This is a genomic window from Photobacterium sagamiensis, from assembly GCF_050337085.1.
Taxonomy (GTDB): Bacteria; Pseudomonadota; Gammaproteobacteria; order Enterobacterales; family Vibrionaceae; genus Photobacterium; species Photobacterium sagamiensis.
Genome location: NZ_JAKJSP010000023.1, coordinates 1 through 115,343 on the forward strand (window position 1 = coordinate 1; position 115,343 = coordinate 115,343).

Genomic DNA, 115,343 nt, shown 5'->3' on the forward strand with positions numbered 1-115,343 from the left:
CAATAGTCCACAAAGGCCGAGTTCATACCATGCGTGGTACCAGTTATATACCACTCTAGGAGTGACACAAAGTTCAGCGCCGATCTCTTTAGGCGTAAGCATACGAGCTAATAATAATATTCCTGCGGCTCGAGTGCGGATATCTCGGTGTATATGGTTCAACGACAGTTGCTGTAGGGTATGACGTTCAAACTCAGTTAGCTGTACAGTACATTGCATCGTGCGGTTCAATCGGCGTGTGTCAGGTGATAATAAAAGTGTAGCTTAATGAATTTGGTTTTCCTTAGGCACTTAGTAATTATATTCCATCTTTAATATTCATTCGTTGTATTCATCGTTAATATTAATGGTGGCGGATGTATTCACCAGACCTATGGTGGCTATTTTGTATGATATTAGATTGACTTGGTATTACATAATATTAGAAATGATATAGTTAAGTTTTTAAAAAAATCAGATGTATCGTAAGAATATGATGCCATGTCTATGGGAGATTGCTTTAGTCTTTGATAAAATCAATGAAAATTTAATTGTTTAGTTGTACTAATTAGAAATATTCACAGGGTATATTCATGCCTTTTATTTGTTTTCATTATGCTGATATATTACAGCAGGTGATTTGTTAGGCTGTTATGGTTTTGTCACAATTATTATCAAAACTTTCTGGAAATAAATATTTGGTCGCTGTTTGCAATGTCTTTATTATGGCATTGCCCATTTCTCTAATCGCAACATTCTGCAATCTGATTGCTATTTTTGCAGAAAAATTCGGCTATGATGGAGTAAGTACAACCTTTGGTTATGTGGGGCAGATGACTGCTCACATGTTTCCTATTTTACTGAACGTTTACTTAGCGACTTATATCTCTGGAGTCAAACGCATTCCCAAGGCCGCGTCTATTGCCAGCGCACTGGCCGCATTTTTTATTATTTCTCAAGAGTGGAATCTAATCTCATCAGCTATTCCCCTGCCGAATAATTTTGCTCTTGCTTTAATTTCAGCTTATGTTACTTGCGCAATTATTATCAGAATCAGAAAGTATCATTTTTTTAACGCTGAACAGAATAATAGTATCGTTGATAATTCGGCGAACATCATCATTGCGAGTGCGCTGGCGCTGGGACTAGTCGTTAGTGTCAGTCATCTTGCATATGGACTCTATGAAACGTATTTTATTCAGCTAGATATTATTCCACAGCTTAATCCAATATCCTTTACCGATGGGTTGGTGTATGAATTGATACGCGGTTTGCTTTGGTCTGTTGGTATCAATGGTCACAATGTTCTCCACATGTATAAAACGGAGCTTTTTGATGTGAGCGTTGCCAATATGGCTGACTGGCAAAACTTTGGTGTTTCTCTTAATATCATCAGCACTAATTTTTATGACTTTTTTACCGGAATGGGGGGCAGTGGTAACACAATCTGTCTGGTATTAGTGATGTTGTTCTTTGCTAAGAGTAAAGGATACCGAACCTTGGCAAAGGCGGTTTTGATACTCAGTATTTTTAATATCAATGAACCAGTGCTGTATGGCGTACCTATTATCTTTAATCCGGTGATGATCATTCCGTTTCTACTGGTGCCATTGATCAGCTTTTTAATTGCTTATTCGGCAATATATTTTGGATTGGTGCCAGCATTAAGCGAGATACAAAGCTGGATCATGCCTCCAGTGATGAGTGGTTACCTAGCAACAGGCGGGGCTGCATCTGGTGCTGTATTACAGTTTTTTATCATTATTGTTGGTATGATGATTTATTACCCTTTTTTCAAATTTATGGATAAACGTAGTTTAGGTCTTGATCTATCAAGCACGTTTAATAATCGTTTCTTTACTACCGATGAAATTGAAGCAAAAACAAAATTAACCAGTTTTATTCCATCAATGCAAAGTAACTTAGATGCACAGAAAGAAGTTGAAAAGCTACAGTCTGATGGTGAGTTTCTTTTGTATTATCAGCCGCAAGTTGATGTCGTAACCAACAAGATCGTTGCACTCGAAGCTTTGCTCCGCTACAGAACAGATGAAGGTAAAATTAAACCACCCACGTTCATTCGCTCATTTAATCAGCTTGGTTTGATGCCGGATTTAGATTTTTGGGTTTTTGAGCGGGCCGTTAAAGCTGCAGAAACTTACGCGGGCAATCATCATTATTGCCTGTCAGTTAATGTATCGCCTGATACAGTATTGACAAATGGTTTTGTCAATTCAATTACCCGAATCATTGAAAGCAGTAAACTGGATTTCCATCAGATAGAAATTGAGATCACTGAAGAGCTACTTGTTCAGGATGAAGAGAGAACGTCGAAGATCATCGGCAAGTTGCAGGGATTAGGCATTTCAATAGCATTGGATGATTTTGGAGCTGGGTATTCATCATTAGCGTATCTTTCTCGTTTTGATTTCGACAAGATAAAAATCGACCGCTCGTTGGTCTTGAACCTGGACAGTGACCGAGGCAAAGAATTATTCGGGGTTGTGGTGCAGTTAGGCCGAATAACCAAAGCGCAAATTGTTGTTGAGGGGATTGAAACCAAGGCCGAGTTGGATTTTGTTTCGCAGCTTGGCGTGCGTTATGTTCAGGGATTTTACTTCTATCAACCAATGCCACTTGAAGACGTGGTTACCCAGGGCTTGATCACCAGCGGAAAAGAGGCTGCATTGAAATGATGGTGAGGGATCGGCTCCTCATTTTTAGGTCTTAAGCTAAATGAGATCATTTGTTCTTTCATCCCAAGCGTATCTAGGGTACATTCCCTCCCTTTCCTGATCCGTAGGGGACCCTGATGGCACGCACAATTATCTATACCTATAAAAATCAAGAGAAAGAATTAACCTTCTCATACGAACAATACCGTAATATTCATGAAGCTGTTGCTGTTGAAGAAGGCATTGATTTAACAGAATTTCTCAAAATGGAACAGCAAATCGAAGCTGTTACAAAGAGTAGCAAAGCAGCAAGAGACTTTCGTGATAGTCACTTTAGAAAGTTAGGGTTTGGCAGAATTACGCTGGCTCAAAAAGAAAACCGTGGTGTAGGCAAAAAGTAATACACACTAAGTTACTTAAGTGATTGGTATCACTATCAGGGTGCTGAACACAGTACCCTTTGTTATCTAGCGTATCTGCGTACGCCGTTTAAAACCAAGGTAAACATAATACCCTCCAAGTGCGGCTATAACGTGTTTTATAGTATGCCCGCTAATTCCTCCCAAGATGGCATATATCTCGTCGTCATTCGATTCTGCCCACTTCGCTATCACATAAGCTATCAAAGCATACAGGTAGTATTGGCGGTGTGAGAAGCGTGGTGCAAACAAGTATAAAATTAGCGGCAAGTGGATAATAGGGATAACTTGTACCAGTACATAGGCCGCCATATCGCCACGTCCGGCTATCTGAGTGCTGTTATACCAATAGATGACAGATAACAGCCCATAGACCATCATAGGAAAGAACAGCCATCGGCCTGCATCCCGCGACACATACTCACTAAGCACAATGCAGTAAAGCGTAATAAAGGCGAATGTGATAGGAATGCGGTCCAGCATTAAGGTGAAATCATTCGGAGTCAGGTGATAATAACCTGAACCGAAAAACGTCAATATCATGCTGATAAAGAAAAAAGGGTAAAGCCTGGCAATGGCGGGTTCGTGAGCAACAGAATGACGATCAGTAAATAGCGATAGCCCTTTATAACCTACCCACAAGAAGGGCAGGTTGGAGATAATGTTCCAAAAGTTTTGAATTCCTAACAGAGTGCGATTGTCGGCATAATCATAAAAATGACGACTTTGCCGGATAGGGGAATAAATCAAAGCCAGCAGGAACAGTACAACAGCGATACTAATAAGTAACAGCACTTTTTTGTGATATGGAGATAATGTTTTCATTTATCGCCTTGATTTGCTACGACGATTACCTTGTTATAATCATTGACTTTGTCAGGACAAAATGGAAGATCAGTAGGTAAAGTCGTGTGACGGCGATACCTCACTGTTTCATTCTATATGCTGGCGTGAATGCTGCACTCCTCTTTCATGATTTTCATCCCTTCATTAAAACAAGCATGCCATGCCTGTTTCACACCATCGTCGTATTTAGAGTCGCAAATTTGTACCGCAGACAGCAAACAGTCGAACCAGATATCAAAATCAATTGGATTGACTCCCAACCCTTCGGGACCATGGCGTTTACCAAACTTCCTGACAGATTGACGAGCTTCAGAGGATGTATTGGCCAGCATAATAATGATTAAAGAGGCTTTAAGCATTTTTATTTGCCTGGCCATATCAACATTGGCAAACATGAGCCGAAACTTCTCATTTCGGCTACAGAAGATTTCATAGAAGATAGTAAGAAAGCTTGGGTTTCGGATACATCTGGCATAGCTGTCATTATAACGTTCATGAAACTTCATACCGTCTCCTTTGCATATCCTTCATGGCGCAGATTCATCGTATGTCTATGTAATAAAAAACTATTTAACGCCTTAAACTGACCAAGGAAAGTACACGGTGGGCAGTATGATTTTACCTTTTAAGACTATGGATGGAATAATTCTATTGGCAACTAATATTATGAAGATTGTGAGTTGGCTAGCGGAACTCTCAAATATTAGTCATTATTTTTTTAGCGTTATACATTTGACTGCTGCACACCTCTCGATTTATTTCTTAGCATAGAAGGCAGTGCCTCCAGGGTACAAAGCAATAACCCAAACCAGATGAAACCAAAACTGATGGCCTTGACCTGATCGAAGATCTCGCCAAATAAGAACACGGCCAGGAAAAAATGCAGAGTTGGTTCGATATACTGCATAAGGCCCACCATGGTCAGGCTGGTACGGTTGATAGCTAAAGCAAAGAAAATTAGCGGACCCAGAGTGACAGGAGCTGAGCCGATATAAAGCAGCAGGGTTTGAGTATCAGATGACAATGCCACACTATTAGCATCAATACCTTGCCAGAGTATGTAACCAAAGGCAAAGGGAGCCAGAATAGCGGCTTCAAGTGTCACAGAGGTGAGTGCATCGTAACGAATTAATTTTTTGCAAAGGCCATAAAGAGCAAAGAAACTCCCCATGATCAGTGCGAGCCAGGGGAGTTCACCATAATGCCAAACCTGGTAAGCAATACCGACTATAGCCAGAATAACCGCTATGTGCTGTGCTTTAGATAAACGCTCCCCTAAGAAGAGAACACCAAGAGTAATCGCGAATAAAGGATTAATGAAAAAGCCTAAACTGGCAGCCAGAACCTGACCATGGGTGAGAGCCCAGGTGAAGGCATACCATGAAATGCAACTGACAAGGCCGGCGATTCCTGACATGATCAGCGAGCGTTTATCAGACAGTAAAGTGGTTAGCGAAGGTAGTGAACGGCGCAAAAGCCGCATGACGATGATCATAAATGGTACGGAGAATAGGATCCGAAATGCTAGTAATTCATTAGTATCAGCTTGCGGAAGAAACTGATAATACAGTGGCAAAAAGCCCCATAGTACAAATGAAAAAGCGGCGAGTGCATTTCCAGCACGATGAGATTGCATGGCTATAACCTAAAGATAAAAGTGGCAGGGTGTTTGAGTATGAAGGGGCTATTCTCGCATCATAATAAATTGGGTTAAAGCTTTTTGTGTGATATTTAACCGCTTTATATTTCCTTGTTATTTATTGGTTTGGGTATATTGCATGGTGGAGACGACTATTTTTTTATCGCAATAATGGTATGCACTTTCCAGAGGTGTTGGTTGCCTGTTAATTGGGCCGAGAGCTCTCTTTTTTCTTTCCATGAAATGATATAAAAAGGGGACAGTAATTGTTCTAATTCATTCTTATTGTGGGTCAGTATTTTTGTCTGTTCGTTTTCGATATTCTCATCTGATCCCAAAAAATGGCCGCAAAAGATGCCGTTATTCAACAAAGTGTCACTGATATTTCGCCATAGTGTGGTGAACTCACTTCTTGAGCTATAAAACAGGCAAGCGCTGGCATTGATCAAATGGGCTTTAGGGAAAGGATATTCGTCAAAGGTGCTGAGTTTGATATCCAATTTTGGACTTGAGGCTGCCAGCGGGTGCTGAGCCAGTTTTTCTAGACTTTGAAAATTTTTATCAAAGGCATAAACCTGGTACCCTTTCTCGAGTAAGAAAAGCGTGTCTCGTCCTGTCCCGCAACCACAATCAACAGCGATCTTGTTATGACTATTTCCTCCAAGAAATTGATGAGCTTCGATGACATGAGGTCGAGGCGAAAGCAGTTTTGTTGCGCTCAGATAATTTAACCAATCAATGATTGCCACGAAAGATCACCCTCAGTATTGAGAACCATGGAGTTGCTTAAAAGTATAACGGTGCTTTCTGGGATTATTTACTCACTTTCTGGAATGTGGCTGTTTCGATGTGAGAAATCCGGAGGCGTGACGTTTTATCTGTCGTGAATTAAATCCGGTATAGACGTTGTTTCATGAAGAATTAATCACGCCATTGCCAGATTCAATGATAAAATAGCGCCATTAAGTGGCTTCGATTGTGAACCTGCTGCCACAGCATGCCGAATAGGCACTAGAAAAGAGAGAATAGAATGACTAAGTTAACTGCAGATATTCAAGCGAACAGTGAACTATTTGTTACTGAAACACAAGAAACTCACGTGGTGTGGGGCCTGTGTAACGAAGAAGGTGACTGGTTATCTGTTGAATCTTCAGAGTTTGAAGAATCAGAGGTCATGCCATTTTGGTCAAGCGAGTTAGACGCGAAGGTTCATTGTGTTGAGGAGTGGGCTGAGTTTACCCCGACGGAACTGCCTTTAGATGTCTTTGTTGAAGACTGGATGATCACACTGTCTGAAGATGGCGTACTCGTGGGGCTAAACTGGAATGCAAACCTTGAAGGTTCTGAAATCGAACCATCGGAAGTAGCGAAGCTGTATCTGTAACACACCTTAAAATAAGAGCCACCTCATCGGTGATGTGGCTTTTATTGATTTGCCTTTCCTCTCAATATGCCTGCATTGTCTAAAAGTCACTGTACGTTCGCTTAGCTCTGTATTCGTAGCTTGGATATAGTTGAGTTGTTTTCCCTCCTGCCATTGATTCTAAGATCTCCAGCTTCAACTTTTTACTTACCATACAAAAAATCCAACTGTTACCTGATGATAGATTTTTCAACTATATTTAGATTGAGTGGTTAACAAGGGGATGCGGTTATGGTTTTGTCTGAATGTCGTCAGTTATTTGCAGAACACACCTTGGTTGAAGCGCGGGTAGTCCATGACTTCCTGAGTGCAGGCTGGAGCATTAACTTCAAAGATCATGAAGGGAATGAATTTCCGGTAACTGATATTACTGGTGTGCCCTGCAGCTATGATTCTTTAAAACAAGCGGAAGGCGTTATTCATAAAGTGGCGGATTGTCCCATTTCAGTGGATAGTTTATTCCGTTTCGCTGAACGATAAAATGAATAATAAATTGGGAAGGAAGCCATTGTAAGCCGGGTTATGCTTCCCGTATGTTAAGCAAAAGAGCATCCACTGGATGCTCTTTTAACAGTATGTACCTCTCAAGAAGCTGAATCTCGAATATTGAGGGGTCGGTACAGATTGAGTCAGCTTGATTTGGCTTCAAGTTGTTCTTTTTCTTTCTCTTTTTCAAGTTCTATACATTCGACTTCAGCATCTAGCTCAGCGATTTTATCTGCCATCAGTTTATGACAGTAGTTTGCGAGCTCTCGTGCGTCTTGTATATCGTAATTGGTTACATCAATTGGAGCGAGCATCTCGGCGATAATCACACCATTATCGCGGCGGTTTAGATCTATTTTATTATGTGTAGTGCTGACACACATTGGGATGATCGGTACGCCTGCTTCAATCGCCATACGAAACGCCCCACTTTTAAAAGGCAGTAGCCCGCGGCCTTTGCTGCGGGTGCCTTCGGGGTAAACCCAAACAGATAAATTGCGTTTATGGATGGCTTCAGCGACCTGCTGAATAGTATTGCGTGCTTTGGATTTATTTTCACGATCGATCAGAATGTTTCCAGTGATCCAATATAATGTTCCAAAAAACGGCACCCATAGCAAACTTTTCTTACCGAGAGTGACGGTTCGTGGCCGCAGCATGCCAGGATCAGTTACAAAATCAAAGACACTCTGGTGATTTGAAATATAAACACTCTTATCGGTATTGGCAGCGTTTTCAGTACCGCGCTGAATAAGCTCTAAGCCTGCGATTTTGTGTAACTGATTAAACCAACGGCAGAAAAAATAAACGTGTTTAGGATCGCGAGGGCTGAATAAGCAGTACATTAAAGCGAAAATGGTTGTAAAAACAACAAATATCGCCGCAATAACTAAGCGGATAAAAGAAAGCACACGGACTCCTTTGTCAAAATCTATAATCCCGTCATACCGAGGCACTCAAACGGGCCTCGAAAAATAGACAAACCTAGACCGGTCTCCTACGAGAGTTGTTGGGTTGTTTTCACAAAACACAACAACCAGACCTTATAGGATCACCGCCGGTAAGCAAATCATCTGTCTGCATTATGAAAGCATTTGCTTCTTTTAGCTAGATTATGATGCTATTTGCTTGGTTTTAAGCCATTTTTGGACATCGGGCGCACATTTTATATCCAGTTATACCAGCTTAGCTGGATTAACAATCAGTGGGGAGACGTTCTGCTCGGTCATAAACGCGACAAATCTTGGTCATTGATGTAGATCGATCAATTTTACCGTGAAGTCACTAGCAGAAGTCAAAGTAGAAGCAAAATGTCTGGATATTCTTTCTTATGTAACCCATAAATATCTAATATTCCGGCATTTCTGATGTAATGAATTTCTTCTGTTGTGTGGAGTTTGAGGCTAGCGTGAACATAGCCTCTTTTTTATTCTGATAATAGACATTCTATCTGTTTTCGGCTAAATATTTAGTCATGTTATAGCGTTCAAATACAATATTGTTTCTGAGTGAGACTTCTGTTTCGACTGATATAAATCCCATTTTTTCAAACAACCCTTTTGATACTTTACTTGCAGTCACACTGATGCAAGTTTGTTTGTCGGCGATGGAAATTGCTTCCAAGTGTTGATAAAGCCGTTGACCGACACCCTGACGTGAGAACTCAGGTAAAACATAAAGTAATGTCAGGTGGTTCGTGGGATGAAGCTGAGCGAATCCAATCGGTTTTCCCTGATTGTTAGTGGCCAGATAGGTGTGACCTTGCATTAGCATGGTCTGAAATTCATCAAAATACTGCACAGGGAAATTGGCCCACATATCGATCTGTGGTTGGCTGTAATGCCCTTTACCGGAAATTGCAGCTGCCCGGCTGTAAATTCGAGCAAGGCTCGGTGTATCTTCGACTTCAAATGGACGGAGAGTATAAGCTGTCATAAAGTTTACTTCTCGAATGAGTTGTTGGCGTTTGTCATGCCAGTTTATGAAGCATGATGATGGCAGTGGTTACTTTTATAGCACTTAACGTGCTGGTACGTCAGTAAGACTATTCAAAAACAGACAGGTTGTACCATAATGATGACTATACTCAAACCACCTCAAAATGCAGAATTCAGTGAAGAAGATTTATCATAACGCCTGGCTTGGATTTCTGCTCTCGACCATCGTCGGGTGCTCTTCCACCGATCCGATCGAGCCGCCTGATTCAGCTTCTCAAACGGCTGGCAATGCTATTTCTCAAGATAAAAAAGACCGTCCTACCCGCCCTGCAGATGTATACGATCCCTCAGCGACATTTGATTATGTTTATGATGATTGGAAAGGCACACCCTATCGGTTAGGGGGGGCAAGTAAACGAGGTATTGATTGTTCTGCTTTTGTACAGGTGGGTTATTTCAGTGTGTATGACAAAATGTTGCCGCGCACAACGAGTGAACTGGTGAAGTTGGGGCAATTAGTTTCGGTTTCTAATGCTAAGGAAGGTGATTTGGTCTTTTTTAAAACCGGTTATAGCTTACGGCATGTCGGCATTTATTTAGGTAATTCAGAGTTCTTACACGCATCGACATCGCAAGGTGTCATTATATCCCGCTTAGATAATCCATACTGGCGCCGAGCATTCTGGCAGGTACGAAGAATTAACTGACAAGCTCACAAAGCTAAAAACTGCAATGGTTAGGTCCTATCGTTTTTTTCCGGCTAATTTTTTCAGTTTACCTTATTAAATTCGCAAAAAAGCGCAGCTGGCACCATACTTTTGCTGTAGACGGAATACCAATCTCACGGCTTCCCCCGGTTTTGACTCGATCGGATGAGCAGTGGAGTTGGTATACATTACTCAGGAGGTAATTATGGCCATGGCAATTACTGTAGGGCAATTTTTGAATAGTCATAATATTGATTTTAGCCTTACTCATCATCGTCATACCGATACATCATTCAGCTCAGCGATTTCGGCTCATGTGCCGACGGCACAAGTTGCTAAATCTGTGGTGTTAAAAGATCAACAAGGTGACTATTTGATGGCAGTGGTTCCGTCAAATCGTCGAGTGATGATTGATAAGATTAATCGTATGACGGGAAAACAGTTTTTTCTTGTCGCTGAACATGAGCTCGCTCATGTTTTTCAGGATTGTGAACCGGGCGCAGTACCTTCAATAGGCCAAGCCTATAAAGTTGGCATGTTGATTGACGACTTGTTACTAGAACAAGAGGATATTTACATTGAATCTGGCGATCATGAAAACCTGATCCACTTAGATAGCAAGCAGTTCCATAAAATTATGCATGATGTAAAACATCAAAATATCAGTGGCTATCGCATGTTGTTTTCTCAGCAACATGATGGCAGGCATTGGGAATGGGAGTAGTGTGTTTGAATGCACCCGGCCAGCCAGCTGGTTTGCCGGGTGAGTTTGTTTCTTAAGCAAATAGCATTCGTAACCATATACCCGGAGGCGTGCTGACACCCGTGGTAATGAATGCAATCTTTCCGTCTTTGATGATCACGATGCTTGGCGTGGCAGAGATCCCCCACAAACGACTGATATCACCTTTACTGTCGTTCACAACAGGAAAGTCATACTCTTTATTGTTCATGTAAGCATTCAGTCGTCGTTTATCACCGGATGTTATTGCGACAGAAACAACGTCAAAATGGTCATCCATCCAGTCTACCGTCGGTGAGACAAAGTTACAGACCGGGCACCATGTTGCCCAAAAATAGAGTAAGACCGGTTTGTTCTTGCTCATCTCTTTCAGATCTATCTCTCCACCACCAATGGATTGCGCAATAAGATCCGGTACGTCATCCGTCGGAATTTGCTGGCTGCGCCAAATATCCATCACGGTGCTGAAAACAGTAAACAACACGATGACTACCAGACCTTCTTTAAGCCAGTGGCGTACACCCTTTCTCTTATGTTCTTTTTTTACCGTTGGCGGATTCTTAGGTGGAGTGTGTTCGTTAGTTTTCGTCATGATTATTTTCCTGCAATGCTAGTACTGCCGTCAGCGATGCGAAGTGCCTGAGCGACCTCTTCGCGGGTTAAGATAACAGGCAAAGGTATACCCTGGGGTGCTGCCGGGCCGTAAACTATATTAAACGGTACGCCAAATCGCCCATTAGTCTGCAAGAAACCGGTGACATAATCCGATGGTTTAGTCCAGTCGCCCCGCATGCGAACAATATTATCGGCTTGCAATTGTGAATAAACGGGCTGTCGCAGAAGTACACCAATTTTGTTGGCCTTACAGGTAATACACCAGTCTGCGGTGACATCAACAAACACGGTATTACCGTCATCGACAGCCTGTTTGATAGCGGCAACGTTTAGTTGCTGCCATGGAAGATCTGCAGGTAATGGTGTTGACCAGCGATCGGCGGTAACACTGCCAAGGATCAATCCAGTAGCAGAGCCAAGGAATAAGAGTGCGATAGTTATAATGACAGGCTTACCGCCTTTAACAGTACCTAAGCGCCACAGTAATAAAACAATCAGGCAAATTCCGACTAACCAAATTGTCATTGTGCTCAGGAAGTTGCTCATCAGGCTAAGTAGCCACAGACTGGTTGCCAGCATCATTAAACCAAACAGATTTTTCACTTTATCCATCCACGCCCCAGGCTTTGGCAATAATGTTGCCAGTTGCGGGAAGATGGCGATTAACAACCAGGGAGCGGCCATACCCATTGCGAGGGCGGTAAAGACCGCCAGCAGGGTAATGTAATCAGCCCCCAGCGCAAAGGCCACGGCAGTACCTAAAAACGGCGCGCTACACGGCGTTGCCAATAGTGTTGCGAACATGCCTTGAATGAAGTGACCGGTATAAGAATTATCGCCACGGGTTGCCAGCCAGGTATTGGTATCACTTGATAAACGGATTTCTAATAACCCCAGCATGTTGGCTGCAAATAATCCTGTGATCAGGATCATAGCACCAATGAAATACGGATTCTGAAATTGAATACCCCAGCCCAGTGCCTGACCAGACAGTTTTAATAGCATTAAGAAACCTGCCAGCAGCCAGAATGAAGTCAGAATACCCGTTGCAGATGCAAGAAATTGACGGCGGATCTGACGCTTAGCCATACCTTCTGTGGCAATAATGCTGCTTAACTTCATGCCTAATACCGGTAATACGCAGGGCATAATATTGAGGATCAACCCACCCAGCAGGGCAAATGCAATCATCTTAAATAAAGGGGTTCCAGCATTTATAGCAACAGGCTGGTTAGTTGTTGTACCCGTTAATTCAACGGCAACATTACTGTCACCGACAGTGATATTCAGCGGCTCATTGAGCAGATCTGGCTTTCCAAACCAGCTGGTAACGCCTAGTGTTGCGATTAACTGGTTGCCATTGACTGTGATATCCGGTGTCAGGAATGATGTATCTTTAACCTTCGTCGAGTTACCATCAATGAAGACATCTGGGCTCTGCCAGCCCATTGTATTCGTCGCTAATACGGTTACCGTTTGTTTCGCTTCATCCCATGACAGTTGCTCAAGAGAGACAGTCGGTGATGACTTCGGTACCTGACTCATTCCCTGATTATAGAGATGCAGGTTGTCTGCGGCTGGCGTCAGATTGGTTGGTGTAAAGTCGAGGTTCAGTTCGTAATCTGTCAACACGCAAACATTGGTACATGATGACATCGTCAACATACCTGATAGGAATGCCGGCTTGTTCATATCATCAATGTGAAATGTCAGCGGGAAGATGGCGTGGGTTTTATAGCCGAGCGTTTCAACGCCGAGAAATTCGTAGCGTTTTGGCAAGGGCCACTGCCAGTCGACATTATTCAGGTTATTTGAGAGGCTCCAGTCAATAGTTGGCGCAATGCCGCTTTCTCCGGGTGAACGCCAATAGGTTTTCCAGTCAGCATCTAAAATCACTTCTAACAGACCTTCGACTGTTTTTGCCTGAAGATCGTTCTGCCCGGTTAGCATCAAACGCACTTCCAGGGGCGGATGCTGAGGATTTATTAACCATCCCGTACTGTAGCTCTTATTATCTGAACTCGTTGTCACAAAATCTGCAACGCCAGCAGCGTGAACAGAAAATGGTGTGAGAGTAGTAAGTAGCGAACTCATCAAAATGAATAGCGCTACAAAGGGGGTAAACAGTTTTTTCAATGTGTATTCTCCAAATAAACAACATAACAAATCAGTGTTTGGCGTTGGCCAAACGAGCGTTGTTTAAGTGTTCATTCTCTGAATACACACAAAGTCAGATGTAATCGCCGAGAGGGAGGGATCGGTTCCGTTGTTACCGGAATGCGGTATTGACTGCGGTATAAACATATCGGCAACCAACACAGAATAGAGAAATATAATAACCCATAGTCGAAAGGCTGTTGATGGGCTTGCAAGAGGTGATCGCTCATCTCGCACGGTTTATCAGCTAACGACGTGTTATTTGCAATTGAATGTGTACTTGAAAGGTCGCTAATGTCTGAGATAACAGCAGAAGTAACAGCTTGGCGACTATCAGCATTTAGCGAGCACATGGAAACGAAACCAGCACGTTGTCCTAAGCAGACAACAATAACCAGCCAGACCAAGAGCAGCGACCACTTTGCGATGTATTGATTGTTCCTTCCGCTATACATAGTGGCAGATTACCTTCTTTTGCAAATTAACACTGACCGCGACTATGCGGTTACAATAACCTGACCGCCAATAGGGTAATTTAGTTTCAAAGTGGGGGGCATTGTTATTATTTTACTGAACAACTACAACTCTTTTATGTAACGAAGCGTGATTCTCGCTGAACTCTGCATTTTGACGTGGTTTGGGTATATAATGATGCCAGCGAAACTTGACACACATTGAATGTAAGAAAGAGATTTATCATGCAAGATGATTTAAACCTGATTAATCAAGATGAAATAGAGAAAGAGCCTGAATTGCCAATCCCTTCAATGGAAGAGCAAAAGCGTATTGTTGCTGAGTTGAAGCGTCTTGAAGAAGCCGGTGAACTAACACCTGAAATTCTTGAAGAATTCATGACCGGTAAACGCAGTTAGACCAAACCGTCGTCATCCTCGAAATCGCTTAATGCTGATCTTTTCATTATCGATGGATTTACAGTAGCGATTATCGGGGATCCACAGTCCACAGAACCTTCCGTGCATGATGGATCCCTGATAACCGCCAGGTGAATTTTGAGAAAGCCTGCAAGTTCAGTGTTTGGCGGTTTCTGGGATGACAGACTTTGACCGTTTCAATCAATCATCTTCATTGTGTTTAGGTACTAGTTGACTGAGCCATCGAGAGATCAGCAATATCAAGCCTTATCGAGCAATAGCGTATGTAACTCAGTTAATGATGCCACCTGGTAATGGGGTTCTATCCCTTCAGGTGCATCATGACCATGAACATTTAACCAGCAGGTATCTATTCCGGCATTTAGGCCACCAAGGATGTCGGAATGTGGGTTATCACCAATCATCAGCACTTGATCTTTATCCGGATAACCCATTTGTTCGAAAGCATACTCGAAAATGCCTGGATCAGGTTTTGCGACTCCGACTTGCTCCGAAATGATCAGAGAAGAGAAGTGGTCTTGTAATCCGGTCCGCGCTAAACGAACGTGTTGGAGTTCGGTGAAACCATTGGTAATGATCCCCAGGTTGGCCTTGTTTGTCAGGGTGGTGATCAGTTTTTCTGCGCCGGGAAGGAGGGTGCAAATGTCAGCCATTGCCGTTAAAAATGCACTATTCAGCGTCTGAGTGGTGACACTCAGCTTTTCAGCCCAGGACTCAAAACGTATGTTTTGCAGTTGTTTGGCGGTGATTTTCCCATCTTGATAATCAACCCATAATGGCTTATTTACCGTTTGATAGTGGGTAAAATCGTGTTCAGTAAAATTGATATCAAAGCGTGAGAACATCAGTTGCAACCCTTTAAATGCGTCGAAATGAAACAGGGTTTCGTCTGCATCAAACAGTATCCATTGGTATTTCATTCTTCCATTTCTCCAATCATTATCACGCGGTATTTTTTACAGGGTGGCTTATGAAAGGACATTCTAATCTAATTCTTTAGAAACACATCAATAAAAATTGACATATAAGTGATTCGCTTGATTGCTCTCCACTCCGAGTGTCTGACGGGTGATGCACTGTTTTGTGGCCGCTGTGATCATGGTTTTTGTTTAACAAAATTCTATTGTTGTCCAGTTAATATTAATTTATTTGTCGATAATAACAACGTTGATTAGCTTAACTGACTAGAGATATTTATTGATAATGGAATCAATTCCCCCTGAATGCTTGAGTGTTTTTAAACGCTCATTAATGAATTTTTGCACATCTTTATCCATTTTAGGATCAAATGCTAAATAGATAGGGTAGTTTGGAATGACTGAACTGAATGATTGCATGTGGTAATTCGAAGAATCCAATCCTTGTTGTTCGAAGTTATATTTAACTCGTGATTCCATTTCAACGAAAGCCGTATCGCCAGGGATTTTGTTGATCACTCGAAATGCGGCAGTATAATCCTTCACTCTTAGCTCTTCTACATAACCATATATTAAATAGGGTGAAAGCTGTGGGTAGTCAAAACCATGCAATAATACAATTATCTTATCATTTAAGTCATCCATCGTATTGAAATAAAACGCTTTCTTGCTGCTGCTAACAAGGAGGTGTTTAACATTATAGATTGGTATATCAGATAAGTTTTCGGCTTGTACTCCCCCCCATCCCGGGCTGCCATAGGTTATCCAATTAGGTTTCCCACCGGACTTTAATAGTGTGATCATCCGGTTAAAAGGGTAAGTGTGATAATCGATTTCATGCTGACTATTAACAAAGATGGCTTTAACAATGTCGGTCACTATCCCCCGGTGCTTTTCGTTGTCTTCCTCAATCTGAAAGGGTGTTGCTTGCTTGGCGATCACATAGTAATTAATTGTTTTTGAATTAGAGTAAAAACTAACGCAACTTAACGTCAATGACACAATAAGTGAGAGTTTTTTTTTCATTTTGTGTCCTTACCTTAACTATTCCTGCGTAGTAGCTATTATTATGTTAGTAGAAGAACAATACGATGCGAGTTATGGATGAACAAAACGTATCATAAAACGAAAAAAAACAAAGAAATTGGTTTAGCTAAACAGCTGTTATTTACAATTCTATTCATTAGCTCTGTTTTTACCCTGACTATTACAGGGTTAAATGTTTATCTTGATTATAAAGAAGATTTGGCCAGCATTGATGACAGGTTGATGCTGATCGAGAAAAGCAGTTTATCCAGTTTAACATCTAGTCTTTGGGTTGAAGACAGAGAGCAGTTACTGATACAGGCTGAAGGCATTATGCGCTTGCCTGATATTCACTTTTTGTCGATAACCGATGATGATGGCGTGATCCTCCAATTAGGGAGCGAACTGAAAAAATATCAGTATGAAAAATCATGGGATATGACTCATATTCTGGCTAAACGAGATTATAAGTTGGCTACTTTGCGGGTACAGTCAGATCTCTCTGTTGTCTACCAGGGATTGTTTGATAAATTCACCCTTCTGCTGATTTCCCAAACGATTAAAACCTTCCTTGTTGCTATATTTATTCTCTTCATCGTATACAGGCTTATCGTGCGTCATATTGAGGCGATGTCAAAAGCTGTCAGTGCGTTTGATGATGATCGAGTCCCTAAAAAATCGCACCTTGATGAAAGACTATTTGACGATGAAATCACAATTTTGAGTGAAACCTACAATCGTTCGGTCGAGCGTATTCGTAATAATTATCAAGATCTGAAAGAAGCGAGAAGAGAGGCTGAAGATGCAAACCGGAAGAAAAGTGAGTTTCTGGCGAATATGAGCCATGAAATTCGAACGCCAATGAATGGCATTATTGGTTTGTCTTCTTTATTGCAAGATATGGAGATGCCGAGAGATCAGAAAGAGTACATAACAATGCTCCATACATCGTCTCTTACCCTGTTAGGTTTAATTAATGACATTCTTGATTTCTCTAAAATTGAAGCGGGTCGTATGGAACTTGAACATACGACACTGAATTTGTTCGAGTTGAATAAAGAAGTTGAGACGATCTTTTTGGTCAAAGCGGCTGAAAAAAAACTGGCTTTTGAGTGCTCCATTGACCGTCAAATTCCCCCTATGTTACTGGGTGATGCCACACAACTGCGTCAGGTCTTGAACAATCTCGTAAGCAATGCAATTAAGTTTACCCAAACGGGTTATGTGCATCTTCATATTCGATTGAAAGCGGAAACCGATAATGAGGCTACGGTTCGGTTCGATGTGACCGACAGTGGTTTTGGTGTCGCTCCCGATAAACACGAAGTTATTTTCGAACAATTTCAACAAGCCGATGGCAGCACGACCCGAAAATATGGCGGTACAGGTTTAGGTCTGGCGATTTGTCGGAAAATTGTCCGTCTAATGGGGGGGGAGCTGGAAATTGTCAGTGAGACCGATAAAGGAAGTGACTTCTTTTTCAGTGTGACCTTTGAAAAAAATAATCTGGCATCCGCATCGTTTGAAGACAGTAAATCGCTATCCGAAATTTCAGTGCTTTTGGTTGATGACAGTATGCTGAATATGCGTATTACTTCAGCCCAGCTGAATAACTTTGGTGCAAAATCGATATGCTGTGAAGATGCGACGAAAGCAGCAAAGTATGTGCAAGATGCCATTACTCGTCAAGATCCCTTTGATTTAGTTTTACTTGACAAAGTGATGCCTGAAATAGATGGCTTTAATTTGGCGAGGCAGCTTAAATTACAGTTCGGTCAACAATGCCCCAGGTTGATGATGATCTCCGCGGGGCCTGAGCCTGGTGATGAGGTTAGGGCCAAAGAGTGCGGAATTCTTAGTTACCTGTCGCGGCCATATAAAGAGATGAATCTTAAATGGGCTGTTAAGCGGGCTATCATGACAGAAGTAGCCGAACAACAAATGCTTACCAGTAATACTAATACGGCCAGTGAATTTGTCATGCCTGACATTCAGACTATCAGTCCGTCAATGACAACCCCTGAAGCGTTTCTTCAATCAGTACTGACAGCGAATGGCAGACCTTCTGCTAATTTGGATTTTTCTAAACCAGAGAATCAAGTTGTTGAGACAGAAAAGAGGTGTAGGGCGAAGCCGGTCTCAAGAGGGCGGGTTTTAGTGGCTGAAGATACCAGTGTGAATCAGAAAGTTGCCCAAATGATGTTAGAGAAATTAGGGGCAGAAGTGACAATTGCAGCGAACGGTCAGATAGCTGTAGAAATGCATCAACAGCAAGCCTTTGATTTGATATTCATGGACTGTCAAATGCCGGTTCTTGACGGATTTGAGGCCACATTAGCCATAAGAAACTCAGAATCTCAAGGTTTTCATGTTCCTATTGTTGCGTTGACAGCGAATGTGGTGAAAGAAGAAAGAGATAAATGTTTAAACGTTGGTATGGATGACTTCGTATCAAAGCCGGTTAGCCAGAAAACACTGGGACAGATGCTGAATAAGTATCTGACGGCATCGTAATCTAGCAAGTAAGATTAGGGAAAGATTTGATTATATCCAAAAGGCTAAACGAGGCTCTGGTCGAACCTCGTTATAGTTTGGTCATTGATGCTAAGTTAATCCGGAGGCCAGATGCCGTCAAACAGACGGTAAATCTGTAAAAATGCCTTGTTCCCGATTGTATAAATTAACAACAACTGTCAGGGTTTCAGCTTGTGTATCTTCAGAAATATCTTGGATGACATAATACCCCATCTCTTTTTTCATTAGTGATTTATCGACCAATGTCAGCAAGCTGTCATTTATGTCTCCGGTGATTGTGATGGTCTCTATAAATTGAAACCCACCATATTGTATTTCCGGCGGAGATATCAGCTCAGGCGCAGCGTTTGCTGATAGTGAGAAAGCGGATAATGTCAGTGCTAATACAATGCGTTTTATCATTAGGGGAGCTCGTGAGTCTATAATGCTGAACTTTCGGACTTAAACTTTGCCACGGCTATTATTTATATTGTCAGAGTACGGTTAAATTCAGGCCTGTTGCTCGGAAAATATGCTTTTCAGTCAATAAATAACGGGCATGATTGTGTATTTAACAGGGCTGTGCTTAACCTAATTGTTCTTCGGCTATTGATGATGTTCATAGAGCTTTTCTAGTGCGACAGATAGGCCATTCTCCGTCACAATGCGAATGTGGCTTTTATTGAGATTTCTGGCATTAGTGACTCCACATGAGTGGGCAATTAATCCCAACCCGTAATGTATGTGTTTGTTATAGTTAGCCACCCTCTGAGTTTTGTCTTTTACGTTTAAGCCCTGCTGTAACCGTTTGTTGTGGGTGGTGATCCCTGTCGGGCAGGTGTCCTTGTTACATTGCAGCGCCTGGATACAGCCTAAAGCAAACATATGTCCACGAGCTGAAACGATAAAGTCCGCGCCTAATGCAATAGCCCAGGCAACTTTTGACGGTGTGATAAGTTTGCCTGAAGCGATGATTTTAATTCGACCTTTAAGTTGATCGCGCTCTAACCGTTCAACTACCAGCGGCAAACTTTCTTTTAATGGCAAGCCAACATAGTCCATTAAAGGCTGAGGAGCAGCCCCCGTTCCGCCATCAGCGCTATCAATCGTAATAAAGTCAGGTGCACTTTGTTCACCCCGCAGCTTAATTTCAGTCAGTAAATCGTCAAACCAGCTGAGTGATCCAATGACGGCTTTAAATCCTACTGGCTTACCGGTGATATCTCTTATTCGCGCAATCATATCGAGTAGATCGCCTACACTACGAATCTCTTTGTGGCCATTAGGGCTGATAGAGTCATGACCTTGGGGAATACCTCGAATTTTCGCTATTTCGGCGGTGACTTTTCGTCCCGGAAGTATTCCGCCTTTGCCGGGTTTTGCGCCCTGGCTCATTTTTATTTCAAACATTTTGACTTCAGGGTGAGCGGCGACTTGCTGGAGTTTTTCTGTGCTTAAATTCCCCTCATCATCGCGAACACCGTACTTGGCTGTACCTATTTGAAACACAATATCGGCTTTGCCTTCGAGATGGTAGCGGCTCAGACCGCCTTCACCGGTATTTAACCAGCAGCCTGCTATTTTGGCACCATGTGATAACGCCTGAATGGCGGGTTTAGAAATCGCGCCATAGCTCATGCCAGAAATATTAAAGATGGAGCTGGTGGTGAAAGGGTAGCGACACCCTTCACCTATCGTAATGGGGCCGGGTGCGACAGCATCTTCTGCAAGAGTCGGAAAGGCACAGTTCATGAACATTATCGTGCCGGTCGGATCTAAACAGCGTGTTGAGCCAAAGGCGACGGTGCGATCGACATTTTTTGCGGCCTTGTAGACCCAACTGCGCTCGGCACGATTAAAGGGCATCTCCTCACGATCCATGGCGAAGAAGTATTGACGGAAAAATTCGCCTTGCTTTTCAAAAAGGTAGCGAAAACGTCCGATAACAGGGTAATTGTGACGAATGGCTTGCTTGTGTTGGCTGATATCGACGATATAAAAATAGATAATCACCAGCACACCTGTTCCTACGACCAAAATGAACAGGCTTGATAAAAAATCAACGCTTAACATTATGAAATCACTCATAACCCACTCCACATCAGTCGATACCGTAATAGTAGATTAGAAAGGCAGAAGGCGATTAAATTTCAAATGAAAAAAGGGCACTGGCAGTGCCCTCTGGTTTAGCTGGCTGGTCTTAGGGGAAGTTGTTGGGTATGGATGTTACACCGTTGCTGCGTGTTGCTCTGCGCCTCGCAGCATGGCATGGATTAACTCATTCGCTTCGAATTTAGTCAGCGCTTCATGAGCGCCAACCTGATGGGCCTGCGATACGCTAATTTCGCTTGAGAGTGAGGTATGCAGAATAATGTAAATACTGTTCAGCTTATCGTTATTCTGAACCTCAAAAGCCAATTCATAGCCATCTAAGCCAGGCATTTCGATGTCGCTGACAAGAATATCAAACGGTTCACCACCTTCTGCGGCCCGTTTCATCATATTCAGAGCATCTAGACCGTTAGTGGCAATGAAATAAGGAATGCTGATGCTATCTAAAGCTTGTGATAACTGGCGTCTGGCAACAGCAGAATCGTCAACAAGCAGAATTTTCAATGGTCGTAAAATTTCCCGTTCAACATCCGTTAATACCGGATGCAAGCTAGCTGGATCTGCGGGGAATATTTTTGACATCAGCAGCTCAACATCAAGTAACTGAACCAGCTTGTCCTCGACTCTGGTGACACCAGTGACAAATACGTTATTGCCGAGAGCAGCGGGTGGCGCATCGATATCATGCCAGTTACATTCGGTTATTTTATTGATCCCACGAACCAGAAAACCGACCAGCTTACGTTGACAATCAGTGATGATGATATAGCAATTGTTAATTTCATCTTTACTGAGTGGTGGGTAGCCAACGGCTTTAGCCATATCAATCACCGGCAGAGTCACTCCCCTCAGACTGGCTGCCCCTAATACCGTTGGGTGGGAATGAGGTATTGCTGTGAGTTTTGTATAGGGAACGATCTCTTTAACCTTGAGGGTACCAATAGCAAAAGATTGGTTTTGAGTGAGTTGAAAAAGCAACATGCCCTGAGACTGATTTGTTGCGCTTTTAATCATTTTTCGATCCCTTATTCACAAGCTAACAGCTTACTCTATGCGTGAAATATAACACTTTGAAGCATAGTAACCTTTTCAATCCTATATAGGAATTAGGGTTATCAATTTTCTGATTATTTGTCATTTGTAGTGTTTCTTCTGGCGGTTGTTTTTCTTTGTGAAATATCGTTGTGATGCATCCATATCGGTTCGGCATATGGGCGATTAATTGGGATAAAGACGCAAAAAGCAATGGTGCATTGAGACATTATTACATTATTCGTACAGCGCATATCTAATATCCTGGATTATTTTTCGCGAAACAAAAAATCCTCGTTAAGACTAATAAAGTACTAGCAAGTCAATCGGTGTTTTTTAACTGGCTGTTATTAAAGCGTATTCGATATTAAGCGAAATTATCAAAAGAGAATGCACTTCAGATCTTACACATATTGAGCCTGATCTTATGTGAATTGCAGATGTCTGCTGTAAGTAAAAGTAGGCATGTAATGTTTTTATTATTTATTAACTATGACGTGGAGAACAAAAATGCAAAAGGGATTGAATCTGAGCAAACTGGCCGGCGCAGTTGCCGCGATGCTAATGGTAGGGGTCGCTTCCACTGCTCAAGCCGCACCTGCCCATAATAAAAATGTGATTGGCTATCTTACTCAGTGGGAAGCATGGAAAGGTACTAATGAAGGTTTCAGCGTAAAGGGAGAAGCGACGCACCTGAATGTAAATATGGATATTTATTCTATCCTTAACTTTTCTTTCTTTGGGGTTGCAAAAGACGGCTCACTGCACAGTGGTGATTTGCGTAATAAGAGCATCTATCAACCCAACGCGGTGCAAGAGCCGGGTCCGTTATTGCATCCTGATGTTTACTCAAGCTGGGATTTTCATATTTTGTGGGGGGAGCTGGAATATATTAACCAGTATCCTGTTAATGAACCCTGGGATGCTGAAAACTTTCGTAAAGTGCAGGAACAGGGCTTCGTAAAAAATGGCAGTGGTTGGTTACATCAACCTACAGGTATTACCGGTCAGTATCCGATCCCTTTGAAAAAAGCCGGCGGCGCTCCGGGGTTGATTGATTTGGCGCACCAAAAAGGGGTGAAAGTGATGGCCTCGCTCGGAGGCTGGAGTATGTCTAAGCACTTCCCAGAAATGGCGGCCGATCCGGTTAAAAAGACCCGTTTCTTAGCAGATCTCGACAAACTGATGGCTTTGGGTTTTGACGGTATTGATATCGACTGGGAATACCCTGGTTTCGGCGGGATGAATTTTGGCGGCAATCCTGAAGATTACGCTAATTTCGAGCTGTTGATGGAAGATATTCGCAAAAAAATTGGCCCGACTAAGCTTCTGACTGCAGCGTTTTCTGCCTCGACAGCGAAACTGGAAGGCTATGACTGGAACCGTCTGTCGAAGTCGATGGACTACTTCAACATGATGACTTACGACCTTAACGGTGGCTGGTCGAATGTTGCCGGTCATAATGCGCCGCTGTATCCTTATCCGGAAGAAGAGTTTAACAATCTCAACCTTGATACGTTGCGTAACTGGATGGCGGTTAAAGGGATCCCGTCGAATAAAATTAACTTTGGTGCAGCGTTCTATGGCCGAGGTGTTCAAACAACAGAAGCGACTGCATATCTTGGTGCCCCAACAGACAAACGTACGGTGAACTTTTCGGTTGATGGTCCAACGTTGTCATCTGCTGATTTAGATAACTGGAAAGCGTTTGATGGACAGCCAAACTACAATTACATATTGCAACAAAGTGGTTGGGCACATAAGTGGGATGCTTCAGCCGAAGTACCATATGCAGTGAAAGGTAAATACCTCCTTAGCTATGATGATGTGCCATCAACCGAGAAAAAAGCTCAGTATATTGTCGATAATAATTTAGGTGGTGTGATTGTGTGGCAGGTGCATGGCGATATTAAGTGTGAAGGCACCTTTATTAACCGTGGTCCCATGTTAAAAGAATGTACCAAATTGAGTTCTCCACTTGCTGAAGCTATCGATCGTGTGTTCAACGGCGATATAGTACTGAACAATGCACCAGTATTAACCGTGCCTGGTGCTCAAGCGGCGAACTCCGGTCAGGTGATTAGCTTTATTGTCGCTGCAACAGACGCAGATACGGATCCACTTTCATTCACATCAGCCAACGCTTCTGTTGTCGATAATGGTGATGGCAGTGCGACAGTAACTTATCAAGCGCCCAATACGGCAACGGATCAGCAAGATGTGGTGAAAGTCACCGTTACTGATGGTCGTAAGAGCGTCACTAAAGACGTTGTTGTTAACGTAAAAGGCTCGGGTGCTGTTGAAAACAGGGTTCCGGTATTAACGGTTCCTGCAACGGTTATGGTAAATAGCGGCCAAGAAGTGGTTATAGCTGTATCTGCGCACGATGCTGACAATGATGCACTGACCTATAGTGCGTCAACCGGCACAGTAAAGGTTACCGCAGCAGGGGCTGATATTGTCTTTACGGCACCGATAACTCAAACAGATACCACAGTTGATGTGGTGGTTACCGTGACGGATGGTCAGGCAACGGCTTCTGCGACAGTTATTGTGAATGTTAAAGTTGGTGGCAATTCGACCTGGAATGCAACTGCTGTCTATAACACAGGTGACCGTGTTGTAGTAAACGGCGTGACGTATGAAGCTAAGTATTGGACCAAGGGCGATAACCCAGAGCAAAGCGGCCCATGGGGACCTTGGCAAAAAGTTTAATTTATTAAATTGTTTCCTTTAATTAATAGCCGCCTTCTCAGAAGGCGGCTTTATCATTCATGAAAGTATTCACTCCTGTTAATGGTATTAGGTAGCCGGAAGGCAGGAAAATTTGAGCTGTCACCGCTATAGTTAAGGTGTTGTGGTGAGTTGTTCTGAGAAGGTGGATGGATATGGAATTACGAAATAAATCAGGAGAAATCGCCAAATTGGCTGATAATCTCACATTAAAAGAGATAGTAGATATGGGCTTTTCAGTGGACATTTGTGATGAATATTATGATGCAAATGAACACTGGACAGTGAGCAAACAGAAATCGAATAATCAGGACGAGTACCCATCAAAGTGATGATTACAAACTCTTATTTTTGTTCAACGCTATTTGGAGAAAAGTCGACCTGGTCGGCTTTTTTGATAAAAGAGCAAAGCGGCAGAGAAGATAACTTTTTAACTTCGAGTGTTAAACGAGCTGGTTGATCGTTATGCGCTCGCTCGGGCTGGGTTTGTGTGCGCAATGTCACACTTTAAAAATGAACGCTTTATTTCAATTAGTTATCTGTCATTATAACCCCAGTTCGATGCAGAACACCTCTCTGGTTTAACAAACCAGTGCATAAGCGGGCATCGTATAATGGCTATTACTCCAGCCTTCCAAGCTGATAATGCGGGTTCGATTCCCGCTGCCCGCTCCAGCTTTCTATAAAACCATCCAACCATCCAACCATCCAACCATCCAACTATCATATTGAATTGAAGCGCTTATTAGCGTTTTTGTTGTTTGTAACGCTTGTGAAAAATCGACCAGTCACTTCGGATCAGCGGTTTGATGATTAGATGATGACCATCATGAGCCTTACTTTACTAGTCTCCCTTAACTTCAACTGACAGAAGTAATCATCCATAAGCCGCTGTTTATACCAATCATGACAATTATCTTGTCAATTCAGATTGGCTGACACGTTCGGCAAAGGGCGAGTTATCCCGATTGGTATTATAGTTATGTCCTCTTTATGGTCATGAGAAAAGATGTTAAGTTTTACAAAATAACAAATATCGATAAACAAAGGATAAAGTATGATTTCTAAGTGGGCTGTGCGCTTTTCTCAAATGGCCGAGTTGGTAGGTTCTTGGAGTAAAGATCCATCAACACAAGTGGGTGCTGTGATCACAAAAGGTAATCGCATTGTTTCGGTTGGATTCAATGGTTATCCGCATGGTATTTCAGACAGTGCGGATACGGATGTTCGTGAGATGAAACTGCTAAAAACGCTTCATGCAGAAGAGAATGCGATTTTGTTTGCCAAGCGTGACTTGGCAGGCTGTGATATCTGGGTAACGCATTTCCCTTGTCCTAACTGTGCGGCCAAAATCATTCAAACCGAGATTTCGACGGTACACTGCCCTGAGCAGACGCATGATTTTCTTTCTCGTTGGGGGGATAAGATCAAGGTCAGCCAAGACATGTTTACTCAGGCTGGTGTTGCCGTTAATTGGTTGCCGCTTGAAGAGCTGTCAAAGCAGTAAAGACTACTATAAGTGGATTTTACTTGATCATTTCAGCATCAGAAAACACGAACAACGGGTTCTGGTAAGGAGCGATATTTTTTAAGTGTTGCTCAATATTCGGTGCCTTACCATTAATATTTCAACTATTCATGATCCCGTAAGGTGTGATGAATACATTGAATCTGCTTAATAACGCGGTGCTGATAAAATTCGAAAGCCTCTTGCGTGAGAATCTAAACGCTGTTAGGTTTAAATGCATGAAAAGTCATCTTTCTCAATCTTTCATCTCAATTCGTTGGTGGCGCTCTTTCTAGAGCGGCACTGAATTCTTACGTTCAAAGGCCGCCGGTTGGCAGCTTAAGAACGCACTCAAGTTATGTCTCCGGTGGTTGATCTCAGGAGTATAACTATGCAAGAAAATCATTTTGTTCAAGACAATCATTTAGTTCATGAAACACGCTTAGCAACAGCTATATCAGCAACTAAAGAAAAAATCCTAACCGGTGATCGCGCAACAGGGCCATTGCATTTAGGGCATCTGGTGGGTTCATTACAGCAACGGGTTCAATTACAAGATCAGTACGATCAAACAGTGTTAGTGGCCGATCTTCAAGGCTTGACAGACAATGGCCACAATCCGAAAAAAGTCTCATCGAATATATTGAATGTTGTCGCAGATTATCTGGCTGTGGGGATTGATCCTGCTAAAACGACGATATGTTTGCAATCGGCTATACCGGCTCTGTCAGAGCTGACTATGTATTATTCCAATTTAGTTTCTATTGCGCGACTAGAGCGAAATCCAACCGTTAAAAACGAAATTCAGAGCAAGGCCTTTGGTCGCTCTATTCCTGCGGGATTTCTTACATATCCTGTCAGCCAAGCAGCGGATATCACTGCATTCCGAGCTACTCTGATCCCCGTAGGGGAAGATCAATTACCTATGTTGGAACAAACCAATGAGATTGTCAGGAAGCTAAATAGCATTGCGCAAAAAGACGTGCTGGTGGAATGTAAAGCTTTGCTTAGTAAAGTCACCCGTTTACCGAGTACCGACGGTAAAAGCAAGATGTCGAAATCGATGGGAAATACTATCATGCTGGGATCTGATGAACGGGATATTTCGCGGGCGGTTAAATCTATGTACACCGATCCAAACCATCTTCGTATTGATGATCCAGGCAAGGTTGAGGGAAATGTTGTGTTTACTTATCTTGAAGCTTTTCATGACGATAGTGATTATGTTCAATCCTTGAAAGAGCATTATCAGCGGGGTGGCTTAGGTGATGGAACAACGAAGAAAATTCTAGAAGAGTGTTTACAGGAAACGCTTCGTCCGATGCGGGAACGACGCCAGTATTTCCTGTCTGATAAGGCGGAATTAATTGCGATCCTTAAGCAAGGTACAGCAAGAGCAAAATGTGAAACGCAGACTGTATTAGATGATGTGAAAGAAGCATTCGGCTTAACATTGTTCTGAAAATCAAATAGGCGGATCGTTAGATTCATTTTGTTTGGGTATATCTGTTTATATATACAGATAGATAGCAAAAAACCGAAGGTAGTTCCTTCGGTTTTTTATATCATTTTCAACCGCTATGCGTCGTCGCCAAAATCACCGAAGTCATCACCGCCACCGAAGAAGCTATCGTCTGATGCGTTATTCGCAAATGAATTATCTTCAAACCCTGCGTTACCAAAGCCGCTGTCTCCGAAGCCCGAGCTGCCGTCGCTGAAACCGCTGTCGCCAAAGCCTGGGCCGTTATCGCTGAAGCCAGCATCGCCAAATCCGCCCGTTGGCGGTATGAATAAGCAATAATAAAAAATCCGGCATCAAGCCGGATTTTAATCAGTGTTAATTGCTGGAAGTGCAAAAGAGCAAGGTTATTGGCGAACACCTTCAACATGAATTTCCAGATCAGCATAGCTCGCAGGACCCATAACCTGAATACCGAAGTCTTTCAGTTCGATGCGAGTGGTGCCGGTAAAACCTGCACGGTAACCGCCCCATGGATCATCACCTTCACCAATGAATTGCGCATCAATAGTGATGGGTTTGGTTTGACCGTGAAGTGTCAGCTCACCATTGATAGCCATTTCACCATTGCCCTTTGCTGTGACACCGGTGCTGGTAAAGGTTGCTGTCGAGTATTTCTTAACATCAAGGAAGTCATCGCTGCGTATATGTTTGTCACGCTCTGCATGGTTGGTGTCAAAGCTGCTGGTGTCAACATTCACTTTTACCTTAGAACCAGAGATGTTCATTGGATCATAGCTGAAGGTACCATCAAAGGTATTAAAGCGTCCTTTGATCCAGCTATAACCTAAGTGATTGACTTTCAGGTTAATAGAGGCGTGAGCACCTTCATTATCAATCGCATAGTCTGCAGCTGATGCAACAGATGGAACCGAAACTGCGGTTAACAGGCCTAGAGCTAATAGGTGTTTTTTCATGTTTACTTTACTCCCAACATTTTTTTCAATGTATTGTCTTTGTTTAAAAAGTGATGCTTTAAAGCAGCAAGTGCATGTACAGCAGCCAGTCCGATAAGACCGAAAGCGAGGTAATAATGAATTTCTCCGGCAATATCAGACTGATCAGGGAACAGCTCGCCAAGAGCTGGGATTGAAAACCAGTTGAATACCTCGATTTCACGTCCGTCAGCAGTGGAGATCAGGTAGCCTGAGATAAATAGCCCAAATAGCATGAGGTAAATTACCCAGTGCGCCAGTTTTGCGCCCAAGACCTCCCAGTTGGCACCTTCGATAGGTGGATGCCCTTTAAGGTATTTCCAGGCCAGGCGGAAGAGAGTCGCAAAAGCCAGACACAAACCAACCGACTTATGCCAGTGCGGTACGGGTTTGTACCACTGTGAATAGTAGTTAAGGTCGACCATCCATAAGCCAACAGCAAACAAGCCGATAACCACAATGGCTGATAGCCAGTGGATAGTGATGGACAGCCAGTCGTAATTATTTGGTGTGTTTTTCATTGTTAGCGCAATGTCTCTATCAATCCCGAATAACAAACATTTTAGTTTAAATTCTGGCAGATAAAACCGGGAGAAGCTGAACAAGTTCATCAAATAATTTGAATGAACTTATACCAGCCTGATTAGCACAAGCCAGAAAGGAGTTGAGGCCTAGGTTGCCTGAGGCTACTTTGGCTCCATTTTGTGAATAGTTTATATGCAATATATGTGGAAAAATTATAGGATTATGGGTTCTTACAGATCGTGTAACCATAGAATAAAAATCATATGAATAATTTTGACTATTTTGTATTAGCCCGAACATTACATGTATTTGGTGTTGTTCTTTGGATTGGTGGGGTGGCTTTTGTAACGACCGTGTTGATCCCATCGCTCAGGAACATGACGGACACACGAAACCGACTGGAATTGTTTGAACAACTTGAAGGAAAGTTTGGCTTTCAGGCTAAAATCACAACCCTGATCGCAGGTGCTTCTGGTTACTACATGCTGGATGTGATGAATGCATGGGATCGCTATTACCAACTGCAATTTTGGTGGATACATCTGATGACGTTCGTTTGGGTCGTATTTACGCTTGTTCTGTTTGTGCTTGAACCCTTGATTTTGCATCGCTGGTTTCGAGAACAGGCTATTAAAGACAGTGAAAATGCGTTTGTATGGTTACATCGAATGCATAAAGTGTTGTTAAGTCTTAGTCTGGTTGCTGTCTTAGGCGCAGTGGCTGGTGCACACGGATTTCGTTTTTAATCCAGATTGCTTCTAATCTCTACTATTACATATACCCAAACGACCTCAAGATGCGAGATTCAGAGCTTCCTCTGGGAACTCAATTCGAACGAAATGCGTGTAGGAATGACGCTTCCTTTCAAACACATTTTGTGAAGAAGTGATTTTCCAGAGGAGCTCCCAAAGGGCGAGTTTCATTGGCTTTTATTCTGTGTTAGCCATTCTCTAAATAGAACCACTATTCAGTTGAATGTCTGCCTTGACTAAAAGCCAATGAATTCTCGCTGAACTCTGCATCTTGAGGTGGTTTGGGTATAATCTATATTAAAGTTTATATTAAGGGCAGACCATGCGTGAGATTGTGAATAAATCCTTGGTTTCTTTTTTCTGCAAACCATCAGATACATCCTTAGAAATCTCCAATCCGGCAACGGGTGAAGTCATCGGTCATATTCCGACGCAGTCTGAAGCTGAAATTAAATCGGTCATTGAAAAATCTCACACGGCACAACAAAGCTGGGCGAAAACGACCGCGAAGGAGAAAGCTAAGATTCTCCAGCGTTGGTATCAGCTGGTGATGGAAAATCAAGCCGATTTAGCGAGTATTATGACTCAGGAGCAAGGTAAGCCACTGGCCGAATCTGCAGGCGAAGTCGCCTACGGTGCCTCATTCATTGAGTGGTTTGCAGAAGAAGGCAAGCGCACATATGGGGACGTTATCCCAGCTCCGGCAGGTGATCGGCGCTTGGCTACCATTAAGCAGCCTATCGGGGTGGCGGCTGCTATTACGCCATGGAATTTTCCAATTGCAATGATCACCCGAAAAGCGGCTCCGGCACTAGCTGCAGGCTGTAGTTTTATTGTTAAACCAGCCAACCAAACCCCGCTATCTGCTTATGCGGTAGCCGAATTGGCCAGGCAAGCAGGTTTACCCGAAGGGTTACTGCAAGTTGTGGTCAATCATTCATCAGAAATGATTGGTGATGAATTTTGCCGTAATCTTTTGATCCGAAAACTCTCTTTTACCGGTTCGACCGCCGTAGGGCGACAGCTGATGGCAAAGTGTGCTGAGAGCGTAAAACGTACCTCTATGGAACTTGGTGGTAATGCACCGTTTATTGTCTTTGACGATGCCGATGTTGATAAAGCCGTACAAGGTGCAGTCGCCTCGAAGTTCCGTAATGCAGGGCAGACCTGTGTTTGTGCTAATCGCTTTTACATTCATGACGCTGTTTATGATGAATTTACGCAGAAATTTGTTGCTGAGGTTAAGGCGCTCGAAATTGGCAATGGTCTGAATGCAGGTATCAACATCGGTCCAATCATTGACCAGAAAGCTAAAAATAGCATCAACGACTTAATTCGGCATACGGTTGATCAAGGTGCAAAAATCGTGACTGGCGGTACGCCGTTAGATGGCCTTTTTATTGAGCCGACAGTATTGACAGATGTCAGCCAAGATATGGATATTGTCCAACAGGAAATTTTTGGACCGGTGGCACCGTTGATCCGCTTTAGTCATGATGAGGAGCTGATCGCTATGGCCAACGATACTATTTATGGCCTGGCATCTTATTTCTACAGTAAAGATATCAACCGTATCTGGACGGTGGCTGAAGCATTGGAATTCGGTATGGTTGGTATTAACGAGGGCATTATCTCAACCGAAGTTGCGCCTTTCGGTGGAGTGAAGCAGTCAGGTATCGGACGTGAAGGTGGTAAGCAGGGTATTGATGAATATATGAACGTGAAATACCTCTGTTTCGGAAATGTCAATTAACTATAGAGCCATTTCTGTAATTGGAAGGGTATATGTTATTTGTTATTTGTTATTTATTCTTAGCGTCAAATATGTGCGTACTTGGATAGTGTTAATGATATGTCAATTTATAATGAATTTACTCAATTACATTATCATCGAAGAAGTGCGGCATTAATTCAAAATGTCGCAATTATGATACACCGTATCGGGAAAAAATACGGTAGCATATCGATATTTTCGAGATCTACTACCTGATTTAATGCACTTTTTCGATAAAATAGCGACCTGAATTACGATTTTTTGTAATAACAAATATTGGTTATGATAATAAATACCGCGTACTTAAACTGATACATGATTGAAGAGTAACTTTGTGGAAAAAATACTAAGAGTAAGGAGTGAGCTGGAGCAACACTTAATTATGTCAGATGACGATAGTTATAATGTTGTTTATGACAGGTATGTCATGAAAAGTGCCTTTCAGCCGATTGTATCTTTGTCCGGAAAGTTATTTGGCTATGAGGCCTTATTACGTGTTTTTGATGAGGCGGGAGATCAACTGCTGACTGACCCATTTTTTACCTCTGAGCTTCTGACTGAGCGTGATCGCATCAATATTGATCGGCTTGCAAAAGTTATTCATATGCGTAATTTTGCTCGTTTTATTTCTCGCGGCACCTTATTTCTTAATATGAGCCCGGCGGCAGTGATTGATGGAGATACGCATGTTCTGACCAAACATTCTTTGATCCCTCGTGTTATAGATTTAGGTTTGTCTATAGATCAGATTTATTTTGAGGTACTAGAGCACTTTTGTTCCAATGATTCCCGGTTAGCGCAATCGCTGCAAAGTATGCGTCGACAGGGATTACAAATTGCCATTGATGATTACGGTGTCGGTGCTTCATCTGAATTACGCGCTCGTGAGGTAAAACCGGAGATTATTAAAATGGATAAAAGCTTGCTAGCCGAATACATCAATGGGGAACCCGATAAATTGCTTAAGGCGATGGAGTTGGCCTGTGAACTTGATGCAAAAGTATTGCTCGAAGGGGTTGAAGACCATCGTTGTTTCGAAGCGGCACAAGCGTTAGGTGTCGATTATATGCAAGGCTATTACATTGGTCGCCCTGAACTGGTGCAATGTTTGTCACGTGAGTCAGAGCGGGCTTATACCCAAGAGACCTCACTCTGAATCCTGCATCTTGAGGTCACTTGGGTATATACCGATTGATATTAATTGTGCTCTCCCGCCTAAAGCACTAATTCTAGTGAGCAACGCCACCTTGTGTCAGCTTTTCGGGATCGAGCAATGCTTCAAGCTCGGCCCGGCTTAACTCTGTCTCTTCCTCTGCGACATCAATTATCGCACGTTGCTCGCTGTAAGCTTTCTTTGCAATTTTCGCCGCTTCCAGATAGCCGATAATAGGGTTCAGCGCCGTGACCAGAATGGGGTTTCTGGCAAGTGTCCGCAGCAGGATGTCTTCACGTACGGTGAAACTACGGATGGCCTTTTCTGCCAGAAGAACAGATACATTTGCCAGTATCTCAATGCTCTGAATTAAGTTGTGTGCAATAACCGGTAACATAACATTCAGCTGAAAATTGCCAGATTGGCCAGCAACAGTGATTGTTGCGTCGTTACCAATGACTTGTGCGGCGACCATGGCTGCAGCTTCCGGGATCACCGGGTTCACTTTGCCCGGCATAATCGACGAGCCGGGTTGCAATGCTTCCAGTTCAATTTCACCTAAACCGGCAAGTGGGCCGGAGTTCATCCAACGTAAATCATTGGCGATTTTCATGAACGCCACTGCCGCCGTTTTCAGTTGGCCAGACAGGGCAACGATGGCATCTTGACTGCCGAGGTTATAAAAGAAGTTGTCGCTGGGGCAAAAAGGGATTTCGGTGGAGATCGAAATATTGTTGACAAAGATGGCGGAAAATTCAGGTTCGGCGTTAATACCAGTCCCTACTGCGGTTCCACCTTGTGCCAGCGCACTGGCATTATCTAAAGCGTGAATAATGCCTGATTGTGCTTTTTCAAGCTGAGTTTTCCAACCTTGCAGTTCTTGGCCTAGGGTCACAGGCATTGCATCCATTAAATGGGTACGACCGGTTTTGACAATGTGACCGACTTCGTCTGTTTTGGAGTCTAATGCTTCAATAAGTTGTGCTAATGCAGGGAATAGCTTGAAATGGCAGGCTAGGGCAGCACTGACTTGAATTGCAGTAGGAATCACATCGTTGCTGCTTTGCCCCATGTTTACATGATCATTGGGGCTGATGGTTTGACCTGATTTTTTTGATGCCAGGGTTGCAATGACTTCATTGGCATTCATGTTGGAGCTGGTGCCTGAGCCGGTCTGAAAAATATCAATTGGGAATTGTTCTATATGCTTGCCATCAATGATTTCCTGGCAGCTATCAATAATCGCATGGGCAGTACTGTGATCTAATAATTGCAACTCCAGGTTACTGCGTGCTGCTGCTTGCTTAATATAGGCCAGTGCTTTGATAAATTGTTCGGGCATGGTCATGCCGCTAATTGGGAAGTTATCAACGGCACGTTGTGTCTGAGCTTGATAGAGTGCATCTTCAGGCACACGCACTTCGCCCATGCTGTCTTTTTCAATGCGGTAATGTGAAGACATGATGTGGTTCCTTATCGTCCGGAGGAGTGATGTCGCTGATTTTGATGTGCGGGGCGAGTGATTAATTAAAGTTTATACCCAAACCACCTCAAGATGCAGAGTTCAGCTCAAAACCTCGTATCTTGAGGTGGTTTGGGTCTATACCAGACGGAATAGTACTCACCAAGTGGTTGCTTTACTTGGGATGCATGCGTATTGAAAAAAGGCTCGATAAGAGCCCATTACAGTAAGGACTATTAATTAATGGAATTAGTCATGAAGCTGTTTGATCAGCGTTAAGAACAGCCTCGTTGCCCGTCCAATGAGCGCATCAGGAAAGTCATAATCTGGGTTATGTAGTTCGGGGTGATCGACACCACTGCCTAAACAAAATAATGCACCAGGAGCTTGCTGTAAGAATTCGCCCATATCTTCTGACCATTGCATAGGTTCTGCCGGCGTGATGACGGGGTAATTCAAGCTATTCGCGGTTTTGATCACCATATCGGTAGCGATGGGATCATTCACTGTTGCACTAAAAGGCTCGACCCAATCAATGTTCATTCCTAATTGATAGCTCTCAGCTTGTTTCTGCGCAAAATCCTGCAGGCTTTGTTTCATGTATTCTAAGGCGTAGTTGTCATCACTACGGATCGTAGCCATAACATCAGCACGACCCGGTGCAGTACCAAAGCCCTCATTACCAACCTTTACGTGAACAAGAGTGACCAGGCTAAATACTTCCTTAAACGCTTCTGGCATAAGGTGGAGGTAATCCATGATTCTTGCAACAGCAGGGGCCGGGCTTCTTCCTTTTTCGGGTTTTGCCGCATGTGAGGTTTTACCTAACAACGTGATTTTTACTCCGATCGATGCACAGGCGAAAACACCGCTCTTGATAACGACAGAGCCTAACGGATGGCCCGGGAGGTTATGGTAGGCAAAAACATAATCGGGTTGCAGATCCTGCATTCGAGGGTCTTTCAACATCATTTTCGCCCCCTGACCGATTTCTTCAGCTGGCTGGAATAGCAGAATAACACTGCCGGAGGCTGGCGGATGCTGGCTGAGTCGATTAGCAACTGCAAGCAGGCTGACTGTGTGACCATCATGACCACAAGCATGCATACAGCCATGATGACGAGAGGCGTGATCATGTTGGGCTTTTTCGCTAATCGGCAAAGCGTCAAAATCAGCACGAAGCAGGGTGATTGGCCCTGGATTCCCACTTTTGATTTCAACCAAAATACCGTGACCGCCTATATTTGTCTTAGGTGCTAATCCAAATTTAAGGAGTTGATCAGTAATTTCAGAGGCGGTTTTCTGTTCGTTGAGTGATAGTTCAGGGTAACGATGGAGATGATGCCTGAAGCGTATTGGATCGAAATGAGTATCTCTATTCGCAGTCATATCATTGTTCAGTCGTCATTGGATTGCATCACTTTACTCGGCCCCCGTAGATTATTATGTGATCGGTTTCACGATGATGTGTAATACCAATTGGCATAATCATCTGGCTTATCAGAGAGACTAAAAAGCTCAGATACTGATATGATGTCATAAACGAGTTAGGAAGTAGTATGAAAGTGTTAAGGGCTAGTATGCCGTTTATTGTGTTGGCGAATTTGATGGCAGTAGCTCCAGTAGTGGCCGATCCAGTAGATCCTGCCGATTCACTGGCGTTGACTGTGCCTAAGGCAATGAAATTATTGCAGAGTGAAGGCTACTATGATTTCAGAAAAATCAAAGTTGAACACGATGAGCATGAAATAGAAGTCGAAGCCCGTAATAAAAGTGGCCAAAAAGTGGAGCTGGAAATGGACCTTTATACGGGCAGAATTCTGGATGTTGAACTCGATTAAGTATCGTTATTGATCAGCATTGCACACGATTTAGCGGGTATTTTCAGGCTCTGTTTATACCCCTCAATGCCGCCATCATAAAGCGCCCCTTGATCGCTGGAAACAGGCTGCGTGAGCAATACGTTTTGCATACCCACTACGTCGCAATAATGCCCCTCTGGCAAGTCAATGCTGACTGGCTTATTGCCTTTATTGATCACAACCAGCCCTTTTAGGCCACGGGTAAATACCAGAAGGTCATCGCTGTGCTGAGTGATCTCCATGGGTAACCCGTGCATCAGGTTATGAAAGTGAATCATATTGACCAGTATCGGATCACGCCAGCTATCATACCAGCGAGGCTGACCAGCTTTGTTTTTTATCCCGCTGGTATCAAGATCGGTGTAGATCAATGGCACGCCGCCATCCCGCCCCATGACATAACAATAAGCCAGACGTTCATTTTCTTCTGACATTACCTGATCAAGAAAAACATCGTTGTTCGGGATGTCATGGGTGATGGCAAAGGTAATTGCTCTGTCGTTAGCAAGGGCATAGCCAACCGAGTATGGATTAATAAGACTTGCCATTGATGCATTGTGATTGAACACATCTGATACGGTGTGGAACAGCGGGAAATCATAGGCACCTAATTGAGTGTTAGCCAGGTAGGGCTTAAGGAAAAGTTCATACTCCTGTTTTGTGGCACCGCCATCGGTAATGATTTCGCCGAATATGTGTACACCTTCACTGATATCGTCATCCCAGATCTGCCGAATGTGTTCTAATGTCATGTGCTTGGCGGCATCAATTCTGAAGCCTTTTATACCTAATTGTTTTAATGCTCTGAGATAAGACTTTTGTTGTTTAATTACATTTTTATTATTTTTTAATGTCGGCAGACCAGCATCTTTGACCCCATTACTGATCCTTCCGTGCTGAACTTGCCATGGATCTTTCCAGTTTTTAATAGGAAATGCGTTTACAAAATCACATTCAGTAAAAAGTGGTTGTGATAAATCACCAAATATCTTGATAGATTCAAAATATTCTTCGTTATCGCTGTATTCCGAAAGTGTCTTTTTACTCGGGTAATTCAGATCTGTTCTTTGTGCTGATTCGTTAGCCATGTGATTGAATACAATATCTGCATAAGTATGTATTTCATGCATTTTTAATGCATTCACCATTAATTTGAAATCAGTTGTATTACCCAATTGATTGTCAATTACACGATAGTCTTGAGGCTGGTACCGCTGCCACCATGGTGTACCGTCGTCTGACCGGTATGATTTATAGGGAGGAGAAACAAGAACTGCTTTGTAGCCAGCATTAGCTATAGCCTTAGCGTTCCGTGTCACTTTGCTATATGGCCAGTCGAAGGCATGCAAAATGACATTAGTTGCATGTGAAGATACTGAGCCAGATGAGTGCTTTGTTGCTAATATTGAAGTCATGTTTTTTACAACCACGCTTTTTAAACTAATAGTCCACTGAATAAAGAATATTCTGATTGCCATCATTTGAACTCATCTCAACACCAATTTTATTGGTATGAGATCTGGGGGAGTAGCCTTGCTTAGCTGATATCTTCTGGCCAATTTCGGAATATGAATTTTTTTATAATATTTTGTCCGTAAGCTTGCAGCCTGATTTTACTATAGTGACATCCGTGATCTCATAGCTTTGAAAACCAGTAACGATCGTTTCATTGCTCTGCTCTGAAAAGGATCAAAGTTTTTGTAATTATTCATCATATTTCAGTGCAATGCCATTCTCAATTGGTATGGCGGTGTGGTATATATGTGTTTGAGTGCTTAAGTAACTACAAGGAGTAACACCATGGCTGGCGTTTTAGGAATGATTTTGGCAGGCGGCGAGGGCTCTCGTTTGCGCCCTTTAACAGATACACGAACCAAGCCTGCGGTTCCATTTGGTGGTAGTTACCGCCTGATTGACTTTGCATTGAACAATTTTGTAAATGCTGATTTTCTGAAGATTTATGTTCTTACTCAGTTCAAGTCTCAGTCTTTATATGTCCATATGAAAAAAGGCTGGAATATTTCAGGCATTACGGACCGTTTTATTGATCCTGTTCCCGCTCAAATGCGTATGGGCAAGCGCTGGTATGACGGTACCGCGGATGCTATTTATCAGAACATTCGTTTTATTGAACTGGCGGAACCGGACCAAGTGTGTGTCTTTGGTAGTGATCACATCTATAAAATGGATGTGAAGCAGATGCTTGATTTCCATAAAGAAAAAAAAGCGGAGCTGACTGTTTCAGCACTGCGCATGCCACTGAGTGAAGCCAGCGCATTCGGTGTTATTGAAGTGGATGAAAAGGGCTGTATGGTGGGTTTTGAAGAAAAGCCGGCTCAACCAAAATCCATTCCTGGCGATCCTGACCACGCATTGGTTTCAATGGGTAACTACATTTTTGAAGCTGACACGTTATGTTCAGAATTGGAAGAAGATGCAGTTAACGAAAATTCCAGTCATGACTTTGGCAAAGACATCATTCCTAAGCTTTTCCCGCAGGGTAAAGTGTTTGTTTATGATTTTAATACAAACATTATTCCGGGTGAGAAAAATAAAGGATACTGGCGTGATGTAGGTACGATTGAAGCGTACTGGCAAGCTCATATGGATCTGCTTTCAGAAGATGCTCAGTTCTCATTGTATAACCGTCAATGGCAGTTACATACGCATTATCCACCATTACCACCTGCAACCATTTTAGATGCTGAAGACTGCAAAGTAGATATTAATAACTGTATGATTTCAGCGGGTAGTTATATTCGTGGCGCTCAAATACATAAATCTGTACTTGGTTTCCGTACCAATGTTGATCATTGCAGCATGATTTCTGAATCGGTTATTCTGGGTGATGTGAAGATAGGTGAAAACTGCTCAATTCGTCGTACGATTATCGATAAAGGCGCACAAATTGCCCCTGGTACGGTGATTGGTGAAAATCTTGAAGAAGACAGAAAGAAATATCACGTATCTGATGATGGTATTGTCGTGATCCCTAAAGGAGCGAAAATTGGCTTCTAAGAAGAATGAGGTGCCAACAGCACCGCTTAAGATTTTATTTGTTTCCTCTGAGGTTGACGGTTTAGTGAAAACTGGCGGCCTGGCCGATGTAGCCAAGTCTTTGCCAGCTGCTTTGAAAGAGATGGGACATGATGTTCGAATTGTCATGCCATTTTATAAGACTGTAACAGGTCGTGATCAGGCCGTTTCGCTACTTACAACTGAGCTGTATGTTGAACCACAACTTGCTGCTGTCGGTTATCAGATAATGCAGCTAGCAAGTGGCGATGTGCCGGTTTATGCGCTTGACGCTCCGCAGTACTTTGACCGTACTGAACTGTATGCTGAAAATAACCAGGCCTATACAGATAATGGTGAGCGTTTTGCTTTCTTGAGTGCAGCCTCATTGGATATGTGTGAAAAAGTCGATTTCCAGCCAGACTTTATTCACTGTAATGACTGGCATACCGGATTGGTGCCTTTCTTGCTTAAAACCCGTTATGCTCAGAGTTCATTTTTCGCACAAACGAAAAGTGTTATTACTATTCATAATGCGGTATTTAAAGGTGTTTTCAATTACGATCAGTACAGTTTGATCCCTGAGTTGATCCAACGCCGTTACATCAATGCTGAAGTGGACTCTTCTCATATCAGTATGCTAAAAGCGGGTGTTGCTTATGCTGATAAAGTGAACGCGGTTAGCCCCACTTATGCGTCAGAATTGCTGTCTTACTTAGGTGCTCATGGTATGGAAGCCGACTTTCAGAGCAGAGCCGGTGATTTGTATGGCATTGTGAATGGCTGTGATTACGGCGACTGGAACCCTGAAACCGATCCTTATATAAAGAAAAACTTTAAAGCGAATAAGGTAAGTCTTGCTCGCGGTAAAAAAGCGTGTAAGCGTGATTTGCAGCAACAGGTCAATTTGCCTGTCGTTGATTTGCCTCTTTACGGTATGGTTTGTCGTTTGACAGAGCAAAAGGGTATTCATTACCTGATCCCTATCTTGAGAGATTTCCTCGTTAATGATGTACAAATTGTGCTTGTCGGAACCGGTGATCCGAAACTTGCCAGTGCACTGCGAGAAATCAGTGAAGCGTATAAAGAGAAGTTTGCTTTTGTTGAAACCTACAGTAATCCGTTAGCACATTGCGTTGAAGCCGCAGCTGACTTCTTTATGATGCCTTCAGAGTTCGAGCCTTGTGGTTTAAACCAGATGTACAGCTTAGCTTACGGTACGTTACCGATTGTACGAGCGGTAGGTGGATTGAAAGATACTGTTATCGATTATGATCAGACTCCGCAAGTGGCGACGGGCTTTACTTTCGAGAAGCCAACGCCAGAAGCATTGCTAATTAAGCTGCAAAGAAGCTTGTTACTTTATTGTCAGCAACCTAAAGAGTTTAAGCGATTGCAGATGAATGCGATGACATGCAAATTCAACTGGAAAGACTCGGCTGAACAATATCTGGCTATGTACTTAGGTGGCGAACAAGCTCTGGCTGTCGAAATTCCTCGTTCAGAAACCCACGCTTGATTTGATTTTTTGCTGCATATTCTGAAGCCCTCTCATGAGGGCTTTTTCGTTCATGATTGATGTTGTTTTCTATATGAAGCTATCAGGATGGAAGACTTCACACTCACGCAGATATTAGAGTTTATTCAACGGCTAACACCTTGTGCCAAGATTGATAGATGAAATTTTATTAACTATGGCTTAGCTGGCTTCATAAACGGATATTCAAATAGTACAGTGATGGTGTCATCAATAATCGTCAACGTAGCAAGCTTATCTTTCTCGCTTTCTGGATCGCCACCTTCCCCTACGTTTCGCCATTGTTTCATACTACGATAACCCTCCCGATAAGCACGCGAGAAGGTTGTTTTATCCATCATTAAATATTTACGCTGTGCACGATAACTGGTGCTATTGGCTAGCGTAAACATTTGCTCATCCAATGTTTTGTGATCTAAGTTTTGTAATCCAGCCAAGACATCTAAACGCTGATCATTAACTTCTAGATAGCTAAAAACATAACCATCACGACGTAAACCAGCAAGAAGAGAATTGTAGTTAAACGATGTGAGCGGTGCGCTCAATTCAACACTTTTTATTATGGATAATGGCTTGGGTGATCCCATTTCAACAGCAGTAGAAGTCAATTGGCTATAAACCACTAATGTAAGATCTTCAATTCCATAGTAAGAAGGCCTATCTAAGCAATACGCTTCGGCACCGTATAAATCGGAACACTCATACGCATTCGGACGTGACGCAATTTGCTCGATATCATCGGCAAACAAAATATCATTAAACAACGGTAAATACGGTGCTGCGTTTGCAGCTGTGCTGAATATGATAACAGCTATGACTGCCAATTGTTTTAATGCACTTTGTTTACACCACGAGACGCATAAATCCGAGAGTTTCAGCACAGTTCAACCTTATCGATACACAAGAATAAATAAGCCTTAGCCGCTTACCTGGCACATTCTATAACAACAAGAAGGCTGATCATAAAAGAAAGCCAGCGACATTGCGCGATAGGTTTTTTCATAAGCAAAGCCAATGAAATAATGAAACGCTGAGGAACAGTGGTAATCAAATCAAACCAAGTGTAAATGATCATTTTAAACCAGTCTAATTACCGCATTCTGTGACCTGGATGCGTTTCAATCTGCACGTTTTGTGATGCCGCTAGCATAAGTAAAGTATTGAAATTAAGATCTTTTAAGCGTTTTTTCCTTGCAGTATATTGGCCGCCTTCTGTTTTATGGATGATTCAGTGAGGATCAAATGCCATTCTCAATACAACAGTTTAGTTCATCGATTACTGCTTTTGTTTTTGGGCAACCTTTCGCAACGGGCGCGATTATTGCCGAGCCCCAATATGAACGAGAAATTAGACAAGAACCCAGCTCTGGCTTTCAACCTAAGACTGGAATGGCTGTGCCCTGCCAGTATGTTGCCATCACAGAAGATGATCATGGTGTCCATATTCGTTATACGCTGGCAGAAGGTGATGCCATTTATGGACTGGGACAAAATATGGGCAGGCTGAACAAGCGTGGCCAGCTGTTTAAAACCTGGTGCAGCGATGAATTTCGCCACTTGCCGGATAAAGCCTCATTGTATGGTGCTCATCCTTTTCTGGTGATAAAAGGCGAAAACAACTTTGCGCTGTTTGTTGATTTTTCAGGTGAAATGACACTGGATCTCGGTTTTTCTGATCCCAACCAGCTCTATATTCATATACCGGCACATAATGTACGGATCTTTGAATTTACGGCCCCGAGTGCCAGGCAACAGGTGCGCGATTTTCGCAGCTTAATTGGTCAGCCATATATTCCGCCGCGCTGGGCGTTTGGCTACCAGCAGTGTCGCTGGTCATACTATGATAAAAAAGCCGTTGATGAGGTGGTGAGAAATTTTCGCCATTTTGATATTCCCTGTGACTCGGTTTACCTCGATATTGATTATATGGAGGAGTTTAAAGACTTCACCATAGATCAGAATCGTTTTCCGGATTTTTCCCACTGGGTGGCTGAACTTAAGCAGCAAGGCATTCGTCTGATCCCGATCATCGATGCCGGGGTGAAAGTGGCCGAACACTATCCTGTTTACCAAGAGGGCCGAGAAAAGGGTTTCTTCTGCAAAACGGAAACCGGTGAAGAGTTTCAGGCTGCAGTGTGGCCGGGTTTATGTGCTTTTCCTGATTTTTTCCAACCGGAAGCACGTCAGTGGTGGGGAAAGCAATATCAGTTTCTTACCGATCAGGGTATTGAAGGTTTCTGGAATGATATGAATGAACCGGCGCTGTTTTACTCACCGCAAGGGTTGCAGCAGGCCATTGAGCATGCCGAAAAATGCAAAGGTAAAAACATCGGCGTGCATGAATTTTTTACACTCAAAGGTGCGTTTGAAAACCTCTCTAATCGTCGTGAAGACTATCAGGCGATCTGGCACCAATCGGAAGATGGCAGTCGAATTAATCATGAGCAGGTCCACAACCTCTATGGCCAGAAAATGACTCAGGCTGCTGCCGAAGGCTTTGCGGAGCTTGATCCTGATAAACGTTTTTTAATGTTCTCGCGTGCATCTGCTATCGGCGGGCATCGCTACGGGGGGATCTGGCTGGGTGACAACCATAGCTGGTGGGAGCACTTAAAGCTCAATGTCACCATGATGCCGGGCGTAAACATGTGTGGCTATCTCTATAGTGGGGCTGATGTCGGTGGCTTTGCCGGCAATGCAACAAGCGAACTCATGTGTCGCTGGGTACAATTTGCGGTCTTTACCCCATTGCTGCGTAATCATTCCGGCTTGGGAACACGCCGCCAAGAGCCTTACGCCTTTGGTGATCGGGCGCTCACTATTATGCGGCAGCATATTAAGCTGCGATATCGGTTGATCCCTCATCTCTACTCCGAGTTTATGCAGGCTGCACAAAAGAACGAGAACCTATTCTGGCCTTTGCCGCTGGAATACGCAGATCCGGCAGCGCAAAATGTCGAAGATCAGCTGCTGGTCGGGCGCACTTTAATGTGTGCGCCGGTACTCGAACCGAATGCCTCCGGCCGTTATGTTTACTTGCCAGAAAGCATGCTGTTGTGGAAGGTCAAACAGCATGATGAATTTGATTTAAACGTCATGCCGCAAGGTCACCATTATCTGCCTCTGGATTTGGCCGAAATGGCGCTCTTTCTGCGTCCGGATTCAATATTGCCTTTGGTCGAATCTGCCAATCATGTTGAAGCGCAAGATCTCAGTTCATTAGAGTGTCTCGTATATCTGCACAGTTGTGCTGAACACCTTTTATACCATGATGACGGAGTCACTCAGAACTGGCAGCAAGGTGAGCAGGCAAGCTTGAAAATCAAGGTCTTTTATGACGCGGATAAAGAGATCCAATTGGATGTGAAAGCCAAGGGAGAGCTGCCATATGAGCAGCTTAAATTGACCATTGTCGATCAGCTCGGACAGGAGTTTGAGCGCCATATATCAATAGCCTGATCCCATGACTGTCGAACCGGTGCGGGAAATGATCCTGAATGTAAGTTCGGCAGTAATAAAACAACTTGAAATTAAAATTCAAAGATAACGACGGAAACACATTATATGAAGAAAATGCTAATTCAGCACCTGATGTTGGGAATCGCTCTGCCTAGTTTGCTGGCGGTGAGTAGTTCTGCTTATGCAGAGATCGAACACTTTCGTTATCAAAGCGAGATCAGCTATCGTCTGGATGCCGCAGATGTCTTTCGGATGCGCAAAGCCATCCCTGAAGTTAACGTGCGTAAAGTGCTTAAGCCTTTGGTTGGAAAAACCTACTACAGCCAGAAAGCATTTTTATCGGCATTGCAGCAAGAGTTAGACGGTGAAATAGTAAACCGGTATCAAGCGATGTTGCTGGAAAAATCACAGCAGCAGGGGCAGGACTTAGCAATTGATGTGTTAAGCGATGATATCGTTCATATTGCCTATAAAGCCCAGTCGCAAGATACCGCTTTACCAACCACTGAGCTGATCAACACGGCTAAACTAAATGGAGCCATTAAGCTAAAGAAAACCTCCGGTGGCTTTACGACACAAGATCTTCAAGTGACGGTTAACCCTCAAAGTCTGTGTGTTTCCGTGGCGTCCCTCAAGCAAGGGGCGCTTACTGAAATTTGCCCTAATAAGGACCGTAGCTTCACGTTGCTTTCGCAAGGTGACTACCAGCTTAATGGACTGGGTCAGGAGTTTCATGCCCCGGGTAAGTTGAACAGCAACTGGCTTGGCTTTAAGCGCCAGGGCGGCAATAAAATGGAAGGCTATCAGGGCGGTGGCACAGGCAACACCCAGTTCCCGATCCTGTACGCAACCAATCCGCAGCAGCAAAATTATGCCCTGTATCTCGATACTGTCTATGCGGCCAGCTGGGATTTCACGGCAGCGCCCTGGAAGGTTACGGTGTCGCAGGGTGAGCCGAGCTTTTTGCTGATGGCTGGCGAGGGATTACCCGAACTCAGGCAGCAATATATGAAGCTGGTGGGCAATCCTTTGGTTCCACCGCGCAAAATGTTTGGTATGTGGCTGTCGGAATACGGTTTTGATAACTGGCAGGAGTTGGATGACAAACTGGAAACCTTAAAACAGCAAGCGTTCCCGATCGACGGGGTGGTCATGGATCTGCAGTGGTTCGGTAATGTTGACGGTTACAGCCCAACCAGCCAGATGGGTACCTTGACCTGGGATGCTAAAAATTTCCCTGAGCCGGAAAAGAAAATCCAGTCTCTGAAGGCGAAGGGAGTCGGCATGATGCTGATCGAGGAGTCTTATGTCAGTGACGGGCTGGATGAACATCAGACCCTGGATGACAAAGGCTATCTGGTAAAAGATCTGAAAACGGGTAAGGCGATCGATACTGATCCCAATGGTGCCGGCCATTGGTGGGGAAAAGGCGGCATGATCGACTGGACCAATGTTGCTGGTGGTGATTACTGGCATGACTGGAAACGTGATCCCTTGATTAAAATGGGGGTAATGGGGCACTGGACTGATCTCGGTGAGCCTGAAATGTATAACCCGCGCGGCGTCTATTTCGGTGATAAACCGCATAACGATGTTCATAATGTCTTTAACTACAAATGGCTTGAAAGTATTTATAACGGCTATCAGCGTAATGAAACGACAGTGCGTCCATTTATGATGTCACGATCCGGCGCGCCGGGTATCCAGCGTTTTGGTGCGACTATGTGGTCTGCTGACATTGGTACTAATCTTGAGAGTCTTGCTACCCAATACAGTATGCAGCCAAATATGGTGTTATCTGGCATTGACTACTATAGCTCAGATATCGGTGGTTTCCATCGCCGGGCATTAAGTGTAATTTCGAGTGAGCGAGAAGCTGCGCTCAATGAAACTTACACCCAGTGGTTTGCTTACAGCTCGTTGTTTGAAGTACCGGTTCGCCCGCACACAGAAAATCTGTGCAACTGTAAGGAAACTGCGCCGGATCGGGTGGGTGATCTGGCCAGCAACAAAGCCAGTATCAAACTGCGTTATCAGCTGATCCCTTACCTTTACTCACTTGCCCATCGCGCCAATAATTCGGCTGAGCCGGTTTTCCCGTCAATGGATTATTACTACGGCAGTGATCTGCAGGCAGTGAATCAGCCTGGTCAAAAGATGATGGGTAAAGATTTGATGGGGGCGGTCATTGCCAAAATGGGGCAAAAGGCGGTGGATTTGTATCTGCCTGCGGGTAAGTGGTATGACTACCGCACCGGCGAGATGACAGTCAGTAAAGGCGAGTGGCGTAAGCAGCTGCCGGTTTATCATAACGGCGTGATCCGTTTGCCGTTGTTTGCCCGTGATGGTGCAATTATTCCGGTGAATCCACAGCAGAAAATGCCGCTAACCAGCGATGTGCCTTTAACGTTGGCGGCGAAAATTTACGGTACGCCAGGTAATTTTACTTTGTATGAAGACGACGGTGCCAGCAATGCTTACCTGAAAGGGGAACTGCGACAGACAAGCCTGACAACCCGCGTAATAGAAGAAGGATTGTTGCTTATTGTTGAAGCAAAAGGTGATTACCGCGATGCTCCTACAGCCCGCCCTCTTTCCATTGAGTGGTACGGTATTGAAGGTAAAGTGAAGGCTATTGAGTTGAACGGCAAACTTATCTCCGGCTGGACGCAGCAAGATGGCGTCGTGAGCGTCAGTACAACGGCCCTGTCGGTGAAGAAAAAAGCTGAGCTTAAGCTGGTATTGAGTTCATAAATCAGCGAATTTTTGCTGGCAAAAAATAAAGGCATTCCGGATTAAAGGGGCAGGGTGTGTTCATGAGTGTTCACTTTTTGCCCATTTGTTTAATCCGGCTGTCAAATTTTTTCCAGATAAACGCTCCTCATGACAGCTATTTTTTGTTTACGTCTTTTTATGTCATTATTGATTTGGTATTACACCTGAGTTAACTGACCACTCAAAATAAGCTGCTGCTTGATGTCTGCGACGTGTTCTACCAGAACTTCATTCAAGTGATAAATTCCGACGGTGCCAGTTTGACCGTCTTGGACTAACGGCAGTGGGACGATATCTACTTGCGAAAAGTAATCTGCCATGCTCAGCGGGTAGGGCATAATCGCCGTTGTTGAGCTAAGAATATCCATGCTGGCTGTCAGTGAGTTGATCTCGTAAACAATCCGCTCTGATACCTTCTTTCGCTCTCTTTCTAGTAGCTTAGGTTGCGGGTTTTCGATCAAATGCTGATAAGCATCTGAATCAGGTGTTACTTGCAATAAAGGATATAGCTCGGTATCCGCTTCTCCCCGTTGATTAACAAGCAGAGGGTGAGAGTGATGGACAAACATGGCTTCATTATCCTGCAGAAGCGGAATGAATGTGACGTTGCAACGCCGCGACAAGCCAACAATTTCATGACCGACAAACAGATCAATCTTGCCATGCATCAGCATATCCATCAGTTTTAGGTGGTTACCGAATTCAAGCTGAATCGAGATGGAAGGGTTATCTGCACTATATTGCTGCAGCGCCTGCTTAACAAACACTTCCCACCACGCATCACCCGTGCCCATCTTGATTTTCTCGGTTTTTCTCTCTTTTAGATCGGCCATTTTGTGTAGCAGTGAGTCATGGCGACGCTGGAGTTCAAGCGCTTGTTCCTGCAGTAATTGCCCATATTCAGTTAGTTCTACACCCTTGGATTTGCGGATAAACAAAGGCACATCAAAGCTCGCTTCGAGCTTCTTCATATTATTGGTCAAGCTTGGCTGGCTGAGACCTAAATGGCTGGCTGCAAGGCTGATATTACCCAGTTCGGCGACGACAAGAAATTGTTTGTAGCTTTTATCCATAAAGCGGTGAGATTCAGGCGGAAAGAGTTTGTCGACAAGTCTCACATTTATTGAATTTGGTGGGAATCCTGATCCATTGAAAATTGTGATCCCGCTCTCTTAAATTTCTGGTGATATAGACAAAACCTATATCACAGAGGGGTTAGGATATTTTTAAACCTTTAAGTAGAGGATTATGATATCGGCATTGAAGATATCACTTTTTTGTTTTAAGCCTATTTAAGGGAGCCTCTGTCCATGAAAATGACGCCAAAGTGGTGGCACGATGCTGTTGTCTACCAGATTTATCCTCGCAGCTTTTGTGATTCCAATAATGATGGTATGGGTGATCTGCAAGGTATCATCAGCAAGCTGGATTACCTGAAAACCTTAGGTGTCAACGTGGTTTGGTTATCGCCAGTATATCGTTCACCAATGGATGATAACGGGTATGATATTTCCGACTATCAAGATATCGCCGCAGAATTTGGCTCGATGAAAGATATGCAGCAGCTGCTCGCAGAAGCTAAGCAACGCGATATCCGTATTATCATGGATTTGGTGGTCAACCATACTTCAGATGAGCACCCTTGGTTTACCGAAGCGCGCAAGTCGAAAGATAACCCATATCGTGACTACTATATCTGGCGCCAGCCAAAAGAAGATGGCTCAGTACCTGATGATCAAGGCTCGGTTTTTGGTGGCGGTGCTTGGGAGTTCGATGACAATACGGGTGAATATTACTTCCACCTTTTCTCTAAGAAGCAGCCTGATTTGAACTGGGAGAACCCAAAAGTTCAAGAAGAAGTGCATAAGATGATGAACTGGTGGATCGATCAGGGTATTGGTGGATTCCGCCTCGATGTTATCGATCTCATTGGTAAGGAAATTGATAAGAAAATTACCGGCAATGGGCCGCGTCTTCACCCGTTACTGCAAGAGATGAACAAAGCGACCTTCGGTGACAAAGATCTGCTCACGGTTGGTGAAACATGGGATGCGACCCCTGAAATTGCCAAACTATACAGCGATCCGGCTCGTAATGAATTTTCGATGGTATTTCAGTTTGAGCATATTTCCCTGACTTGGAAGTACGGTGACAAGTGGAACCCTATTGCACTTGATCTGCCTAAATTCAAGCGCGTGCTGACTAAGTGGCAGATAGAGCTGGCAGATGAGGGATGGAATTCACTATTCTGGAATAATCATGATCTCCCTCGTGCCGTGTCGAAGTTTGGTGATGATGGCCAGTATCGTGTTGAATCGGCGAAAATGCTGGCGACAACTCTGCACATGATGAAAGGCACGCCGTATGTTTATCAGGGCGAAGAGATCGGCATGACCAATGTCGCGTTCGACAGCATTGATGACTATCGTGATATTGAAACGCTGAATTTCTATAAAGAACGTACAGAAAATGGCGTGGCGCCTGAAACCATGTTGGCTGCTGTTCATGAAAATAGTCGTGATAACGGTCGTACGCCAATGCAGTGGAGCAACACGGATAATGCGGGTTTCTCACAGACTCAACCTTGGTTGCAGGTAAACCCGAATTACCCTGAAATAAATGTAGATGCTGCACTGGAAGATCAAAATTCAATTTTCTATCACTACCAAAAACTCATTCAGCTGCGTAAGTCTTTACCTGTGATTGTACACGGTGCGTTTGAGCCGGTATTTGAAGAACATGAGCAGGTATTTGGTTATGTCCGCTCAGATGAACAGCATCGCTTGTTTGTGCTGAGTAACTTTACTGCAGAAGAGATTACCGTCGAAGTGCCGGAGTCACTACAAGTGAATCAGGCTGAATGCATTATTTGCAACTATGAGTCACATCAGCAGTTAAGTAATACGCTAACCCTGAAACCTTATGAGTCTTTTGCAGTATTGCTTTCGGTGTAAGCTTATATTGATCTATAACAACGGTTAATTTTTCATTGTCTTGGCTCTGTTCAATAGTTGATTGGACAGAGTCTTTTTTATTTTGAGTAAAGAAAACATGATGCATTATAGATATGAAGATAACGATGTTATTTTTGATATCCCACTGAAAGGAAATCAAATATATCTAATCGGCACATTCACTAACTGGCAAAAAAAAGATCGATTTAAGTTCTTAATATTGGGTGACAGGCTCTGCCTCAGAACAAGTCGCCAGGCTGTAAATAAAATCGGTAACTCTGGCTATATAGAATATTATTTATGGGATGACGAAAGGCAGCAACCTATTCCATTTAACAACAACTATCCTGCAGGCTATTGTTTTAATAATCAATTCAATGGTAGCTATAACTATTTACTACTCCCTGAAGATATCAGCGATGATGAACTGGGTAACATTATTCAGCACAGTAAGAACTCGTTCCGAATTAAAAGTGTCGCCTCCGACTTTGAATCTGATCAGATGTTGGCTAACTTCAGAGAAGTCAAGGGGGGCAAGTTGGCGAAAGAAAGACTGTTTCGCTCTTATCACCCGGTAATTCCATCCAGGGACGAACATCCGCAACTCAGGGAGATAGAAATTCAGCGCCAGCAAAAGGCCATGCAGCTGCTTGAATACAACCAGATCCGCACCGTGATTAACCTTTCAGAGACAGCTCAAGAACTGGCGGACTATCTTCATCACGCCGAGTCGAGTTATTACAAAACACTGTGGCTTGACGATCATATCGTAAATGTTCCTGTTGCTTATGAGACGGTGTATTTCATGTCGGATCGGGATGAAAGCTTCAATCCTGACGAACTCGGTTTCCAAACAGGTATCCGAGCAGTTATTAACCATATCGCAGACCATCAAGGCCCTTATCATGTCCATTGCCGATTAGGATCAGATAGGACAGGTGTCGTCGTGGCATTCCTTCAGTTGTTTATGGGGGCTGATAAGGGGCAGATTAAGCAAAACTATCTGCAAACAAATAACATGGCGATTGGTGAATTCCGAAGTTTTCGCTTACTTGAGCATGCACTAACTCAGGCGCTGGGGCCGGGAGGCTTTGAAAATGGCCACCAGGTTATCAGAGAGTATCTGTTTTCATTAGGTTTGCCGTGCGAGATAATTGAACAGGCTTATCGACATTTGGTCGGTGATGAGCATGAGTCAGTAGTAGCGATATAAAAAGTAAGCCCGGCGATGCGTTAGCCGGGCTTTTTGCTAAGAAATAACATGGTTAATGCTAGTCACGACAGAGGATCGAGATGGATAGGGCACTTTGCATATATGTCGTCTGAGTCTGTCGGTTAGCTATTCGTGATTCAGACGTATCACAGATGACTGACCATTTACTGCCCGTAGGTAAGCGGTAGCGAGTTGGGATGGCTGAGCTATTGATCAAGAGCATCAACTCTTTGCCGTCTTTATAAAGTCCAAGATAAAGCGCAAAGGCTTCCAGTCCCAGCCAGTCTTCAGCAGTCATTGTTTGGCCATCTGAGCGTTGCCAGTGGACACGGTGATGGCCGCGCTCATGGCCACTGAAGGCTCTAATAAACGGGCTCATCACACGCTTCCGGGCGTCTAGCATTTTTGCGAGCCAGGTTTTGAAGCTTTCGTCATCATTTGACAACGTCCAATTTGCCCAGCTGATTTCGTTGTCCTGGCAGTAGGCATTATTGTTGCCTTCCTGCGTATGCGACAAGCTGTCGACGGCAAGCAGATGCGGAATACCAAAACTAAACAGCAGGGTTGTCATCAGGTTGCGTTTTTGGCGTTCTCGTTTATATCGCACGGTAAGGTTTGAGCTTTCCCCTTCCACCCCGTGATTATATGAGCGGTTATCGCCATGCCCGTCACGGTTATTTTCTCCATTGGCATGGTTGTGCTTATGGTTGTAAGACACGAGATCACGTAGCGTAAAGCCATCATGATATGAGATGAAATTGACAGGAAGTTTGTCAGGCCAGCCCCCTGCGCTAAACAAATCACGAGACCCCATAAGTCGGGTTGCAAACTCTTTGACGCCGCTATTGTCAGCCAGCCAGTAGCTTTTGACAGTATCGCGGAATTTGTCATTACACTCGTTCCAGCCGCGTGGGAAATGTCCAAGCTGGTAGCCATCAGGTCCTACATCCCAAGGTTCTGCGATAAGCTTCACTTTCTGTAAAACCGGATCCTGGGCGATCGTTTTGAAGAATGCACTTTGGGTATCGAATCGGTCCCGCGTACGGCCTAGGGTTGCCGCTAAATCAAAGCGGAAACCATCGATTTGGTAATGAGTCACCCAATGGCGGAGTGTGTCTAAAACAATGTTCAGGCTAGGCTGGTAGGTTAAATCAAATGTGTTGCCACATCCGGTATAGTTCAGAAAGTTCTTGTCGCAGTCTTGAAGATAGTAGTTTTTATCTAGGCACTTGAAATGAAACTTAGGACCGCCTTCACTACCTTCAGCAGTATGGTTAAACACAATATCTAAAATTACTTCGATACCGTGCTTGTGTAACTCCCTGACCATCGTCTTCATTTCTGTCACGGCATCACTTTTGGCATAACGAGGTTCCGGAGCCATAAAGCACAGGCTGTTGTAGCCCCAGAAATTCACTTTATCCATTTTCAGCAGATGCGGTTCAGACATACAGGAAGTGACAGGCAGCAACTGCAGGCTCGTTACACCTTGCTCTTTAATGAACTCGATGACTTTGGGTTGGCAAAGCCCAAGGTAAGTACCACGATATTGTTCTTCAATATGAGGATGAAGCTTGGTAAAGCCTTTGACATGGGTTTCGAATAAGATGGTTTCTTCGTAAGGAACCTGCGGGGGCGTAGCTTGTTGCCAATCGAACTGATGGTCAATGACGACAGATTTTGCAAACGCCCAGCTTTTTTCAGCGGTAAAGGGAGCTGCATAGAACGGGATTTTACTCAGTGCCTGGGCGTATGGATCCAGTATCAATCTTTCTTCATGCTTGTCTTTAATCTGGTAGCCGTAACGCTGTCCCGCTTTTATATCTGGGACAAACGTGTACCGTAATCCCATGTGTTGGTGGTCTAGGTCAATGGTTGTTTTTTTATTTTCAGCGCTGAACAAGACTAATTTAATTTCCTTGTTATTTGGGCTATGTATGGAAAAATTGCAACCTTGATCACACAATGTAGCCCCTAAAGGAAACGGTTGAGCTAATTTAGCGAACATTCTTTATTCTCTATTATTCGTTGTTAATACCAATCGGGATAATAATCTGGTCATTCAACTCGCCCTTTGGGAGCGTGCCAGCCGCTCGATAGCGACTCCAAATTACTTTGATGTAGAGTGACTATATCTTCATCAATTTGGTTTGATCTCAAATGGCTGGCAACGCTCTGAATTGATCCGATAATTGTCCCGATTGGTTTAATAAATTTGATCTAATTAAAGCGTGAAAAAAATATCAGTCAAGAGAAGATTTATTTTCAAAAAAAATTTGTCGTATTTTTGTAACTACGCCCTTCGTTAATTACTGAAATAGGTGATGCTCATCATGTTTTTTGTCGGTATTCCGTATTTATATTACAGTAATACGCCTAGTATTCGTGAGAGTTGTCACGAAACATAAGTGTGCACTTTTTACTACGCCCTAGTCCTCCTCCCTCCTCCGCCCCCTGTGAGGGTGATGCGCAAACCTGTATCAAAGCTGAATATGAGTCCCGAAAAGATTGCTAAACAGCAACGAAATAAAATAATTAAAGGGACATTCCTATGAAACACAAGTTAGTACCCGTAGCAGCGGCGATATTTGCAGCATTAACTTCTTACAACGTAGCTGCTGAATCTGGCACAGACGTCATTACTGATGGCTGGGAAGTACACGGTTACGGTTCAATGAACTTCCGTATGGTTGAAGGCGAAACGGTTGATACTGAATACGGTAAGCCTGACTACAAGACGGCTGGTACTCACGGTAAAAGTACTAACCAGGTTGAGGCTAATATCAAGAAAAAAACTAAGCACCAAAACGGTGTTTGGTCAGAATTCGTAGTTCGTTCTGAATTCGGTAACGGTAACTCTTACGCTTACTCTTCATCTGGCAGCCAGAAAGCTAACGATACAGCCCAATTTGAAATAAAAGAAACCTACGTTGAAATCGGCGGCATCTCTTTCCTTGGTGAAGATACATCTATTTGGGGTGGTCAACGCTTCTTAAACCGCTCAGCTGGTCTTCTGTCAGGCGAGTTCTGGAAACAATCTTCAGGTGTTGGTGCTGGTATCCAAACAAAACTTGCTGGTAACACTGCTGGTCTTGCTGTTGTGACTGCCGACCCAGATGCCGGTTCTGCTGAGCCGAATGACGAGCGCTCTACGCTTTCATCTGTAGATTTCTATTACTACGGTGTTCAAGCACTTGGCGGTAGCTTTGATTTTGACCTGAAAGTAATGTCTCAGGCGAACAAAGATTCAAACTCTGACAGTGGAATTGGTGCATCGATTACTTATAACCGTGACTACTACGGTCTAGACGGTTGGACGCAAACAGCGATTGCCTACGGTGAAGGTGTTGCGCAGAACCGTGGCGTAAACTTTGGTGGCTGGTCTGGCGGTGATGATGATCAACAATCAATTTTCCTAACATCTTACGGTGTGCTAAATATTAGTGATAACTGGCAAATGGGTTCTGAATTGACTTATTTTGCAGCATTAGATGAGTTATTTACTGCAAAGGATTTGAAACGTTATATCGTAGCTGTTCGTCCTTCTTACAAAGTGAACGACAATCTACGCCTTGAAATGACAGCATCTTATGGTCACGAAGAAGGTGAAGAAGGTTATTGGGGACGTACCGGTGATTCGGTAGAGAGTGACATCATTAACCTAGAGCTTGCATCTGCATTCACTGTTAATGCTGACTACTTTGGCCGTCCACAAATCAAACCTTATGTAAGCTACATCAAAGCGGACGATGAAGCGAGCGCAGGTATTATCGGTATCAAAAACGGCGACGACGAAGTTGTTGTTGGTGTTCACACTGAAATCTGGTTCTAAGCCAATTAGTGTTAAAGGCAGCCTGCGGGCTGCCTTTTTGAGTATATATCTATTGGATTCTGCTGTAGATTTGACCGGATTGTAATAGATATATGCCCATGAAAATGTTGTAAGGGTATCGGAGATCAAAGATGAAAATAATTAAAACCACACTTGCAGCATTTTTGGCAGCAAGTCTGATTGGCTGTGCTGCTTCCCCGACAGCAGGCACAACGGCAGTGATGAAAGACGTCGCGATAACCGCGCCAGCTTGTTGCAATACATATAGTGAATTCTCTTGGGTACCAATGCAGGGCTCTGATATTGATTTTGCCATCGATGACTATTCGCAAGTTGGAGAATTCCCCGAAGGCAAAAGCTATTTCGCCGGTTTTGCTTTACCTGCTAATGTACAACGAATGCGGATTGATTTAAGAAGTTGGATGAGAACAAGTGGGGTTTTTGCACCTAAAGTTGTTTTGTTAAATTCAAATTTTGAGCCGGTAAAAACGATTGAATTAAATGAGTTTGACGTTAAATTGGCTGGTATGTTTAGTTTGTCCAGTTATCAGCATCGTTTTGAAATGGACCAGACAACCACACCGTATATGGTGGTTTACTCACCGCTGGAGTATCGCGAAGGCGAAATACAGATCCCACATCCTGATCGTGTTCGGGCTGAAGAGCTTGGCTTAGCCAGACCTATGGTCATCGATCCCGTGATCCAGCATCAGAAGTTTGGCTCACTGGAATTGGATCTGAAACCACTAAATCTTCGCTCATACCGCGCTGATGAGGCCGTTGCCTCTGCGCCTGTTAAGGCTGTTGTGGCACCAGTACCTGTGGCAGCCGCGACGTCAATACAGACACCTATTGCTGAGCGCGCGACAAGTGCAAAAATGCTGCCGGAAACCGAAGCTTTCTATAACGGACAAATCAAGGCGGCCGTTGAGAAGAATGACATGCACAAAGCGCTTCAGTTGTTAGAAGAAGCTAAACGTGCAGGTTCAAGCTCTGCTGAAGCCACCTTTGTTGAATTAATTAAAAAGTAAACTCAATACGGGCAGATACTCATCTGCCCGTTCTCATCTCTTTCTATTTCCTGTTTTAAAGCCTTCTGAGTTCACTATTTATGACTGAATTAACTAAATCGAATGCAGCTGAAAAGCATGTTGTCTATCAGGTCTTTACTCGCTTGTTTGGTAACACTAAAACAATCAATAAGCCATGGGACACACTTGAAGAAAATGGTGTCGGTAAATTTGATGATTTTACTAACAAAGCATTGAGTGAAATTAAGCAGTTAGGCGTTAGTCATATTTGGTATACCGGTGTGCCACACCATGCTTTAGTGAGAGATTACAGCGAGTACGGGATCGCTTCGGATCACCCCAGTGTGGTGAAAGGTCGGGCTGGATCGCCGTATGCCGTCAAAGATTACTATAACGTCAATCCTGATCTGGCGGTTGATCCGGCCAATCGCTTGGAAGAGTTCAAAGCACTTATCGAACGTAGCCATCGTCATGGCCTGAAAGTGATTATTGATATTGTGCCGAATCATGTTGCGCGACGTTATCAAGGGCTAACTAACCCTGAGGGTGTAGAATGTTTTGGTGCTTCAGATGACACAGCGGTTGCGTACCACCGGGATAACAACTTTTACTATATTCCTGAGCAAGCATTCACATTGCCAGAATCGGAAGGTGGCTATCAGCCTTTAGGTGGTGAAGATCATCCATTATTAGCGACACCATATGAAGAGTTTCCTGCAAAATGGACCGGCAATGGCTCCCGTCTAGCACAACCGATGTTTGATGATTGGTATGAAACGGTAAAAGTGAACTATGGGGTGACGCCGGATGGCCGCAAAGATTTTGATGAACTGCCGCAAGGCTATGAGACAGAAGATCACACTGCTCATTATCAATTCTGGCAAGGTAAATCGGTACCGGATTCCTGGATCAAATTCCGTGATATTGCGTTGTACTGGCTTGAGTTTGGTGTTGATGGCTTCCGATATGATATGGCCGAAATGGTGCCGGTTGAGTTCTGGAGCTATATGAACTCTTCAATCAAGCAGGCGAATCCAGACGCATTTTTGATGGCAGAAGTTTATCAGCCTGACTTATATCGAGATTATATCCACCTAGGCAAGATGGATTACCTGTACGATAAAGTTGATCTCTATGACACCTTGAAACTCGTCATGCAGGGCAACGGCTCAACCGATGCCATCGTTGAGGTGCAGCAGCAATTGATGGACATTGAACACCACATGCTGCACTTTTTGGATAACCATGACGAGCAGCGAGTTGCGAGCCCTGAGTTTGCGGGTAATGCCAATAAAGGCAAGCCTGCCATGTTAGTGTCAACGACACTCAGCACATCGCCAACCATGATTTACTTCGGGCAGGAAGTGGGTGAAGCTGGCGCGGATGATGCTGGTTTTGGCTTGAAATCTCGAACCACAATTTTTGATTATTATGGTGTACCTAACCATCAACGCTGGATGAATCATGGTCAATTTGATGGTGCTTTACTGAGTGAAAGCGAACAGTATTTACGTGATTTTTATCAGCGGCTATTGAGTTTCACCCTAACCAGTTCGGCGATGCTTGGAAAATACCAAGAGGTGCATACTGTTAACCGTGAGCGGTGTCAGGGGTATCACGATAAGTTGTTTGCTTTTAGTCGCTTTGACGAGCAACAGCAGCTATTAATAGTCACCAATTTTTCCGATCAAGATAATGGCTCGTTGGCATTACAACTTCCATCGTCGTTGATCGATGTGTGGCAGCTTGCAGATGGCGAGTATGTACTGATAGATCAACTTTATGGTGAGTATCAAACAGTATTAACTGTGAAGAATGGGGTCGGTCGCGCTTGTGTCAATGTGCCATCGTTAGCATGCTGGATATTTGAACTGCACAATTATATATAGATGGGTTCTGAGCAGATTCGTCAATACCATAACGATACATTGTTATGTATATTTAAGCCGCTCGTCCTGAGCGGCTGTTTATTATGAAAAGCAGCGTTTAATGGTTGGAATACCTTGTATACCAACCTACCAACCGCGATCTTGGATATACCAGGCGGAATGGTCCGATGTAATTGCGACATTGGTAAACAGATGGGGGAGAGACTCCGTACACCAACCGTTATCTTGGATATACCAGGTGCAATGGCCCGATTCAATTGCGACGTTGGTAAACATAGGGGTGAAAGACTCCGTAGACCAACCGCGATCTTGGATATACCAAGTGGAATGGCCCGATGCAATTGCGACGTTGGCAAACATTAAGCTACAGATAATAAGTAACGCTTTCATTTTCATCATTCTTCTCCTCGAAGAAGTCTAAGATGTGTTAATAAATAACGTTGTTCTCGACGATTTTTGATTTTTTCAGTAAAGCCACGTTAATTTTAGCAGCAAATTAGGCTCTTAACCGATTATGTGAGCTTGATTTTTGGGTCGAAAATAGAATGCGTCTCCGGCATTGGTGTCTGTCGTATCTTCAGTTTGAAATGACCGGTGTCCTTAATGTCACGCGCTTGCTTGCGGATCATGCCAATTGATACATTCCCCCGCTTGTTCTTCTTTCGTTAGTAGAGAAAAATGCATTGATCAGAGGAAGTCGATATCGCCAATATGAAGCGATGTAGTTTCATATTATGTCCTACAAAATGAGGTCGGTTTCACAATGCCGGGATTAAGTATGGGGGCGTAGATATGGGGGAGGATGCTCATCACCCTGAGGGGGAGGAGAATGCATCTATTCATAAAAATAACAATGGAAATCAACTATGAAACGTGTTCTGAAAACTCTGACTCTTTGTTCTCTAGCAACTGCGATGGCTTTCCCTATGGTTGCATCTGCAATGCAAGAAGGCGAAATTCTTATTTGGATCAATGGCGATAAAAGCTATGAAGGCTTAGCCGAAATTGGTCGTCAGTTTGAACAAGAGACTGGGGTGAAAGTGGATGTTCAGCACCCTGATTCTCTTGAAGCGAAATATCAGCAAGTTGCCGCAACAGGTGGTGGTCCAGACATCATTTTTTGGGCTCATGACCGCTTTGGTGGTTATGCAAAAGCTGGTGTGTTGGCAGAAATCAATCCGAGCAAAGAGTTCAAACAGAAGTTGGTTGATTTCAGCTGGGATTCAGTGACTTTTGACGGAAAATTAGTTGGTTACCCGGTCGCAATAGAAACACCATCATTAATATATAACAAAGATTTATTGCCTGAACCGCCACGTACCTGGGAAGAAGTTGCGGCAATTGACAAGAAAATGCGCAGCGAAGGTAAGAAAGCCATTATGTGGGATGTGAAGAATACTTACTTCACGTGGTCACTGATTTCTGCTAACGGTGGTTATTCTTTTAAGAAAACAGAAACGGGTTTTGACGGAAAACAAATTGGTGTGAACAATAAGGCGGGTATCGAAGGTCTTCAGTTCTTAGTTGATTTAGCCAATCAAGATGTGCTTTCTCCTGACATGGATTACGCCGTTTCAGAAGCAGAGTTTAATAAGGGTCGTGTGGCGATGACCATTAATGGCCCATGGTCGTGGGCAAACATTGAAAAATCAAACATCAATTATGGCGTAGCAGTACTACCAACCTTAAAAGGCGGTGCATCCAACCCATTCGTTGGGGTACTAAGTGCGGGTATTAATGCGGCAAGTCCAAATAAAGATCTATCTGTTGAGTTCCTGGAAAATTATTTGATCACAGATAATGGTCTCAAGACTATGAATGATGATAAGCCTCTGGGTGCTGTTACATTGAAGTCGTTCCAGCAAGTACTTGCGAAAGATAGCCGTATTGCGGCCACGATGGCCAATGCCGAGAATGGCGAAATTATGCCAAATATCCCGGAAATGACAGCATTTTGGTTTGCAGAAGGTGCGGCGATTGAAAACGCTCTTTTAGGCCGTCAGACCGTAAAAGAAGCATTAGAAACAGCGGTAAAGCAAATTAAATAACGTCAATTCAGTTGGCAAAACAACTACTGCGCGGATTTCATTTCGCGCAGTTTTTATATCTGAAATGCGGTTATTCAGCAGAGAATGAAAACGGTATTGTTGTTGTGAAGGAATGATTGTGAACGGTTTAGTTTCAGCACCTTATATTGAGCAGTTGTATGTGAAGGGCACCTTTAATGGCTGGGGCGATGATACGCCTTTGTCTTTTGTGGGTGACGGTCGGTATCAAGCGGTTATCTGCTTATCAGCGGATCAGCACAGTTTTAAAATATCAGATCAACAAGGTAGTGAAGCGCTGACTTTTTCGGCGGATAAACAAAAATCCACACCTTGTTATCTCGATAAAAATCAGTCATTAGTTCCTGCTAAAGGAATTGGTAATGATTTGCTGTTCACTGCTCCCGAAACGGGGCTGTATACCATCGATTTGTTGGTACATGAATCATCTGTTGGTGATGCATCAAAGCTATCGCATCAGTTAACGATTACTGCTGGTGGTGAGAACACTGATGCTACGCCGAATCGCGAGTTAGTAAGCGCTCAGTTTAATCAAATCCATGTTGTGAGTAAGTCACTTACCGCCAAGCCAGCCCCAGTATTATCACCGGATGCGCTGTTCGAACAGTTGGCCATTCGAGTTGAAGAGAGTGCACCTTTTGCATTTGGGGACAACGTTGATGGTTTCTATGAAGGAGCGACTCAGCGTTTTGTTGCCGCGGGGAAATACCGTCACAAACAAGGTTGGTACTTGGGTTCGTTCGGATCGTTTATCAATGATGCGATTAACGATAAAACCGTTGCCGCCGCTGCTGATATTTATCCATACGGGGTAACACATCACTACCCTAATCAGTGTTCAGATACATTAATGTTGTTTTCGCAACAGCGTGGCGCTGCACTATCAGTGCGAACTCTTGAACCTTCTATTTTAGCGATTGCACCGCAGCTAAATTTAGCCATTAATGCCTCAACAGTGACAACATTCGAACATGGTGTTGTCTATGCGTTAGATCCTGCGTTACGCCAGGAAAGTACGCCAAGCTTTATTGCGATTTCGGCTAACAAGCCATTTAGTTTCAAAGAAGCTGTGTTTGCTGATCACCCGGATCTTAATGATCTTATGCACTTAAACGGTACTCACGTAAAACCACTGATTGAAACCATAAATGCAGAAACAGAATTTACGGTTTATTTTGCTTTTTCTGAATCAGAACAAGCAGCTATTGAGCAAGCAACGGGCTTGCTAGAACAAGATGGTTACACCACACATATTCAGCATACTTACGACATGCTGACCAATAGCTATTTATGGACGTCAGATGTCGAATATAACCGTGCATTAATGTGGGCTAAAGCATCAGGAAAAGTGTTTGTTTCAAATGAGTTTGGTAAAGGAATTTGGGCGGGCTTACCGTGGTTTAAAGACTGTTGGGGCCGTGACTCGTTTATTGCTTTGCCGGGTATCACCCTGGTTAATGGTGATTTCAGCGATGCTAAAGCTATTCTTGATAATTTTGCATCCATGCAATTAACAGATGACAGTAGCATCAACTATGGCCGTATTCCCAATCGAGTAACCAGCCTTAGTAACATTATTTATAATACAACGGATGGTACGCCGTGGATGGTACGAGAACTCTGGGATTACCTGCGTTACAGTGGCGATAAAACCTACGCCCAAGCGGTTTATCCCGTGGTACAAACCTACATTGATGGTATTGAAAAAAACTACCTTGATGAGTTTGGTTTCATGACGCACCGTGATCCTGATACCTGGATGGATGCCAAACTAGAAGGTAAGTTACCTTGGTCATCACGTGGTAATCGTGCCAATGACATTCAGGCATTATGGTTTACCAGCCTGATGGTGGCGGTGGAACTGGCAAAACTAAATGATGATCAGGCAAGCGCAGCGCATTACCTCGTAATGGCTGAGAAAGTACAGGCCAGTTTCCAATCCATGTTTTGGGATCAAGACAAAGGCTTACTCGCGGATCGACTAAAAAGTGATAACAGTAGAGATTTACAGATCCGTCCCAATCAATTAATGACCATCAGTGTGCCTTTTGATCAGCCATTAGTTGAAGAAAGTACCGGCGCTCAGATTGTGAAAAATGCAATCAGTGAATTGCTGTTCCCATGGGGGATCACGTCGCTGTCTCAGCATGATGCGATGTTCCACCCTTATCATGACAATCGTGCTGAATATCATAAAGATGCAGCATACCATAATGGCACGATTTGGGGCTGGAATTCAGGTTTCACGGTATCGAGCTTAATTCAATACGGTTATGCTGACTTTGCCTATGAATTGAGTAAAAACTTAGCTGACCAAGTACTTTATATTGGTCACCGTGGTGCGATGAGTGAGAACTTGGATGCGTTTACTACCCAGGAGGGTGAGGTAACGACAACGGGAACATACGCGCAAGCTTGGTCTGTGTCAGAGTTTACCCGTAACGGCTACCAAGATTACTTAGGCTTCCGCCCGGAACTAATGCGTGATGCGATTACCTTAGCACCATGCATACCGGCTCAATGGCAAACGTTTGATGCTGATGTGGCATTTGGCCAATCTTACCAATCAGATCAGGCCAACGGGCTCAGAGTCATTTTCTCGCGTCCTGAGCATACTATTCAGCGTTATCAACTTTGCTATCGTGAGCCAACAGCTGCAGTACTGGAGCTTACGCTTACGGCGGATGATCATGCGAAATACCAAGTTGTATTATCAATGCCGGAAGAGGGCGTAGTGGTTGAGTTTAATACTCAAACGGCCATTGTGTATCTGAATGGTATTGAAGTGGCTGCGAAGTGTGTTCAGGCCAGTTATAGAGAGCAAATAGGTGAATTAGGGTTTGCAGAACCGGATATGACCATTGAGTTTCCAATGCTTCTGGGCCAGCATGTATTGCAACAGCAGGTTGAAGCATGTAACGACGAGAAATTTGCTGATTAACCGTATATTCTGAGGTCAAAGACCCGCATAAAGCGGGTCTTTGGGTGTTAGGTATTGATGATCTGATTCGATTATTTGATACCAAGGTTAATCGTCAGAAAAGCTCCTTCCTTCGAGTGAATAAGGCTCTTTCTCATCATGTAGATTGTGCTGCCCCCGAACTTTCCTCAACTGTGTTTCTAATTCTTCCGCCTGTTCATAATCACCTTCTTGGTAGGCCATATACATGCGCTGTTCGATGTCTTCAATTCTAGCTCGTAGTGTCATTTGAAAATCCCCCATCAACGTCGTCGGCTTTATTACACAGGCAGCAGCAATGTCTGCATGATTAAGTTTAGGTAATAGTGGTTATTTACTCCATGTAGATGTTGTAATCTTGCAGGTGTACTCTTTTAAGCGTCTGTGATAGCAGCTTTATCATGATAATAAAATTGACGAACCATTTGCGGAAATCGCTTCGCCCACGCCTGCTCGTTGTGAATCGCACCTGGATCTACATACAGTTGGCAATGAATACGTTCGTCATGCTGGCCTAATTGCTGATGAATGCGTTTTGCCCCGTCTAAATACAGAGCCGGAAATTCGGCAATATCTTGATCGCTGGTTTCTGCGGTACCAATATCCATGTAAATATTGATAGGGGCGCTGATTTTAGTGGCTTGAATAAAGTGCTGCATTGAATTTTCAGCAAACCAAAAAGCAGGAGAGAAAACGCCGGCGTTACCAAAAACAGATTGATGTTTTAGCGCGATATATAAGCTAATGAATCCCCCCATTGAGCTGCCAGCGACAGTGGTTTTCTCTCGTTCGGGTTGGGTGCGAAAGTGGTTATCAATATAAGGTTTCAGTGTTGATGCAATGAAGTCAGCATAGGCATCCCCTTCACCACCCATATGTTGTTTGTTGTTCTCCCAATGGGCGAGTTTCGGTGCCTGGTTATTTAACCAAGGGGAGTACTCGTTCATCCGCCTTAGCCCATCATGAAGAGGGCTGTTATCAATACCAACCAAGATCACCCCTGTGGTTAACCCTTCACGTTGAAGGTCATCTAAGGTTTCAGCTGCTTGCCAACTTTTGCCTGAATAGCTTAGCGCGGGTTCAAAGAGATTCTGGCCATCATGCATATACATTACTGGGTAGTGATGTTGCGTGGTTTGGTAATCAATGGGCAGGTAAATGCGAATTTGACGAGTACGATTGAGCTGCGGAATAGAAAAGTTGGGGAGTAATAGTAAACGTGTCGGATCATAGTTTTTACTGGTCATAAGGTTGAAATACCAATTCCATCGAATGAATCAGATACAAAAAAGCGCTGATGGGGTAGCAATCAGCGCTTTTGGTTAACCATTAATTAATGGTTATAACGTTTTAGATACCGTTACGAACAAGGTTCTTCATATAGACGGCGACATGCAGTGCCGTCACTATGGAATAAGTGACAACGATGAGCTGGAATACCCACCTTGAATGCATCGCCTGCTTCAACCGCGAGAGTATCAGGACGACGGTAGATGAAATCAGCATCTATGTTATCAAGGTTTAGGTAAACCTGAGTTTCATAACCCAGTTTCTCAACAACTTGAACCTTACCTTTAATACACGCATCACCTTCTTCAGAAGGTAAAAGATGTTCTGGGCGAATACCCAATGACATACGTTCGCCCTTAGTCACTGTTTTACCGTCAACCGGGATCCAGAATGCTGTACCATTTGGCAATTGAACCATAACGCGATCATTTTCAGCTTGTTCAATGGCTACGCTTACGAAGTTCATTTTTGGCGAACCAATAAATCCGGCAACAAAACGGTTTTGAGGGTAATGATACAGTTCAAGCGGCTTACCAACTTGCGCGACAAAACCATCATCAAGTACCACAATTTTTTCTGCCATGGTCATCGCTTCAACCTGATCATGGGTTACATAGATCATGGTGCTACCGAGTTGCTTGTGTAGCTTCGCAATTTCGATACGCATTTGAACGCGAAGTGCGGCATCAAGGTTTGATAACGGCTCATCGAGTAGGAACACCTTGGGTTGAGAGACTAGGGTACGACCAATTGCCACACGTTGACGCTGACCGCCTGATAGTGATTTTGGTTGACGTTCTAGTAGATGGCCAAGCTGAAGAATGTCAGCGGCGTGATCAACACGTTTTTTGATTTCACCTTTATCAGCTTTTGCTAATTTCATACCAAAAGACATGTTGTCGAAAAGGTTTAGGTGCGGATATAAAGCATAAGACTGGAATACCATACCAACACCACGTTCAGATGGTGGTATATCATTCATGCGTTGCTCACCAATGAAGAGGTCGCCTGATGTAATGTCTTCTAAACCAGCGATACAACGAAGTAGAGTTGATTTACCACAGCCTGATGGCCCAACAAATACAACGAATTCCCCTTCAGCGATATCGAGATCAACATTCTTGGAAATCAGGTTATCTCCATACGCTTTACACACATTTCGTAAAGTGACACTCGCCATCGAGTCATTCCTCTAAGTTTGTTGTTTCCCGTCAGCTCATAGTATTCATCTAATGGCTAACGGGTAAAGAATTTCTTGGTGTAGAGAAGAAAAAAAACGGGTAGCTTGATTTCACTCGGCAGTGGAAAAGGCCGCTACCCTACCAAAAGCTGCTTTATTTACTTCCCCAAGAAATAAAGCTGCATGAATAATTCTAAGTTAAATCAGAACCTTCTGGTGCACTAAAAATTAGCGATGTAATAACAATAAAGCTTCTTCATCTACCCAATTAGGTATGTCGCTATTTTTACGTAGTGGCTCATGATAAACATCATCCTTGAGAATAATTAAAAAGGGCGGATGAAGGGGGATGAGTGCTTGGATCACACTTTGTCATTCTGCTTGCTGATGAGATTTATTATTACAAGTACTATGTGAGTCATATCACAAATAGATGTCGTTTTTAGATCTCTGTCACTATCAAAAACGATGGGGTTCACACTTTTCAATCTTATGGTTAGGGGGCGTAGAGTACAGGATGATGCTAAGTAGCGATAATTACAGGATTATAGATACTGAAAATTGCGTAGCTCAAATCACTCTTACTGCAACGCAAACGCATAACAATCAGGAAGGATGTTAAAATGAAGAAAATCCTCAGCACAGTGGCACTTTGTACCCTTGCCGCAATTGGTTCGATTAATGCTCATGCAGCAATCGAAGAAGGCCAGTTAACAATTTGGATTAATGGTGACAAAGGTTATAACGGTCTTGCTGAAGTCGGTAAACAATTTGAAGAAGACACTGGCGTAAAAGTGACAGTGGTTTTTCCTGATGGTCTTTCGGAGAAATTCCCTCAAGTAGCAGCCGCTGGAGATGGTCCGGATATCGTATTTTGGGCTCACGACCGTTTTGGTGGTTATGCTAAATCAGGCTTGCTTGCCGAGATTAAACCTTCGCAAGAACTGAAAGATAAAATCATCGATTTTACTTGGGATGCTGTGAAGTATGACGGCAAAATTGTTGGTTACCCGGTTGCAGTAGAAGCGCTTTCTCTTATTTATAACAAAGATCTTATTAAAAAGCCGCTGAAGAACTGGGAAGACGTTGCAGCACTCGATAAGGAACTGCAAAAAGATGGTAAGAAAGCCATCATGTGGAATCTAAAAGAACCGTACTTCACATGGCCTGTACTGTCAGCCGATGGCGGTTACGCATTCAAATACACAGCTAACGGTTATGACGCTAAAGATGTGGGTGTGAACAATACTGGTGCTAAGCGCGCTATGTCGTTCCTTCTTGATCTTGTTAAGAATAAAACCATTTCACCTGATATGGACTACTCGATTTCTGAAGCTGAGTTCAACAAAGGTAATGTAGCAATGACAATCAATGGCCCATGGGCATGGGGCAACATTGAGAAGTCAGGCATTAACTACGGTGTTGCTGTGCTTCCTAAGCTAAACGGCAGCGCTTCTAAGCCGTTTGTCGGAATACTGACTGCGGGTATCAGCACTGCATCACCAAACAAAGATCTAGCGGTTGAGTTCTTGGAAAACTACCTGCTAACCGATGAAGGTCTGGGTAAAGTTAATGATGATAAGCCACTAGGTGCTGTTGCGCTTAAATCATTCCAGAAGAAGTTAGGTTCAGATCCACGCATTGCAGCAACAATGGATAACGCAATGAATGGTGAAATCATGCCTAACATACCGCAGATGACGGCATTCTGGTATGCGCAAGGTAATGCGATTAAAAATGTTGTTGATGGTCGTCAGGATATCGATAGCGCGCTGGACGACGCTGCTGGTCACATGCTTAAGTAATATTTACAGTATTTGTAATATTTGATGGGGGAGGGGCAACTTTCCCCCGTATTTTGAAGTTATCTCTCGCTAGTAAGGAGCTGAGATGCTGTCAGTTCAAGATGCAGGACTTTTGGATCCTCAGCAAGAAAGTCCAAAATTTAATTTTCGTAAAGGGCTGAAGTGGTCATTACTAGGCATGATTGGCCTTATTAATGGGTATGCTACTGTTCTAATGTATGCCCAAGGTGAAAGCGCATTCGCACTTCTTACCGTGATTTTAACGGCTCTTGCTCTTTACATTTTTGGTAGTAATAAAACTTACGCTCATCGTTACATCTTCCCTGGTGTTGCAGGGATGATTGTCTTCATTATTTTTCCATTGGTTTATACTGTTGGGCTAGCCTTCACTAACTACAGTGCCTCGAACCAGTTAACGCTGGAAAGAACGCAGTCTGTTTTAGAGCAACGCAGTTTTCAATCGGGCCAAAGTTTTGGTTTTGATTTGTACAATGTTGAAACTGGTTACCAGCTGATCATTAAAGATAATGGCAAATTACTAGCATCCGATATCTTCGATCTTACAAATCCACCTGAAGAACTACTTAGCTTACGTGCGGTAGATTCTGTTCTGGGTGTAAAAGCGAAGATCAAAGAGATTGTGAAATACCGTTCTAGCTTATCTAAAGTCGAACTAGTGATGCCGAATGGCCATGAAATTCGCATGAGTGGTTTACGTAAATTTGCAGCAGAGACCCCGTTGTATAGTTTGCAAGAAGACGGTCTGACATTGCTTAATAATCAAAGCCAAGAATACTACAAACCCAATATGGATATCGGTTTTTACCAGCCAGTAGATGCTGATGGTAACTTTATCGGCAAACCTGTTTCTCCTGGTTTCGTGGTAGGTGTGGGTGCTGCAAACTTCGAACGTGTAATGACCGATGATGGTATTAAAGAACCTTTTATCGATATCTTTATCTGGACAGTGGTTTTTGCTTTTTTAGCGGTCGCTTTAACACTGGCTTTAGGTATGGTACTAGCGTGTCTCGTTCAGTGGGAGCCATTAAAAGGGAGCGGTATTTATCGCGTACTTCTAATTCTCCCTTATGCGGTACCTGCGTTTATTTCCATCTTGATATTCAAAGGGTTGTTTAACCAGAGCTTTGGTGAAATCAACTTGTTTCTTGAAGCTGTATTCGGTATTAAACCATCGTGGTTCTCTGACCCAATCATGGCACGTGTAATGGTTGTGTTGGTGAATACCTGGTTAGGTTTCCCTTACATGATGATTCTGTGTATGGGTCTACTGAAATCCATTCCGGGTGATTTATACGAAGCGTCGGCTATTGATGGTGCAGGGCCGATTCAGAACTTCTTCAAGATCACACTGCCAATGATGGTTAAGCCACTAACGCCACTGCTTATTGCAAGCTTCGCGTTCAATTTCAACAACTTTGTAATGATTCAACTGCTGACATCTGGCGGTCCAAACATGGTTGGTACATCAGAACCAGCTGGTTACACCGACTTATTGGTGAGCTATACCTACCGTATCGCTTTCGAAGGTGGTGGTGGTCAAGACTTTGGTCTTGCTGGTGCAATTGCAACAATTATTTTCGTGTTGGTGGGTGGTATGGCACTACTTAATCTTAGATTCACTAAGCTTGCACAAGACTAAGGAGAGACGTTATGGCTATGGTTCAATCGAAGTCTTTGAAATATCGAGTTTGGGCAACACATATCGGCTTGTGTATTTTCTTATCAATGATTATCTTTCCGCTGTTAATGATTATTGCAATTTCATTGCGTGAAGGTAACTTCGCTGGTGGTGAGATAATTCCAAGTCATCCAACATTGGATCACTGGCGTTTAGCTCTCGGATTTGCTGTTACTAATAATGATGGCAGTATAACGCCACCACCATTTCCTGTTTTACTATGGCTATGGAACACGATAAAAGTTGCAGGTATTACATCAATTCTCATTGTTACATTATCAACAACCAGTGCTTATGCCTTTGCGCGCTTACGTTTTAAAGGTAAGAGCACAATTCTAAAGGGGATGATGATTTTCCAAATGTTCCCTGCAGTACTCGCATTGGCTGCTCTATATGCATTATTTGACCGTTTAGGCCAATACATTCCATTTTTGGGGCTGAATACGCATGGTGGTTTGATCTTTGCTTACTTGGGGGGCATCGCACTGCACGTATGGACCATTAAAGGTTACTTCGAAACGATTGATGTTTCACTTGAAGAAGCCGCTGCACTTGATGGTGCAACACCGTGGCAAGCATTCCGCTTTGTTCTGCTCCCATTATCAGTGCCAATTCTAGCTGTTGTTTTCATCCTGTCGTTCATCGGTGTGGTAGGAGAAGTTCCAGTGGCATCGTTGTTATTAACGGATGTGAATAATTACACTTTAGCAGTAGGTATGCAGCAATATCTATACCCTCAGAACTATCTATGGGGCGATTTTGCGGCGGCAGCAGTACTATCAGCAATACCTATCACGATAGTATTCCTTCTAGCACAGAAGTTCCTGGTCGGTGGCTTAACAGCGGGTGGTGTTAAAGGCTAAGGCGCTTTAATCTCCATTTAAGTCAAAACAGAAAAGCTCGTCTTATTCAAATAAGGCGAGCTTTTTTATCCTTTAAATACGAACGTCATATTTTCTTTATAGTAAAAAATCGTTACGCATAATCACATAATACAGTGATGAAGATATTGCTTGATAATGTGAAAAGGTAAAGTTGAATTCTCGCTGAACACCGCATCTTTAAGTGGTTGGCTATAGTTATTTATAAGTTCAAAAATATTCCCCAGCCTGATATGATGATGCTCATACAGGATGATGGTGTTATGGTTTGTTTTAGCGACTGCATGGATATCATCCTGTTGATGTATTTAGTCGCTACGATCTTTAGCCACTATAATCTGAAGATAGATAACTAATGGTAATTGAGCGTTAAACGTTGTCAGATTACGATTAGTTCAATGAACAATAATAATGATAAGACTCGCCTTTTCACTTAGGGTGAGTCACTCCCGAGTATAGATCTTAACAATGGTTTGGTCGCCGATCTGTTAAGAACCCTATGCTTAACTTAATATTGGCGTTGCTGCATAGCTGGACTTACCCTTCGAAGGATAAGTTTTATTGGTAACCGAAACCCGGCGATATCGCCGGGTTTTTTGTATCTGCCTGACCATTCCTCTGATCCTCTTTTGATCTAAACTTAACGGATTACAATAATCATCCTGACGGTTGTTGTTTTATAATTTTTTTAATTAAATCAGATAAATAAGATAGGTTTGCGATACGAAACATTGTCTTAAGTTCATAAATCCTATCTCCGTTTCAAGAGGTTCATTTCATGACTGCCCAAATTAAAGCTTTTTATCATCAGAGTACGTCGACACTGAGTTATGTTGTGTTTGATCGAGTTGGTGGCCATGCAATTGTGATTGATAGTGTACTGGATTTTGCAGCTAACTCAGGAAAGGTTGAAACGCACTTTGCTGATCAGCAAGTGGTCTTTATCAAGGAAAATGATCTGACGTTGGATTGGATATTGGAAACGCATGCTCATGCAGACCATTTATCAGCGGCAAGCTACTTGAAAAATAAACTGGGTGGCAAGATTGCAATAGGAGAAGGGATCATTGAAGTGCAGAAAGCATTCAAAGATACGTTGGCTATATCTGACGAAGAATTGATCGAAGGCCATGATGGCTTTGATCACCTATTTGAGGACAATGAGTCTTTCGCTTTTGGCTCGTTAACAGGCCAAGTTCTTACTACCCCCGGGCATACCTGCGACAGTGTTACTTATCTTGTTCAGGGGAATGCTTTTGTCGGAGACACATTATTTATGCCGGACTTTGGCTCGGCCCGGTGTGACTTTCCTGGCGGTGATGCAGGGGTGCTTTATGACAGTATCATGAGACTGTATAGCTTACCTGATCAGACCAAGTTATGGATTTGCCATGACTATCAGCCTGGCGGTAGAGAGCTGGCATACTTGACCACGGTTGCAGAAAGTAAGGCTGAGAATATTCACATTAATCAAAGTGTGCAAAAAGAGGACTTTATCAGCTTCAGGGTAGATCGAGACAGTAAGTTAGATGTGCCTAAACTGCTTTACCCATCGGTTCAGGTGAATATTCGAGCGGGTCAGTTACCGGATCGTTTTTTCAAAATACCGGTAGTAATAACTAACGAGGGCCTGTTTAATTAAATACACAATTCTGTCCCCCAGCGGTTATTAGCGAGCAACTCGGTTTCGTCCTGAATTTTTTGCCTTATATAGCGCTTCATCTGCTGCTTTCAGGACGTTTTCAGGGTTATGGTCGGGAAAACTATCAGCTAAACCAATACTTACCGTGATATGCACAGATTTATTCTTCTGGTCTTGTTGTCGTAACTCAGTCCCTTTCTCATCATTTTTCGGGCGATCATTCTGAACGCGGATGATAAGATCATACTTAGCAATAGCCATACGCAATTGTTCAAGGTAATCCTGGCATTGGCTGGCTTCTTTACCTTTAAACAAAATAGTAAATTCTTCACCGCCGTAGCGGAAGATCTGGGCCCCGCCTTTTGTTTGCTGCATGATTTTAGCCACAAGTTTTAATACATCATCACCGACTTTATGGCCGTGGTTATCATTGAATTTTTTGAAATGGTCAATATCCAGCATTGCCAGGGTATAGGTTCTTCCCAGGTTTTTGAGCTCTGTTTCTAATGCGCGCCGACCGGGAATGTTTGTTAACTGATCAACAAAGGCTAATTCGTGGCTACAGGTAATAATGTTGAGTAACAGTAGCGTTGCGGCCAGTGAAAAAGCGGTGCTGGAAATAAAAGCGTACTGAAACAGGACAAAAGCCAAACTTGAAAAAAGTAAACTGATATAGACGGTTTGATCAGAACCGAAGTTACGTTTCAGAATGGTTGCCGCACTGCTGCAGGTCAACGAAAACGCCAATAAAATGAGCATTAAGGGTAAGGGGGAAAACGTGGGTATGGTGTAAAGGTAAGTCTCCCATAACCAGGTAAGTGTTGTATTGGCGAAGTGATCGACAACAAGAGCGGCCCATGCGATTTGCAATGCAATAAACAGGATGAAGTAAACACCGAATCGGGACCATAGCCGTTTATCTGGCATGATGTGGATCTGTAGTAAATTCAGAGGCAGTAAGCTAGCCAGTATGATAAAGATGAGTTTGGTTGAGTCATTCGACAATGGTTCTTGTAAATAGGTTTGTATGATGTAGTAAGCCACCATCATGAGAAGCGCGACTAACCCTGTTCTGCCCTGATTAAACGGTTGGCTTAGAAGGACAACTAAAGAAAATAAAATATAAGGCAGGGTCAGGAGCAAGTCTTGGTATGAGGCTAAGACGGCAGTAAGCCCTTCTAATGCAAATATCATCAGAATTGAGATCAGCAATGGCGACCCAAATCGAAATCCAGCGCTTCTAAAAACGGCAAATGAAAGTGATGGCATTCAAATAATTCCCTTATTCAGGGCCATAGTATAACGAAACAGCGGTAATCCCCTTAGCTAAACAGTCAACACAAAAGCAATAGTTAGAATTATGACTATTTTTTAGCTTTTTCCTAAGCAAAAAAGGGAGTTACTAACATTGTATACCCAAACCAGATCAAAATGCAGAGTTCTCGTATCTTGAGGTGGTCTGAGTATAGGAATATCGTCAGTAAATGGGATTACTTTATAAGATAAGGAAACAATTTTCGTTTCTGATCTGCCGTCAGGTTCTGAATACATTCGATATTGCGTTCAGGGATACCCTCAGGATCCGGGTAGTGCTTTAATACTTTTTCCATACTTTCCTCACGGATTAGATGGAAAATAGGATATGGCGAACGGTTGGTCAGGTTTTCGGCATCGTCAGGTTCAGCACCGTAGAAACAATAGTCAGGGTGGAAGCTGGCAATCTGATAAATCCCTTCCTTTCTTATTTGGATCAGTAGCCCTTCGACCAAATCAAGAAATTGGTTGTAGTCATCAAATTCCTCAAACAGGTTGGGTGCAACAACTAGCGTGGTTTCCAATTCGTCCGCCGGGGTTTGATCGAGCAACATCAGCTCTTGATAGATAGCTTCAAGCACTACCTCCTCTGAGGTTTCTTCACACACCTGAATCTTGATCTGGTTGTTACGGTTAGGCTTTGCTGCAAAAGGGCATAAGTTAAGCCCAATAACGACATCTTCTAACCATTGTTGAACATCTTTTGTGACTTGCGACATGGCTGACTCTTATCTTTATATTAATTATTTTATAGTATTGCTATCGCCAAACTACTTCAAGATACGCGCTGTGCGCTGTATTTTGGATATAAAAAGGGTCAGTACGTGACTGACCCTTTGTACCGAATTAAAGAAGCTACAGCTTATGCGTTTTCTTCTTCAGTACTTTTCTCTGCAGTTTCAGCTGGAGCCGGGAACTGTTGAACCGGTTTAGCAACAAGCTGACGAGTCGCTGCACGAACCTCAGCTAATTTAACTTCAAACGTATCACCAAGCTGGTATTCTTTTACCGTATCGATAGTGACGGTACCTAATTCACTATTACACACGATGCGTTGCTTGTTATCAACGATAAGCGATGCAGGGATAAATGCCGAAGCACCAATCTCAAGTAAGCGAATGCGTATACCTGCACGGTTTATATCGAAGATTTCACCGTTGAAGATGGTTTCTTCTTTTACTGAATTTTTTAGCAGGCGAACATACAACCAATCAGCGACATTACGCTCTGCCATACGGTGGCTACGGCGGTGATTAGCGATCTCTTCACCAACTGTATCATCTGGCTTTTGCGTAGGTTCATTACCTGAAATCACCGCTTTAAGCAGACGGTGGTTGATCATATCGCCGTACTTACGGATTGGTGACGTCCAGGTTGCGTAGACATCAAGGCCCATTGCATAGTGCGGGGAAGGTTGATTACCAACTTCACTATAGGCCTGGAATTTACGTAGACGGTTGTCCAGGTAAGTTGAGTCCAGATCATTTAACCAGCGACGCAGGGCACTGAAGCCTTCTAATGTCGTCAGCTGGTCTTTTTCAAATGGCGCTTCGGCTTCGGTTAAGAAATTCATCGCGGTATCGAGTTTCTCGGGATGAAAGCCGTTGTGGTAGTTGAACACACCGGTACCGAATTTTTCTTTAAGTACACGACCAGCACAGATATTGGCTGTGATCATCGCTTCTTCAATCATACGGTTGGCCGTACGGCGAGGATCCGTATGAATCGCAATTACATCGTTATCTTCACTTAGCTCAAAACGGTAATCGGGACGATCCGGGAAGACAACGGCAGTGTTAGTACGCCACTCACTACGCGCGTTGGCAAAACCATGCAGCGCATCGATTTGTGCTGCGATAACGTCGTTTGGTACCCAGTTATCACATTGACCGTTTTCAATCAGATCAGAAACGTTGTCATAGGCCAATCGTGCCTGTGATCTAATCCATGCTGCAAAAAATGCAATATCATCTTGAATGACACCGTCTTTATCAATGCTCACTCGACAACAAATAACAGGGCGTTTTTCATTTTCGATCAATGAACAAAGCTCATCACTTAACTCACGTGGCAACATTGGGATGTTGCGACCTGGCAAGTAGATAGTAAAACCACGTTGACGGGCTTCATCGTCCATCTTGTCGCCAACAGCAATGTAAGAGGTTGGATCAGCAATCGCAATGGTGATCTCAAAGCTGCCATCGTCTCTTTTAACCGTGTAAAGGGCGTCATCCATATCTTTGGTCGATTCACCATCGATAGTAATGAATGGAAGCTCGGTTAAGTCCTGACGTTCTAAGCCTTCTTCCAACATGCTCCAGCTTTCTTGCGGCGCAGGTTCGGCGTTAGGCAGTTCATGACGGGCAAGCGTTACCCACCATGGCGCAATTTTATCGTTGCTGTCAGTGATTTTTTCTTTGACTTCACAGAAAAACGTTTTGTTTTTGTTAGAGGGCTTATCGTCACCAAGTGGATGGCTATTCAGGTTAGCGACAACCCAGTCACTTTCTTTAAGGCTCTCTGGGTTAAGTCCCTTTACCGGACGCGCTTTAATAGCATCTTTTAGCTGAGGATGATCAGGGACGACGTGAAGACGATCACGGATCAATTTAACTCGGCCAATAAAACGTGTCAGGTTTTGCTCTACCAGTTCTTGAGGTTCTGCAACTTCTCGCTCTTTTTCTGTACGAATAACAGCAACAACACGGTCACCGTGCATGACATTTTTCATATAGGCAGGCGGGATGAAAAAGCTTTCTTTATTGTCTGTCTCTAGAAAGCCAAAACCACGGTCAGTTGCCTTTACGTTACCTTCCTTTTTAGGAAGGGTTTCTTGAATTTGTTTTTTAAGCTGTGCTAGCAGCGGATTATCTTGAAACATTATGCCTGGTCTCAGATTGTGAACCGAGACACTATACGTATTTGGGGCTGTAAAACCAAGATTTGGGGGGGGGATATTTTCAGATTGCTGTTATCACCGAGTCAATAAACATATTAATAAGATAAAGTTCAGTTGGCTCTGGGGAAATGTTATGACGGTCTGTTTAAAGGATGAGTTCAATCAGCTAGTCGATTTGTTGGCACGGCAGGCAAATATGGAGCGCTGGTGTCAGTTAGTACTGCCGATCCAGATGCATGATCGGAATGTCGGCTATATATATGCAGAAACACTAGAAGCGAAGCATTTTGAAGCGAACTTTGAATATGTTGAAAAACTGTTAGTGCTGCTTTCTTCTGATATTAGTGCCCGCGTACTTCGCGAAGAAGTCATCCATCACAACCTGACCCGTCGTAGTGTCGAAGCTGAGCTGTTAGCGAAAGATCACTCCATCAATGCATATCTGAGTTTATTACGTAATTTTCATGAAGTAACGCTGGCTTTAGCAAAAGCACCGGGCCTTGATGAGTTGTACCGCACAGCGGTGTACCTTGGCCGAAAACAGCTCGGTATTGATCGCATGGCAATCTTCCTCACTGATTTTATAAAGAATGAAATGAAGGGGACCTATGGAACAGATCCGCTAGGAAATCTGGTACAACGTTCAGACTTTACCAGCCCGATACCCGATCATCCGTTAGTGAATGAAGCCCTCAGCCACAAAGATCATGTCGTGGTTAAAGAAAATGCCCCTCTATATTATGGAACCAATCAGGTCGGTATTGGTTGGAACGCGATGATTGCGATTAATTCAGCACAAGCGGCGTTCATCGCCGAAGAAATGTTGTTGGCTATTTCTGAGCTGGCGCTGGAGCATCGTGCGTCACCACCTGGGAGGGTGACAATTAGTATAGGAAGCCAGACATTGACGCCTGATGGTGATAATCATCCAAAGAAATTAATTTCGGCTGCTGATGAAGCGCTATATTTGGCTAAAGAAAGCGGAAGAGGGCTGCTTATTCAATGGGATAGTACCAATATGTCCAAGATTTAGGGCACAAAGTGTTTAACCTACATACTTATTGTTCAATAAGTAGTGGTTTGAATGTTAATTTGTGACAGCCTTCAACTTTTTCTGGCATTTTATCGAGTAATGGCTCACAATGCGCGCCTCATATCGTCGAGGCCCATGCTTGTGGTTGCTGTTGCAGAACTCTTAAAGCAGAAGGGGCCCCGTTTTACGTTAGATTATTTATTGGGATCCCAATGCTAGAATCTGTTACAGAATTTCGCCAGTTAGATCTGGCCGACACACTACTTTCCGCACTTGACTCAATGGGCTTCGTTGCGCCTACGCCTATCCAGGCGGCGTCTATTCCTCTACTACTTACAGGTGCAGATGCACTTGGTAAGGCACAGACTGGTACTGGTAAAACGGCTGCGTTTTCACTACCTGTTCTGAACAAAGTAGACCTTTCTCAGCATAAGCCTCAGGCTATCGTTATGGCTCCAACACGTGAGCTGGCGATTCAGGTTGCTGCAGAAATCAAAGTTCTTGGTCAAAATATCAAGGGACTTAAAGTTTTAGAGATCTACGGTGGTGCTTCTATCGTTGATCAAATGCGTGCACTTAAAAATGGTGCTCACATTGTTGTTGGTACTCCGGGTCGTGTTAAAGACCTTATTTCACGTGATCGTCTGCACCTTGATGAAGTTAGTACGTTTGTACTGGATGAAGCTGACGAAATGTTGAAAATGGGCTTCGTTGATGACGTTACTTGGATCATGGAGCAAGCTCCTGCATCTGCACAACGCGTATTGTTCTCGGCAACTATGCCTCCAATCGTTAAGCAAATTGTTGACCGTTTCCTACGTAACCCAGAGCGCATTGACGTTGCTGGCGATAACCGTACGGTTGCTCAGGTAGAGCAGCAGTTCTGGGTAGTTAAAGGTGTAGAGAAAGACGAAGCAATGATTCGTATGCTCGAAACTGAAGAGAACATCGATGCGTCAATCGTATTCGTTCGTACTCGTCAGGATACTGAGCGTCTGGCTGACTGGTTATCTTCTCGTGGTTGCAAGGCTGCAGCACTACACGGTGATATTCCTCAGTCTCTGCGTGAGCGTACTGTTGATCACATCAAACGTGGCGTTATCGACGTACTAGTTGCAACTGACGTTGTTGCTCGTGGTCTTGATGTAGCTCGTATTACCCACGTATTCAACTACGATATTCCGTTCGATGTAGAATCTTACATCCACCGTATCGGTCGTACTGGTCGTGCAGGCCGTTCTGGTAAAGCGATCCTGTTGGTTCGTACCAACCAGGTCCGTATGCTTCGCACTATCGAGCGTGTAACTAAGTCTCGCATGGAAGAAATCCAACTTCCTAACCGTGATGCCGTTGCTGCAGCTCGCTTGACTCGTCTTGGTCAAGAGCTAGAAACACAGAAAGAACAAGCAACGCTTGAAGCTTTTGTTGAGCTAGTTGGCAAGCTACAAGAAACGATTGATGTTGATGCTGCAACACTTGCTGCTATGCTTCTTCAGCGCCAGCAGGGTAACCGTCCTCTGTTCTACAAAGGTCCGGACCCAATGATCGCTGCTATCGATCGTGAACAAAAACGCCGTGAGCGTCGTGGCAATGATGATCGCGGTGATCGCGGTGATCGCGGTGATCGCGGTGATCGCGGTAGTCGTGGTGGCGAACGCGGTGAGCGTCGTTCTTACAACAATGCTGACTGGGATACTTACCAGCTTCAAGTTGGCCGTGAACAAGGTGTTCAGGTTAAAGATATCGTTGGCGCTATCGCAAACGAACTTGGCCTGACTAAAGAATTTATCGGTGCTATCAAACTTGCACCTAGCCACACTTATGTTCAGCTTCCTAAGAAAATGACGGCAGAAGTTGCTACTCAGCTTAAGAAACTACGCATTCGTCAAAACGAAGCGAAAGCTGTTGTTGTTGAAGGCGAAGTTCTGCGTGAGCATAACCCTCGTGGCGGCAACCGTGACGGCAACCGTGACGGTAACCGCGGTGGCTACCGTGGTAACCGCGAAGGTAATCGTGAAGGTGGCAATGGTGGTCGTCGTTTCGATCGCAACCGTGGCGGTGACAGCCGTGGTAGTCACCGTGGTGAGCGTAATCACGGTAACAGTGACAGTCCTCGCCGTACTGGCGGTGAGAGTAGCAACAACGCATAATCACTTGTTATCTGAAAAGCCGGGCTTAATGCCCGGCTTTTTTATACCTGTAATCTGGTAATCGATTAACCAATCAGAGCTTTGTCAGCGGTTTGATGACAAGTGTAAAAAAGCCCGCATCGCGGGCTTCTGTTATTTATTTAAGGAAGAATATTTTCAGCTTACAGTCTTCACACTGTCACGTTCAACCAAGGTGGGTTCAAGTTGAATGACCTGGTTTGATACACGTTTGGTTTTAATTTTATCTAGCAATGTATCTACCGCTTGTTGCCCTAAACGATGTTTCGGCTGGTGGATCGTGGTTAGTGACGGCGTAATATACTTCGCCAGTTTGATATCATCATATCCGACAATAGAAATATCATCTGGTACCGAGATGCCTTTTTTGTTGGCAGTATTAATAACTCCCATAGCCATCATGTCATTACAAACAAATAGCGCAGACGGAAGTGGCCCTTTTGAGTAAAGCTCTTCAAACGCTTTTTCACCGCCTTCACATTCGAATTTTCCTGATATGATCCAGTTTTTATTAATCGTCAGGCCTGACTCTTCCATTGCCTGAATAAAACCGGATAAACGCTGCTGCGCAGATAGTTTGTCTAGCGGGCCTGTCAGGCAGCCAATTTCTTTATGACCCTTAGCGATTAAATGACGGGTGGCCAGATAGCCGCCGTGGTGGGAATTGTCCTGAATTTTATCGCTTGGAAAGTCCATTGGCCCCCAGTCCATGACTACGGTCGGAACGGGCTGGTGACGAGAAAAGAGATCAAAAGCCTGGCCTTCGACTTCGCTACACATCAGTAACAGGCCATCGACACGCTTTTGCAGCAAGGTATCGAGGTTGGAATGCATCCGTTCCAGATCGCCTTCGGTGTTGCACAGGATCAAGTTATAACCATGCTCATAGCAACGACGTTCAACGCCTTTGACGACTTCACCAAAGAATGGATTGGTTGACGTGGTTACCAGCATGCCAAAGGTACGGGTGTGGTTTACTTTTAAACTACGAGCAAGGGCAGAAGGGGCATAATTAAGTGTTTCGACTGCAGCCAGAACACGCTGTGAAATATCTTCACTCACAAAACGCGTTTTGTTGAGCACGTGGCTGACAGTAGAGGTAGAAACTCCAGCATGTTTTGCAACGTCTTTGATAGTCGCCATCAATTTCTCCCTGATTTATTTTCTGTTTGCAGTTTACATGATCCATGCAGGTAAACTGCGGATCAGATTATATTAGCTATGCTCAATGAGAAAGCGTTTTACTTCACTACGATGTGGAATAGAGGTCTGAGCCCCCATACGTGTGACCGAAATCGCAGCAGCTGCATGAGCAAAGCGAATAGCTTCATCCAGCTTACGGCCTTCCTGCAGACCTGTCAGTAAAGCACCGTTAAATGTGTCGCCAGCGCCAGTGGTATCTGTTGCTTCAACCCTGAAGCCTTCTACCTGCTGGCCATTACCATTCTGGCTGACCCATACACCCTGGCTTCCCAGAGTGATCATAACAAGTTCGATACCCTTAGCATGCAACGCATCTGCTGCTAGTTGAGCTGATGCCATATCCGTTACTTTGATGCCGGTTAACAATTCTGCTTCCGTTTCATTTGGCGTTATCATATCGACAAGTTGCAATAAGTCATCTGATAATGGCTGAGCAGGGGCCGGATTAAGCACAACCCGTGTTCCCGCTGACTTGGCAACTTGCGCGGCTGCTTCGATTGTTTCAATCGGAGTTTCCAACTGCATTAACAAAGTATCAGCGTCAGCGATCAGTTTATGATGTGGTTCAATGCGTGCCGGGGTTAAGCAGCCATTGGCTTCGGCAGAAATACAGATGCTATTTTCGCCGGTTGCAGCTACCTGAATCATCGCAATACCGGTCGGTATGTTTTCTTCAACCATCACCGCTTCGGTATTGATGCCTTCGTTGGCAAATGTTTCAAGCATGGTGTGGCCAAAACTGTCATCACCAACGCTGGCAATGAAGGCAATATCAGCACCTAGACGTGCCGCAGCTACCGCCTGATTGGCCCCTTTGCCACCAGGAATAACACAATAACTGTGACCGTGTAACGTTTCGCCCGGACGAGGGAAAGAAGCAACCTGAAGAACGTGGTCGGCGTTAACGCTACCTAGAACAACTAACTTATTCATAAACGAACCTTTTTAATTATGAATGTTGGTCAAAATGTATTGGCTAGGACTGTGAGTACAGTGCTAAACGATAGACTTTGATTTTGGTAAGAGAGGCGAGTTTCGAGTGTCTAGATACTAGGTACTAGTTTCTCGAAACTCGCCACGGGGTTTCTTATTTCGTGATTACTTTCAGTTGTACCGGGATGTATTTCTCTACTGATTCGCCTTTCAGCACTTTGTCAGCAGTTTCCACACCCAGCGCACCAATAAGAGCTGGCTGTTGTGCGATAGTTGCGCCCAGAATACCGCGGTTAACGGCTGCGATACCGTCTTCAGTACCGTCAAAGCCAACGATTAATACGTCTTTACCTGAAGCCTGAACAGCGCGAAGTGCACCCAGAGCCATTTCATCGTTCTGAGCGAATACAGCCTGAACGTCTGGGTTGGCGGCAAGCATGTTTTCCATTACGTTCAGACCTTTAGTACGGTCGAAATCAGCAGGCTGGCTAGCAAGTAGCTCCATACCGCTGCTTTCAACGGCGTTCATGAAGCCTTGACCACGCTCACGAGCGGCAGATGTACCGGCAATGCCTTCAAGCTGGATAACACGGGCTTTTTCGCCCACTTTTTCCATGATGAACTTACCGGCCATTTCACCACCCGCAACGTTATCAGAAGCAATGTGGCTTACCACTTCACCACGGCTTGCGCCACGGTCAAGAGTCAGTACCGGAATGTTCGAGCGGTTCGCCATACGAATTGCGTTAGATACCGCATCTGAATCGGTAGGGTTAATCAGAATCGCCTTAACGCCGCGAACAGTCAGATCTTCTACGTTAGAAAGCTCTTTGCTCGGGTCGTTTTGAGAATCCAGAACAATCAGGTTGTAGCCCAGCTCTTTTGCTTTCGCTTCAGCGCCTTCTTTCATGGAAACAAAGAACGGGTTGTTCAGCGTAGAGACAACCATTGCCATCGTGTCTTGTGCAGAAGCAGTCGTGCTGAAAGAAGCCGAAAGAACAGCAGCAGAGATTAGGGTTGCTAACTTTTTCATTCTATATTCCTTATATATTTCGGGTCAGGTTTTCGGGCATTCAATACGGGATTGCGTTGATGCCCGGTACACAGAGGGTTAGGGTTTACTTCTTTTTAGTCTCTACCAGTACTGCCAGCAAAATGACCACTGCTTTTGCAATCATCTGGTAGTAAGAGGACACATCTAACAGGTTTAGTGCGTTGTTAAGGAAGCCGATGATCAGAGCACCGATTAAGGTACCCATGATTCGACCTTTGCCCCCAGCCAGGCTGGTACCACCAAGCACGACAGCAGCAATCGCATCCAATTCGTATCCCATACCTGCAGTAGGCTGAGCGGATGAAAGACGAGAGGTTACGATGATGGCGGCAAGGGCTGCTAACAGACCGCAGATTGCGTAGACGCCAATCTTGACGCGATCTACGTTGATGCCTGATAAGCGAGTTGCCGATTCGTTTCCGCCCAGTGCGTAGATGTAACGACCGAAGCGGGTATGATTGAGCAGGTACCATACAGAGGCGAACACGATTACCATCAGCCAGATTGGAACAGGGATACCCATTGCGTAACCTGTACCGAACCAAGCGAAGCTATCTGCTACGTCTGTAAAGCCCGTTGAAATAGGACGACCGTCAGTGTAAACCATGGTCACACCACGTAATAAAGTCATGGTTACCAGCGTTGCAATGAACGCCTGAACTTTACCTTTGGCGATGATCACCCCACTGATTGCACCTAAAGCCGCACCAGCAAGCAGGGCAGTTGGCACTGCAATGATTGCCGGAATTTCCAGTCCAATCATGGTGGCTGCAAAGGCACCGCAGAGAGCCAGTACTGAGCCGACACTCAAATCAATGCCCGCGGTTAAGATAACCAGCGTCATACCCACCGCAATAATCGCATTCACCGACGTTTGACGAAGAATGTTCAGAATGTTGTCGACGGTAAAAAAGTTCGGGTTAAGGAAAGACACGACTGTGATCAGCAGGATCAAAGCGATTAGTGATTTCTGTTCAATTAACCATTCTTTAGTAAAAAGCTTATTGGCGTGTGAAACATGCTTTTCAGTCGATTGCTTATTCTTGGTCATAGCGTTGTCACTCATGCTGCTACCTCATTGATTTTTTTACCAACAGCGCAAGCCATTAGTTTTTCCTGATCGGCATCGGCTGCCATAAATTCGCCACTGATATGGCCTTCGTGCATCACCATAATGCGATCACTCATGCCCAGTACTTCAGGCATTTCAGATGACACTAAAATGATGCTCATGCCATCGGCTTTGAACTGGTTGATCAGCTGGTAAATTTCTTTCTTCGCCCCGACATCGACACCGCGTGTCGGTTCATCAAGAATAAGTACTTTGGGTCTGGTCATCAGGCCTTTGGCGATGGCGACTTTCTGTTGATTACCACCAGACAAGTTGCCAATGATTTGATCGCGGGTAGGTGTCTTGATATTGAACAGGCGGATAAAGTCTTCAACTGCTGTGACTTCATCGTAGTGTTTAAGCTGCATACCTTTTGACAACTGTTCTAAGGCACAAAGCGACATGTTTTCTTTTACAGATAGCCCTAAGACAAGCCCATCACCTTTACGGTCTTCAGAAATATAAGCAATACCGTTAGCAAGGCCATCATGTGGTGAGATCGGATTAATGACTTTGCCATTTAATACGATATCGCCGGAATCACGGTGCAGTGCTCCATAAATAATTTTCATCAGTTCAGTTCGGCCAGCACCCATCAGGCCGGATACGCCGAGGATCTCGCCGCGATCAAGCTTGAAGTTCACATTGTGAACACCTGAGCCTGACAGGTTTTTTACTTCCAGGCAGGTTGTGCCATGTGTGGCGTCTATACGTGGGTATTGTTCTTCTAAGCGGCGGCCGACCATCATTTCAATCAGCCCGTCTTCATCAATGTCAGCAACCCGGCGTTCACCGATGAACTTACCATCGCGAAGAACGGTGATGTCATCGCAGATTTCAAAGATTTCTTTCAGACGGTGAGAGATATAAACGATGCCGCAGCCTTCATCGCGCAGCTCGTTGATCACTTTGAACAGTGATTCGGTTTCAGTGTCTGTCAGAGCATCTGTCGGCTCATCCATGATGATGWCCTGTGACTTGAACGACAGGGCTTTGGCAATTTCAACCATCTGTTGCTCACCAAGGCTCAGTTCACCCAGTAACTGACGTGAGTGGTGGCTCACATTCAGGCGTTGCAGAAGCGCATCGGCTTCACGATACATCTCAGACCATTTGATGCCACCAAACGCATTGGTTTTTTCACGGCCGAGGAAAATATTTTCAGCAATAGTCAGTTCAGGGATCAGGTTTAATTCCTGGTGAATAATACTGATCCCTGCTTCCTGAGAGTGTCGCGGTCCATCGAAATTTACAGGCTGGCCCTGATAGCGGATTTCACCGGCATCCATGGCATAGATACCCGTTAACGATTTCATCAGGGTTGACTTACCGGCACCGTTCTCACCCAGCAAGGCCATGACCTTACCCGGGTAAACATTCAAACAAGCGTTGTCTAAGGCTTTTACGCCAGGGAATGCTTTTTCGATGCCTTTAAGTTCTAAAATTGGCTGGTTCATGTCAGCTCCTTGCGATTATTCCGAAAGTCGAGGGGTTAAAAAACAACGCCTGACTGGAAAATTACGTTCGCATAAGGCGTGCATTCACCTGTGCGAATTACTGCTTTACTGTTTTGCGTATGTACTTTGAATGCTTCGTGGCTGACGTAAGAAACGGTGATTTTCTTATTGCATAACGTTTCTTCTTCGCGGATCAGTGCAATCAGCGCTTGGTGTAATTCCGGGCTGACTTGTGCAAACTCTTCTGCAAGTACAACGCCTTCAATTTGCATTTCACCTAAAACAGCTTTGACGGTATCGATAAAAGTAGGGACGCCAGGAATTAATGCGAGATCGATACGTTGTGTCTCATCAGGGATCGGCAATCCAGCGTCGCAAATGGTGACTTCATCGGTATGACCTAGAGTCGCAATGACATAGGACAGATCGGCGTTGATGAGTGCGTTTTTCTTCATGGGTAGCACCTTTAATAATTCATGGTGGTGATGCTTTATGAGTTTAGCCAATCGTAGTTATTAATCTCTGAATTGGCTGTTTTATGCCATCGAAACGTTTACGCAAACGTTTCGATGGCTAAAATGTAGTTTGAAAAGTGATGAATTGCACTCTGGATTATCGCAAAGTGTGATTGAGATCGGCCCTAAATATACCCGAGCCGAATAAATGGAGGGGTGGATCACAATATAAAATCAGCGTGAGGCGGTAATAGGGACTTGCTGTAGGAGTTGTCTCTTTGAATTTTTATCGATTGGTACTATTGGATGCTTACAGTGAATGCAATCAGGCATGGTCGTATCATCGGTAAATTCATCGTTTATTATGCTATTGCTTGAACAGGTTTCAGTCACATTTTTGTTGGTTTCGCTTAAAAAAAGGTATGACTTACACGAGTGTCACTCGTTGGTATGCTGTTAGCGGTGTTACTGCTGGTGGTTTGGTTATCGACACTATTAGTGGGCTTTGCATCTAGGGGGAGTGTGAAAAAACTAGCACATTGTCGCAATAATGACCTGGGTGGAATGAAAGCAGGCGTAGATCTTCTCACCAATAGCTAAGTCGGTATCTGCCAGAATTGGGTTATCGACGAACGCACACACTTCATCAACCTCATTAAGGCCGACGGTGACTTCTGCTGAAGTTTTACCGCGACTGATGGCTTTAATATTGCCTTTTAGCTGATTGTCGTAAGGTAATTCAGAGGACGTTTCATTTACTACCACAACGGATGGCCCTTTGATCAGTGCGACGACATCTTTGCCGGTTTCGAGCTGTAGTCTTACTGTGCTGCCATGAGTAATTGTCGCTGAAATATGCTGGTTGTCGTTTAATGCTATAAAAATGAGATCATGGAGTTCATGACGCTCAATATGACTAATGGTGCCAAATAACTGATTGCGGGCACTGGTTTGTAATGAAAATTTACTCATCACACCAAGCAGGCTATGTAATGGCGCGTTCTCATCGTTTAACGCTTTTAGTCCCATATCCTGGATTTTATCCAGCAGATCGTACATCTGAATAATCCGTTCACCGAAATGGGTGAGAGATGCACCACCTCCGCCTTTTCCCCCTTTTTCGCTGGTGACTAAAGGTTCCTTGGAGCGACTATTCATATCTTTGATCGCATCATAGGCGGCTTTGTAACTGATCCCTGCCTGTTTAGCGCCCTGACTTATCGATCCCGTCACCTGAACTGCTTTTAGCAGTGCCACGCGTCGAGGGTTGGCAAACACTTTGCCATTTTCGGAAAGGGTTAAGAGTGCATCAAAGTCCATCATTGCCGGGTTTGTACCTTAAGTTCATAAAAATAGAGCTAAATCAGAAATATAACCTCTGTTTTGCAATAAAGTATACCTCAGTAAGTGTAAAGCATTTACTGTTTTTCAGCCTTCAAACTAATATACCCAAACCACTTCAAGATGCAGTGTTCAGCGAGAATTCAGTGGCTTTTAGGCAAGGCAGCCATATAAGCGAATAGTGGTTCTATTTGGAGTATGGCTAACGCAGTATAAAAGCCAATGAAACTCGCCCTTTGGGAGCTCCTCTGGAAATTCACTTCCGCGCAAAATGTGCTTGAAAGGGGATGCCATTCCTACACACATTTCGCTAGAATTGAATTCCCAGAGGAAGCTCTGATTCATGCATCTTGAAGTAGTTTGGGTATAAGTGATGACTATGCAAAATATTCTTTTTATCTTAAATGAGGCGCCTTACGGCTCTGAACGTTCATTCAATGCGTTACGGCTGGCGATCAATTTGAACGAACAAGAGCACCAGGAAACCCGGTTGCAGCTCTTTTTGATGTCAGATTCAGTTAGCTGTGCGTTAGTAAAGCAGACGCCATCTGAGGGTTACAACATTCAGCAAATGCTGGAAATCCTGTTGGCCCAGGGAGCGGAAGTGAAACTGTGCAAGACCTGTGCGGATGCGCGCGGTTTGTCTATGTTACCACTGATTGAAGGTGCTGAAATTGGCACATTGGATGATCTATCGTTATGGACACTGAATGCCGATAAAGTACTGAGCTTTTAAAGCAGTTTCGAACGTATTTAAGCTAGGTTCTAGGTTCTAGGTTCTAGGTTCTAGGTTCTAGGTTCTAGGTTCTAGGTTCTAGGTTCTAGGTTCTAGGTTCTAGGTTCTAGATTCTCGTTTCTAGGTCCTAGATTCTAGCTTTCTGTATCACGCCGACAAATATGATTGATAAATGTACATATAGCCATCAAGTTGCACCTTCAATGTCAATTGATTGTCAGAATATCCCTTGCTTTGAGCCATGACCTACAACAAGAAACCTAAGCACGTTATTCTCCGGCACATAATAATTGTGAGGGTGTAGCAGTGAAAAAAGCAGTAATTGCAGGGTTTGTTGGTTTAATGCTGGCTGGGTGTGGCGGCGGTGGTTCTTCTGATACAGGGAGCGGAACCGGAAAATTTTCATTGGCCTTTTCAGATGCAACTGTGGATGGTCTTGAGCAGGTTTGTGTCGCGTTTGATCAAATATCGGTACACCATACCGATGGAGGTGAATCAAGCTGGGGTACCACCTCTTTTGCTGCCGATCAAAGCTCACCTGAGTGTATTCCTGCGGGTATGACAATACCTGGCGCTGATACTGGCAATTCTGAATTTATGGTGATCAACCTGATGGCTTATCAGGGTAACGATTCACTACAGGTACTCAGCGATGAAGTGATGGAAGCCGGCAAATATACCCAGATGCGATTATCGGTACTGGAAAAGGGGACTTACAGCGACGGCACACCGTATTCTCATGTGGTGACAGACACTGATAATGTTGAGGGAATTAAGGTTCCAAGCGGTGAATTAAAGCTGGATGGCTTTGATGTTACTGCAGATGCAACTCAGGCTTACACCCTGGAGTTTGATCTTCGTAAGAGTATGGTTGAAAACGCGAATGGCTATCAACTGAAGCCTCGTGGTGTACGTCTGGTGAACAACGAAGGTGTCGCTCACATTGATGGCACGGTGGGCAGTGAAGCGTGCCTCGGTAACCTTAATGATGCGTTTGTTTATATCTACCCGGCATCAACGGAAGAGTATGGTGATTTAGGCTCAGACTTTGAACCCTTTACATCTGCAGCGGTAGAGGTTGATACCACCTCCGGAGAAGGTCAATTTGAAGTAGGTTATGTCTCTTTAGGTGCTTACGACTTAGCGTTAGTTTGTAATGGTAGCGAAGATGATTCAGAATTAGGCGGCGACCCGCTCAGTATTGTTGATCTAATCATTGCAGATCTTGTACTACCCATAGCCGGCGTCACAGTATCGTTCTGATTTTTTAGTATTGACCACCTTAATAAACAAAACCCGCATTTAGCGGGTTTTGTCGTTAGCCATGAATGAAGTGAAATATACCAACCGGGACAATAATCTGGTTAATTCAGAGCGTTGCCAGCCGTTTGAGAGCAAGCCAAATTGATGAAGATATAGTCGTTCTACATCAAAATAATTTGGAGTAGCTATCGAACGGCTGACACGCTCCCGAAGGGCGAGTTGAAAGGGCTCAGCTACTGCGTTGCTTGATTTTGATGGATATGAATACACCTACAATCAAGCGCCTTGTATCTGAACCCTTTCATTCTCGCTGAATGGCCAGACTATTATCCCGGTTGGTATTAGGCATGATGAGAGCTTAACTCGAACTTCTTGATCTTACGGTATAATGTAGCAATACCTATTCCTAACTCTTCTGCGACTAACTTACGATTACCTAAGCGATTAATCGCCTCTTCGATACGGATCTTTTCCATCTCCTCAAGGCTCATTGTACTGTCATCAATATTGTGCTGCTCGGTTCGTTTCTCGCAGGCAGTACGCTCAAAATAAGGTGGCAGTAAATCGACATCAATCATATCTCCGGCAGGTACAACATTCACCAGGTACTCGATTAAGTTGCTGAGCTCCCGTACATTCCCCGGCCAGTTATAGCTGTTTAGCCGGGTCATGACATTGGGTGTAATGCCCGGATAGCCAACACCGATTTTCCGGGTGTGAATATCAAGGAAGTAATGCACCAGTATGTCGACATCTCCCTGACGATCTTTAAGTGGCGGAAGATGGATAGGAATGACATTCAGTCGATAATAAAGATCTTCGCGGAATTTGTTGGTCGCGATCATTTCGGAAAAATTACGATTCGTCGCTGAAATTATACGAATATCGACGGGAACGGGAGTGTTGGAACCAATAGGCATGACTTCGCGCTCTTCAAGAACACGCAGCAGTTTGGCCTGCAACGTCATCGACATGTCGCCAATTTCATCTAAGAACAGAGTGCCTTTATTGGCAGCCTGGATCAGACCGGTCTTACCTTTATTGGATGCGCCGGTAAAGGCACCTTTAACATAGCCGAATAGTTCGCTTTCAAGCAGCTGATCTGGAATTGCGGCGCAGTTGATGGCCACAAAGGGTTTATCGGTGCGATCACTCAGATTGTGCACCGCGTGGGCGATGACTTCTTTGCCTGTCCCGCTTTCACCGTTAATTAATACACTTGAAGGGCTTGCGGCAATACGACTAATCAACGTTTTGAGTGTCTGCATTTGCTTGCAGTCGCCAATGACGCTGTGCAATTGCTGTGATGGTTTGCCAATCTCAAAAGAAGTATTGGGCTGGTAGAAAGCCATTAAAAATAACTGATGTCCATGAATATCATGGAATTGGCCAACAACCAGCTCCTGGCGTTCGCCTAATGAAATAATATGTTGTTGGTGGCCTTTTAGTTCATTGTTATGGAAAGACAACGGCTGAATATTGACAGCGATATGGGCTAATTCGTCACGGGAAATATTCAGGTTATTCAAAGCCTGATCGTTGCCGTATTTCACTCGGTCATTGTCATCAAGTACCAGTACCCCCTGATCCATATTTTCAATCAGGCTGGTAAATACTTTACTCAGTCCATTATCGGTGTCTCCCGACTCCAGCACTTTAGAGACGAAAATTTGAGAAATATGCCGGATATAGTCAGAGAATAACTGGACGTTTTCTTTTATCTTTTCCCGTGACTCTTCAGTAAACGCCACCAGACTAATCACACCGATGCATCGGTCTTCGAGCATAATCGGTACGCCTAAAAAGGCGGTTTCACGACAACTTTCTTTATTGGAACAACCATCACAAATAGGATCGACCCGTGACTTGACTACAACTTTTTCCTGATGGGTTTCAAGGATATAGCGGAATATTCTTGAGGTGGTATTCAGTTTTTTTCCAAAAAACTTACTGTAAGGGCCGGTACCAGCGATACGAACTAGATCAGCATCAACCACTTCCGCGTCTAACTGTAAGACGGCTGAAAGCATTTGCGTGAATCGCAGTATCGTGGGCTGTAACTGCATTAATTCGGACTGGTGAAGTGTATTCAACATAGTATAAATCTATTTCTAAATGAAAAGACCGTACTAACTTAATCAACATTAATACTTTCATCAACATTAATAGTCACCAGTTTGATGTGCATCAGGATTTTATGGCGGAATTGCGATGTGCAATAGGAATTGATAGGTAGATCACACCCAGATATCAATATGATAAACCGACATCGAGTCGCTATCATTTTGGTCGCTATCTCTGATAGTCAGTGATAGCAATGATTGAGATAAAGAATACGCAGATAAAAATGGCCCACCTCATAACCTTTTGTTTTTAAATGGTAAAAGCTTTTTTTTGTTTTAATTTCTGTTATTGGCATAGTTATTGGATTAAGAGAATCAGACGTCTGTTATGACCCGACAGAGTTTTCCAGCCACGGGCTTAATAACGAATTTCTAACCTGATAACAGACTAATCACTGGATATCGAATTAATTACTGGGAAGAATAAAATGAAAAGCATCAATGAACTTATCAAGGAAATCAATGAACTAAAGTCAGAACTTCATAATAAAGATTTCCTATTGACCTGGGAGCAGAGCCCTGAAGAACTGGAGCGTGTATTAAAAACTGCGCAGGTTTTAAAAGCAATGCGCCAGGAGAATATCGCAACTAACGTATTCAAAAATGGTTTAGGTATTTCGCTATTCCGCGATAACTCAACCCGTACTCGTTTCTCTTACGCTTCGGCAATTAATATGTTGGGCCTTGCTCAGCAAGATCTCGACGAAGGTAAATCACAAATCGCTCACGGCGAAACCGTGCGTGAAACAGCAAACATGATTTCATTCTGTGCCGATGCCATTGGTATTCGTGATGACATGTATTTAGGTGCTGGTAATGCCTACATGCGCGAAGTTGGCGAAGCGTTAGATGAAGGCGTGAAAGAGGGCGTACTGCCTAATCGTCCTGCATTGGTTAACCTTCAGTGCGATATTGACCACCCAACACAATCTATGGCTGATCTCGCCTGGTTGGAAGAGCATTTCGGTGACATCAAGAAGTTGAAAGGCAAGAAAATTGCGATGACTTGGGCTTACTCGCCAAGCTACGGCAAACCACTTTCTGTGCCACAAGGCATTATCGGCCTGATGACTCGCTTTGGTATGGACGTGACGCTTGCGCACCCTGAAGGCTATGACCTTATCCCTGAAGTTGTCGAACAAGCACGCCAAAATGCAGAAGCATCTGGTGGTAGCTTTACTCAGGTTGCTTCAATGGAAGAGGCATTCCAAGACGCAGATATTGTTTATCCAAAATCATGGGCACCTTATCAGGTAATGGAGCGTCGTACCGAGCTACTTCGTGCCAATGACCATGACGGCCTGAAAGCGCTTGAGCAAGAGTGTCTGGCTCAGAATGCCAACCACAAAGACTGGCACTGCACTGAAGAAATGATGAAGCACACCAAAGATGGTGAAGCGTTGTACATGCACTGCCTACCTGCCGATATCACAGGCGTTTCTTGTAAAGAAGGTGAAGTCGAAGAATCTGTATTCGAAAAATACCGCATCGCGACTTACAAAGAAGCCAGCTGGAAGCCGTATGTGATTGCAGCCATGATCATGAACCGCAAGTACCAGGAACCAGGTGCCGTACTGCAACAGTTACTCGACGAGTACGAAGAGCGCGTTAAATAATCATTTATCGTCATTATCAATGAAATAAAGCTTAGCTAAATGCTAACCCTTTCGCGGGGTAACAGATTCCAGTTATCCCCGCATTTCTTTCTATTCACATCAATGAGGTCTGGTCGTGTCTACATTCTCTCTAAAAATGGAGATAGCCGATAACCGCCATTATAACGGTCAGCAATCTTCTCTTTTCACCATTGATGAAGCGGAAAAAGCCCGCGCCTTCCATCAAAAAGTTGAAGGCTACAAACCAACACCGTTGCAATCACTCGATTGCTTAGCCAAAGAAATTGGTGTTGGCAAAATTCTCGTAAAAGACGAAGCATACCGCTTCGATCTATGTGCATTTAAGATGCTGGGTGGTGCGTATGCCATTGCCCGTCTGCTTTGTGATGAATACCAGCTTGATATCAACACGTTTGATTTCGACAAGCTGAAAAACGACATCACAGAAAAAATGACCTTTGCAACGGCAACCGATGGTAACCACGGTCGCGGTGTCGCTTGGGCTGCCAATAAACTAGGTCAGAACGCTGTGGTTTATATGCCTAAAGGCGCGGCGGATGAGCGAGTAAATAACATTCGCGCACTGGGTGCAAAATGCATCGTTACTGATATGAATTACGACGATACCGTACGTTTAGCCATTAAAACGGCAGAAGAGTGCGGTTGGAAAGTGGTTCAAGATACCGCTTGGGAAGGTTATACCAAGATCCCAACTTGGATCATGCAAGGATATACCACCCTGGCGGCAGAAGCCGTAGATCAGATGCAAAGCCAAGGCATCAACCAGCCGACTCATGTCTTCTTGCAAGCCGGTGTCGGTGCAATGGCGGGTGGGGTACTGGGTTATCTCTGCGACAAATTTGGTGCGGACAACCTGCATTCTGTGGTGGTTGAACCGGATCAGGCTGACTGTATTTACCGTTCTGGTATCAGTGAAGACGGTGGCATGGTCAATGTTGACGGCGATCTTGCCACCATCATGGTTGGTTTAGCGTGTGGCGAACCAAATCCACTCGGCTGGCCAGTACTGCGCGACTGTAGTACACAGTTTGTCTCCTGCCAGGATAACGTAGCTGCGCTTGGTATGCGTGTACTCGGCAATCCATTAGGTTCTGACCCTCGTGTGGTATCCGGTGAATCCGGCGCGGTGGGTGCAGGCTTGCTGGCTGCCATTCATTACCATCCACAGCGAGAAGAACTGATGGCAAGAATGGGGCTGACAAAAGACTCTGTTGTGCTGCTGATCAACACCGAAGGTGACACTGATCCGGTCCATTATCGTGAAGTGGTATGGCAAGGCAAACACCCAACTCTTTGATGATTTATTTTTGCTAGTTAGCACAAAGACTGCATCGAAAGTGCTCATTTCTATCCATTGCTTTTGTTTATTAAGAAATGCGCGCTTTCTCTTTGTTCTTGCACTAACTAGCTTCAATTAAAAACCAAAGACGCATTTAAAGAATCACTGAATTAATTAGCGTCCTGTACGCGTCATCAAAAGTGCAGGGTGCCTTGAAAATAGATCATGTCGGGTGTGATGACCACCATCCGGCCCAAGGAGAATTAAAATGACAATGAACATCCCTTTCGACACTGTCCTAGAAAAAGCCCAAGAATATAAAGCAGACATGAGCCGTTTTCTGCGCGATATGATTGCGATTCCAAGCGAAAGCTGCGACGAAGAAAAAGTAGTACTGCGCATTAAAGAAGAGATGGAAAAAGTTGGTTTCGATAAAGTAGAAATCGACCCAATGGGTAATGTATTGGGCTGGATCGGTCATGGTCCGCACCTTATTGCTATGGATGCACACATCGATACCGTCGGTGTCGGTAACATGGATAACTGGGAATTCGACCCGTATCAGGGCATGGAAGACGATGAAATCATCGGTGGTCGTGGTGCGTCTGATCAGGAAGGCGGCATGGCATCTATGGTCTACGCCGGTAAGATCATCAAAGACTTGGGTCTTGAAGACGAATATACCTTACTGGTAACAGGTACGGTTCAGGAAGAAGACTGCGATGGTCTTTGCTGGCAGTACATCATTGAAGAAAGCAAAATCCGTCCTGAGTTCGTGGTATCAACAGAGCCAACAGATTGCCAAATCTATCGTGGTCAGCGTGGCCGTATGGAAATTCGTGTTGATGTTGCAGGTGTGAGCTGTCACGGCTCTGCACCAGAGCGCGGTGATAACGCAATCTTTAAGATGGGTCCAATTCTTAACCAACTTGAAGGGCTTTCTCATAACCTTAAGGATGACGAATTCCTGGGCAAAGGCACACTAACCGTGTCTGAAATTTTCTTCACCTCACCAAGCCGTTGTGCAGTGGCAGATAGCTGTGCAGTGTCTATTGACCGTCGCTTAACTTGGGGCGAAACATGGGAAGGTGCACTAGACGAAATTCGTGCGCTACCTGCGGTACAAGAATCTGAAGCGGTTGTTTCTATGTACGAATATAACCGTCCTGCTTACACCGGACTGGTATACCCAACTGAGTGCTACTTCCCAACTTGGTTAATTGATGAAGAGCATGTAGCGACTAAAACGCTGGAAGCATCATATGAGCTTCTGTTCGACAAGAAACCAACTGTTGATAAGTGGACGTTCTCAACGAACGGCGTTTCTATCATGGGCCGTTACGGCATTCCAGTGATTGGCTTCGGTCCGGGTAAAGAGCCAGAAGCACACGCGCCAAACGAGAAAACCTGGAAAGACCACTTGGTGACATGTGCTGCTATGTACGCTGTGATCCCGCAGATGTACCTGAAGCAGTTAGATGAAAAGTAATCAGCATTGTTGGTGAGTAGCCGACATTGATACCGACTTCCGTCCCGAGGGTGCCAGCTCGCTCTGCCTGAGAGCTGGCCACATATCCCCCTCGGGATGGCTTTTGCATCTTTGTTATTCCGTACATGAATTGCGTCCAAAGCGCTCATTTCTAATGTTAAACCTCGCGCTTTTTTCTTTGTTTTTGTACGAAATATCAACGATATAAACGATTAATATTTTAATGTATTAAGAGCATACAAAAAGGATAGCGTTATGATGCAAAGCGATCATTCCCCGATTGATACTGGTAATAAAAAGGCCAGCGCTACCTTAATTAAGCATGGCATCGTGGTTGATGCAGATAGCGAAACCAACCAGGAAATTCTTATTGTCGATGGCAAAATTGCCCAAATAGCACCGTCGATAAGTGACTACCCGGCAGAGACGAAGATCATTGATGCCACAGGTATGTACGTCATGCCCGGTGGTATTGACGTTCATACCCACTTTAATCTTGATGTTGGAATCGCTCGCAGCTGCGATGATTTTTATACCGGCACCCGTTCAGCCGCATGTGGTGGCACCACCATGATCATCGATCATATGGGTTTCGGGCCAAAGGGCTGTAACCTTCACCACCAACTCAATGTCTATAAAGAGAGTGCCAAAGATAAAGCGGTTATTGACTACAGCTTTCATGGTGTCATCCAGCACGTTAATGACGAGATCCTGGACGAAATGGCCTCCATGGTTGAGCAGGAAGGGATTTCCAGTTTTAAGCTTTATCTCACCTACGGTTACAAGCTGGATGACGAATCTGCACTTCGTGCACTGACCCGATTGAACCAGGTAAATGCCTTAACCACGGTTCATCCGGAAAACGATGCTGCGATAGCATTTCGTCGCACTCAGTTGCTTGAATCTGGTAAAACAGCTCCGAAATACCATGCCATCAGCCGCCCATTAGAATGCGAAGCAGAAGCTATTGGCAGAATGATCAATCTGGCCAGGCTGGCTGATGACGCACCGCTTTATATCGTCCACTTATCTAACGGCTTAGGTTTGGATTACATTCGTTTAGCCCGCCGTAACGGCCAACCGGTCTGGGCCGAAACCTGCCCGCAATATCTGCTGCTTGATGACAGCTGCTATGAGCGGGAAGATGCGTTGAAATATATTCTCAGCCCGCCATTACGCCCGAAAGAAGAGTTGGAAAAGCTGTGGTCGGGATTAATCGACGGCAGCATTGATACGGTCGCAACCGATCATTGCTCATTCACTTACCAGACTCAGAAACAGCGTGGCAAAGATAATTTTACCGCTTGCCCGAATGGTATGCCGGGGGTCGAAACCCGAATGCCGTTGCTGTTTTCTGAAGGCGTCATGAAAGGGCGCATCAGCCCAAGCCGCTTTGTTGAATTAACCAGTTATATGCCAGCCAAACTCTTTGGAATCTATCCACAAAAAGGGTGTCTGGCAGCCGGTTCTGATGCTGATTTAGTGCTGTTTGATCCGGAACAGCAAGTCACCGTCAGCCACGATTTATTGCACGACAATACCGATTATACCCCGTATGAAGCAATGCAAAGCCATGGCTGGCCAGTAATGACCATCAGCCGTGGTGAGGTAGTGTCGTGCAATGGCGAATTTATGGGGAAAGCCGGGAATGGCCGCTTTATTCGTCGCGATCCTTTTCTTCGGCAGAAGCTGGAAGGCTAAAAGAGCCCGCTGAGAGAAGGGATAAACCACAACTATAAATAAAGGAGTCAATATGAAACCGATAGCTGTCGTTGCCTTAGGCGGTAATGCACTTTTACGACGCGGTGATGCGCCGAGCTTTGAAAACCAATTGGCCAATATCAAAATTGCCGCCAAAGCGATAGCCGAAATTTCGCGAGAATACCGTATTGCTATTGTGCATGGTAATGGTCCGCAAGTAGGGTTGTTAGCATTACAGAATCTTGCTTACGATAAAGTAGCGCCATATCCATTAGATGTCCTTGGGGCGGAAAGCGAAGGCATGATCGGGTATATGCTGGCTCAGGAGTTGCAAAACCTGATGCCGGAGACTCAGGTCGCGAGTTTGCTAACGCGTATCGAAGTCGATGCTGATGATCCGAGTATGCTCGATCCTACCAAATTTGTCGGCCCTATTTATAACGAAGACGAAGCCGGTATTTTAGCTGAAGCCAATAATTGGATCATGAAACGTGATGGTGAGTTTTTACGCCGTGTTGTGCCATCGCCGAAGCCAATGAATATTCTCGATAAAACTTCAATTGATACCTTGCTCGATGCCGGACAAATGGTTATTTGCTGTGGCGGCGGCGGGATCCCGGTGTGCCGTTCAGAATTCGGTTATCAGGGCGTAGAAGGGGTGATTGATAAAGATCTTTCCGCAACGTTACTGGCGAAACAGTTAAATGCCGACAAGCTGCTGATCCTGACTGATGCTGATGCCGTTTATCTCGACTGGGGAACAGATCAGCAACGTGCGCTGCGTTCAGCGACACCTGCTGAGCTAAGTGAATATGAATTTCCTGCCGGCTCGATGGGGCCGAAAGTTGAGGCTGCAGCTGAGTTTGCCCAGTTTGGCGGTCGAGCGTATATCGGCGCGTTAGAACAAGGCCTCGATGTGCTGGCTGAAAAAGCAGGAACCTGCGTAGCGGTTTAAGTTTTGTGTGAAATGTAGCTATTCATCTCGTTGCTGTTTAATGAAACAGCTTAGACTTGAACAGCTACACTTTTTTATGGAAAAAATATTCATCGTTTAAATTGTCGACATCTACCCTACAAAGCAACACCTAAAAATCTACACCTAAAAGCTAGTCCGTTGTACCGACAAAGCAGAATAACAGACAAAAAGCGATGTGAAACAGCAAGCTTCTCATAAAAATGGAATTGAGTGGCTTGCTCTTTATTGTGCCTCTTGGCACTTAGAGAAAGGTAGAGCATTATGAGCAATTGTCCAAAGGATATGACCCTTCCGCCGGATCTCACCCTCAAAAAGGGATCGGGACCAGTCAGAACAAAATTTCCCATCTATTCCAACTCCCTGCCGCCTTGTAACCATGCTTGCCCAACCGGCAGTAATATTCAGGAATGGCTGTCGTTAGCGCAGGAAGAACAATACGAAGAAGCGTTTCAGGCTTTGATCAAAAACAACCCGATGCCGGCGATCCATGGCCGCGTCTGTTATCACCCGTGTGAATCTGCCTGTAACCGTGCCGATGTTGATCAGGCTGTCAGCATTCATGCGGTTGAGCGTTTTCTGGGTGATCAGGCGATAGCAAAAGGCTGGCAAGTGCGTGTTGATGCGCAGCCAACCGGCAAGCGGATATTAATAGTCGGGGCTGGTCCGAGTGGCTTAGCAACGGCGTATCACCTGAAACGTAAAGGGCATGATGTAGAGATCCGCGATGCAGCGCCGATGGCTGGCGGCATGATGCATTTCGGTATTCCTGCCTACCGCTTACCCCGCGATATTCTGGGAAGTGAAATCGCCCGTATTGAAGCAATGGGCATCAAGATTGTACTCAACCATACCGTTGAAGATCTGCTGGCAGAAAAAGTCAGAGGGCAATTTGACGCCGTCTTTCTCGCCATAGGAGCGCATGTCGGGCGGGGGCTGGATATTCCGAACGATGATCCCGGCAAAGTGAACGATGCAGTGTCTTATCTGCGAGCAATAGAAATGAATACTGCGCCAGCACTGGGCAAACGTGTCGCGGTGTATGGTGGTGGTAATACCGCGATGGATGCCGCGCGAACGGCCAGGCGTTTGGGTGCCGATGTGAAGGTGATTTACCGTCGCGACCGTGCTCACATGCCAGCCCATGACTTTGAATGCGTAGAAGCGATGGAAGAAGGGGTGGAATTTCACTGGCAGCGCACGATTAACCAGATTGATGGCACCACCTTTACCCTTGAGAAAATGGCGATAGACGACAATGGTCGCCCGCTGCCAACGGGTGAGTTTGAAACCGTCGAAGCGGATTCGCTGATCCTGGCTCTCGGTCAGAATATCGATACCAGATTGACGCAGTCTATACCGGGGGTTGAGCACAAAAAAGACGGCACCGTTATCGTCAATGAGCAGATGATGACTGGTTATCATGGGCTATTTGCCGGTGGTGATATGGTGCCAAGTGATCGCACGGTTACTATCGCAGTCGGTCACGGTAAGAAAGCCGCTGCACATATCGATGCTTTCCTGAATAAACGTACCTTCAGCAAAATCTCCAAACAACCGCTTATCCGCTACGACAAGTTACATCTCTGGTATAAAACCGATGCTGACAAGAGTGAGCAGCCAGCGATTCCCGTCGTACAACGTGCCACTTCGTTTGACGAAGTCTTTGGTGGTTTAACAGAACAAGAAGCCCTGTTTGAAGCCCAGCGTTGCTACTCCTGTGGTAACTGTTTTGAATGTGATGGCTGTTTTGGTGCCTGTCCTCAGGGTGCAATTACCCGGCTAGGAAAAGGTAAGGGATACAAGGTTGATTACGATAAGTGCACCGGCTGCGAAGCCTGCTATTTGCAGTGCCCTTGTCATGCCATCGAAATGGTAGCCGCTGAAACGGACTAGGAGCAGATCATGACAGATAAAACGATTCATTCGTCGGAGGCCGTTCTTTCATCGAAGCCAGTGATGCACACCTGTGACGGTAACGAAGCCACGGCACATATTGCATACCGCGTCAGTGAAGTGTGTGCAATATATCCAATCACACCGTCTTCGACCATGGCTGAATTTGCTGACCAATGGGCGGAAGAAGACAAACGAAATATTTGGGGCAATATCCCGCTGATCGCGGAAATGCAAAGTGAAGGCGGCGCCGCAGGTACCGTGCATGGCTCGCTGCAAAGTGGCGCACTGACAACAACATTTACTGCCTCGCAAGGCTTGATGTTGATGCTGCCCAACATGTACAAAATTGCTGGCGAGCTGACATCCGCGGTATTCCACGTCGCAGCGCGATCACTGGCGGCTCAGGGGCTCTCTATTTTTGGTGACCACCAGGATATTATGGCCGCACGCGGTACTGGCTTTGCGTTACTCGCCGCTTCCTCGGTACAGGAAGCGCACGATATGGCGCTGGTGGCCCATGCAGCAACACTCGATGCACGTATTCCGTTTATTCACTTCTTTGATGGTTTCAGAACCTCTCATGAAGTGAATAAAATCAGTCTGATTTCTGATGCCCATATTCGGGAGATGATCTCAGACGAACTGGTACGTGCGCACCGCGATCGTGGTTTGAGTCCCGATACTCCGTTCATTCGGGGTACGGCGCAAAATCCGGATGTTTACTTTCAGGGCCGCGAAACGGTTAATCCTTTTTATGCCAATACCCCGGACATTGTTCAAGGCTGCATGGACAAACTGGGCAAGCTAACCGGTCGTCATTATAAGCTGATTGAGTTCCACGGTGATCCAGATGCTGAACGGGTAGTGATTGCGATGGGGTCGGGTGTCGAAACCATTAAAGAGACCGTCGAATACTTAGTTGCGCAGGGCGAGAAAGTCGGTGTGCTGCAAGTGCGTTTATACCGGCCACTTTCGGCAGAGCATCTGATAGCGGCACTGCCAAAGACAACGAAAAAACTGGCGATATTAGATCGTACCAAAGAGCCGGGTGCCAATGCCGATCCGCTCTATCAGGATGTGCTGACCGCATTGATGGATTCTTTTAATGGTGACAGGCAGGATCGCCTTGAGCAGATGCCACGCTTAGTGGCTGGTCGTTACGGTTTGTCGAGCAAAGAGTTCACACCGGCGATGGTTAAAGCCATATTTGATAATCTCGCGAAAGAGCAGCCTAAGCACCATTTCACCATCGGTATTATTGATGATGTGATGAACTCGCATCTCGATTACGATGCTGATTTTGATATTGAATCCACCGAAGTTGTACGCGCCATGTTCTATGGCCTGGGTGCTGATGGCACGGTAGGAGCGAACAAGAATACCATCAAGATCATCGGGGATGATCCTGACTACTTTGCCCAGGGCTACTTTGTCTACGATTCAAAAAAATCAGGTTCGCAGACCGAGTCTCACCTGCGTTTCGGTCATCATCCGATCAACAGCCCGTATCTGATCCAGTCAGCTAACTTTGTTGCCTGTCACCAGTCAACCTTTGTTGAAAGTACAGACATGCTGGCGAAGGCGGCGGATAACGCGACATTCTTGCTTAATACGACTGAACCTGCCGATAAGGTCTGGGACAGCTTGCCAGCATTAATGCAGCAGCAGCTGATTGACCATAGTATGAGCCTATATGTGATTGACGCCTATAAAGTGGCGCGTGACACCGGCATGGGTAATCGCATTAACACCATTATGCAGACGTGCTTCTTTGCGCTTTCTGGCGTGTTAGAAAAAGACGTCGCCATTGCCAAAATCAAAAAAGCGATAGAGAAAACTTACGCCCGTAAAGGCCCTGAAGTGGTAAAGAAAAACTTTGCCGCGGTTGACCATACCCTGTCTCACCTTTATCAGGTGGAGGTACAAGATAAGGTCACGGCGACAGGCGTGTTAAAACCAACGGTCTCCGAACTCGCGCCGGAGTTTGTTCAGGAAGTCACTGCCACCATGATGGCAGGCAAGGGCGATCTTATTCCTGTCTCGATGCTGCCTGTCGATGGCACCTATCCGTCAGGTACCACGCAGTGGGAGAAACGCAATATCGCCCAGAAAATTCCTGTCTGGGAGCAAGATGAGTGTATCCAGTGTGGTAACTGCAGCATCGTTTGTCCGCACGCGGCGATTCGGGCCAAGTTCTACGACAAGTCGAAACTGGATGACGCGCCACAAGGGTTTAAATCTGCGGGCATTACCGCCAGAGGCTTCCCGGATACTCGCTACACATTACAGGTTTACGCCGAAGATTGTACAGGCTGTAGCTTGTGTGTTGATGCTTGCCCGATGGTTGTGCAAGAAGCGACAGAGACGCTGCCTGAGCGCAAAGCTATCAATATGGAGCTGAAAGCACCTTATCTGGAACAAGAGAAGAAGAACCTGACCTTCTTTGACACACTGGCATATAACGAACGTGCCCGAATCGATTTCTCGAATGTCCGTGGGGCGCAGTTCCTGCAACCACTGTTTGAGTTCTCTGGTGCATGCTCGGGATGTGGTGAAACCCCTTACCTGAAACTGATGTCACAGCTATTTGGTGATCGGATGATGGTGGCCAACGCAACGGGCTGTTCGTCTATTTATGGCGGTAACTTACCGACCACACCATGGTCGAAAAATGCCGAAGGGCGAGGACCTGCCTGGGCGAACTCATTGTTTGAAGATAACGCCGAGTTCGGCTTTGGCTTCCGCCTGGCAGCTGTGAAACAACACGAAATGGCGAAACAGCTAGTGGTGGAAAACCGCGACTGGCTCGATCCGTTATTGGTTGATCAACTGCTGAATGCTGAACAAAATACCGAAACGGAAATTCAGGCACAGATCAAGCGTGTTGATAGTCTTAAAACTCAGCTTAAAACATTCGGTACAGAATCAGCCTTGAACCTGATATCCGTTGCCGATCAGCTGATCCGCCGTTCAATCTGGATTGTTGGGGGGGACGGCTGGGCGTACGATATTGGTTCAAGCGGCTTGGATCATGTGTTAGCCAGTGGTGCCGATGTTAACGTGCTGGTGATGGATACCGAAGTGTACTCCAATACTGGCGGCCAGATGTCGAAATCGACCCCGTTAGGCGCAGTGGCGAAATTCGCTTCAGCGGGTAAAAAAGCGATTAAGAAAGACGTAGCGATGCAGGCCATTTCTTACAACAACGTCTATGTTGCTCGTGTCGCGCTGGGGGCTGATCCGCAACAGGTGTTATTAGCGATGCGGGAAGCTGAGGCATACCGCGGACCCTCAATCATTATTGCCTACAGCCACTGTATTGCTCACGGCATTAATATGGAAGATGGCCTGCATCAGCAACAGCTTGCGGTTAAATCCGGTCACTGGCCATTATTCCGCTATAACCCGGCACTGCGTAATGTGGGTGAAAATCCGTTCTCGCTCGATACGTTACGTCCAACGATACCGCTGGAAGAGTATCGCTATAACGAAGCGCGTTATCAGATCTTACGCCGCAGCCATCCTGAACTTGCCGCCGATATTACCGCGCAGGCGCAGGCAGTGGTCGAACGTAAATGGCGGTTATACGAAGAGTTAGCCACCCGTCCTCAAGGCGCAGTTGCGCCACATGTTGAGTTGCAGGGTAAATAGTTACACACGAAAAAAGCTTAACTTCTCGAAATGAATAAAAGTGCCTGGCATCTTGTGTCAGGCACTTTTACTTCACATTTTTTATGTCTTAAAAGGCATACAATTGCTCGCTATATCCTGATACCTATCGGGATAACCAATCAGCCCTCGAATAAACCCGCATGCCGTTTCTGATAGATGACATATGAGGACTGATAACAATTTGTTTTTATAGTGGAGGGATACCATGACGACAGGAAAATACCTAAGGTGGAAAGATGAAAAAGGCAATGAATTCCGACCTGTTTCATTAACCGGTACCGAGTTGCTCAACGATCGTACCCTGAACAAAAGCACGGCCTTTAGCTATGAAGAACGTGAAGCATTTCAATTGAGCGGCTTGCTTCCACCAAGGGTACAAACCTTCGATGACCAATTAAACCGTGTATATGATGGTTTTAGAAACGCCTCAACAGATATCGAAAAATACCTTTTCTTACGTTCCCTCCAAGACAGAAACGAAACCTTATTCTATGCATTGTTATCCCGTCATGTAGAAGAAATGACACCGATTATCTACACTCCAACCGTCGGTAAGGCATGCCAGGAATTTAGCCACCGTTATCAAAAAGCACGTGGTCTGTACATTACCGAAGATAGTGTTGACGAGATGGGTGAGATGGCTCGTCAATTTACCGGCAAAGATATCAAGATTATCGTTGTTACTGACAGCCAGGGTATTCTTGGCTTAGGTGATCAGGGGGTCGGCGGAATGGGGATCCCAATTGGTAAACTTTCTCTTTATACCCTGGGGGCTGGTATTCATCCGGCACATTGCCTGCCAATTGCATTGGATGTTGGTACCGACAACCAGGACTTGCTTGATGATCCAATGTACTTAGGCATGCCTCGTAAACGCATGCGCGGTGAAGAATATAAGACCTTCATCCGTAAGTTTGTGAAGCAGGTGAAACGCCACTTCCCGAAAGCGGTATTGCAGTGGGAAGATTTCAGTAAATCCAATGCATTTGATAACCTGAGTGATTATGAAGATGACTTACCGTCATTTAACGATGACATTCAAGGCACAGGTTCCGTTGTGCTGGCGGGTATACTTGGTGCAGTAAAAATTAAAGACGAGAAACTGGCCGATCAAACCTATGTGGTTTACGGCGCAGGTGCTGGTGGAGTCGGGGTCGCCGACCAGATTTATGCGGGCTTACTCAAAGAAGGCTGCTCGCATGTTGCGGCCCGAGAAAAAATCTTTGTACTCGATTCGCAAGGCTTAGTGTTTGATGATCGAGATGGTCTGGATGAATACAAAAAACGCTATGCCAAACCTCGCGCACTGGCTGAAGGCTGGCACACTGAAGTACTCGGCAAGGTTTCTCTGACCGAGTTTATCGACAACCATCCAGTAACTGTGCTACTGGGAACCAGTGGTATTGGCGGCGCATTTAAAGAAGAGCATGTTCAAAAGATGCTGGAATACACCAAACGACCAATGGTATTTCCGCTCTCGAACCCAACCGCCAACTGCGAAGCGATACCGGAAGATATTTACAACTGGAGCGATGGTCAGGCTATCGTCGCCACAGGTAGTCCATTTGGTCATGTGGACTATAACGGCCATGAATACCGGATTGGCCAGGGTAATAACGTCTTTATCTTCCCAGGTGTGGGTCTGGCATCTATTGTTTCTCAAACCCAGAAAGTCACCCTCGAGATGTTCACCATGGCTTCCTACGCCTTGGCTGAGTGTGTTTCAGATGAAGATCTGGCCGCAGGATGTGTATATCCAAGGATCAGTCAACTGAAGGATGTCTCTGTTGTGGTGGCAACCAGTATTCTTGAAAACATGCAAGCCACTGAACCAAATAGCATGCTTCGAGGCAAAGATATTCAACAAGAACTTGCTCAACAAATGTGGGAACCTGTTTACCTGCCTTACAGAAGGGTATAAAGACATTTAATGAAATGAATTAAGCCCAGCGAAAGCTGGGCTTTTTGTTGGTGCGGGATCGCCGTATGCGTATTCACCGCGCCCATTAGTGGTTTTTTGTTATGCCCTGATAAGCGGATTTAAACATCAGGTTAAAGCCATCTTGTGATATTTCTTTTGGAGTGATATCTGCGGCTTTAAGACGACGGTAGCATTCATGTAAAGTGGCAAGGACGATTTCTTGTTGTCTTGGACTGAGTGTTTGTGTGTTCATTTCGTTTCCCTCTCATTTCGCTCGAATTGAGTTCCCAGAGGAAGCTCTGAATCTCTTATATTGAAGTTGCTTAAATATACCCATAAACAATAAACCAGAGATCTTGAATTGAGTCTGAACAAGCATTGATCATCTGGCAGGAATTTAAATTCACTGTTATTCGAGGTACTTAGATCCCACTTTAGATAAGTTTCGGTCTATCCTTATCAGTAATAAAACCTTGTATGAATCCATTTATACGGATTATTCAGTTAGGTAATAAGTTGCTGAGTTGAAAGTACGGGAATTAAACATGACGTTAAATTCGCTGAAAGAAGGAATAAAATCAGAATCTGATGGCCAAAACCGCGATGGTGAGCAAAGTTCTACTGAACCTGGCTCTGCTGATCTAAGTTCTTCAGATCAAAGCGCTGTTGCCGGTTTATCGCAAAAGGAAGCTGAAGAGAGGCTGAAAAAATATGGCATCAATCGGCTTCCTGAGCCTCCGATGCCCGGCTCGGTACAAATATTTGCCCGACAGTTTTTAAGTCCATTCATTTATATTCTGGTAATTGCCGCCATTGTCTCATTCATTCTGGGGCAAAACCCTAGTGGTATCTTTATTATTGTGGTGCTGATCCTTAACGCCGCCATAGGTACCGTTCAGGAGTATTCTGCCCAACGCTCTGCGGCAGCATTGCGTAATATGGTTAAAGGGGTAACCCATGTTATCCGTGACAGTGTTGCCCGTACTATTGATGTCGAAGAAATCGTACCGGGAGATTTGTTACTGCTCTCTTCCGGCGACAAGGTACCCGCAGATGTGCTCCTTATTAACTGCCACAATTTGGCCGTTGATGAATCGATGTTAACTGGTGAGTCTCTGGCAGTGAGTAAAAATCCCTGGGCCAAGGTTGCTGAGGACGCGCCACTGTCGGAAAGGGTTAATCAATGTTTTGCCGGCAGTATTATTACCCACGGACGCGCTCAAGCTATCGTTACCGCAACGGCGACCAATACCGAAATTGGCCGCATCGCTTGCCATGTCACTAAAGAGCGGGTTTCCGAGCCACCATTGATGATCCGCATTCGGGCTTTTACCTACCAGGTCGCGGGCGGAATTTTTGTGGCAATCTTCACGCTTACCATCATGATGTTGCTGAAAGGGAGCTATACCACAGAGGCCATTATCTTAATGACCATCGGCCTGGCCGTCTCGGTGATACCTGAAGGGTTGCCCGCCGCGCTGACTGTTGCTCTGGCAATCGGTATGAGGCGAATGGCTAAAAACAATGTCATTATCCGCAAACTGATCGCCGTGGAATCGCTCGGCTCGTGCACCTTTATCTGCTCTGATAAAACGGGCACATTGACCGTGAATGAGTTGACGATCCGTCAGGTAGTACTGCCTGACAACAAGGTATTTCAGGTTACCGGAGAAGGGATCTCTCCCGGGGGCGAAATCTGCGGTAATACCGAACAACAGCACCTGCAACAGTTGTGCATTGCGGGTGTATTGGCCAATGAAAGCCACCTCAGTTACGCCGGGGGAGAATGGGTCTCGGACGGTGATATCGTCGACGTCGCATTTCTGGTGTTAGCTAAAAAGCTGGGCATGTCGATCACCCAACTGCGGCAACAGCAAACCCAGCTGGAGCTTATTCCTTACGAACCAGAAAAAGCCTATAGCGGCAGCGTGAACCTTGATGGTGACAGAGCCTGGTTATACGCCAAAGGCAGTCCTGAAAAAATGCTCAGCATGTGCAGCCAAATGGAAACGTCATCGGGTCCGGTCAAAATTGACAAGGCGTTGATTGAAGAGCAATTTGAATCCCTGGCGAAACAAGGCTATCGAATTATTGCTCTGGCCAAGCGGGAAGTGATTGAAAACAGCCATAAGCGATTAGAGCAGATGAGCTTTTTAGGTATGGTGGCCATGATTGACCCTGTCCGCAAAGAAGCTTTTGGTGCGATAACCCGGTGCCGTGACGGTGGTATTGAAGTGGCGATGATCACCGGTGATCACCCGGCCACGGCAAAGTCGATTGCCATAGAGCTTGGTTTGTGTGAACAAGATGCCCCTGTTGTAACTGGCAGTATGATCCATCAGGCGAACGGCAAAGGACAAAAATTTGCAGACGACTTAATCAGGCCGGTTCGCGTTTTTGCCCGTATTGAGCCGCAGCAAAAAGAGCAGATTGTCGATAGTTTTATGCGTCAGGGACATTTTGTTGCGGTAACCGGAGACGGCGTGAACGATGCGCCTGCGATGCGTCAGGCCAATACCGGCATCGCAATGGGCAAACGCGGCACAGATGTTGCCAAAGAAACTGCGGATCTTATTATTACTGACGATAACTTTACCTCTATCGTGTCCGGTATCGAGCAAGGCCGTGTGGTCTACAACAATATACGTAAGGTTATCGCCCTCCTGGTCGCAACCGGTTTTTCTGCCCTTTGGCTGTTTTTTCTTTCGGTTATTGCAGGGTTGCCTATGCCTATGATTGCCGTCCAACTTTTATGGCTGAACTTAGTCGCCAATGGGTTGCAGGACGTCGCCTTGGCGTTTGAACCTAAAGAAGGCAATGAACTTAGCTTTAAGCCAAGAAAGCCCAGTGAGCCGATTTTTGAAAAATTAATTATTGAGCATATCGTGATTTCCGGAACCGTGATGGGCGGGCTGGCATTTGTTAATTATTACCTGGCTCTTGATGCAGGCCAACCTGTGGAGCAGGCGAGAAACCTGACCCTGATGTTAATGGTACTGTTTGGCAATATTCATGCGCTTAATAGTCGTTCTGAAACGCTGTCACTATTTACGTTACCAGTATTTTCAAACCCATTTTTGATATTCGCCGTTCCTATCGCGCAACTGGTGCACATTGCAGCCATGTACATGCCGGGGATAAGTGATGTATTGGCCATTCAACCGATTTCTTTAGCTCAGTGGGGCCAACTGTTGTTGATCGCTTCCACCTTATTCGTGGTTGAAGAACTACATAAATGGTGGCGTCGCCGAACTTAGTTGGAAGCCCAAGGTAAATGATAACGCACGATCGCGCGTGAATTTCTGCTTTTATTAGCTACTTTTATTGTGGAGACCCACATGAGCAATATCAATGATAAGCAAAAAATACAACTTGTAGTTACAGGGGGCACGATTGATTCGTTTTATGATACCGAGCGATGTACCACCGTATGTCATGACGAGACCGCCATTCCTGAATTCCTGGCAAAATTTGCCAAAATTTCCAAAGATGAGTTTGAACTGTTTCCGGTCTGTATGAAAGATAGTCGAGATATTGGACCCAAAGAAATTCAAGAAGTCAGTACTGCAATTGCTAATAGCAACTGTACTCACCATATTGTCACTCATGGTACCTTCACTCTGTTCGAAAGTGCACGCAAGCTAATGGCACTTCTGCCTGAAAATCATGGTCATGTTATTGTCTTCACCGGGGCCATGTGGCCATTAGTCGGCTTTTCTCCCAATGATGCCGGCTTTAACTTAGGCTCTGCTTTTATTGCGGCACGCCTGGCCAAACCAGGGGTATATGTAGCATTTAACGGCAAGTTGTATTTGCCGAATGATCTGGAAGGCTTGCACTAAGTTGTGCTTAAAAGGTGAGCAGGCTAGGTGTGAATTCCCTAAGAAACGACATCATTCTTCACTGCCCACACCGCAGCTTCTACCCGCGTGCGAAGCTTCATTTTTTTTAAAAGGTGCTTCACATGCACTTTCACTGTGCCTTCTGTGATATCAAGCTGACGTGCAATATGCTTGTTGGTTTGTCCGTTGGCAATCTGCTTTAGGATCTCCTTCTCTCGTTTGGTTAAGTTGTTTATATCGGGTTCACGAGAAGGCTTTTTATTTTGGCACAGTGCCGTTGCCAGAATGTGGGTCAGCTTATCACTTAGCACGATCTGACCATTTATGGCTGCGTTTAAGCGAGCTAACAGATCTTCTGGCTCCATATCCTTTAGTAGATAACCGTCAGCACCACTTTTGAGGGCATTGAGTACATCGTCATTGTCATCGGAGACGGTAAACACCACTATGGTTGCATCAATGCCGTTCTCCCTTAGCAACTCCAGGGTTTGAATGCCATTGAGCCCTTCCATATTCAGATCCAAAAGCACCAGTTCAGGGCACTGTTCAAGAACCACTTTCAGAGCATCTTTACCATTACCGGCTTCGCCAACGACCTTGAAGTTACCCTTTAATTCGAGTAATCGGCTCACGCCCTGGCGCATCATTGGGTGGTCATCAATGACGACGGTTGTCGTTTTTGTCTCATCTCTCATATCGTTAACTTGCATTGGTAAACTCCTTACTGGATGCGGGGGTAAAGATCAGTTCGACACAGGTACCGGTCGGGGAAACCCGGGAAATGTTTATATCGCCATGAATACTTTCCGCCCGTTCTTGCATAATTGAGAGCCCGTAATGTCCGGCTTTGTTGGTTATATCTTCAATGCCGATACCATTATCATGGACTTGCACCACAATTTTGTTATGCCTTTTATCTGAAATTGAAATGCACACCTTTTTGGCTTCTGAGTGGTGCATAGCATTGGATAGCGCTTCTCTGACAATTTGAATGATACTGACTTCTTCACTGGGGCTAAGGCGCCAATTCGACAGTGAATAGTCAAGCTTAATGACAAACTGGGCTTTGTTATTAAATTCTATAACCGTGTTTTTCAGCGCAGATTCGAGGCCGGCCCCGTCTATGGTTAATCTGAATGTGGTTAATAGCTCACGTAATTGACGGTAAGCCGTATTCAAACCGTTTTTTAAATCTTCAATGACAACTTCAATTTGTTCTGGTGAGCCGTTGTTACGCCAGAGCTCCTGAAAAATAGCAACCTGAATTTTCTGGTAAGACAGGGCTTGTGCCAGTGAATCATGCAGCTCTCTGGCAATAAGGGCGCGTTCTTCCATAAGGGCAACCCGGCGCCGATCCCTTTCAAACTGGCTTAACCTTAATCGTGTTGAAATCGATTCAGCCACCGTTTCAAGTAACTGATGCTCCCATTTCTCAATTTGCGAGTCGGTACAGGCATATAAAGCGCCGTATAAGGTGTCATTGTCTCGGATCGGAAATTTAAGCGCGTTTTTCGCACTTTTGTTGCAGTTTTTAATCTCACAGGTTTTGCAGTTATCCTGATTTTTATTGTCGTTTTCTATATGTATCTGCTCTGTGTTAGTAACCAGCAGGGATTTTTTTATGTTTGCTTGATTAATACAGAGCCTGAAATTTGTGAGTGATGTGGCTGACTCTAATCGCTCAAGGATGTCGGTAAATTGTTTCTCAGGATATTGCTCATAATTGAGTCGCTGGCTGATATCGTAAACCAGGGCGAGGCTGTCATTAGCCTGGAGTAGTTTTTGGGTTTTCTCTGTCACTCGATGTTCCAGATTGACATATAGGACTGACAGCTCTTCGGCCATTTGATTGAAAGAGTCGCCCAGCAGCCCTAACTCATCGTCACCGTTGTAGGTCACCCGAGCCGAAAGTTCGCCTTTGCGAATTTTATTAGCGGCCAGTACCAGATCATTTAACGGGGAGACAACAGTGAGTCGTAAGCCATATATTGCCAACACCATAACCAGAACGACCAGAAACATGCTGATACCACTGACAGTCCGTAACAGGGTCACTTTGGCTTCCGCTTTTTGTTGGATCAGCAATACCATCTGGTCAATATTGTTGACAAAGTCATTAACACGCGTCAGATATTGCCGTTTCATATTGGGGTTAAGTATGGCTCTGAGCTCAAGCAATGGCTTTAATTCGTTGCCCCAGACAGAGGAAATATCGTGATAGGACGTGTAGATCGGGTGCTGTTTTCCTGAAAAGCGAATATATTGACTCAGGATCGGGTCATTTAAACGGACCTGAAACATGTCGGTTTCAGCTTTAAGCTGTAGAACATCGGTATCGGGCTGCGCCACAACGGTAGCAATGCGGTAAGCCTGCATTCGTAGGGAACCGGCAATATTAATTGCTGCAGCATCACCATCGGTACTTTCTGTGATAATAACGGAACCAAGCCAACTAAAAAACGTCAGCATACTCACACCAAAGAGGATCAGAGCCGCTCGGAATATGATTGAGCGCTTATTGTTCTCGACGGTTTCATCCTTTAACACATCGATACCTCCGAATAGTTACTCTAATATTTAACCAGCCTAACAAAAATATAATATATAGTGTTTTATAGTTAATATTCAATACGATATGTAAAATCAACAGATACCACCATGGTGGTATTTTTTGTCTACTCTTATTCATTGTAGATAAAGTTCATACCAGAAACTTATTAATTGCTTGGCTACATTAGTGTTACACCCTTTATTTGAAGGTGACAACATGACATCGGTCAAGAAAAAACAACTTTCAGTCTTAGTGATGAATACCTACGCTTTTACTGCCTGTTTTGCCATCTGGGTAATGTTCTCTATTATCGGCATTCCCATTAAAGATCTCTTGTCTCTGTCTGAAACCCAATTTGGCTTGTTGGTTGCAACGCCTATATTAACAGGCTCACTGGCCCGCCTGCCTGTTGGTATGTTGACCGATAAGTTTGGCGGGCGAGTGGTTTATTTCGTCCTGATGTGTACCACAGTTTTACCACTCTGGTTAATTAGTGAAGCGACCCAATTTTGGCATTTCTTGGTGCTGGGATTATTTATCGGACTGGCTGGTGCGTCATTTTCCGTGGGGATCAGCTATACCGCCAAATGGTTCTCTAAAGAGAAGCAAGGCTTTGCTATGGGGATCTTTGGTGCCGGTAATGCGGGGGCGGCGTTAACCAAATTTGTTGCTCCTTCCATTGTCGTGGCCTACGGCTGGACAGCTGTGCCTAAAGTGTACGCGATATTTATGTTTGTCACCGTTGTCGCATTCTGGATGTTTACCTACACGGATCCGTCGCACCGAGTAGACTCGAAAGTCACCTTTAAGGATCAGCTGAAAGTACTGAAAGATAGAAATATCTGGCGATACTGCCAGTATTACTCCATTGTCTTTGGCGGCTTTGTTGCCCTCTCTTTATGGATGACCAAGTTTTATATCAATGAATACGGTTTTGATATTCAAACCGCAGCCTTGCTGGCCACGATTTTTGTTCTGCCATCTGGTCTGGTTCGCGCTTTAGGCGGCTGGTTTTCCGATAAATATGGTGCTTATAAGGTGACCTGGTGGGTGATGTGGATCTCCTGGGTATGCTTATTCCTTCTTTCCTACCCGCAAACAGACTTAACTGTTTATACCGCAGATGGCGGCACAACCTCTTTCCATATTGGCTTAAATGTCTGGTTATTCACTGCACTGCTGTTTGTCGTGGGTATTGCCTGGGGTTTTGGTAAGGCTTCTGTTTTTAAATTTTTATCTGATGAATATCCGGAAAACCTGGGAGTCGTTTCAGGCATTGTTGGTTTGGCCGGTGGTTTAGGCGGATTCTTTCTCCCCATTATGTTTGGCTTTTTCATTGATATGTTCAAAGTTAATACCGCCATTTTTATGATCCTATACGGCGCGACGTGTGTTTCCTTAATTTGGATGCACTGGTCATTTGCACGGGTAAGAAATGCTCAACAAGCGCAGCTGCAAGAAAGAATACAAGCAGAAACACCATTAGTGGAAAAGCAATTAAAAGAAAATACGGATACTGAACTGGAAAAAGAATATTAATTCATTATTAGGATCTGTTTACCTTTCAAGGCAGGAATGGCAATGAAAGATAAACCGGCCCTGGAAAACGGGAGAAAGTTAACATGAGTGCGATTAAAAAGTGGGATGTGGAAAATCCTGAGTTTTGGGAAAATAAAGGCAAGCAGGTTGCCAATCGTAATCTATGGATTTCGATTCCCAGCTTATTATGTGGTTTTGCCGTGTGGTTATATTGGGGCATTATCACGATTCAGATGCTTAATGTCGGCTTTCCATTTGCTAAGTCTGAACTCTTTACCTTAATGGCTGTGGCGGGTCTGACTGGCGCGACACTACGTATTCCGAGCAGCTTTTTTATTCGCCTTGCCGGCGGGCGTAATACCATCGTTTTCACTACCGCCTTACTGATGATCCCGGCGATCGGAACGGGTATTGCGCTGCAGGATAAAAATACGCCGCTTTGGGTATTTCAGGGACTCGCATTGTTGTCTGGATTTGGTGGCGGTAACTTCGCCTCATCCATGTCCAATATCAGCTTTTTCTTTCCTAAAAAGCAGCAGGGGCTGGCACTGGGCCTGAATGCCGGTCTCGGTAACTTTGGTGTTACCACCATGCAGATCTTGGTGCCTTTGGTGATGACCTTCGGCCTGTTTGGCGGTGAACCGATGGAGCTGGTGACCAGCTCGGGGACCTTGATTGGCAAAATTCCGGCAGGCTCTGAAGCCTGGATCCATAACGCCGGTTATATCTGGTTATTATTCCTGATCCCGTTGGCCATTGTTGGTTGGTTGGGAATGAGCAATATTAAGGATGAGCACGTCACCCCTGAATTGCCTAACCCGATAGGTTCATTTTCCATCATTAGCGGGATGTTGCTTATCGGTTTTGTTACCTCAATTTTTGGTTTATGGCTGATGTTGCCTGAAAAGGTGGGCGGCTCAGGCTTGGCGATCAGTAAGTGGATCGTATTACCTATTGTGGTTGTCTTGACTGTGTTGTGCTTGAAGTTGCTTCCCGGCCAAGTGAGAAAGAACTTAAACCGCCAGTACAAAATATTTGGCAATACCCACACCTGGGTAATGAGCATTATCTATACCATGACCTTTGGCTCATTTATCGGCTTTGCAGCAGCATTCGGCCTTTCCATCAAGGTGATCTTTGGTTTCCAGCATGTGATGGTCGATGGGGTGATGAATCATGATTTGACCAATGCAAATGGGCCGAGTGCCTTGATGTATGCCTGGATGGGGCCATTTATTGGTGCTTTGATCCGTCCTGTTGGTGGTTGGGTTGCCGATAAAATTGGCGGGGCAAAAGTGACTCAATTCTGTGCCGTTATCATGGTGGCAAGTGCGCTTGGGGTTGCTTACTTTATGAAGGCGGCCTATAGCTCAGCAACGCCCGAAGAATTCTTTGTTCCTTTCCTTATTTTGTTCCTCATTTTATTTGCCGCGACCGGGATCGGTAACGGTTCAACTTTCCGCACCATCTCAATGGTATTTAATAAAGAGCAAGCAGGGCCAGTCTTGGGCTGGACATCAGCCATCGCGGCTTATGGCGCCTTTATTATTCCCAAGGTGCTTGGTGAACAAATTAAATTAACCACACCGGAAAATGCCCTATACGGTTTTGCGATTTTCTATGCCGTCTGTATCGCAATTAACTGGTGGTTCTATTTACGTCCGGGGGCTGAACATCACAACCCATAAACAAGGCAGTGTCCCTTAATCATATTGCAGCCATCGCAGCAGCTATTTTCAAGCAGAACAACGTAAAAATTACGTGATTGGGTGGGCTCCAATGAGAGATTTTTAAGGTAGTTATGTGCAGAAAATAGCGCTGCCCTATGGGTTATGTCCAAAATCCGTGCTAGCTGCCCAAAATGGCTTGAACATAGGCCCAACTATGCTCTTCGCCATTTTGATTGCTCCCACGTATTTTGACCGATAACGATGGCGCAAATGATTGAGGGACACAGCCTAAAATCAAACGGTAGGGTCATTGATGTCGCGGTAAATAACCAATGGCGCTTTTATTAGTACAAGCATAAGGACTGCTAAACGATGAGTCATATACTAGATCGACTTCAGTTTTTTAAGAAAAAGCAGGGTGAATTTTCCGACGGGCATGGCGAAGTGAGCAATGAGAACCGTGCCTGGGAAGACAGCTACCGTTCCCGCTGGCAGTACGACAAAGTAGTGCG

The 115,343-nt window shown here is 44.5% G+C and carries 90 protein-coding genes, 1 tRNA gene and 2 pseudogenes (1 of these 93 running past the window's edge); 51 read left to right on the plus strand and 42 right to left on the minus strand.

Translation table 11 applies throughout. The features are described from left to right. On the minus strand, window positions 1–219 hold a 219-nt coding region (locus tag L4D76_RS11480), incomplete at its 3' end, for a helix-turn-helix domain-containing protein (protein ID WP_428441041.1). A gap of 413 nt (window positions 220–632) precedes the next feature. Between L4D76_RS11480 and L4D76_RS11485 the strand changes: the two genes are divergently transcribed. Next, window positions 633–2,675: an EAL domain-containing protein gene (locus L4D76_RS11485; RefSeq protein WP_428441042.1), complete on the plus strand. Its 2,043-nt coding sequence runs from the start codon at window positions 633–635 to the stop codon at window positions 2,673–2,675. Window positions 2,676–2,791: 116 nt separating this feature from the next. Beyond that, window positions 2,792–3,055 (plus strand): DUF2960 family protein, encoded by a 264-nt coding sequence (locus tag L4D76_RS11490; RefSeq protein ID WP_107283279.1) that lies wholly within the window; start codon window positions 2,792–2,794, stop codon window positions 3,053–3,055. A gap of 66 nt (window positions 3,056–3,121) precedes the next feature. Here the strand turns inward: L4D76_RS11490 and L4D76_RS11495 are convergent, their stop codons facing one another. From L4D76_RS11495 to L4D76_RS11510, 4 genes are all read right to left on the minus strand, one after another. Continuing rightward, on the minus strand, window positions 3,122–3,898 hold the full coding sequence (locus L4D76_RS11495; RefSeq protein ID WP_428441043.1) for a ceramidase domain-containing protein: 777 nt from the start codon (window positions 3,896–3,898) through the stop codon (window positions 3,122–3,124). Between the two features lie 113 nt (window positions 3,899–4,011). Beyond that, the gene (locus tag L4D76_RS11500; RefSeq protein ID WP_428441044.1) at window positions 4,012–4,425 is read right to left on the minus strand and encodes a globin; all 414 of its coding nucleotides are present in this window, start codon (window positions 4,423–4,425) and stop codon (window positions 4,012–4,014) included. Window positions 4,426–4,643: 218 nt separating this feature from the next. Beyond that, window positions 4,644–5,555: an EamA family transporter RarD gene (gene rarD / locus L4D76_RS11505; RefSeq protein WP_428441045.1), complete on the minus strand. Its 912-nt coding sequence runs from the start codon at window positions 5,553–5,555 to the stop codon at window positions 4,644–4,646. A gap of 155 nt (window positions 5,556–5,710) precedes the next feature. Beyond that, window positions 5,711–6,307 carry a class I SAM-dependent methyltransferase gene (locus L4D76_RS11510; RefSeq protein WP_428441046.1) on the minus strand — a complete coding sequence of 199 codons (597 nt, stop codon included), beginning with the start codon at window positions 6,305–6,307 and terminating at the stop codon, window positions 5,711–5,713. A gap of 281 nt (window positions 6,308–6,588) precedes the next feature. On the opposite strand from L4D76_RS11510, the gene L4D76_RS11515 reads away from it, so the two are divergent. Continuing rightward, complete coding sequence (locus L4D76_RS11515; protein WP_428441047.1) at window positions 6,589–6,942, plus strand: DUF2750 domain-containing protein; 354 nt, start codon at window positions 6,589–6,591, stop codon at window positions 6,940–6,942. 270 nt (window positions 6,943–7,212) lie between these two features. Continuing rightward, on the plus strand, window positions 7,213–7,461 hold the full coding sequence (locus L4D76_RS11520; protein WP_428441048.1) for a hypothetical protein: 249 nt from the start codon (window positions 7,213–7,215) through the stop codon (window positions 7,459–7,461). 149 nt (window positions 7,462–7,610) lie between these two features. Here the strand turns inward: L4D76_RS11520 and L4D76_RS11525 are convergent, their stop codons facing one another. Next, window positions 7,611–8,378, minus strand: a complete 768-nt coding sequence (locus L4D76_RS11525; RefSeq protein WP_428441049.1) for a 1-acylglycerol-3-phosphate O-acyltransferase — start codon at window positions 8,376–8,378, stop codon at window positions 7,611–7,613. A 535-nt stretch (window positions 8,379–8,913) separates the two neighbouring features. Beyond that, complete coding sequence (locus L4D76_RS11530; RefSeq protein ID WP_428441050.1) at window positions 8,914–9,402, minus strand: GNAT family N-acetyltransferase; 489 nt, start codon at window positions 9,400–9,402, stop codon at window positions 8,914–8,916. Between the two features lie 166 nt (window positions 9,403–9,568). Between L4D76_RS11530 and L4D76_RS11535 the strand changes: the two genes are divergently transcribed. Together L4D76_RS11535 and L4D76_RS11540 are read left to right on the plus strand one after the other, a co-directional pair. Then, window positions 9,569–10,111, plus strand: coding sequence for an NlpC/P60 family protein (locus L4D76_RS11535; protein ID WP_428441051.1), 543 nt, complete (start codon window positions 9,569–9,571; stop codon window positions 10,109–10,111). Between the two features lie 205 nt (window positions 10,112–10,316). Continuing rightward, entirely contained in the window at window positions 10,317–10,835 is a 519-nt protein-coding gene (locus L4D76_RS11540; protein WP_428441052.1) for an aminoacyl-tRNA deacylase, read from the plus strand. A 52-nt stretch (window positions 10,836–10,887) separates the two neighbouring features. Here the strand turns inward: L4D76_RS11540 and L4D76_RS11545 are convergent, their stop codons facing one another. Both L4D76_RS11545 and L4D76_RS11550 read right to left on the minus strand, forming a co-directional pair. Then, complete coding sequence (locus L4D76_RS11545; RefSeq protein WP_428441053.1) at window positions 10,888–11,445, minus strand: protein disulfide oxidoreductase; 558 nt, start codon at window positions 11,443–11,445, stop codon at window positions 10,888–10,890. A 2-nt stretch (window positions 11,446–11,447) separates the two neighbouring features. Further along, the gene (locus L4D76_RS11550) at window positions 11,448–13,604 is read right to left on the minus strand and encodes a protein-disulfide reductase DsbD family protein (RefSeq protein ID WP_428441054.1); all 2,157 of its coding nucleotides are present in this window, start codon (window positions 13,602–13,604) and stop codon (window positions 11,448–11,450) included. Window positions 13,605–13,919: 315 nt separating this feature from the next. Here L4D76_RS11550 and L4D76_RS11555 point away from each other — a divergent pair, with 315 nt between their 5' ends. Continuing rightward, window positions 13,920–14,060 carry a hypothetical protein gene (locus tag L4D76_RS11555; RefSeq protein ID WP_428441055.1) on the plus strand — a complete coding sequence of 47 codons (141 nt, stop codon included), beginning with the start codon at window positions 13,920–13,922 and terminating at the stop codon, window positions 14,058–14,060. 263 nt (window positions 14,061–14,323) lie between these two features. Continuing rightward, window positions 14,324–14,497: a restriction endonuclease subunit S domain-containing protein gene (locus L4D76_RS11560; RefSeq protein ID WP_428441056.1), complete on the plus strand. Its 174-nt coding sequence runs from the start codon at window positions 14,324–14,326 to the stop codon at window positions 14,495–14,497. 260 nt (window positions 14,498–14,757) lie between these two features. Here L4D76_RS11560 and yjjG read toward each other — a convergent pair whose 3' ends face one another. Then, window positions 14,758–15,438, minus strand: a complete 681-nt coding sequence (gene yjjG, locus L4D76_RS11565) for a pyrimidine 5'-nucleotidase (RefSeq protein WP_428441057.1) — start codon at window positions 15,436–15,438, stop codon at window positions 14,758–14,760. Window positions 15,439–15,555: 117 nt separating this feature from the next. Between yjjG and ribA the strand changes: the two are divergent. Further along, window positions 15,556–15,636, plus strand: a pseudogene (gene ribA / locus L4D76_RS11570) (GTP cyclohydrolase II); the annotation flags it as partial. Window positions 15,637–15,702: 66 nt separating this feature from the next. On the opposite strand, the gene L4D76_RS11575 reads toward ribA, so the two are convergent. Next, a complete protein-coding gene (locus L4D76_RS11575; protein ID WP_428441058.1) occupies window positions 15,703–16,461 on the minus strand; it encodes a substrate-binding periplasmic protein in 759 nt (252 codons plus the stop codon). Window positions 16,462–16,539: 78 nt separating this feature from the next. Between L4D76_RS11575 and L4D76_RS11580 the strand changes: the two genes are divergently transcribed. After that, window positions 16,540–18,975: a response regulator gene (locus tag L4D76_RS11580; protein ID WP_428441059.1), complete on the plus strand. Its 2,436-nt coding sequence runs from the start codon at window positions 16,540–16,542 to the stop codon at window positions 18,973–18,975. A 117-nt stretch (window positions 18,976–19,092) separates the two neighbouring features. On the opposite strand, the gene L4D76_RS11585 is transcribed toward L4D76_RS11580, so the two are convergent. The 3 genes from L4D76_RS11585 to L4D76_RS11595 form a co-directional block, all read right to left on the minus strand. Further along, window positions 19,093–19,398, minus strand: a complete 306-nt coding sequence (locus L4D76_RS11585) for a hypothetical protein (protein ID WP_428441060.1) — start codon at window positions 19,396–19,398, stop codon at window positions 19,093–19,095. A 183-nt stretch (window positions 19,399–19,581) separates the two neighbouring features. Beyond that, window positions 19,582–21,063: an FMN-binding glutamate synthase family protein gene (locus L4D76_RS11590; protein WP_428441061.1), complete on the minus strand. Its 1,482-nt coding sequence runs from the start codon at window positions 21,061–21,063 to the stop codon at window positions 19,582–19,584. Between the two features lie 138 nt (window positions 21,064–21,201). Continuing rightward, the gene (locus L4D76_RS11595; RefSeq protein ID WP_428441062.1) at window positions 21,202–22,101 is read right to left on the minus strand and encodes a chemotaxis protein; all 900 of its coding nucleotides are present in this window, start codon (window positions 22,099–22,101) and stop codon (window positions 21,202–21,204) included. Window positions 22,102–22,629: 528 nt separating this feature from the next. Here L4D76_RS11595 and L4D76_RS11600 point away from each other — a divergent pair. The 5 genes from L4D76_RS11600 (at window position 22,630) to trpS (ending at window position 27,821) form a co-directional block, all read left to right on the plus strand. Next, entirely contained in the window at window positions 22,630–24,834 is a 2,205-nt protein-coding gene (locus L4D76_RS11600; RefSeq protein ID WP_428441063.1) for a glycosyl hydrolase family 18 protein, read from the plus strand. Between the two features lie 173 nt (window positions 24,835–25,007). Next, window positions 25,008–25,184, plus strand: coding sequence for a hypothetical protein (locus L4D76_RS11605; protein WP_428441064.1), 177 nt, complete (start codon window positions 25,008–25,010; stop codon window positions 25,182–25,184). 268 nt (window positions 25,185–25,452) lie between these two features. Beyond that, a tRNA-Gly gene (locus L4D76_RS11610) sits at window positions 25,453–25,527 on the plus strand. Between the two features lie 382 nt (window positions 25,528–25,909). Continuing rightward, entirely contained in the window at window positions 25,910–26,359 is a 450-nt protein-coding gene (locus tag L4D76_RS11615; RefSeq protein WP_428441065.1) for a dCMP deaminase family protein, read from the plus strand. Window positions 26,360–26,750: 391 nt separating this feature from the next. After that, on the plus strand, window positions 26,751–27,821 hold the full coding sequence (gene trpS, locus L4D76_RS11620) for a tryptophan--tRNA ligase (RefSeq protein ID WP_428441066.1): 1,071 nt from the start codon (window positions 26,751–26,753) through the stop codon (window positions 27,819–27,821). A 109-nt stretch (window positions 27,822–27,930) separates the two neighbouring features. Here the strand turns inward: trpS and L4D76_RS11625 are convergent, their stop codons facing one another. From L4D76_RS11625 to L4D76_RS11635, 3 genes are read right to left on the minus strand one after another with little or no spacing between them, the layout of a single operon-like run. Beyond that, the gene (locus L4D76_RS11625) at window positions 27,931–28,248 is read right to left on the minus strand and encodes a hypothetical protein (protein WP_428441067.1); all 318 of its coding nucleotides are present in this window, start codon (window positions 28,246–28,248) and stop codon (window positions 27,931–27,933) included. Next, the gene (locus L4D76_RS11630; protein ID WP_428441068.1) at window positions 28,226–28,795 is read right to left on the minus strand and encodes a YceI family protein; all 570 of its coding nucleotides are present in this window, start codon (window positions 28,793–28,795) and stop codon (window positions 28,226–28,228) included. Before L4D76_RS11630 ends, L4D76_RS11625 begins: the two co-directional genes overlap by 23 nt. Window positions 28,796–28,797: 2 nt before the next feature. Further along, window positions 28,798–29,334, minus strand: a complete 537-nt coding sequence (locus tag L4D76_RS11635; protein ID WP_428441069.1) for a cytochrome b — start codon at window positions 29,332–29,334, stop codon at window positions 28,798–28,800. 267 nt (window positions 29,335–29,601) lie between these two features. Between L4D76_RS11635 and L4D76_RS11640 the strand changes: the two genes are divergently transcribed. The 3 genes from L4D76_RS11640 (at window position 29,602) to L4D76_RS11650 (ending at window position 33,020) form a co-directional block, all read left to right on the plus strand. Next, window positions 29,602–30,084, plus strand: a complete 483-nt coding sequence (locus tag L4D76_RS11640) for a hypothetical protein (RefSeq protein WP_428441070.1) — start codon at window positions 29,602–29,604, stop codon at window positions 30,082–30,084. A 328-nt stretch (window positions 30,085–30,412) separates the two neighbouring features. Next, on the plus strand, window positions 30,413–31,843 hold the full coding sequence (locus L4D76_RS11645; protein WP_428441071.1) for an NAD-dependent succinate-semialdehyde dehydrogenase: 1,431 nt from the start codon (window positions 30,413–30,415) through the stop codon (window positions 31,841–31,843). A 355-nt stretch (window positions 31,844–32,198) separates the two neighbouring features. Next, complete coding sequence (locus L4D76_RS11650; RefSeq protein WP_428441072.1) at window positions 32,199–33,020, plus strand: EAL domain-containing protein; 822 nt, start codon at window positions 32,199–32,201, stop codon at window positions 33,018–33,020. Window positions 33,021–33,093: 73 nt separating this feature from the next. Here L4D76_RS11650 and L4D76_RS11655 read toward each other — a convergent pair whose 3' ends face one another. Beyond that, on the minus strand, window positions 33,094–34,479 hold the full coding sequence (locus tag L4D76_RS11655) for a class II fumarate hydratase (protein WP_428441073.1): 1,386 nt from the start codon (window positions 34,477–34,479) through the stop codon (window positions 33,094–33,096). 249 nt (window positions 34,480–34,728) lie between these two features. Further along, window positions 34,729–35,868 (minus strand): amidohydrolase, encoded by a 1,140-nt coding sequence (locus L4D76_RS11660; protein ID WP_428441074.1) that lies wholly within the window; start codon window positions 35,866–35,868, stop codon window positions 34,729–34,731. A gap of 170 nt (window positions 35,869–36,038) precedes the next feature. On the opposite strand from L4D76_RS11660, the gene L4D76_RS11665 reads away from it, so the two are divergent. Beyond that, the gene (locus L4D76_RS11665) at window positions 36,039–36,320 is read left to right on the plus strand and encodes a PepSY domain-containing protein (RefSeq protein ID WP_428441075.1); all 282 of its coding nucleotides are present in this window, start codon (window positions 36,039–36,041) and stop codon (window positions 36,318–36,320) included. On the opposite strand, the gene L4D76_RS11670 is transcribed toward L4D76_RS11665, so the two are convergent. Then, window positions 36,317–37,756, minus strand: coding sequence for an alpha-amylase family glycosyl hydrolase (locus L4D76_RS11670; protein WP_428441076.1), 1,440 nt, complete (start codon window positions 37,754–37,756; stop codon window positions 36,317–36,319). The genes L4D76_RS11665 and L4D76_RS11670 overlap by 4 nt on opposite strands. A gap of 385 nt (window positions 37,757–38,141) precedes the next feature. Between L4D76_RS11670 and glgC the strand changes: the two genes are divergently transcribed. Together glgC and glgA are read left to right on the plus strand one after the other, a co-directional pair. Further along, on the plus strand, window positions 38,142–39,359 hold the full coding sequence (glgC, locus tag L4D76_RS11675; protein WP_428441077.1) for a glucose-1-phosphate adenylyltransferase: 1,218 nt from the start codon (window positions 38,142–38,144) through the stop codon (window positions 39,357–39,359). 10 nt (window positions 39,360–39,369) lie between these two features. Then, window positions 39,370–40,875, plus strand: coding sequence for a glycogen synthase GlgA (gene glgA, locus L4D76_RS11680; RefSeq protein ID WP_428441155.1), 1,506 nt, complete (start codon window positions 39,370–39,372; stop codon window positions 40,873–40,875). A gap of 173 nt (window positions 40,876–41,048) precedes the next feature. On the opposite strand, the gene L4D76_RS11685 is transcribed toward glgA, so the two are convergent. Then, a complete protein-coding gene (locus L4D76_RS11685) occupies window positions 41,049–41,774 on the minus strand; it encodes a hypothetical protein (protein ID WP_428441078.1) in 726 nt (241 codons plus the stop codon). A gap of 361 nt (window positions 41,775–42,135) precedes the next feature. Between L4D76_RS11685 and L4D76_RS11690 the strand changes: the two genes are divergently transcribed. Beyond that, window positions 42,136–44,352: a TIM-barrel domain-containing protein gene (locus L4D76_RS11690; RefSeq protein WP_428441079.1), complete on the plus strand. Its 2,217-nt coding sequence runs from the start codon at window positions 42,136–42,138 to the stop codon at window positions 44,350–44,352. 105 nt (window positions 44,353–44,457) lie between these two features. Further along, window positions 44,458–47,106: a TIM-barrel domain-containing protein gene (locus L4D76_RS11695; protein ID WP_428441080.1), complete on the plus strand. Its 2,649-nt coding sequence runs from the start codon at window positions 44,458–44,460 to the stop codon at window positions 47,104–47,106. Between the two features lie 179 nt (window positions 47,107–47,285). Here L4D76_RS11695 and L4D76_RS11700 read toward each other — a convergent pair whose 3' ends face one another. Continuing rightward, complete coding sequence (locus L4D76_RS11700; protein WP_428441081.1) at window positions 47,286–48,200, minus strand: LysR family transcriptional regulator; 915 nt, start codon at window positions 48,198–48,200, stop codon at window positions 47,286–47,288. A gap of 243 nt (window positions 48,201–48,443) precedes the next feature. Between L4D76_RS11700 and L4D76_RS11705 the strand changes: the two genes are divergently transcribed. Continuing rightward, window positions 48,444–50,081: a glycoside hydrolase family 13 protein gene (locus L4D76_RS11705; protein ID WP_428441156.1), complete on the plus strand. Its 1,638-nt coding sequence runs from the start codon at window positions 48,444–48,446 to the stop codon at window positions 50,079–50,081. Window positions 50,082–50,178: 97 nt separating this feature from the next. Beyond that, complete coding sequence (locus tag L4D76_RS11710) at window positions 50,179–51,294, plus strand: tyrosine-protein phosphatase (RefSeq protein ID WP_428441082.1); 1,116 nt, start codon at window positions 50,179–50,181, stop codon at window positions 51,292–51,294. Window positions 51,295–51,352: 58 nt separating this feature from the next. On the opposite strand, the gene glgX is transcribed toward L4D76_RS11710, so the two are convergent. After that, the gene (glgX, locus tag L4D76_RS11715; RefSeq protein ID WP_428441083.1) at window positions 51,353–53,302 is read right to left on the minus strand and encodes a glycogen debranching protein GlgX; all 1,950 of its coding nucleotides are present in this window, start codon (window positions 53,300–53,302) and stop codon (window positions 51,353–51,355) included. 543 nt (window positions 53,303–53,845) lie between these two features. Here glgX and L4D76_RS11720 point away from each other — a divergent pair. From L4D76_RS11720 to L4D76_RS11730, 3 genes are all read left to right on the plus strand, one after another. Continuing rightward, a complete protein-coding gene (locus L4D76_RS11720; RefSeq protein WP_428441084.1) occupies window positions 53,846–55,126 on the plus strand; it encodes a carbohydrate porin in 1,281 nt (426 codons plus the stop codon). Between the two features lie 131 nt (window positions 55,127–55,257). Further along, window positions 55,258–56,157, plus strand: coding sequence for a MalM family protein (locus tag L4D76_RS11725; protein ID WP_428441085.1), 900 nt, complete (start codon window positions 55,258–55,260; stop codon window positions 56,155–56,157). Between the two features lie 80 nt (window positions 56,158–56,237). Further along, window positions 56,238–58,046 (plus strand): alpha-amylase family glycosyl hydrolase, encoded by a 1,809-nt coding sequence (locus tag L4D76_RS11730; protein ID WP_428441086.1) that lies wholly within the window; start codon window positions 56,238–56,240, stop codon window positions 58,044–58,046. 126 nt (window positions 58,047–58,172) lie between these two features. On the opposite strand, the gene L4D76_RS11735 is transcribed toward L4D76_RS11730, so the two are convergent. Beyond that, window positions 58,173–58,445, minus strand: a complete 273-nt coding sequence (locus L4D76_RS11735; RefSeq protein WP_428441087.1) for a hypothetical protein — start codon at window positions 58,443–58,445, stop codon at window positions 58,173–58,175. A gap of 113 nt (window positions 58,446–58,558) precedes the next feature. Beyond that, window positions 58,559–58,693 (minus strand): annotated as a pseudogene (locus L4D76_RS11740) (ISL3 family transposase); the annotation flags it as partial. A 219-nt stretch (window positions 58,694–58,912) separates the two neighbouring features. Here L4D76_RS11740 and malE (L4D76_RS11745) point away from each other — a divergent pair. Further along, the gene (malE, locus tag L4D76_RS11745) at window positions 58,913–60,094 is read left to right on the plus strand and encodes a maltose/maltodextrin ABC transporter substrate-binding protein MalE (protein ID WP_428441088.1); all 1,182 of its coding nucleotides are present in this window, start codon (window positions 58,913–58,915) and stop codon (window positions 60,092–60,094) included. 112 nt (window positions 60,095–60,206) lie between these two features. Beyond that, window positions 60,207–63,053 (plus strand): amylo-alpha-1,6-glucosidase, encoded by a 2,847-nt coding sequence (locus tag L4D76_RS11750; RefSeq protein WP_428441089.1) that lies wholly within the window; start codon window positions 60,207–60,209, stop codon window positions 63,051–63,053. An 87-nt stretch (window positions 63,054–63,140) separates the two neighbouring features. Here L4D76_RS11750 and L4D76_RS11755 read toward each other — a convergent pair whose 3' ends face one another. The 3 genes from L4D76_RS11755 to malK form a co-directional block, all read right to left on the minus strand. Beyond that, window positions 63,141–63,320, minus strand: coding sequence for a hypothetical protein (locus L4D76_RS11755; protein ID WP_428441090.1), 180 nt, complete (start codon window positions 63,318–63,320; stop codon window positions 63,141–63,143). Between the two features lie 125 nt (window positions 63,321–63,445). Further along, complete coding sequence (locus tag L4D76_RS11760) at window positions 63,446–64,318, minus strand: alpha/beta hydrolase (RefSeq protein WP_428441091.1); 873 nt, start codon at window positions 64,316–64,318, stop codon at window positions 63,446–63,448. A gap of 113 nt (window positions 64,319–64,431) precedes the next feature. Next, on the minus strand, window positions 64,432–65,541 hold the full coding sequence (gene malK, locus L4D76_RS11765; RefSeq protein ID WP_428441092.1) for a maltose/maltodextrin ABC transporter ATP-binding protein MalK: 1,110 nt from the start codon (window positions 65,539–65,541) through the stop codon (window positions 64,432–64,434). 623 nt (window positions 65,542–66,164) lie between these two features. Here malK and malE (L4D76_RS11770) point away from each other — a divergent pair. From malE (L4D76_RS11770) to L4D76_RS11785, 4 genes are all read left to right on the plus strand, one after another. After that, window positions 66,165–67,346: a maltose/maltodextrin ABC transporter substrate-binding protein MalE gene (gene malE, locus L4D76_RS11770; RefSeq protein WP_428441093.1), complete on the plus strand. Its 1,182-nt coding sequence runs from the start codon at window positions 66,165–66,167 to the stop codon at window positions 67,344–67,346. 85 nt (window positions 67,347–67,431) lie between these two features. Further along, window positions 67,432–69,006, plus strand: coding sequence for a maltose ABC transporter permease MalF (malF, locus tag L4D76_RS11775; RefSeq protein WP_428441094.1), 1,575 nt, complete (start codon window positions 67,432–67,434; stop codon window positions 69,004–69,006). Between the two features lie 11 nt (window positions 69,007–69,017). Next, window positions 69,018–69,908 (plus strand): maltose ABC transporter permease MalG, encoded by an 891-nt coding sequence (gene malG / locus L4D76_RS11780; RefSeq protein ID WP_428441095.1) that lies wholly within the window; start codon window positions 69,018–69,020, stop codon window positions 69,906–69,908. Window positions 69,909–70,704: 796 nt separating this feature from the next. Continuing rightward, window positions 70,705–71,568 (plus strand): MBL fold metallo-hydrolase, encoded by an 864-nt coding sequence (locus L4D76_RS11785; protein ID WP_428441096.1) that lies wholly within the window; start codon window positions 70,705–70,707, stop codon window positions 71,566–71,568. Between the two features lie 27 nt (window positions 71,569–71,595). On the opposite strand, the gene L4D76_RS11790 is transcribed toward L4D76_RS11785, so the two are convergent. From L4D76_RS11790 to L4D76_RS11800, 3 genes are all read right to left on the minus strand, one after another. Continuing rightward, the gene (locus tag L4D76_RS11790; RefSeq protein WP_428441097.1) at window positions 71,596–72,837 is read right to left on the minus strand and encodes a GGDEF domain-containing protein; all 1,242 of its coding nucleotides are present in this window, start codon (window positions 72,835–72,837) and stop codon (window positions 71,596–71,598) included. Window positions 72,838–73,058: 221 nt separating this feature from the next. Continuing rightward, the gene (locus L4D76_RS11795; protein WP_428441098.1) at window positions 73,059–73,601 is read right to left on the minus strand and encodes a DUF1415 domain-containing protein; all 543 of its coding nucleotides are present in this window, start codon (window positions 73,599–73,601) and stop codon (window positions 73,059–73,061) included. Window positions 73,602–73,744: 143 nt separating this feature from the next. Next, window positions 73,745–75,763 carry an exoribonuclease II gene (locus L4D76_RS11800; protein WP_428441099.1) on the minus strand — a complete coding sequence of 673 codons (2,019 nt, stop codon included), beginning with the start codon at window positions 75,761–75,763 and terminating at the stop codon, window positions 73,745–73,747. A 151-nt stretch (window positions 75,764–75,914) separates the two neighbouring features. Between L4D76_RS11800 and L4D76_RS11805 the strand changes: the two genes are divergently transcribed. Both L4D76_RS11805 and L4D76_RS11810 read left to right on the plus strand, forming a co-directional pair. Further along, window positions 75,915–76,814 carry a diguanylate cyclase domain-containing protein gene (locus L4D76_RS11805; protein WP_428441100.1) on the plus strand — a complete coding sequence of 300 codons (900 nt, stop codon included), beginning with the start codon at window positions 75,915–75,917 and terminating at the stop codon, window positions 76,812–76,814. A 212-nt stretch (window positions 76,815–77,026) separates the two neighbouring features. Beyond that, window positions 77,027–78,964, plus strand: a complete 1,938-nt coding sequence (locus L4D76_RS11810) for a DEAD/DEAH box helicase (RefSeq protein ID WP_428441101.1) — start codon at window positions 77,027–77,029, stop codon at window positions 78,962–78,964. A gap of 156 nt (window positions 78,965–79,120) precedes the next feature. On the opposite strand, the gene L4D76_RS11815 is transcribed toward L4D76_RS11810, so the two are convergent. From L4D76_RS11815 to L4D76_RS11845, 7 genes are all read right to left on the minus strand, one after another. Continuing rightward, on the minus strand, window positions 79,121–80,125 hold the full coding sequence (locus tag L4D76_RS11815; RefSeq protein ID WP_428441102.1) for a substrate-binding domain-containing protein: 1,005 nt from the start codon (window positions 80,123–80,125) through the stop codon (window positions 79,121–79,123). 72 nt (window positions 80,126–80,197) lie between these two features. Further along, complete coding sequence (gene rbsK, locus L4D76_RS11820; RefSeq protein ID WP_428441103.1) at window positions 80,198–81,118, minus strand: ribokinase; 921 nt, start codon at window positions 81,116–81,118, stop codon at window positions 80,198–80,200. A gap of 154 nt (window positions 81,119–81,272) precedes the next feature. Further along, window positions 81,273–82,151: a ribose ABC transporter substrate-binding protein RbsB gene (gene rbsB, locus L4D76_RS11825; protein ID WP_428441104.1), complete on the minus strand. Its 879-nt coding sequence runs from the start codon at window positions 82,149–82,151 to the stop codon at window positions 81,273–81,275. An 85-nt stretch (window positions 82,152–82,236) separates the two neighbouring features. Further along, complete coding sequence (gene rbsC / locus L4D76_RS11830) at window positions 82,237–83,238, minus strand: ribose ABC transporter permease (protein ID WP_428441105.1); 1,002 nt, start codon at window positions 83,236–83,238, stop codon at window positions 82,237–82,239. Then, entirely contained in the window at window positions 83,235–84,740 is a 1,506-nt protein-coding gene (gene rbsA, locus L4D76_RS11835) for a ribose ABC transporter ATP-binding protein RbsA (RefSeq protein WP_428441106.1), read from the minus strand. The genes rbsC and rbsA overlap by 4 nt, the downstream gene beginning before the upstream one ends. Window positions 84,741–84,775: 35 nt before the next feature. Beyond that, on the minus strand, window positions 84,776–85,195 hold the full coding sequence (gene rbsD / locus L4D76_RS11840) for a D-ribose pyranase (RefSeq protein ID WP_428441107.1): 420 nt from the start codon (window positions 85,193–85,195) through the stop codon (window positions 84,776–84,778). Between the two features lie 531 nt (window positions 85,196–85,726). Continuing rightward, the gene (locus L4D76_RS11845; RefSeq protein WP_428441108.1) at window positions 85,727–86,518 is read right to left on the minus strand and encodes a TOBE domain-containing protein; all 792 of its coding nucleotides are present in this window, start codon (window positions 86,516–86,518) and stop codon (window positions 85,727–85,729) included. A gap of 397 nt (window positions 86,519–86,915) precedes the next feature. On the opposite strand from L4D76_RS11845, the gene L4D76_RS11850 reads away from it, so the two are divergent. Together L4D76_RS11850 and L4D76_RS11855 are read left to right on the plus strand one after the other, a co-directional pair. After that, complete coding sequence (locus L4D76_RS11850; RefSeq protein ID WP_428441109.1) at window positions 86,916–87,272, plus strand: DsrE/DsrF/TusD sulfur relay family protein; 357 nt, start codon at window positions 86,916–86,918, stop codon at window positions 87,270–87,272. 306 nt (window positions 87,273–87,578) lie between these two features. After that, window positions 87,579–88,535 carry a DUF4382 domain-containing protein gene (locus L4D76_RS11855; RefSeq protein WP_428441110.1) on the plus strand — a complete coding sequence of 319 codons (957 nt, stop codon included), beginning with the start codon at window positions 87,579–87,581 and terminating at the stop codon, window positions 88,533–88,535. Between the two features lie 341 nt (window positions 88,536–88,876). On the opposite strand, the gene L4D76_RS11860 is transcribed toward L4D76_RS11855, so the two are convergent. Then, on the minus strand, window positions 88,877–90,631 hold the full coding sequence (locus tag L4D76_RS11860) for a sigma 54-interacting transcriptional regulator (RefSeq protein ID WP_428441111.1): 1,755 nt from the start codon (window positions 90,629–90,631) through the stop codon (window positions 88,877–88,879). A 455-nt stretch (window positions 90,632–91,086) separates the two neighbouring features. Between L4D76_RS11860 and ygeW the strand changes: the two genes are divergently transcribed. The 8 genes from ygeW to L4D76_RS11900 all read left to right on the plus strand — a co-directional run bounded on the left by ygeW (window position 91,087) and on the right by L4D76_RS11900 (window position 105,229). After that, window positions 91,087–92,274: a knotted carbamoyltransferase YgeW gene (gene ygeW / locus L4D76_RS11865; protein ID WP_428441112.1), complete on the plus strand. Its 1,188-nt coding sequence runs from the start codon at window positions 91,087–91,089 to the stop codon at window positions 92,272–92,274. Window positions 92,275–92,389: 115 nt separating this feature from the next. After that, a complete protein-coding gene (gene dpaL / locus L4D76_RS11870; RefSeq protein ID WP_428441113.1) occupies window positions 92,390–93,592 on the plus strand; it encodes a diaminopropionate ammonia-lyase in 1,203 nt (400 codons plus the stop codon). 250 nt (window positions 93,593–93,842) lie between these two features. Next, window positions 93,843–95,063, plus strand: a complete 1,221-nt coding sequence (locus L4D76_RS11875; protein WP_428441114.1) for a YgeY family selenium metabolism-linked hydrolase — start codon at window positions 93,843–93,845, stop codon at window positions 95,061–95,063. Between the two features lie 255 nt (window positions 95,064–95,318). Then, entirely contained in the window at window positions 95,319–96,764 is a 1,446-nt protein-coding gene (hydA, locus tag L4D76_RS11880; protein ID WP_428441115.1) for a dihydropyrimidinase, read from the plus strand. Window positions 96,765–96,816: 52 nt separating this feature from the next. Continuing rightward, a complete protein-coding gene (arcC, locus tag L4D76_RS11885) occupies window positions 96,817–97,719 on the plus strand; it encodes a carbamate kinase (protein ID WP_428441116.1) in 903 nt (300 codons plus the stop codon). 282 nt (window positions 97,720–98,001) lie between these two features. Next, window positions 98,002–99,633: an NAD(P)-binding protein gene (locus L4D76_RS11890; protein WP_428441117.1), complete on the plus strand. Its 1,632-nt coding sequence runs from the start codon at window positions 98,002–98,004 to the stop codon at window positions 99,631–99,633. A gap of 9 nt (window positions 99,634–99,642) precedes the next feature. Next, window positions 99,643–103,287 carry a pyruvate:ferredoxin (flavodoxin) oxidoreductase gene (nifJ, locus tag L4D76_RS11895; protein WP_428441118.1) on the plus strand — a complete coding sequence of 1,215 codons (3,645 nt, stop codon included), beginning with the start codon at window positions 99,643–99,645 and terminating at the stop codon, window positions 103,285–103,287. A 226-nt stretch (window positions 103,288–103,513) separates the two neighbouring features. Then, the gene (locus L4D76_RS11900) at window positions 103,514–105,229 is read left to right on the plus strand and encodes an NAD-dependent malic enzyme (RefSeq protein WP_428441119.1); all 1,716 of its coding nucleotides are present in this window, start codon (window positions 103,514–103,516) and stop codon (window positions 105,227–105,229) included. 85 nt (window positions 105,230–105,314) lie between these two features. On the opposite strand, the gene L4D76_RS11905 is transcribed toward L4D76_RS11900, so the two are convergent. Beyond that, window positions 105,315–105,482: a hypothetical protein gene (locus L4D76_RS11905; RefSeq protein WP_428441120.1), complete on the minus strand. Its 168-nt coding sequence runs from the start codon at window positions 105,480–105,482 to the stop codon at window positions 105,315–105,317. 292 nt (window positions 105,483–105,774) lie between these two features. Between L4D76_RS11905 and L4D76_RS11910 the strand changes: the two genes are divergently transcribed. Together L4D76_RS11910 and L4D76_RS11915 are read left to right on the plus strand one after the other, a co-directional pair. After that, window positions 105,775–108,486 (plus strand): cation-translocating P-type ATPase, encoded by a 2,712-nt coding sequence (locus L4D76_RS11910; RefSeq protein ID WP_428441121.1) that lies wholly within the window; start codon window positions 105,775–105,777, stop codon window positions 108,484–108,486. 81 nt (window positions 108,487–108,567) lie between these two features. Continuing rightward, window positions 108,568–109,071 (plus strand): asparaginase domain-containing protein, encoded by a 504-nt coding sequence (locus tag L4D76_RS11915; protein WP_428441122.1) that lies wholly within the window; start codon window positions 108,568–108,570, stop codon window positions 109,069–109,071. A 38-nt stretch (window positions 109,072–109,109) separates the two neighbouring features. On the opposite strand, the gene narL is transcribed toward L4D76_RS11915, so the two are convergent. Beyond that, window positions 109,110–109,781, minus strand: a complete 672-nt coding sequence (gene narL, locus L4D76_RS11920; RefSeq protein WP_428441123.1) for a two-component system response regulator NarL — start codon at window positions 109,779–109,781, stop codon at window positions 109,110–109,112. Next, window positions 109,771–111,618 (minus strand): HAMP domain-containing protein, encoded by a 1,848-nt coding sequence (locus L4D76_RS11925; protein WP_428441124.1) that lies wholly within the window; start codon window positions 111,616–111,618, stop codon window positions 109,771–109,773. Before L4D76_RS11925 ends, narL begins: the two co-directional genes overlap by 11 nt. 220 nt (window positions 111,619–111,838) lie before the next feature. On the opposite strand from L4D76_RS11925, the gene L4D76_RS11930 reads away from it, so the two are divergent. From L4D76_RS11930 to L4D76_RS11940, 3 genes are all read left to right on the plus strand, one after another. Next, window positions 111,839–113,161, plus strand: a complete 1,323-nt coding sequence (locus L4D76_RS11930) for an MFS transporter (RefSeq protein WP_428441125.1) — start codon at window positions 111,839–111,841, stop codon at window positions 113,159–113,161. 83 nt (window positions 113,162–113,244) lie between these two features. After that, window positions 113,245–114,849 carry an MFS transporter gene (locus L4D76_RS11935; RefSeq protein ID WP_428441126.1) on the plus strand — a complete coding sequence of 535 codons (1,605 nt, stop codon included), beginning with the start codon at window positions 113,245–113,247 and terminating at the stop codon, window positions 114,847–114,849. A gap of 354 nt (window positions 114,850–115,203) precedes the next feature. Next, on the plus strand, window positions 115,204–115,343 hold the 5' portion of the coding sequence (locus L4D76_RS11940) for a nitrate reductase subunit alpha (RefSeq protein ID WP_428441127.1). It continues 3,634 nt past the right edge of the window; 140 of the gene's 3,774 nt are visible here — the first part of the coding sequence; it begins with the start codon at window positions 115,204–115,206; the stop codon falls past the right edge of the window.

Excerpts from the sequence above, each read along its gene's own strand:
- L4D76_RS11930 (WP_428441125.1), top strand. The coding sequence starts at position 111,839 with ATGACATCGGTCAAGAAAAAACAACTTTCAGTCTTAGTGATGAATACC.
- L4D76_RS11540 (WP_428441052.1), top strand. The coding sequence starts at position 10,317 with ATGGCCATGGCAATTACTGTAGGGCAATTTTTGAATAGTCATAATATT.
- L4D76_RS11515 (WP_428441047.1), top strand. The coding sequence starts at position 6,589 with ATGACTAAGTTAACTGCAGATATTCAAGCGAACAGTGAACTATTTGTT.
- L4D76_RS11670 (WP_428441076.1), bottom strand. The coding sequence starts at position 37,756 with ATGACTTCAATATTAGCAACAAAGCACTCATCTGGCTCAGTATCTTCA.
- rbsC (WP_428441105.1), bottom strand. The coding sequence starts at position 83,238 with ATGAGTGACAACGCTATGACCAAGAATAAGCAATCGACTGAAAAGCAT.
- L4D76_RS11630 (WP_428441068.1), bottom strand. The coding sequence starts at position 28,795 with ATGAAAAAACACCTATTAGCTCTAGGCCTGTTAACCGCAGTTTCGGTT.
- L4D76_RS11490 (WP_107283279.1), top strand. The coding sequence starts at position 2,792 with ATGGCACGCACAATTATCTATACCTATAAAAATCAAGAGAAAGAATTA.
- L4D76_RS11810 (WP_428441101.1), top strand. The coding sequence starts at position 77,027 with ATGCTAGAATCTGTTACAGAATTTCGCCAGTTAGATCTGGCCGACACA.
- L4D76_RS11520 (WP_428441048.1), top strand. The coding sequence starts at position 7,213 with ATGGTTTTGTCTGAATGTCGTCAGTTATTTGCAGAACACACCTTGGTT.
- L4D76_RS11850 (WP_428441109.1), top strand. The coding sequence starts at position 86,916 with ATGCAAAATATTCTTTTTATCTTAAATGAGGCGCCTTACGGCTCTGAA.
- L4D76_RS11700 (WP_428441081.1), bottom strand. The coding sequence starts at position 48,200 with ATGGATAAAAGCTACAAACAATTTCTTGTCGTCGCCGAACTGGGTAAT.
- glgX (WP_428441083.1), bottom strand. The coding sequence starts at position 53,302 with ATGTTCGCTAAATTAGCTCAACCGTTTCCTTTAGGGGCTACATTGTGT.
- hydA (WP_428441115.1), top strand. The coding sequence starts at position 95,319 with ATGATGCAAAGCGATCATTCCCCGATTGATACTGGTAATAAAAAGGCC.
- malE (WP_428441093.1), top strand. The coding sequence starts at position 66,165 with ATGAAGAAAATCCTCAGCACAGTGGCACTTTGTACCCTTGCCGCAATT.
- L4D76_RS11595 (WP_428441062.1), bottom strand. The coding sequence starts at position 22,101 with ATGATTAAAAGCGCAACAAATCAGTCTCAGGGCATGTTGCTTTTTCAA.
- L4D76_RS11735 (WP_428441087.1), bottom strand. The coding sequence starts at position 58,445 with ATGATGAAAATGAAAGCGTTACTTATTATCTGTAGCTTAATGTTTGCC.
- L4D76_RS11800 (WP_428441099.1), bottom strand. The coding sequence starts at position 75,763 with ATGTTTCAAGATAATCCGCTGCTAGCACAGCTTAAAAAACAAATTCAA.
- trpS (WP_428441066.1), top strand. The coding sequence starts at position 26,751 with ATGCAAGAAAATCATTTTGTTCAAGACAATCATTTAGTTCATGAAACA.
- L4D76_RS11635 (WP_428441069.1), bottom strand. The coding sequence starts at position 29,334 with ATGAAAAACACACCAAATAATTACGACTGGCTGTCCATCACTATCCAC.
- L4D76_RS11695 (WP_428441080.1), top strand. The coding sequence starts at position 44,458 with ATGAAGAAAATGCTAATTCAGCACCTGATGTTGGGAATCGCTCTGCCT.
- rarD (WP_428441045.1), bottom strand. The coding sequence starts at position 5,555 with ATGCAATCTCATCGTGCTGGAAATGCACTCGCCGCTTTTTCATTTGTA.
- L4D76_RS11710 (WP_428441082.1), top strand. The coding sequence starts at position 50,179 with ATGATGCATTATAGATATGAAGATAACGATGTTATTTTTGATATCCCA.
- L4D76_RS11730 (WP_428441086.1), top strand. The coding sequence starts at position 56,238 with ATGACTGAATTAACTAAATCGAATGCAGCTGAAAAGCATGTTGTCTAT.
- L4D76_RS11605 (WP_428441064.1), top strand. The coding sequence starts at position 25,008 with ATGGAATTACGAAATAAATCAGGAGAAATCGCCAAATTGGCTGATAAT.
- L4D76_RS11725 (WP_428441085.1), top strand. The coding sequence starts at position 55,258 with ATGAAAATAATTAAAACCACACTTGCAGCATTTTTGGCAGCAAGTCTG.
- L4D76_RS11815 (WP_428441102.1), bottom strand. The coding sequence starts at position 80,125 with ATGGCGACTATCAAAGACGTTGCAAAACATGCTGGAGTTTCTACCTCT.
- L4D76_RS11845 (WP_428441108.1), bottom strand. The coding sequence starts at position 86,518 with ATGATGGACTTTGATGCACTCTTAACCCTTTCCGAAAATGGCAAAGTG.
- arcC (WP_428441116.1), top strand. The coding sequence starts at position 96,817 with ATGAAACCGATAGCTGTCGTTGCCTTAGGCGGTAATGCACTTTTACGA.
- L4D76_RS11890 (WP_428441117.1), top strand. The coding sequence starts at position 98,002 with ATGAGCAATTGTCCAAAGGATATGACCCTTCCGCCGGATCTCACCCTC.
- ygeW (WP_428441112.1), top strand. The coding sequence starts at position 91,087 with ATGAAAAGCATCAATGAACTTATCAAGGAAATCAATGAACTAAAGTCA.
- L4D76_RS11875 (WP_428441114.1), top strand. The coding sequence starts at position 93,843 with ATGACAATGAACATCCCTTTCGACACTGTCCTAGAAAAAGCCCAAGAA.
- L4D76_RS11495 (WP_428441043.1), bottom strand. The coding sequence starts at position 3,898 with ATGAAAACATTATCTCCATATCACAAAAAAGTGCTGTTACTTATTAGT.
- yjjG (WP_428441057.1), bottom strand. The coding sequence starts at position 15,438 with ATGAAATACCAATGGATACTGTTTGATGCAGACGAAACCCTGTTTCAT.
- L4D76_RS11560 (WP_428441056.1), top strand. The coding sequence starts at position 14,324 with ATGCAAGATGATTTAAACCTGATTAATCAAGATGAAATAGAGAAAGAG.
- rbsB (WP_428441104.1), bottom strand. The coding sequence starts at position 82,151 with ATGAAAAAGTTAGCAACCCTAATCTCTGCTGCTGTTCTTTCGGCTTCT.
- L4D76_RS11790 (WP_428441097.1), bottom strand. The coding sequence starts at position 72,837 with ATGCCATCACTTTCATTTGCCGTTTTTAGAAGCGCTGGATTTCGATTT.
- malK (WP_428441092.1), bottom strand. The coding sequence starts at position 65,541 with ATGGCGAGTGTCACTTTACGAAATGTGTGTAAAGCGTATGGAGATAAC.
- L4D76_RS11530 (WP_428441050.1), bottom strand. The coding sequence starts at position 9,402 with ATGACAGCTTATACTCTCCGTCCATTTGAAGTCGAAGATACACCGAGC.
- L4D76_RS11905 (WP_428441120.1), bottom strand. The coding sequence starts at position 105,482 with ATGAACACACAAACACTCAGTCCAAGACAACAAGAAATCGTCCTTGCC.
- L4D76_RS11665 (WP_428441075.1), top strand. The coding sequence starts at position 36,039 with ATGAAAGTGTTAAGGGCTAGTATGCCGTTTATTGTGTTGGCGAATTTG.
- L4D76_RS11625 (WP_428441067.1), bottom strand. The coding sequence starts at position 28,248 with ATGTTGAAGGTGTTCGCCAATAACCTTGCTCTTTTGCACTTCCAGCAA.
- malE (WP_428441088.1), top strand. The coding sequence starts at position 58,913 with ATGAAACGTGTTCTGAAAACTCTGACTCTTTGTTCTCTAGCAACTGCG.
- L4D76_RS11705 (WP_428441156.1), top strand. The coding sequence starts at position 48,444 with ATGACGCCAAAGTGGTGGCACGATGCTGTTGTCTACCAGATTTATCCT.
- L4D76_RS11590 (WP_428441061.1), bottom strand. The coding sequence starts at position 21,063 with ATGAGTGATTTCATAATGTTAAGCGTTGATTTTTTATCAAGCCTGTTC.
- L4D76_RS11805 (WP_428441100.1), top strand. The coding sequence starts at position 75,915 with ATGACGGTCTGTTTAAAGGATGAGTTCAATCAGCTAGTCGATTTGTTG.
- rbsD (WP_428441107.1), bottom strand. The coding sequence starts at position 85,195 with ATGAAGAAAAACGCACTCATCAACGCCGATCTGTCCTATGTCATTGCG.
- L4D76_RS11785 (WP_428441096.1), top strand. The coding sequence starts at position 70,705 with ATGACTGCCCAAATTAAAGCTTTTTATCATCAGAGTACGTCGACACTG.
- L4D76_RS11660 (WP_428441074.1), bottom strand. The coding sequence starts at position 35,868 with ATGACTGCGAATAGAGATACTCATTTCGATCCAATACGCTTCAGGCAT.
- L4D76_RS11915 (WP_428441122.1), top strand. The coding sequence starts at position 108,568 with ATGAGCAATATCAATGATAAGCAAAAAATACAACTTGTAGTTACAGGG.
- L4D76_RS11795 (WP_428441098.1), bottom strand. The coding sequence starts at position 73,601 with ATGTCGCAAGTCACAAAAGATGTTCAACAATGGTTAGAAGATGTCGTT.
- L4D76_RS11645 (WP_428441071.1), top strand. The coding sequence starts at position 30,413 with ATGCGTGAGATTGTGAATAAATCCTTGGTTTCTTTTTTCTGCAAACCA.
- L4D76_RS11910 (WP_428441121.1), top strand. The coding sequence starts at position 105,775 with ATGACGTTAAATTCGCTGAAAGAAGGAATAAAATCAGAATCTGATGGC.
- L4D76_RS11580 (WP_428441059.1), top strand. The coding sequence starts at position 16,540 with ATGAACAAAACGTATCATAAAACGAAAAAAAACAAAGAAATTGGTTTA.
- glgC (WP_428441077.1), top strand. The coding sequence starts at position 38,142 with ATGGCTGGCGTTTTAGGAATGATTTTGGCAGGCGGCGAGGGCTCTCGT.
- L4D76_RS11500 (WP_428441044.1), bottom strand. The coding sequence starts at position 4,425 with ATGAAGTTTCATGAACGTTATAATGACAGCTATGCCAGATGTATCCGA.
- L4D76_RS11640 (WP_428441070.1), top strand. The coding sequence starts at position 29,602 with ATGAATAATTTTGACTATTTTGTATTAGCCCGAACATTACATGTATTT.
- L4D76_RS11860 (WP_428441111.1), bottom strand. The coding sequence starts at position 90,631 with ATGTTGAATACACTTCACCAGTCCGAATTAATGCAGTTACAGCCCACG.
- malG (WP_428441095.1), top strand. The coding sequence starts at position 69,018 with ATGGCTATGGTTCAATCGAAGTCTTTGAAATATCGAGTTTGGGCAACA.
- narL (WP_428441123.1), bottom strand. The coding sequence starts at position 109,781 with ATGCAAGTTAACGATATGAGAGATGAGACAAAAACGACAACCGTCGTC.
- L4D76_RS11585 (WP_428441060.1), bottom strand. The coding sequence starts at position 19,398 with ATGATAAAACGCATTGTATTAGCACTGACATTATCCGCTTTCTCACTA.
- L4D76_RS11690 (WP_428441079.1), top strand. The coding sequence starts at position 42,136 with ATGCCATTCTCAATACAACAGTTTAGTTCATCGATTACTGCTTTTGTT.
- L4D76_RS11720 (WP_428441084.1), top strand. The coding sequence starts at position 53,846 with ATGAAACACAAGTTAGTACCCGTAGCAGCGGCGATATTTGCAGCATTA.
- L4D76_RS11555 (WP_428441055.1), top strand. The coding sequence starts at position 13,920 with ATGTCTGAGATAACAGCAGAAGTAACAGCTTGGCGACTATCAGCATTT.
- L4D76_RS11760 (WP_428441091.1), bottom strand. The coding sequence starts at position 64,318 with ATGACCAGTAAAAACTATGATCCGACACGTTTACTATTACTCCCCAAC.
- L4D76_RS11600 (WP_428441063.1), top strand. The coding sequence starts at position 22,630 with ATGCAAAAGGGATTGAATCTGAGCAAACTGGCCGGCGCAGTTGCCGCG.
- nifJ (WP_428441118.1), top strand. The coding sequence starts at position 99,643 with ATGACAGATAAAACGATTCATTCGTCGGAGGCCGTTCTTTCATCGAAG.
- L4D76_RS11900 (WP_428441119.1), top strand. The coding sequence starts at position 103,514 with ATGACGACAGGAAAATACCTAAGGTGGAAAGATGAAAAAGGCAATGAA.
- L4D76_RS11615 (WP_428441065.1), top strand. The coding sequence starts at position 25,910 with ATGATTTCTAAGTGGGCTGTGCGCTTTTCTCAAATGGCCGAGTTGGTA.
- L4D76_RS11535 (WP_428441051.1), top strand. The coding sequence starts at position 9,569 with ATGCAGAATTCAGTGAAGAAGATTTATCATAACGCCTGGCTTGGATTT.
- rbsK (WP_428441103.1), bottom strand. The coding sequence starts at position 81,118 with ATGAATAAGTTAGTTGTTCTAGGTAGCGTTAACGCCGACCACGTTCTT.
- L4D76_RS11755 (WP_428441090.1), bottom strand. The coding sequence starts at position 63,320 with ATGACACTACGAGCTAGAATTGAAGACATCGAACAGCGCATGTATATG.
- L4D76_RS11655 (WP_428441073.1), bottom strand. The coding sequence starts at position 34,479 with ATGTCTTCACATTACCGCATTGAAAAAGACAGCATGGGCGAAGTGCGT.
- L4D76_RS11575 (WP_428441058.1), bottom strand. The coding sequence starts at position 16,461 with ATGAAAAAAAAACTCTCACTTATTGTGTCATTGACGTTAAGTTGCGTT.
- L4D76_RS11485 (WP_428441042.1), top strand. The coding sequence starts at position 633 with ATGGTTTTGTCACAATTATTATCAAAACTTTCTGGAAATAAATATTTG.
- L4D76_RS11750 (WP_428441089.1), top strand. The coding sequence starts at position 60,207 with ATGATTGTGAACGGTTTAGTTTCAGCACCTTATATTGAGCAGTTGTAT.
- L4D76_RS11545 (WP_428441053.1), bottom strand. The coding sequence starts at position 11,445 with ATGACGAAAACTAACGAACACACTCCACCTAAGAATCCGCCAACGGTA.
- malF (WP_428441094.1), top strand. The coding sequence starts at position 67,432 with ATGCTGTCAGTTCAAGATGCAGGACTTTTGGATCCTCAGCAAGAAAGT.
- L4D76_RS11935 (WP_428441126.1), top strand. The coding sequence starts at position 113,245 with ATGAGTGCGATTAAAAAGTGGGATGTGGAAAATCCTGAGTTTTGGGAA.